Origin of the sequence: Synechococcus sp. MU1648, from assembly GCF_023630615.1 — a bacterium.
Classification (GTDB): domain Bacteria; phylum Cyanobacteriota; class Cyanobacteriia; order PCC-6307; family Cyanobiaceae; genus Parasynechococcus.
The window spans coordinates 1-108,835 of record NZ_JAKUHI010000002.1 but is presented as its reverse complement, the minus strand read 5'-3'; the positions used below and the strand labels follow the sequence as shown (position 1 = coordinate 108,835).

Annotated in this window: 118 protein-coding genes and 1 pseudogene (1 of these 119 cut by a window edge); 63 read left to right on the top strand and 56 right to left on the bottom strand. The window is 59.8% G+C overall.

What is annotated here, in order from left to right; translation table 11 throughout:
• The 3 genes from NCN06_RS04070 to NCN06_RS04060 all read right to left on the bottom strand — a co-directional run.
• On the bottom strand, window positions 1–773 hold the 5' portion of the coding sequence (locus NCN06_RS04070) for a CobW family GTP-binding protein (protein WP_226398267.1). It extends 346 nt beyond the left edge of the window; 773 of the gene's 1,119 nt are visible here — the first part of the coding sequence; its start codon is at window positions 771–773; its stop codon lies off the left edge, out of view.
• A gap of 19 nt (window positions 774–792) precedes the next feature.
• Window positions 793–1,083 (bottom strand): 4a-hydroxytetrahydrobiopterin dehydratase, encoded by a 291-nt coding sequence (locus NCN06_RS04065; protein ID WP_115023999.1) that lies wholly within the window; start codon window positions 1,081–1,083, stop codon window positions 793–795.
• A 264-nt stretch (window positions 1,084–1,347) separates the two neighbouring features.
• Window positions 1,348–1,965 carry a secondary thiamine-phosphate synthase enzyme YjbQ gene (locus tag NCN06_RS04060; RefSeq protein ID WP_226398266.1) on the bottom strand — a complete coding sequence of 206 codons (618 nt, stop codon included), beginning with the start codon at window positions 1,963–1,965 and terminating at the stop codon, window positions 1,348–1,350.
• 52 nt (window positions 1,966–2,017) lie between these two features.
• Here NCN06_RS04060 and NCN06_RS04055 point away from each other — a divergent pair, with 52 nt between their 5' ends.
• From NCN06_RS04055 to NCN06_RS04045, 3 genes are all read left to right on the top strand, one after another.
• Complete coding sequence (locus NCN06_RS04055) at window positions 2,018–2,425, top strand: thiol-disulfide oxidoreductase DCC family protein (RefSeq protein ID WP_226398265.1); 408 nt, start codon at window positions 2,018–2,020, stop codon at window positions 2,423–2,425.
• Window positions 2,426–2,621: 196 nt separating this feature from the next.
• Window positions 2,622–4,145: a carboxypeptidase M32 gene (locus NCN06_RS04050; protein ID WP_226398264.1), complete on the top strand. Its 1,524-nt coding sequence runs from the start codon at window positions 2,622–2,624 to the stop codon at window positions 4,143–4,145.
• Window positions 4,146–4,192: 47 nt separating this feature from the next.
• Window positions 4,193–4,780, top strand: coding sequence for an inorganic diphosphatase (locus tag NCN06_RS04045; RefSeq protein WP_226398263.1), 588 nt, complete (start codon window positions 4,193–4,195; stop codon window positions 4,778–4,780).
• Window positions 4,781–4,837: 57 nt separating this feature from the next.
• Here the strand turns inward: NCN06_RS04045 and NCN06_RS04040 are convergent, their stop codons facing one another.
• A complete protein-coding gene (locus NCN06_RS04040) occupies window positions 4,838–5,716 on the bottom strand; it encodes a phytanoyl-CoA dioxygenase family protein (RefSeq protein ID WP_226398262.1) in 879 nt (292 codons plus the stop codon).
• A 133-nt stretch (window positions 5,717–5,849) separates the two neighbouring features.
• Here NCN06_RS04040 and NCN06_RS04035 point away from each other — a divergent pair, with 133 nt between their 5' ends.
• Window positions 5,850–6,371 (top strand): L,D-transpeptidase, encoded by a 522-nt coding sequence (locus tag NCN06_RS04035; RefSeq protein ID WP_250398696.1) that lies wholly within the window; start codon window positions 5,850–5,852, stop codon window positions 6,369–6,371.
• Here the strand turns inward: NCN06_RS04035 and hemC are convergent, their stop codons facing one another.
• A complete protein-coding gene (gene hemC, locus NCN06_RS04030) occupies window positions 6,372–7,325 on the bottom strand; it encodes a hydroxymethylbilane synthase (RefSeq protein WP_115023987.1) in 954 nt (317 codons plus the stop codon).
• A 138-nt stretch (window positions 7,326–7,463) separates the two neighbouring features.
• Between hemC and NCN06_RS04025 the strand changes: the two genes are divergently transcribed.
• Window positions 7,464–7,931, top strand: a complete 468-nt coding sequence (locus NCN06_RS04025; RefSeq protein ID WP_115023986.1) for a hypothetical protein — start codon at window positions 7,464–7,466, stop codon at window positions 7,929–7,931.
• Window positions 7,932–8,129: 198 nt separating this feature from the next.
• On the opposite strand, the gene rpoD is transcribed toward NCN06_RS04025, so the two are convergent.
• Window positions 8,130–9,503 (bottom strand): RNA polymerase sigma factor RpoD, encoded by a 1,374-nt coding sequence (gene rpoD, locus NCN06_RS04020; protein WP_226398260.1) that lies wholly within the window; start codon window positions 9,501–9,503, stop codon window positions 8,130–8,132.
• A gap of 304 nt (window positions 9,504–9,807) precedes the next feature.
• Between rpoD and priA the strand changes: the two genes are divergently transcribed.
• The gene (gene priA / locus NCN06_RS04015) at window positions 9,808–12,054 is read left to right on the top strand and encodes a replication restart helicase PriA (RefSeq protein WP_226398259.1); all 2,247 of its coding nucleotides are present in this window, start codon (window positions 9,808–9,810) and stop codon (window positions 12,052–12,054) included.
• Here priA and NCN06_RS04010 read toward each other — a convergent pair whose 3' ends face one another.
• From NCN06_RS04010 to NCN06_RS04000, 3 genes are read right to left on the bottom strand one after another with little or no spacing between them, the layout of a single operon-like run.
• Window positions 12,055–13,113, bottom strand: a complete 1,059-nt coding sequence (locus NCN06_RS04010; RefSeq protein ID WP_226398258.1) for a DUF3153 domain-containing protein — start codon at window positions 13,111–13,113, stop codon at window positions 12,055–12,057.
• Between the two features lie 3 nt (window positions 13,114–13,116).
• Window positions 13,117–13,998 carry an acetylglutamate kinase gene (argB, locus tag NCN06_RS04005; protein ID WP_115023979.1) on the bottom strand — a complete coding sequence of 294 codons (882 nt, stop codon included), beginning with the start codon at window positions 13,996–13,998 and terminating at the stop codon, window positions 13,117–13,119.
• 3 nt (window positions 13,999–14,001) lie between these two features.
• A complete protein-coding gene (locus NCN06_RS04000) occupies window positions 14,002–14,544 on the bottom strand; it encodes a DUF2854 domain-containing protein (RefSeq protein ID WP_115023977.1) in 543 nt (180 codons plus the stop codon).
• 69 nt (window positions 14,545–14,613) lie between these two features.
• Between NCN06_RS04000 and NCN06_RS03995 the strand changes: the two genes are divergently transcribed.
• Window positions 14,614–14,802 (top strand): DUF8666 family protein, encoded by a 189-nt coding sequence (locus tag NCN06_RS03995; protein ID WP_115023976.1) that lies wholly within the window; start codon window positions 14,614–14,616, stop codon window positions 14,800–14,802.
• A gap of 29 nt (window positions 14,803–14,831) precedes the next feature.
• Here NCN06_RS03995 and NCN06_RS03990 read toward each other — a convergent pair whose 3' ends face one another.
• A complete protein-coding gene (locus tag NCN06_RS03990; protein ID WP_115023974.1) occupies window positions 14,832–15,290 on the bottom strand; it encodes a single-stranded DNA-binding protein in 459 nt (152 codons plus the stop codon).
• 29 nt (window positions 15,291–15,319) lie between these two features.
• On the opposite strand from NCN06_RS03990, the gene NCN06_RS03985 reads away from it, so the two are divergent.
• Window positions 15,320–16,111 carry a precorrin-6A/cobalt-precorrin-6A reductase gene (locus NCN06_RS03985; protein ID WP_226398829.1) on the top strand — a complete coding sequence of 264 codons (792 nt, stop codon included), beginning with the start codon at window positions 15,320–15,322 and terminating at the stop codon, window positions 16,109–16,111.
• Between the two features lie 10 nt (window positions 16,112–16,121).
• Window positions 16,122–16,448, top strand: a complete 327-nt coding sequence (gene cutA / locus NCN06_RS03980; protein ID WP_115023971.1) for a divalent-cation tolerance protein CutA — start codon at window positions 16,122–16,124, stop codon at window positions 16,446–16,448.
• On the opposite strand, the gene NCN06_RS03975 is transcribed toward cutA, so the two are convergent.
• The 4 genes from NCN06_RS03975 to NCN06_RS03960 all read right to left on the bottom strand — a co-directional run bounded on the left by NCN06_RS03975 (window position 16,417) and on the right by NCN06_RS03960 (window position 21,104).
• Window positions 16,417–17,430 (bottom strand): adenosine kinase, encoded by a 1,014-nt coding sequence (locus NCN06_RS03975; RefSeq protein WP_115023969.1) that lies wholly within the window; start codon window positions 17,428–17,430, stop codon window positions 16,417–16,419. The two genes, cutA and NCN06_RS03975, sit on opposite strands and share 32 nt — an antisense overlap.
• A 41-nt stretch (window positions 17,431–17,471) precedes the next feature.
• Window positions 17,472–18,791, bottom strand: coding sequence for an adenylosuccinate synthase (locus tag NCN06_RS03970; protein WP_170952146.1), 1,320 nt, complete (start codon window positions 18,789–18,791; stop codon window positions 17,472–17,474).
• A gap of 81 nt (window positions 18,792–18,872) precedes the next feature.
• Window positions 18,873–19,298 (bottom strand): photosystem II protein Psb27, encoded by a 426-nt coding sequence (gene psb27 / locus NCN06_RS03965; protein ID WP_115023968.1) that lies wholly within the window; start codon window positions 19,296–19,298, stop codon window positions 18,873–18,875.
• Window positions 19,299–19,322: 24 nt separating this feature from the next.
• Entirely contained in the window at window positions 19,323–21,104 is a 1,782-nt protein-coding gene (locus tag NCN06_RS03960) for a proline--tRNA ligase (RefSeq protein WP_226398786.1), read from the bottom strand.
• Window positions 21,105–21,311: 207 nt separating this feature from the next.
• Between NCN06_RS03960 and NCN06_RS03955 the strand changes: the two genes are divergently transcribed.
• The 4 genes from NCN06_RS03955 to NCN06_RS03940 all read left to right on the top strand — a co-directional run bounded on the left by NCN06_RS03955 (window position 21,312) and on the right by NCN06_RS03940 (window position 23,310).
• Window positions 21,312–21,716, top strand: coding sequence for a DUF8631 domain-containing protein (locus tag NCN06_RS03955; RefSeq protein WP_226398787.1), 405 nt, complete (start codon window positions 21,312–21,314; stop codon window positions 21,714–21,716).
• Between the two features lie 289 nt (window positions 21,717–22,005).
• On the top strand, window positions 22,006–22,515 hold the full coding sequence (locus NCN06_RS03950; RefSeq protein ID WP_250398695.1) for an inorganic diphosphatase: 510 nt from the start codon (window positions 22,006–22,008) through the stop codon (window positions 22,513–22,515).
• Window positions 22,516–22,584: 69 nt separating this feature from the next.
• Window positions 22,585–22,944: a 2Fe-2S iron-sulfur cluster-binding protein gene (locus NCN06_RS03945; RefSeq protein ID WP_115023962.1), complete on the top strand. Its 360-nt coding sequence runs from the start codon at window positions 22,585–22,587 to the stop codon at window positions 22,942–22,944.
• 3 nt (window positions 22,945–22,947) lie between these two features.
• Window positions 22,948–23,310 carry an arsenate reductase family protein gene (locus NCN06_RS03940; protein ID WP_115023960.1) on the top strand — a complete coding sequence of 121 codons (363 nt, stop codon included), beginning with the start codon at window positions 22,948–22,950 and terminating at the stop codon, window positions 23,308–23,310.
• On the opposite strand, the gene NCN06_RS03935 is transcribed toward NCN06_RS03940, so the two are convergent.
• Window positions 23,273–24,778: a hypothetical protein gene (locus tag NCN06_RS03935; RefSeq protein ID WP_226398789.1), complete on the bottom strand. Its 1,506-nt coding sequence runs from the start codon at window positions 24,776–24,778 to the stop codon at window positions 23,273–23,275. The genes NCN06_RS03940 and NCN06_RS03935 overlap by 38 nt on opposite strands.
• A gap of 78 nt (window positions 24,779–24,856) precedes the next feature.
• On the opposite strand from NCN06_RS03935, the gene lepB reads away from it, so the two are divergent.
• Window positions 24,857–25,522: a signal peptidase I gene (lepB, locus tag NCN06_RS03930; protein ID WP_115024334.1), complete on the top strand. Its 666-nt coding sequence runs from the start codon at window positions 24,857–24,859 to the stop codon at window positions 25,520–25,522.
• Here lepB and NCN06_RS03925 read toward each other — a convergent pair.
• Together NCN06_RS03925 and NCN06_RS03920 are read right to left on the bottom strand one after the other, a co-directional pair.
• Entirely contained in the window at window positions 25,512–26,777 is a 1,266-nt protein-coding gene (locus NCN06_RS03925; protein WP_250398694.1) for an amidohydrolase family protein, read from the bottom strand. The two genes, lepB and NCN06_RS03925, sit on opposite strands and share 11 nt — an antisense overlap.
• A gap of 4 nt (window positions 26,778–26,781) precedes the next feature.
• On the bottom strand, window positions 26,782–28,110 hold the full coding sequence (locus NCN06_RS03920) for a histidine phosphatase family protein (RefSeq protein ID WP_226398791.1): 1,329 nt from the start codon (window positions 28,108–28,110) through the stop codon (window positions 26,782–26,784).
• Window positions 28,111–28,191: 81 nt separating this feature from the next.
• Here NCN06_RS03920 and NCN06_RS03915 point away from each other — a divergent pair, with 81 nt between their 5' ends.
• From NCN06_RS03915 to NCN06_RS03885, 7 genes are all read left to right on the top strand, one after another.
• Window positions 28,192–29,454, top strand: coding sequence for a CPBP family intramembrane glutamic endopeptidase (locus tag NCN06_RS03915; protein ID WP_226398792.1), 1,263 nt, complete (start codon window positions 28,192–28,194; stop codon window positions 29,452–29,454).
• Between the two features lie 3 nt (window positions 29,455–29,457).
• A complete protein-coding gene (locus NCN06_RS03910; protein WP_255614171.1) occupies window positions 29,458–29,946 on the top strand; it encodes a hypothetical protein in 489 nt (162 codons plus the stop codon).
• Window positions 29,946–31,751 carry a peptidoglycan D,D-transpeptidase FtsI family protein gene (locus NCN06_RS03905; protein WP_226398793.1) on the top strand — a complete coding sequence of 602 codons (1,806 nt, stop codon included), beginning with the start codon at window positions 29,946–29,948 and terminating at the stop codon, window positions 31,749–31,751. The genes NCN06_RS03910 and NCN06_RS03905 overlap by 1 nt, the downstream gene beginning before the upstream one ends.
• Window positions 31,752–31,799: 48 nt before the next feature.
• Window positions 31,800–32,972: a transaldolase gene (locus NCN06_RS03900; protein ID WP_226398794.1), complete on the top strand. Its 1,173-nt coding sequence runs from the start codon at window positions 31,800–31,802 to the stop codon at window positions 32,970–32,972.
• 87 nt (window positions 32,973–33,059) lie between these two features.
• Window positions 33,060–33,443 (top strand): Crp/Fnr family transcriptional regulator, encoded by a 384-nt coding sequence (locus NCN06_RS03895; RefSeq protein WP_226398795.1) that lies wholly within the window; start codon window positions 33,060–33,062, stop codon window positions 33,441–33,443.
• A gap of 97 nt (window positions 33,444–33,540) precedes the next feature.
• Window positions 33,541–34,890, top strand: a complete 1,350-nt coding sequence (locus tag NCN06_RS03890) for an MFS transporter (RefSeq protein WP_250398693.1) — start codon at window positions 33,541–33,543, stop codon at window positions 34,888–34,890.
• Window positions 34,891–34,931: 41 nt separating this feature from the next.
• A complete protein-coding gene (locus tag NCN06_RS03885; RefSeq protein ID WP_226398797.1) occupies window positions 34,932–36,410 on the top strand; it encodes an FAD-binding domain-containing protein in 1,479 nt (492 codons plus the stop codon).
• Here NCN06_RS03885 and NCN06_RS03880 read toward each other — a convergent pair.
• The 3 genes from NCN06_RS03880 to pyrH are packed head-to-tail and all read right to left on the bottom strand — an operon-like array spanning window position 36,407 to window position 38,852.
• A complete protein-coding gene (locus NCN06_RS03880; RefSeq protein WP_250398692.1) occupies window positions 36,407–37,540 on the bottom strand; it encodes an NAD(P)/FAD-dependent oxidoreductase in 1,134 nt (377 codons plus the stop codon). The two genes, NCN06_RS03885 and NCN06_RS03880, sit on opposite strands and share 4 nt — an antisense overlap.
• Before the next feature lie 8 nt (window positions 37,541–37,548).
• A complete protein-coding gene (frr, locus tag NCN06_RS03875) occupies window positions 37,549–38,097 on the bottom strand; it encodes a ribosome recycling factor (protein ID WP_226398799.1) in 549 nt (182 codons plus the stop codon).
• Between the two features lie 41 nt (window positions 38,098–38,138).
• Window positions 38,139–38,852 (bottom strand): UMP kinase, encoded by a 714-nt coding sequence (pyrH, locus tag NCN06_RS03870; protein WP_115023942.1) that lies wholly within the window; start codon window positions 38,850–38,852, stop codon window positions 38,139–38,141.
• An 83-nt stretch (window positions 38,853–38,935) separates the two neighbouring features.
• Here pyrH and NCN06_RS03865 point away from each other — a divergent pair, with 83 nt between their 5' ends.
• Window positions 38,936–39,130: a hypothetical protein gene (locus NCN06_RS03865; protein ID WP_115023940.1), complete on the top strand. Its 195-nt coding sequence runs from the start codon at window positions 38,936–38,938 to the stop codon at window positions 39,128–39,130.
• An 18-nt stretch (window positions 39,131–39,148) separates the two neighbouring features.
• Here NCN06_RS03865 and cobO read toward each other — a convergent pair whose 3' ends face one another.
• The 3 genes from cobO to NCN06_RS03850 are packed head-to-tail and all read right to left on the bottom strand — an operon-like array spanning window position 39,149 to window position 41,645.
• A complete protein-coding gene (cobO, locus tag NCN06_RS03860) occupies window positions 39,149–39,814 on the bottom strand; it encodes a cob(I)yrinic acid a,c-diamide adenosyltransferase (protein WP_115023938.1) in 666 nt (221 codons plus the stop codon).
• A 21-nt stretch (window positions 39,815–39,835) separates the two neighbouring features.
• On the bottom strand, window positions 39,836–40,468 hold the full coding sequence (locus tag NCN06_RS03855; protein ID WP_226422965.1) for a class I SAM-dependent methyltransferase: 633 nt from the start codon (window positions 40,466–40,468) through the stop codon (window positions 39,836–39,838).
• A gap of 25 nt (window positions 40,469–40,493) precedes the next feature.
• Window positions 40,494–41,645, bottom strand: coding sequence for a site-specific integrase (locus tag NCN06_RS03850; protein WP_226423015.1), 1,152 nt, complete (start codon window positions 41,643–41,645; stop codon window positions 40,494–40,496).
• 72 nt (window positions 41,646–41,717) lie between these two features.
• On the opposite strand from NCN06_RS03850, the gene hemH reads away from it, so the two are divergent.
• Genes hemH through NCN06_RS03820 form a run of 6 tightly spaced genes read left to right on the top strand, consistent with a single transcriptional unit; the run spans window position 41,718 to window position 48,209 of the window.
• Entirely contained in the window at window positions 41,718–42,893 is a 1,176-nt protein-coding gene (gene hemH, locus NCN06_RS03845) for a ferrochelatase (RefSeq protein ID WP_226398801.1), read from the top strand.
• Window positions 42,894–42,949: 56 nt separating this feature from the next.
• Window positions 42,950–44,737: a biosynthetic-type acetolactate synthase large subunit gene (ilvB, locus tag NCN06_RS03840; protein WP_250398691.1), complete on the top strand. Its 1,788-nt coding sequence runs from the start codon at window positions 42,950–42,952 to the stop codon at window positions 44,735–44,737.
• Window positions 44,734–45,081, top strand: a complete 348-nt coding sequence (locus NCN06_RS03835) for a nuclease (protein WP_166016885.1) — start codon at window positions 44,734–44,736, stop codon at window positions 45,079–45,081. Before ilvB ends, NCN06_RS03835 begins: the two co-directional genes overlap by 4 nt.
• Entirely contained in the window at window positions 45,074–45,298 is a 225-nt protein-coding gene (locus tag NCN06_RS03830) for a GIVxVP protein (protein WP_115095142.1), read from the top strand. The genes NCN06_RS03835 and NCN06_RS03830 overlap by 8 nt, the downstream gene beginning before the upstream one ends.
• 33 nt (window positions 45,299–45,331) lie before the next feature.
• Window positions 45,332–46,519, top strand: coding sequence for an amino acid ABC transporter substrate-binding protein (locus tag NCN06_RS03825; protein WP_250398690.1), 1,188 nt, complete (start codon window positions 45,332–45,334; stop codon window positions 46,517–46,519).
• Between the two features lie 22 nt (window positions 46,520–46,541).
• Window positions 46,542–48,209, top strand: coding sequence for an NAD(P)/FAD-dependent oxidoreductase (locus NCN06_RS03820; RefSeq protein ID WP_226398804.1), 1,668 nt, complete (start codon window positions 46,542–46,544; stop codon window positions 48,207–48,209).
• 3 nt (window positions 48,210–48,212) lie between these two features.
• On the opposite strand, the gene NCN06_RS03815 is transcribed toward NCN06_RS03820, so the two are convergent.
• The 4 genes from NCN06_RS03815 to NCN06_RS03800 form a co-directional block, all read right to left on the bottom strand.
• A complete protein-coding gene (locus NCN06_RS03815) occupies window positions 48,213–48,677 on the bottom strand; it encodes a metal-independent carbonic anhydrase family protein (protein WP_502988825.1) in 465 nt (154 codons plus the stop codon).
• A 161-nt stretch (window positions 48,678–48,838) separates the two neighbouring features.
• Window positions 48,839–49,627 (bottom strand): peptidoglycan editing factor PgeF, encoded by a 789-nt coding sequence (gene pgeF / locus NCN06_RS03810; protein ID WP_226398806.1) that lies wholly within the window; start codon window positions 49,625–49,627, stop codon window positions 48,839–48,841.
• An 11-nt stretch (window positions 49,628–49,638) separates the two neighbouring features.
• Window positions 49,639–50,523, bottom strand: a complete 885-nt coding sequence (locus NCN06_RS03805) for a Tab2/Atab2 family RNA-binding protein (protein ID WP_226398807.1) — start codon at window positions 50,521–50,523, stop codon at window positions 49,639–49,641.
• Window positions 50,520–51,767: a S1 RNA-binding domain-containing protein gene (locus NCN06_RS03800; protein ID WP_226398808.1), complete on the bottom strand. Its 1,248-nt coding sequence runs from the start codon at window positions 51,765–51,767 to the stop codon at window positions 50,520–50,522. Before NCN06_RS03800 ends, NCN06_RS03805 begins: the two co-directional genes overlap by 4 nt.
• Window positions 51,768–51,841: 74 nt before the next feature.
• Between NCN06_RS03800 and NCN06_RS03795 the strand changes: the two genes are divergently transcribed.
• From NCN06_RS03795 to folE, 6 genes are all read left to right on the top strand, one after another.
• Window positions 51,842–52,684: a creatininase family protein gene (locus NCN06_RS03795; protein ID WP_226398809.1), complete on the top strand. Its 843-nt coding sequence runs from the start codon at window positions 51,842–51,844 to the stop codon at window positions 52,682–52,684.
• A gap of 75 nt (window positions 52,685–52,759) precedes the next feature.
• Entirely contained in the window at window positions 52,760–53,479 is a 720-nt protein-coding gene (locus NCN06_RS03790; protein ID WP_115023913.1) for an aldehyde oxygenase (deformylating), read from the top strand.
• Window positions 53,480–53,592: 113 nt separating this feature from the next.
• Entirely contained in the window at window positions 53,593–54,633 is a 1,041-nt protein-coding gene (locus NCN06_RS03785) for a long-chain acyl-[acyl-carrier-protein] reductase (protein WP_115023911.1), read from the top strand.
• 13 nt (window positions 54,634–54,646) lie between these two features.
• Window positions 54,647–55,636, top strand: coding sequence for an acetyl-CoA carboxylase carboxyltransferase subunit alpha (locus NCN06_RS03780; RefSeq protein WP_115023910.1), 990 nt, complete (start codon window positions 54,647–54,649; stop codon window positions 55,634–55,636).
• A gap of 24 nt (window positions 55,637–55,660) precedes the next feature.
• Window positions 55,661–56,368, top strand: coding sequence for an SDR family oxidoreductase (locus tag NCN06_RS03775; RefSeq protein ID WP_250398689.1), 708 nt, complete (start codon window positions 55,661–55,663; stop codon window positions 56,366–56,368).
• A gap of 9 nt (window positions 56,369–56,377) precedes the next feature.
• Complete coding sequence (folE, locus tag NCN06_RS03770; RefSeq protein WP_226398811.1) at window positions 56,378–57,133, top strand: GTP cyclohydrolase I; 756 nt, start codon at window positions 56,378–56,380, stop codon at window positions 57,131–57,133.
• 11 nt (window positions 57,134–57,144) lie between these two features.
• Here folE and NCN06_RS03765 read toward each other — a convergent pair whose 3' ends face one another.
• The gene (locus tag NCN06_RS03765; RefSeq protein WP_250398688.1) at window positions 57,145–57,816 is read right to left on the bottom strand and encodes a phosphoribosylanthranilate isomerase; all 672 of its coding nucleotides are present in this window, start codon (window positions 57,814–57,816) and stop codon (window positions 57,145–57,147) included.
• Window positions 57,817–57,878: 62 nt separating this feature from the next.
• Between NCN06_RS03765 and NCN06_RS03760 the strand changes: the two genes are divergently transcribed.
• Window positions 57,879–59,129: a site-2 protease family protein gene (locus tag NCN06_RS03760; RefSeq protein ID WP_226398833.1), complete on the top strand. Its 1,251-nt coding sequence runs from the start codon at window positions 57,879–57,881 to the stop codon at window positions 59,127–59,129.
• Here NCN06_RS03760 and NCN06_RS03755 read toward each other — a convergent pair.
• Window positions 59,087–59,818: a lipoate--protein ligase family protein gene (locus tag NCN06_RS03755; RefSeq protein ID WP_250398687.1), complete on the bottom strand. Its 732-nt coding sequence runs from the start codon at window positions 59,816–59,818 to the stop codon at window positions 59,087–59,089. The two genes, NCN06_RS03760 and NCN06_RS03755, sit on opposite strands and share 43 nt — an antisense overlap.
• A gap of 12 nt (window positions 59,819–59,830) precedes the next feature.
• On the opposite strand from NCN06_RS03755, the gene NCN06_RS03750 reads away from it, so the two are divergent.
• Window positions 59,831–60,598 (top strand): sulfite exporter TauE/SafE family protein, encoded by a 768-nt coding sequence (locus NCN06_RS03750; protein WP_226398814.1) that lies wholly within the window; start codon window positions 59,831–59,833, stop codon window positions 60,596–60,598.
• 60 nt (window positions 60,599–60,658) lie between these two features.
• On the opposite strand, the gene NCN06_RS03745 is transcribed toward NCN06_RS03750, so the two are convergent.
• Window positions 60,659–61,129 carry a CRR6 family NdhI maturation factor gene (locus NCN06_RS03745; RefSeq protein ID WP_250398686.1) on the bottom strand — a complete coding sequence of 157 codons (471 nt, stop codon included), beginning with the start codon at window positions 61,127–61,129 and terminating at the stop codon, window positions 60,659–60,661.
• Between the two features lie 83 nt (window positions 61,130–61,212).
• Between NCN06_RS03745 and psaM the strand changes: the two genes are divergently transcribed.
• The 3 genes from psaM to NCN06_RS03730 all read left to right on the top strand — a co-directional run bounded on the left by psaM (window position 61,213) and on the right by NCN06_RS03730 (window position 62,783).
• Window positions 61,213–61,317: a photosystem I reaction center subunit XII gene (gene psaM / locus NCN06_RS03740; protein ID WP_170951253.1), complete on the top strand. Its 105-nt coding sequence runs from the start codon at window positions 61,213–61,215 to the stop codon at window positions 61,315–61,317.
• 89 nt (window positions 61,318–61,406) lie between these two features.
• Window positions 61,407–61,760 (top strand): hypothetical protein, encoded by a 354-nt coding sequence (locus NCN06_RS03735; protein ID WP_226398815.1) that lies wholly within the window; start codon window positions 61,407–61,409, stop codon window positions 61,758–61,760.
• A 69-nt stretch (window positions 61,761–61,829) separates the two neighbouring features.
• Window positions 61,830–62,783: a protochlorophyllide reductase gene (locus NCN06_RS03730; protein ID WP_226398816.1), complete on the top strand. Its 954-nt coding sequence runs from the start codon at window positions 61,830–61,832 to the stop codon at window positions 62,781–62,783.
• A 218-nt stretch (window positions 62,784–63,001) separates the two neighbouring features.
• Here the strand turns inward: NCN06_RS03730 and bchL are convergent, their stop codons facing one another.
• The 4 genes from bchL to NCN06_RS03710 form a co-directional block, all read right to left on the bottom strand.
• Window positions 63,002–63,892, bottom strand: a complete 891-nt coding sequence (bchL, locus tag NCN06_RS03725; protein WP_115095155.1) for a ferredoxin:protochlorophyllide reductase (ATP-dependent) iron-sulfur ATP-binding protein — start codon at window positions 63,890–63,892, stop codon at window positions 63,002–63,004.
• A 150-nt stretch (window positions 63,893–64,042) separates the two neighbouring features.
• Window positions 64,043–65,617, bottom strand: coding sequence for a ferredoxin:protochlorophyllide reductase (ATP-dependent) subunit B (locus NCN06_RS03720; protein ID WP_226398817.1), 1,575 nt, complete (start codon window positions 65,615–65,617; stop codon window positions 64,043–64,045).
• A 4-nt stretch (window positions 65,618–65,621) separates the two neighbouring features.
• Window positions 65,622–66,899, bottom strand: coding sequence for a ferredoxin:protochlorophyllide reductase (ATP-dependent) subunit N (locus NCN06_RS03715; RefSeq protein WP_226398818.1), 1,278 nt, complete (start codon window positions 66,897–66,899; stop codon window positions 65,622–65,624).
• 111 nt (window positions 66,900–67,010) lie between these two features.
• A complete protein-coding gene (locus tag NCN06_RS03710; protein ID WP_115023893.1) occupies window positions 67,011–67,388 on the bottom strand; it encodes a DUF8679 domain-containing protein in 378 nt (125 codons plus the stop codon).
• 116 nt (window positions 67,389–67,504) lie between these two features.
• Between NCN06_RS03710 and NCN06_RS03705 the strand changes: the two genes are divergently transcribed.
• Window positions 67,505–68,290, top strand: coding sequence for a BMC domain-containing protein (locus NCN06_RS03705; RefSeq protein ID WP_115023891.1), 786 nt, complete (start codon window positions 67,505–67,507; stop codon window positions 68,288–68,290).
• Window positions 68,291–68,315: 25 nt separating this feature from the next.
• Here the strand turns inward: NCN06_RS03705 and NCN06_RS03700 are convergent, their stop codons facing one another.
• Complete coding sequence (locus tag NCN06_RS03700; protein ID WP_226398819.1) at window positions 68,316–68,897, bottom strand: non-canonical purine NTP pyrophosphatase; 582 nt, start codon at window positions 68,895–68,897, stop codon at window positions 68,316–68,318.
• Window positions 68,898–69,254: 357 nt separating this feature from the next.
• Here NCN06_RS03700 and csoS1 (NCN06_RS03695) point away from each other — a divergent pair, with 357 nt between their 5' ends.
• The 13 genes from csoS1 (NCN06_RS03695) to cbbX all read left to right on the top strand — a co-directional run bounded on the left by csoS1 (NCN06_RS03695) (window position 69,255) and on the right by cbbX (window position 82,605).
• Window positions 69,255–69,566, top strand: a complete 312-nt coding sequence (gene csoS1, locus NCN06_RS03695) for an alpha-carboxysome major shell protein CsoS1 (RefSeq protein ID WP_006169870.1) — start codon at window positions 69,255–69,257, stop codon at window positions 69,564–69,566.
• Window positions 69,567–69,637: 71 nt separating this feature from the next.
• On the top strand, window positions 69,638–71,053 hold the full coding sequence (locus NCN06_RS03690; protein WP_115023888.1) for a form I ribulose bisphosphate carboxylase large subunit: 1,416 nt from the start codon (window positions 69,638–69,640) through the stop codon (window positions 71,051–71,053).
• 59 nt (window positions 71,054–71,112) lie between these two features.
• Window positions 71,113–71,454 carry a ribulose bisphosphate carboxylase small subunit gene (locus tag NCN06_RS03685; RefSeq protein ID WP_115023886.1) on the top strand — a complete coding sequence of 114 codons (342 nt, stop codon included), beginning with the start codon at window positions 71,113–71,115 and terminating at the stop codon, window positions 71,452–71,454.
• Between the two features lie 101 nt (window positions 71,455–71,555).
• Window positions 71,556–73,925, top strand: coding sequence for an alpha-carboxysome scaffolding protein CsoS2 (gene csoS2, locus NCN06_RS03680; protein ID WP_250398685.1), 2,370 nt, complete (start codon window positions 71,556–71,558; stop codon window positions 73,923–73,925).
• Between the two features lie 7 nt (window positions 73,926–73,932).
• Window positions 73,933–75,678: a carboxysome shell carbonic anhydrase gene (locus NCN06_RS03675; RefSeq protein ID WP_226398821.1), complete on the top strand. Its 1,746-nt coding sequence runs from the start codon at window positions 73,933–73,935 to the stop codon at window positions 75,676–75,678.
• Window positions 75,679–75,680: 2 nt separating this feature from the next.
• Window positions 75,681–75,995, top strand: coding sequence for an alpha-carboxysome shell vertex protein CsoS4 (gene csoS4 / locus NCN06_RS03670; protein ID WP_115023881.1), 315 nt, complete (start codon window positions 75,681–75,683; stop codon window positions 75,993–75,995).
• Entirely contained in the window at window positions 75,995–76,246 is a 252-nt protein-coding gene (locus tag NCN06_RS03665) for a carboxysome peptide B (RefSeq protein WP_115095164.1), read from the top strand. Before csoS4 ends, NCN06_RS03665 begins: the two co-directional genes overlap by 1 nt.
• Before the next feature lie 53 nt (window positions 76,247–76,299).
• On the top strand, window positions 76,300–76,836 hold the full coding sequence (gene csoS1, locus NCN06_RS12770) for an alpha-carboxysome major shell protein CsoS1 (RefSeq protein WP_115023878.1): 537 nt from the start codon (window positions 76,300–76,302) through the stop codon (window positions 76,834–76,836).
• Between the two features lie 111 nt (window positions 76,837–76,947).
• Window positions 76,948–78,792, top strand: coding sequence for an NAD(P)H-quinone oxidoreductase subunit F (locus tag NCN06_RS03650; protein WP_115023876.1), 1,845 nt, complete (start codon window positions 76,948–76,950; stop codon window positions 78,790–78,792).
• 10 nt (window positions 78,793–78,802) lie between these two features.
• Complete coding sequence (locus NCN06_RS03645) at window positions 78,803–80,293, top strand: NADH-quinone oxidoreductase subunit M (protein ID WP_226398822.1); 1,491 nt, start codon at window positions 78,803–78,805, stop codon at window positions 80,291–80,293.
• Complete coding sequence (locus tag NCN06_RS03640; protein WP_115023873.1) at window positions 80,290–81,429, top strand: CO2 hydration protein; 1,140 nt, start codon at window positions 80,290–80,292, stop codon at window positions 81,427–81,429. The genes NCN06_RS03645 and NCN06_RS03640 overlap by 4 nt, the downstream gene beginning before the upstream one ends.
• 35 nt (window positions 81,430–81,464) lie before the next feature.
• Window positions 81,465–81,716, top strand: a complete 252-nt coding sequence (locus NCN06_RS03635) for a 4a-hydroxytetrahydrobiopterin dehydratase (protein WP_115023871.1) — start codon at window positions 81,465–81,467, stop codon at window positions 81,714–81,716.
• On the top strand, window positions 81,700–82,605 hold the full coding sequence (gene cbbX / locus NCN06_RS03630) for a CbbX protein (RefSeq protein ID WP_115023869.1): 906 nt from the start codon (window positions 81,700–81,702) through the stop codon (window positions 82,603–82,605). Before NCN06_RS03635 ends, cbbX begins: the two co-directional genes overlap by 17 nt.
• Here the strand turns inward: cbbX and NCN06_RS03625 are convergent.
• From NCN06_RS03625 to NCN06_RS03610, 4 genes are read right to left on the bottom strand one after another with little or no spacing between them, the layout of a single operon-like run.
• Window positions 82,559–83,782, bottom strand: a complete 1,224-nt coding sequence (locus tag NCN06_RS03625) for a chloride channel protein (protein WP_226398823.1) — start codon at window positions 83,780–83,782, stop codon at window positions 82,559–82,561. The two genes, cbbX and NCN06_RS03625, sit on opposite strands and share 47 nt — an antisense overlap.
• Entirely contained in the window at window positions 83,779–84,018 is a 240-nt protein-coding gene (locus NCN06_RS03620) for a 2Fe-2S iron-sulfur cluster binding domain-containing protein (RefSeq protein WP_115023866.1), read from the bottom strand. The genes NCN06_RS03625 and NCN06_RS03620 overlap by 4 nt, the downstream gene beginning before the upstream one ends.
• Window positions 84,015–85,508: a cobyric acid synthase gene (locus NCN06_RS03615; protein ID WP_250398684.1), complete on the bottom strand. Its 1,494-nt coding sequence runs from the start codon at window positions 85,506–85,508 to the stop codon at window positions 84,015–84,017. Before NCN06_RS03615 ends, NCN06_RS03620 begins: the two co-directional genes overlap by 4 nt.
• Window positions 85,508–85,831, bottom strand: a complete 324-nt coding sequence (locus NCN06_RS03610) for an Npun_F0494 family protein (RefSeq protein ID WP_226398824.1) — start codon at window positions 85,829–85,831, stop codon at window positions 85,508–85,510. The genes NCN06_RS03615 and NCN06_RS03610 overlap by 1 nt, the downstream gene beginning before the upstream one ends.
• A gap of 112 nt (window positions 85,832–85,943) precedes the next feature.
• On the opposite strand from NCN06_RS03610, the gene NCN06_RS03605 reads away from it, so the two are divergent.
• From NCN06_RS03605 to NCN06_RS03595, 3 genes are all read left to right on the top strand, one after another.
• Window positions 85,944–86,519 (top strand): nucleoside triphosphate pyrophosphatase, encoded by a 576-nt coding sequence (locus tag NCN06_RS03605; protein ID WP_226398825.1) that lies wholly within the window; start codon window positions 85,944–85,946, stop codon window positions 86,517–86,519.
• A gap of 33 nt (window positions 86,520–86,552) precedes the next feature.
• The gene (locus NCN06_RS03600) at window positions 86,553–88,304 is read left to right on the top strand and encodes a mechanosensitive ion channel family protein (protein ID WP_226398826.1); all 1,752 of its coding nucleotides are present in this window, start codon (window positions 86,553–86,555) and stop codon (window positions 88,302–88,304) included.
• 102 nt (window positions 88,305–88,406) lie between these two features.
• Entirely contained in the window at window positions 88,407–88,637 is a 231-nt protein-coding gene (locus NCN06_RS03595; protein ID WP_226398827.1) for a hypothetical protein, read from the top strand.
• A 269-nt stretch (window positions 88,638–88,906) separates the two neighbouring features.
• Here the strand turns inward: NCN06_RS03595 and NCN06_RS03590 are convergent, their stop codons facing one another.
• The 3 genes from NCN06_RS03590 to rpsD all read right to left on the bottom strand — a co-directional run bounded on the left by NCN06_RS03590 (window position 88,907) and on the right by rpsD (window position 90,664).
• Entirely contained in the window at window positions 88,907–89,041 is a 135-nt protein-coding gene (locus NCN06_RS03590; RefSeq protein WP_114987765.1) for a CAB/ELIP/HLIP family chlorophyll-binding protein, read from the bottom strand.
• Window positions 89,042–89,367: 326 nt separating this feature from the next.
• Window positions 89,368–89,994: a DUF4079 domain-containing protein gene (locus NCN06_RS03585; protein WP_226398828.1), complete on the bottom strand. Its 627-nt coding sequence runs from the start codon at window positions 89,992–89,994 to the stop codon at window positions 89,368–89,370.
• A gap of 61 nt (window positions 89,995–90,055) precedes the next feature.
• Window positions 90,056–90,664, bottom strand: a complete 609-nt coding sequence (rpsD, locus tag NCN06_RS03580; RefSeq protein ID WP_115023856.1) for a 30S ribosomal protein S4 — start codon at window positions 90,662–90,664, stop codon at window positions 90,056–90,058.
• A 76-nt stretch (window positions 90,665–90,740) separates the two neighbouring features.
• On the opposite strand from rpsD, the gene yidD reads away from it, so the two are divergent.
• Genes yidD through NCN06_RS03565 form a run of 3 tightly spaced genes read left to right on the top strand, consistent with a single transcriptional unit; the run spans window position 90,741 to window position 92,833 of the window.
• Window positions 90,741–91,019 carry a membrane protein insertion efficiency factor YidD gene (yidD, locus tag NCN06_RS03575; protein ID WP_226397913.1) on the top strand — a complete coding sequence of 93 codons (279 nt, stop codon included), beginning with the start codon at window positions 90,741–90,743 and terminating at the stop codon, window positions 91,017–91,019.
• Complete coding sequence (locus NCN06_RS03570; RefSeq protein ID WP_115023854.1) at window positions 91,019–91,291, top strand: glutaredoxin family protein; 273 nt, start codon at window positions 91,019–91,021, stop codon at window positions 91,289–91,291. Before yidD ends, NCN06_RS03570 begins: the two co-directional genes overlap by 1 nt.
• Window positions 91,292–91,327: 36 nt before the next feature.
• Window positions 91,328–92,833, top strand: coding sequence for a UDP-N-acetylmuramoyl-L-alanyl-D-glutamate--2,6-diaminopimelate ligase (locus NCN06_RS03565; protein ID WP_226397912.1), 1,506 nt, complete (start codon window positions 91,328–91,330; stop codon window positions 92,831–92,833).
• A 19-nt stretch (window positions 92,834–92,852) separates the two neighbouring features.
• Here the strand turns inward: NCN06_RS03565 and NCN06_RS03560 are convergent, their stop codons facing one another.
• The 4 genes from NCN06_RS03560 to NCN06_RS03545 all read right to left on the bottom strand — a co-directional run bounded on the left by NCN06_RS03560 (window position 92,853) and on the right by NCN06_RS03545 (window position 95,767).
• Complete coding sequence (locus NCN06_RS03560; RefSeq protein WP_226397911.1) at window positions 92,853–94,019, bottom strand: aminotransferase class V-fold PLP-dependent enzyme; 1,167 nt, start codon at window positions 94,017–94,019, stop codon at window positions 92,853–92,855.
• Window positions 94,020–94,432: 413 nt separating this feature from the next.
• A complete protein-coding gene (locus tag NCN06_RS03555) occupies window positions 94,433–94,666 on the bottom strand; it encodes a hypothetical protein (protein WP_250398683.1) in 234 nt (77 codons plus the stop codon).
• Between the two features lie 114 nt (window positions 94,667–94,780).
• Window positions 94,781–95,476: a GAF domain-containing protein gene (locus NCN06_RS03550; RefSeq protein WP_115095181.1), complete on the bottom strand. Its 696-nt coding sequence runs from the start codon at window positions 95,474–95,476 to the stop codon at window positions 94,781–94,783.
• A gap of 45 nt (window positions 95,477–95,521) precedes the next feature.
• Window positions 95,522–95,767 carry a hypothetical protein gene (locus NCN06_RS03545; RefSeq protein WP_226397927.1) on the bottom strand — a complete coding sequence of 82 codons (246 nt, stop codon included), beginning with the start codon at window positions 95,765–95,767 and terminating at the stop codon, window positions 95,522–95,524.
• Here NCN06_RS03545 and NCN06_RS03540 point away from each other — a divergent pair.
• Window positions 95,663–96,269, top strand: a pseudogene (locus tag NCN06_RS03540) (DUF4079 domain-containing protein). The gene NCN06_RS03545 and the pseudogene NCN06_RS03540 sit on opposite strands and share 105 nt — an antisense overlap.
• 59 nt (window positions 96,270–96,328) lie before the next feature.
• On the opposite strand, the gene NCN06_RS03535 reads toward NCN06_RS03540, so the two are convergent.
• Both NCN06_RS03535 and NCN06_RS03530 read right to left on the bottom strand, forming a co-directional pair.
• Window positions 96,329–97,183 (bottom strand): hypothetical protein, encoded by an 855-nt coding sequence (locus NCN06_RS03535; RefSeq protein ID WP_226397910.1) that lies wholly within the window; start codon window positions 97,181–97,183, stop codon window positions 96,329–96,331.
• Window positions 97,184–97,233: 50 nt separating this feature from the next.
• Entirely contained in the window at window positions 97,234–97,479 is a 246-nt protein-coding gene (locus NCN06_RS03530) for a NifU family protein (protein WP_011128549.1), read from the bottom strand.
• Between the two features lie 80 nt (window positions 97,480–97,559).
• On the opposite strand from NCN06_RS03530, the gene NCN06_RS03525 reads away from it, so the two are divergent.
• The gene (locus NCN06_RS03525) at window positions 97,560–99,068 is read left to right on the top strand and encodes a malate:quinone oxidoreductase (RefSeq protein WP_226397925.1); all 1,509 of its coding nucleotides are present in this window, start codon (window positions 97,560–97,562) and stop codon (window positions 99,066–99,068) included.
• 3 nt (window positions 99,069–99,071) lie between these two features.
• Here the strand turns inward: NCN06_RS03525 and NCN06_RS03520 are convergent, their stop codons facing one another.
• Entirely contained in the window at window positions 99,072–99,392 is a 321-nt protein-coding gene (locus NCN06_RS03520) for a DMT family transporter (protein WP_226397909.1), read from the bottom strand.
• A gap of 71 nt (window positions 99,393–99,463) precedes the next feature.
• Between NCN06_RS03520 and lepA the strand changes: the two genes are divergently transcribed.
• Window positions 99,464–101,272, top strand: a complete 1,809-nt coding sequence (gene lepA / locus NCN06_RS03515; protein WP_226397908.1) for a translation elongation factor 4 — start codon at window positions 99,464–99,466, stop codon at window positions 101,270–101,272.
• Window positions 101,273–101,308: 36 nt separating this feature from the next.
• Here lepA and NCN06_RS03510 read toward each other — a convergent pair whose 3' ends face one another.
• From NCN06_RS03510 to NCN06_RS03485, 6 genes are all read right to left on the bottom strand, one after another.
• Window positions 101,309–102,937 (bottom strand): VWA domain-containing protein, encoded by a 1,629-nt coding sequence (locus NCN06_RS03510; protein ID WP_250398682.1) that lies wholly within the window; start codon window positions 102,935–102,937, stop codon window positions 101,309–101,311.
• Between the two features lie 105 nt (window positions 102,938–103,042).
• Window positions 103,043–103,786 carry a pilus assembly FimT family protein gene (locus NCN06_RS03505; RefSeq protein ID WP_226397906.1) on the bottom strand — a complete coding sequence of 248 codons (744 nt, stop codon included), beginning with the start codon at window positions 103,784–103,786 and terminating at the stop codon, window positions 103,043–103,045.
• Window positions 103,719–104,225, bottom strand: a complete 507-nt coding sequence (locus NCN06_RS03500) for a hypothetical protein (RefSeq protein ID WP_226397905.1) — start codon at window positions 104,223–104,225, stop codon at window positions 103,719–103,721. Before NCN06_RS03500 ends, NCN06_RS03505 begins: the two co-directional genes overlap by 68 nt.
• A gap of 191 nt (window positions 104,226–104,416) precedes the next feature.
• Window positions 104,417–106,183 (bottom strand): hypothetical protein, encoded by a 1,767-nt coding sequence (locus NCN06_RS03495; protein ID WP_226397904.1) that lies wholly within the window; start codon window positions 106,181–106,183, stop codon window positions 104,417–104,419.
• 3 nt (window positions 106,184–106,186) lie between these two features.
• On the bottom strand, window positions 106,187–106,666 hold the full coding sequence (locus NCN06_RS03490; RefSeq protein ID WP_226397903.1) for a type IV pilin protein: 480 nt from the start codon (window positions 106,664–106,666) through the stop codon (window positions 106,187–106,189).
• Between the two features lie 89 nt (window positions 106,667–106,755).
• Complete coding sequence (locus tag NCN06_RS03485; protein WP_250398681.1) at window positions 106,756–107,310, bottom strand: type IV pilin protein; 555 nt, start codon at window positions 107,308–107,310, stop codon at window positions 106,756–106,758.
• 76 nt (window positions 107,311–107,386) lie between these two features.
• On the opposite strand from NCN06_RS03485, the gene NCN06_RS03480 reads away from it, so the two are divergent.
• On the top strand, window positions 107,387–108,676 hold the full coding sequence (locus NCN06_RS03480) for a sensor histidine kinase (RefSeq protein WP_250398680.1): 1,290 nt from the start codon (window positions 107,387–107,389) through the stop codon (window positions 108,674–108,676).
• On the opposite strand, the gene NCN06_RS03475 is transcribed toward NCN06_RS03480, so the two are convergent.
• The coding region (locus tag NCN06_RS03475) for a winged helix-turn-helix domain-containing protein (protein ID WP_250398679.1) at window positions 108,645–108,835 on the bottom strand (191 nt) is incomplete at its 5' end. The two genes, NCN06_RS03480 and NCN06_RS03475, sit on opposite strands and share 32 nt — an antisense overlap.

Sequence of the window (108,835 nt, the reverse complement as noted above, 5' to 3'; positions counted from 1 at the left end):
TGATGGCTGTGGTCGTGGTGATGATTGTGCCCGTGCCCATGGTCGTGCCCGTGTTCGTGACCGTGGTCGTGGTGATGGCTGTGGCCATGACCGTGCTCGTGGTCGTGGTCGCTGTGATTCAGGCTCGGATCCTCGGCGGGGGCACTCACCTTGTCGGATTCGAACAGGCCGACACTGAGCAGCAAGGCCAGGGGGACATCCCCTTTCACCGATCGCAGGATGCGGGCATCGTTCTTGACGTCTCTGAGTTTCTGCTCAACGGCCTCAAGCCGCTCTTCGGAGACGAGATCACACTTGTTCAGCAGCAGGATGTCGCCATAAATCACCTGGGCTCGACCAACTTCCGTCTCGAGCACGACTTCATCGAAGTTTTCTGCATCGATCAACGTGATGATCGAATCAAGGCGGGTCTGATCGCGCAGTTCACTGCCGAGAAAAGTCATCGCAACCGGCAGGGGATCGGCCAGACCAGTGGTTTCGACGACGATGTAGTCGAGAGGTTCAGGGCGTTCCATGACCCGTTCCACTGCCTCCATCAGTTCGTCGTTGATCGAGCAGCAGATGCAACCGTTGCTTAGCTCCACCATGTCTTCATCGGTGGTGACGATCAGATCGTTGTCGATTCCGATTTCGCCGAATTCGTTCACCAGCACCGCAGTCTTCACCCCCTGCTGATTGGTCAGGATGTGGTTCAGCAGCGTGGTCTTCCCTGCTCCGAGGAAGCCGCTGAGAATGGTGACGGGGACGTTGGAGGTGGCTGGTGCAGTGGTCATGCGCAAGGACCCTCAGCACTCATGCTGGCAACAGTCCGTCGATTGCGGTGGCCAGTTCCACATCGAGCCTGCTGAGCCCACCGAGATCATGGGTGGTTAGATCGATCGACACGCGGTTGTAGACATTGCTCCAGTTCGGATGGTGATTTTTGGATTCGGCCAGTAGGGCGACCTGTGCCATGAATCCAAACGCCTCCACGAAGCTCTTGAATTGCAGATCGCGGTGCAGCCGTTCGCCCTGCACTCTCCAGTTGGGTAGTTCTGTGGCGAGCGCCGACATCTGGGTGGCGTCGAGACGTTCCATCGGCATGCGATCTCTGATTCACCCTTCCATCGTGGCGGGATCGTGGCCCCTAAGGGAGCTCTCTGTCGTGCTGCCCCAGATCAATGCAATAAGCCCAAAATTTTCGGACCCAACGCGGCTTGGGATGGAGGTTGGCAACGCTCAGCACCGCCATAGAAATGATTCCGAGTACGACCGCAAACGCTGGATCGATCCAAAACCAGAACAGGACGATCAAAACGCTGATGACAACAATCCGACAAATCTGTCCGAATGTCATGGAGCTGATCCTCAATCACTTAAGTCATGCAATCGATCAATCATCAGATCGGTGTCTGTATCGATGCCGTTGTCTGTTTCCCAGGCATTGGGGTCATGTCGTACCTGAATGGCTTGATTGATTCTTTCCACATTGCGAAGACTCAACAGGGTTTGAGGCTTGGCTGAGGCGTTCTGCGTCGTGGAACGAGGTGCCGTGACGCTGGATGGTTCGCCGAAAAGGTGGCAGGCGATCGTTCTGTTGTGAGCAGCGCTGCGGTGCTCCCAGAGGTACACGGCTTGCCAGGTGCCCAGCAGCAGCTGTCCTCCACTGACGCTCAGGCTGAGGGTCTGGCTGGTGAGTGCTGTTCGGATATGGGCCGGCATGTCATCCGCTCCTTCGTCGTCATGGAGATACCGGCGGTGTTCTGGAACGGCATCCGCCATCCATGCATCAAGGTCTTGCAGAACCCGTGGATCAGCGTTCTCGTTGATCGTGAGGCTTGCGCTCGTGTGCAGGCACGTGAGGTGCAGTACGCCCTGGTCAAGGCCTGTGTTGCGGATCCAGGTGTTCAACCGACCGTCCAGACGGGTGAAGCCCTTCCCAGGGGTTTGGACTGAGATCTGATGCAGGATCTGCTGAACTCCCACCGCTCTCTAGCGTTCTCTTCTTACTTTGCGTGCTTCAGCTCCGTCTGACCCCATGGCCAGTCCCTCTGCCCCCGAACTGACGCTGCTTTTTGACGGGGGCTGTCCATTGTGCGTGCGTGAAGTTCGTTTTCTGCAGCGGCGTGACTCTCTGGGCCGGCTGGAATTTGTCGATATCGATGCTGCGGCTTACGACCCTGAGGCCCATGCCGGCATCAGCTACCGGGAGGCCATGGGCCGCATTCATGCCATTGCGGGCTCCGGTGAGGTGCTCCGGGATGTGGCCGTCTTCCGCGAGGCGTACCGCCTGATTGGTCTGGGGTGGCTGTATGCACCGACCCGCTGGCCGTTGATCGGCGGCGTGGTCAATTGGATCTATGGGATTTGGGCGTCCCGGCGGCTTCAGATCACGGGGCGAGCGGATTTGGAGACCCTGTGCCGAGGCCGATGTGAGTTGAACTGATCGGCTTACGGGATGGTCGATGGCTGTCGATAGATCAGTTTGAGCGGCCAAAGAGCCATGGGAAGGGCGAGCCCAAAGGCTGCGCGCAGCATCAGTCGGCGCATCGATGCAGGAAGACTGAACTGCTTCACCATGCCCTGCATCGCAGCTTCGATGCCACCCCCAAGGTCGTTAAATTGATTGAAAGGAGAGTGAGATGGCTTCTGCCGCAACGGCTTGGGGGCAGCTGGGAGCCCATTTGCGTGAAACACAGCTGCTGGGTTCGATTCAGAGCACCCTGTATTGGGACCAGAACACCCGCATGCCCTCTGGTGGTGCACCCTGGCGAGGTGAGCAGCTCACGCTTCTGGCGACCCAGCTTCATGCACGTCAGAGCTCCGCGGCCTATGCGGATCTGCTGGCCGTAGCTCGTGAGCATTGGAACTCCGGTGAACGATGCCCCGAACAGGGCCGCAATTTGGATTTGCTGGAGCAGGACCTGTGCAGGCAGCAGGCTCTCGATCCAGCCCTGGTCGCTGCATTGGCGACGGCCAAAGCCAAGGGGTACAACCTGTGGCAGCAGGCTCGAGCAGCGTCTGATTTCAGTCTTTTTGCACCGGCGCTTCAGACGTTGATTGACCTGCGCCAGGAGCAGGCCAACCAGCTGGACGAGCTTCGATCGTGCTGGGAAACCCTGGCTCAACCCTTCGAACCGGACCTTCGGCTTGAGCGTCTCGAGGCTCTGTTTGCTCCGTTAAGGCAACGGTTGCCGCAATTGGTCGCTCAGGCATCCACCCGCCCACGCCCACGATCAGCGGACTGGGATCTCGAGGAGTCGAGCCAGCAGCATCTCTGTGACGGGCTCCTGCAGGCCTGGGGCCGCAACTCCGCCATCACCTGTATGGCCCGCTCTCCCCACCCCTTCTCCATCACGTTGGGACCGGCGGATTACAGGATCACCACGCGTGTGGTGCCAGGTCAGCCGTTGTCGTGCTTCCTGGCCACCGCCCATGAATGGGGACACTCCCTCTATGAACAAGGGCTTCCGGACCAGAGCCATCAGTGGTTTGCCTGGCCGCTGGGTCAGGCCACCTCGATGGCCGTTCATGAAAGTCAGTCGTTGTTCTGGGAGAACCGCGTTGCCCGGAGTCGTCCGTTCGCGGAGCAGTGGTGGACCCGTTTTGCTCAGGCTGGAGCTCCCTTCACCTGTGCCCAGGACATGTGGCAGGCCATGAATCCCATCTCGCCCGGCTTGAACCGCGTTGAAGCTGATGAACTCAGCTACGGCTTACACATCCTGATCCGCACTGATCTCGAGATCGCATTGCTCGAGAAGGGCTTGGCTGTGAAGGATCTTCCCGGCGAGTGGAACACGCGTTATGGGGAGCTCTTGGGGGTTCGCCCCATGAATGATGCGGAGGGATGTCTTCAGGATGTGCATTGGAGCGAAGGCCTGTTTGGCTATTTCCCGTCGTACCTGTTGGGGCACCTGATTAGTGCGCAATTGAGTGAAGCGATGACGGAGGCCATCGGTGCTCCAGAAGACCATGTGCATCGCGGTGATGTCACGCCCCTACTGGATTGGCTCCGTGAGCACGTGCACCCGTTGGGACGCAGTGTGAATGCGGAGCAATTGGTTGAAAAAGTCAGCGGTCGCCCCTTGAGCACCGAAGCCTTCCTTGGCTATTTGGAGAGCAAACTTGATCGCTTGCACCAGGCGTCCCAGCCTCTACAGGTTTGATTGGCCGAGGCGGCCCGTAGGATGCGCCGCGCTGTCCATCGCCGTTTATGGCCAACCTCGATCAGGCACCCAGCCGCAGCATGCCCAACCTGCTGCACGTGCTGCCGGCCTTCGCTGATGAAGCCGAACTTCGTCTCAACACGATCGTGGAGCTCAACTCCAACACGATCAACAAGTACGAGCTGATCACTGAAACAGGCCATCTCAAGCTTGACCGCGTCGGTTACTCCTCTCTGTCTTACCCCTTCGCCTACGGATGCATTCCCCGCACCTGGGATGAAGACGGTGATCCTCTCGACATCGAGATTGTTGGTGTCACTGAGCCCTTGATTCCTGGTTCGATTGTGGAAGCCCGCATCATCGGGATCATGACTTTCGACGACGGTGGCGAAGTTGACGACAAGGTGATCGCTGTTCTTGCTGATGACAAGCGCATGGATCACATCAAGAGCTGGGAAGATCTCGGTGATCACTGGAAGAAAGAGACCACCTATTACTGGGAGCACTACAAGGATCTGAAGAAGCCTGGCACCTGCACTGTGAACGGTTTCTTTGGAACCGAAAAAGCCATTGAGATCATCAAGAGCTGTGAGGCCCGTTACATGGCTGAGATCGATCCCAAGCTGGTGGACTGAACAAGCCAGTTTTCGGCTGGTGATCGGGCGGGGGATTTCCCCGCCTTTTTTCATGTCTCAGCGCTGGAACATGTTCACCAGGACGGCACGGCGTGCCTGGGGGTGTTGCGGGTGACCGCAGTGGGCGCCGCGCTGCGATGAGAGCACCATGTCTCCCGCCTTGGCATACAAGGCGATGGCTTCAGTCCCTTGGAGCTGACTGAATTCAAATGGTCCCAGACCGTGGCGTTTGTTGTAGCTGGCATTGCGCCACCAGAGCCGTCGTCGGCGTTGGGACTTGGGCACAAAGCAATAGGGCCCATCGGCCAGCGATTGCACATCACTGAGGTAAACGAAGGATTTGAACTTCAGGGAGCGTCCATCGCAGTGGTAGCTGCGCGTGTCCTGAACACCCCTGTTGATGTAGAGATTGCGGCACTTCACCCGCAGACGATTGAAGCTGCTTGCCAGAAGCAACCTCTGAATCATGGATTCCTGAAGACACTCTCGGATGCTGGAGTTCAGGCTCTCTGAGAGGCGCTCGGGATGAAAGATGTCGATCATTCCCGCATCGCTGCCGCTGCGGCCATCGGGGCGTTTGACCCGGTAGTTGATGACGGCCCGATCCGCATCGCGGAACTGGTTGTAGCCCTTCAGCACACGGTGATCGGGAAGATTGAGATGGGCCAGGGAGGCGAGGCGACCGTGATTTCCTGATTCGATTTCTTCGAGCAGCTCGCCAACATCCCTGTTGATCGATGCGATCAGTTCAGGAGTTGCGGCTTCCCGTAGGCAAATGATCCCCCGTCGACGCAGCGTCCAGGCAGCGGCAAGGAAGGTTCTGCGGTTGCTGAGGAGGTCGGAGAAGCGAAAACTGATCGACTGGACCTCCTGGCTGAGGGCATTGCCTTCGAGAAGGGTTGGCCGTGCCGGTGCGATCGCCGTGGAGGTCAACACGCAGGAAAGAGGGTTGGAGAAGAGTACCGCTGGATCGCAGGTCTCACGCTTGAGACCGAAAAGAATCTGAAGAGATTGGCTTGGTCACTGGGCACTGCGGTTTTTTCGCGCAGCGATGAATACGTTGAGACCAATGGGTCTTGTGCGTCTCATGAAGTGGTCGTTGTTTCCAGTGCTCTTGGGCGGTGTGTTGGCTGGATCCCTGCTGCCGTCGCTTTCCGCTGACGCCGCTGAAGTGGCGTTGCAGCGTGTTCCGCGGGAGTCGCGCATCGTTCTCGACCTCAGCAAGCGACAGATCTCTCTTGTCCGGGGTGGCCAGCGGCTTGGATCGTGGCCGGTAGCGATCGGAGATACCAAGACGCCCACCCCCAAGGGGGAGTTCGCCATTCTCACCAAGAAAGTTGATCCCATCTATGTGACGAACAAGTCGGGCCAGCGGCGCGAGTTACGCGGACCCAGCAGCCCCATCGGCGATCGCTACATGGCTTTTCACCGCAATGGGCGCGGCGAATTTGGAATCCATGGAACGGCGTGGCCGCATTGGGTTCAGATCCGTGCTGCCGTGAGCCTTGGCTGCGTGCGCATGCTCAACAGCCACATCCGGCAGCTGTTTGAAGCCGTGGATGTGGGAACACGCCTTGAGATTCGCAGTTGATCAGGCTTCGGGGCGAACGGTGTCGAAGATCTCTTTAAGGATCTCTCCTGCGCCCTGATCTTTGAGGGTGTGGGCGAGGGAGAGGCCGATGGCCTCGGGGTCGCTGGCGGGGCCGCTGGCTTGGTCGCGGATCAAGCGTTTGCCGTCGAGGCTGGCCACCATGCCGATGAGGATCAGTTGATCGCCTTCGAAGCGGGTGTTCACGCCGATGGGAACCTGACAGCCGCCCTCCAGTTCCCGCAGAAAAGCGCGTTCGGCCAGGCAGCGCTGGGAGGTGGGCATGTGCTCCAGCACCTTGATTGCCTCCATAACTTCAGGCTTGCCCTCCACGCATTCAATGCCCAGTGCTCCCTGGCCAACGGCGTGCAGGGAGATGTCGCCGGGGATCAGTTGGTGGATCCGATCGGCAAAGCCCAGGCGGCCAAGACCTGCTGCAGCGAGGATTAGGCAGTCGTAATCGCCGCTGTCCAGCTTCTCCAGCCGGGTGATCACGTTCCCCCGCACGTCCTTGAAGATCAGGTGGGGGTAGTGGTGACGCAGCTGGGCCAGGCGCCGCAGGGAGCTGGTTCCCACCACAGATCCTTCAGGAAGCGTGTCGAGCTTGTAGGCCTGGTTTTTGGCATTCACGACAAGTGCGTCAGCCGGGTCTTCCCGCTCGGTGATGATGCCGAGCATCAGCCCCTCAGGAAGGTTGGTGGGAAGGTCTTTCAGGGAGTGGACGGCGATGTCCGCACGATCCACCAACATCTGGGCTTCCAGTTCTTTCGTGAACAGGCCTTTGTCGCCGATCTTGGCCAGGGCAACGTCCAGGATTTTGTCGCCCTGGGTCGCCATGGCTTCTACGGTGATTTTTAAGCCTGGATGCGCTTTTTCCAGTTCCGCTTTGACCCAATTGGTCTGCACCATGGCCAGCTGGCTGCGTCGTGAGGCGATGCGCAGTTCGGTGAGGGCCATGTACAAGGCGAATCAGCCGCCCAGCCTACGCTTTTGGGCAGGTCTCCATTGATTGGCAGCCTTGAGGTTGTGAAGCTTCGAAAGAGAAGGCCGCCTATGTGAAGAACACGTAACATTCGTGTGCCGCGTAGGACCCTCATGCCAGGCCCCGTTGTGAATGGCGTTCGTCAGGTGGGAGCGATCGGCTCGGTTGCCCCTGAACCCCAGGAGCAGGAGACCATGCTCCCCTTGGTGGCCGAGGGATGCATTCGTTTGATCCTGTTGTGCAGTGGTGACGTCTTGATGGCGCGGCTTCGGCACACCACCGATCGTGATGGTGATCACGCCTATCAGTTGCTCCGGCCGCGTCTGGTTCGCTCGGCTGTAAAACCCCCGGAGGATGGTCAGCTGAGCTGGGTGCTTCAGCCTTATCTGGCGGGGCTTACGTCCCAGCACAACCTTGTGCTGTTCAAGGCGGCAGTCGCCTCTGTGCTTGAGCCCGATCCACGTCTGCTTCAGGCCTATGCCTTGGAGACGCGTCAGGAATGTCCTCTTGAGGAGACACCGGTGGAGCGCTTGAAGCGTGCCTTTCAGGAATTTACGGAGACCTTCGAAAGCCCTTCGTAATCCACACTGATGCACCGAATTTTTATTTTCTCCCAAAGGAAAACCCCAGTCTCAGACTGAGGTTTGATCTCTTCCGTGTGAGGAGGGCGTCTCAATTCCCTCAAGATCGTTATAGGAGCCCATTGGGGCTTTGAGCTAGGGGTTATGTACTTATGTATTACTCCCAAGACTGTTCGATGACAGCCTCGGGTTCGTGACCTACTTGATGTATTCCTTGAGCACCCCATTGCGGTTGGGATGGCGCAGCTTGCGCAGGGCCTTGGCTTCGATCTGACGGATCCTTTCGCGGGTCACGTCGAAAATCTGGCCGATTTCCTCAAGGGTTTTCATGCGTCCGTCGTCCAATCCGTAGCGGAGTCGAAGCACATCGCGCTCGCGGGGGCTGAGGGTTGCCAAAACTCCCTCGAGGTCTTCACGTAGCAGGTTCTTGGCGACGTCTTGTTCGGGGTTCTCGATGTCTGCTTCGATGAAATCGCCCAGACGGGAATCCTCTTCTTTGCCGATGGGGGTCTCGAGCGAGATCGGCAGCTGGGCACTCTTGGCGATGAACCGCAGTTTCTCGATGGTCATTTCCATCGATTCAGCGATTTCCTCTTCCGTTGGCTTACGACCGAATTCCTGGGAGAGAACCTTGGTGGTTTTCTTGATCCTGGAGATCGTTTCGTAGAGGTGAACCGGTAGGCGAATGGTCCGGCTCTGGTCCGCGATCGCTCGCGTGATTGCCTGACGAATCCACCAGGTGGCGTAGGTGGAGAACTTGTAGCCCTTTTCGTGGTCGAACTTTTCAGCTGCTCGAATCAGGCCAAGGCTGCCCTCCTGAATCAGATCCTGAAAACTCAGGCCCCGATTCATGTACTTCTTGGCAATCGAGACAACGAGGCGCAAGTTGGATTGCACCATTTTTTCCTTGGCTCGTCGGCCCAGCATTAAGCGACGGCGGAAGCGGATGAGCGGCATCTCAACCAACGCGGCCCACTCTTTTTTGTCGGGTTCCCGGCCGTTGTCGCTTTCAAATTGAGACGCCAGCTCTTCGAGGTAGAGGAGATCCGCGATTTTGCGAGCGAGTTCGATCTCTTCGTCGGGACGCAGAAGGCGGATCCGTCCGATTTCCTGCAGATAGACCCGAATGGAGTCTTCGGTGTAAACGCCTTTGGGGCCGATTTTGATGCTCGCCAGGGCTTTGGCCTTGGCTTCCTTCTCGGCAGCGGCTGTTTTGGCCTTCTCTTCAGCTGTTGGTTGAGCTGTAGCTGCCTTGGCGGTCGATTTTTTAGCTGTTGATGCCTTGGTGGTGGTCTTCTTGGCGGTTGCTGCTTTCTTTGTGGTCTTTGTGGTGGTTTTTGCCTTGGCGGTTTTGGCTGCTGCTTTCTTCGTTGTTCCGGAAGACTTGGCCTGATCCGCTGCTGCGAGCAGTTCATCTGCCGCGGCGCTCAGGTCATTCGCGCTTGACTTGCTGGCTCGGCGGCGCGCGGGGGCTTTTTTGGATTCTTTGCTCGAGACTTCCTTCACTGTGCCGTCAGCATTGGCCAGAAGAACGATGTCCGGCTTGGCAGCTTTGGTGGCAGCTGGGGTCATGGTGAAAGTCGAAGTCGGATGAAGGGGGGACGCAAAAGCGGCAACAGCACACCAAGGGCTCAGGCCCAAAAAGCCTGATCTTCTGTCACAACGGAAGAGAACGACGCAGCTGACGCTGAGACGGAGATCATGGGCTGATGGTGGTGTCCGCGAGTCGACGAAACGCTTGGACTAATTGTCTGTGCTGCCCGGGGTGGTCTCAGACCGGTCAAAGTGGCAAGGACAAGACCTTGACTTCAGACTCTGTGTCTTCCCTCTGGATCGAGCGCAGGGTTGGCAGAAAACGACCAACCTCTTCACGTTAATGAAGTCTTCCGAAGTTTGCAAGGTCCTGTCGCATCCAAGGCGCTGCGTTGATGTCTGGCTTGAGGCCGGGCGGGAGGGGCGGTCCTTCACCTACTCCGCTGATCCGTCCATGGGATTGATGCCAGGAGACCTGGTGCGGGTGCGCCTGAGAGGTCGTGCCATGCATGGGTTGGTGGTCGCGCAGCGGGAGTGGGGAGCGGATGAACCCCCAGAACTGCAGCCGGTGGAAGCACTCCTACAGCGGGCTGCTGTTGACCCTGATTGGTACGGCTGGTTGGAGGGGGTGGCGGACCGCTGCCACCTGAGCGCCTTTCGCACGTTGAAGGCGGCTCTGCCGGCGGGATGGATTGGTCAGGCCGGTCAGCGCTCGCTGGCGGGAGGACGTCAGATGTGGTGGGTGCAGGGCTGTGATCCCTTCGATGACGCGGATCAACCCAGCCCCCGCCAGCGGGAACTTCTGGCTTGGTTGAAGGCCCAAGGCGGTGGCGTCTGGCAACGGGATCTTGTGGCTAGTGGATTTGGTGCTCATTTGCTGCCCCCCCTGGTTCAACAGGGTTACCTGGTGCGTGAGCGTCGGCTGGCGGAGGACAAGGTCGCTGGGGGTGCTGATCTCCGGGAGCATCCCCAGGCCTTGACCGCTGAGCAGCATGCCGTGGTCGATGCCTACCAACAGCTTTCTCCCGGGCGTGGGCTGTTGCTGTGGGGAATTACGGGTTCCGGCAAGACTGAGGTGTACCTCCAACTCGCTGCCCAAGAGCTGGAGCGGGGCCGCCATGTCTTGTTGCTGACCCCCGAGATCGGTTTGATTCCCCAACTCGTCGATCGCTGCCGTAAACGCTTCGGCTCGCGCGTCGTTGAATACCACAGCGGTTGTGGTGACGCTGAGCGGGTCCGGACCTGGCGCCGCTGTCTTTCCGCGGAACAGCCATTGGTGGTTGTTGGAACTCGCTCCGCCGTGTTTGTTCCTCTGAAGCCGCTTGGATTGATCGTTCTTGATGAGGAGCACGACAGCTCCTACAAGCAAGACGCTCCGATGCCCTGCTATCACGCCCGCGACTTGGCCTTGGATCGGGTTGTGATGCAAAAAGCACGGCTTGTGCTGGGCAGTGCCACACCGTCGCTTGAGAGTTGGGTTCAATCTGGCTCCGATGGTGCCTTGACCTTGGTGCGTTTGACCCAGCGCATTTCGCGGCAGGCCCTACCTCCCGTGCATGTGATTGACATGCGCCATGAGCTGGCTGAAGGGCACAAACGTCTGGTGAGTCGTGCCTTGATGGACCGTCTTGCGGCGCTGCCGGAGCAGGGCGAACAGGCGGTGGTTTTGGTGCCACGTCGGGGATACAGCCCTTTTTTGAGCTGCCGCAGTTGCGGCGAGGTGGTGATGTGCCCCCATTGCGATGTGGCTCTCACCGTCCACCGTGGACAAGGTGGACGCCAGTGGCTGCGATGCCATTGGTGTGACCATCGTGAGGAGCTGGAGAGCCGCTGCAGTCACTGTGGTTCCACGGCATTCAAGCCCTTTGGAGCGGGGACGCAGAAGGTCTTGGAACTCCTTTCCCAGGAACTTGAAGGCCTTCGCTTGCTCCGTTTCGATCGGGACTCCACCGGGGGGCGTGATGGTCATCGACGCCTGCTGGACCGCTTTGCCGCCGGGGAGGCGGATGTCTTGATCGGAACGCAGATGCTGGCCAAGGGTATGGATCTGCCGCGGGTCACCCTGGCGGCGGTGCTCGCAGCGGATGGGCTTCTGCATCGCCCCGACCTCCGCGCAGGTGAGCAGGCACTGCAGTTGTTGTTGCAGTTGGCGGGCCGAGCTGGCCGGGGCGAGCGACCGGGACAGGTGCTTGTCCAGACGTACACCCCGGAGCATCCGGTGATTCAACACCTGGTGGATGGTCGTTATGAGGCGTTCCTTGCTCAGGAAGTGGCTCTTCGGAAGGAGGCCGGCTTGGTGCCCTTCAGTCGCGCTTGTCTGTTGCGTCTGTCTGGAGATTCCCCCAGCAAAACAGCAACGGCGGCAGCGGTTCTTGCTGAGCGGATCCGGCCGATGTGTCAGAGCCAGAGTTGGTGGCTGCTGGGGCCTGCCCCTGCTCCGGTGGCCCGCGTGGCAGGACGGAGCCGATGGCAGCTGCTCTTGCATGGACCGTCGGGCTCCTCTCTTCCGTTGCCTCCTGGGCAGGACCTTTGGGAGGGCTTGCCCAGGGGTGTGGCGCTCACCGTGGATCCTGATCCGCAGCAGCTTTGATCAAGAGGGCAGTTCCGGGAAGCCAAAGCCCAACTTCCGCCGCACGACCTGCAGGAGCATGCTGCACGTCAGCAGCATCAGAATCACCAGCCCACCAAGGCCGAGAGGATTCCAGCGCCAGCCCCGCCAGTTGATCTCGGTGGTTGTTCCGGAATGCGCTGTGCTTTGAATCCGCCCATGGTTGAGGCTTAGATGCAGGTCCAGCCCAGGAATCTCGGGCAAATCGCTGAGGTCGACGATCAGTTGCAAGTGCTGCTGCACCCCCAGCAGCCAGTTGCGTTCCTCGAGCTTGAGCACCGGTGCAGGGAGAGAGAGTCCTGCCGCGCGGCCAGCTACCTCAACCACAGCGGCCATCTGTTGCGCCAGATCATGCGATGACGCAACGCCGCTACTGATGTGCTGTTGTCCAGGCCCCGACTGCTTGATCTTCAGCCCGGACACCTCCCGTTCCAAATCGCGTTCAAACTGGTCTTGCCAGGGCAGGGAGCGTTCCTGGGTGCTCTGCACGTCCCAGGTGAGGGCCAGTCGATCCGGACCGCGAAGCTCGAGATCGGCCTGGATCCTTACGCAGCCACTCAACAGCAGAGTGATCCCCAGCAGAACTGCCAGGACCAGCACGGCGAATCCGGCCGCCGGTGGTCGCGTCGGCCCCGTCGGTGGCGGAGGCGGTGGTTCGGGGCGCCGGGAGCGCCGCCGTCGCATGGTGCTCGGCTGCCCGCTGCCGGAGGCATTCATCTCCAGTTGCGGCATCGTCATCGACCAGCGTTCCGGACGATCCAGGCTGGGGGCCTCGAGAATCTCGAGTAGTTGTTGCGCTTGCTGGCGCAACTTGGGATCTCGGCAGCGACTGAGCAGACGACAGGTGGCGATGGCCTTGTCGTCCTGCCCCTGCCCCATCCAGGCGGTGATCATCAAGTAACGCAGCCGGGGCCCCTCGGGACTGTTGGGCGGGTGGGTTTCCGCTAGGGGGAGGAGCAGATCCAGGCACTGTCCATAGTCCCCGCGCTCGAGGGCTGCTTCCGCTTCGGAAAGGTCCAGTCCTGAGTCTTTTTCGCTCACCCTTCAGCCGCGTCCCACAACCATGGTGCCGATGCCAGCGTCCGTAAAGACTTCGAGCAACAGGGCGTGGGGAACCCTGCCGTCAATGATGTGGGCGGCTGCGACGCCTTGCGCCAAGGCGCGGATGCAGCATTCCGTTTTTGGGGTCATGCCTCCTGCGACGACGCCGTCTTCGATCAATTGTCTCGCCTCTGAGAGGCGCAGTTTGCGGATCAAGGAGTCAGCATCGTTTCGGTCCTTGAGGATGCCGGGGGTGTCGGTCAGCAGGATCAGTTTTTCGGCCTCCAGGGCCGCCGCCAGTTCTCCCGCCACTGTGTCGGCATTGATGTTGTGGGCGCGCCCGTCATCGGGGGTTGCGGCAACGCTGGAAATGACGGGCACGTAGCCCTTCTCCAGCAGCGGTTCCAGCACATCGGGATTGACGCGGGCAACGTCTCCCACCAGCCCATGGCTGCCATCCCCCCAGGGGCGAGCCTCGACCAGGCTTCCGTCACTTCCGCTCAAGCCAACGGCACGGGTGCCGAGCTGATTGAGCCCATTCACGATCTGTTTGTTGACGCGACCCACCAGCACCATCTCCACCACATCCATGGTGTCGGCGTCAGTGACGCGCAATCCGTCGCGGAATTCGGCTGGAATTTCCAGACGCTGCAGCCACTGGTTGATTTCCGGCCCGCCGCCATGAACCACGACGGGTTGGACCCCAACACAGGCAAGCAGAGCCAGATCGCGAAAGACGGCAGCACGCAGTTCGGAATGGGCCATGGCCGCTCCGCCGTACTTGATCACGATGCGCCGTCCGGCGAAACGCTGGATATAAGGAAGGGCTTCGCTGAGCACCGACACCCTGAGGGCGTCATCGTTGTTCTGGGTTGACTGGGCCATGGCTTATGCCTCACCCGCGGGAAGCAGAACAACATCCAACCGCTGCTCATCCAGTTCCTTGAGTTCCGCTCGCATTCCCTTGGCGAAGAAACGCCCGAGACGCTCCTGCCGCTCTTGCCAGCGTTCGAGGGGAACGGCTCCAAGCAGAAAACGCAGCCGAAGGCCATAGCCAGCGTCGGAATGCAGCTCTTCGATCTCCTCCAACTGCGGCGGGGTGTCCTCATCCCAGAGCTTGAGCGCTTCGAGTGACGACTCCAGATGGGCCTTCTGGCCGTAGCGCCAGCGCGTCACATCCCCGAGAAGCTTGCCCAGTTCAGGGGCTGCCGCTTCCCGTTCTTTTTGAAAGGTCTTGATGGGTGTCACCCGGATAGCGGGTGGCAGCTCCGAGGATTTCAGGGCCAGTCCCCCCAACAAGATGGGAATTCCATAGAAAATTGTGGGCAGGCTGAGGTTGGCGCTTCCCGTCGCGTAAGCGGTGGCACCGATCACTGTCAGCACGCCTCCGGCGATGGTGACGAGGCTGCCGGGGGAGAAGAAATCCTTCATGAAGGCCTTGGCTTGATCGTCATTTTGACCTCTAGGCCATCAGGATGGAGATCCACTGCCTCGAGCTAGATGCCTGATCCATCGTCGACCGGCATGGATGATCTGCTCCAGCAGCTCGATCGCGATCGCAGCTGGTTGTTGCAGCAGATTGATGGCGGTCGTTGGCCCGAGCTCCGGCTTGACCTGGCGGCCCTCGAGCGAGAGCTCGGGCAACTGATCACCCGAGCTTCAGAGCTGCAGGACGAAGCCGATCGTTGAACCGCTCCGAACCGAGAACATCCTCTGATTCAGAACGGAATGTCGTCGGTGTCGGGAACCAGGGGCGCAGCATTCCAGCTGGCTGGTTCTGGCTCTTTCGCCACTTTCGTCGCCGCAGCTGCGGGGGCCTGTCGGACTGGGGCCGGGGCTGAGGGGTTGCCGGCGGGGGGAGCACCCGTGGCTGAAGCGCCGATCGGATGGAGCCGAGCCAGGGTGAATTCAGCCCGTTTCTCCTTCATGCCATCGCCTCGGGGCATGGTGTTCATCCGCAGCCGGCCTTCAATCAGCAGCCGCTGCCCTGTCTGCACACGGTTCTGTAGCTCCTGGGCCAGGTTGCCCCAGCCAACCACCTTCAATTCGCCTGGCGGATCACCCTCCCGCAGGGGGTCAAAGCGCACGGCCATCTCCGCAATGGGAGTCTGGTTGTCTTGGGTGTATCGAACCGTCGGTGCGTCGATCACCTCCACTTCGAGCACGCAATGGTTCATGGCTTGAGCTGGTGTCGGCGCACATCCTGATGCAAGGGCCCGCGAATGACCAGCGTCGTGTCCTGTTGCTGGCTGGAACCGGTGAGGGGCCGCGCTTGGTGCAGGAGCTCTCTCGCTGCAATTGGCGTGTGAGCGTGAGCGTGGTGACCTCAAGTGCGGCGAAGGCTTACGCGGGACTGCCGCTGGAGCGGATCTCGATCGGTGCCCTGCAAGGTGTTGGCGGAATCATTGCCGCTCTGCACCAGGCCGGGCCTTTTCGTTGGGTGGTGGATGCCACGCATCCCTTTGCAGCTCAGATCAGCCATTCCCTGGTCACCGCCTGTGCTTCGGTGGACCAACCGCTGCTGCGTTATGAGCGTCGCCGCGAACCGCTTGGAGCTGCCTCCCTGGTGGCTGATGCCAAGGCATTGGCAGTGCAGCCGTTCCAGGGCCAGCACCTGCTGCTGGCTATTGGGGGTCGCCATCTTCCGGCGATGGCTGCTGCTGTACGCCGCGCTGGGGCCATCCCCTATGGCCGTGCACTTCCGTCCCCTGATGGATTGCGCGCAGCCCTGCGGGCGGGTTTGGATCCGGATCACCTCGCCGTGGTGCGTCCCCTGCAGGGGGAGGTGCCGGGGGCGATCGAGCGAGCCCTCTGCCAACGCTGGGGCATCAGCGTGGTGTTGTGCCGCCAGTCTGGTGGTGTGACGGAACAGCTCTGGCATCAACTCACAACAGAGCTGGGGCTGAACTTGGTGCTGTTGCGCCGTCCATCCCCCCCCGATGGCATGGCTTGTGTCGAGGATGTAAGCAGCCTTTTGGATCGGCTTGAGCGAGATTGAAGCGAGTGGGATGGTGCTTGCCCTCACCACGGAAGCGGACGCCGAGCGCGCCCAACAGCTGGCTGAGGTCTTGCTGGAGCGCCATCTTGTGGCGTGTGTCTCCATTCACCCCGTTCAGTCTTTCTACCGCTGGGAGGGCGCGCTGGAGCATTCCGATGAGGTCCAACTGCTGATGAAGACCTCCGCCCAGCATCTGGAGGCGGTTCGCTTGGCTGTGTCAGAACTGCACAGCTATGACACACCCGAGTGGTTGAGCTGGCCGGTGACGGCTTCACCGGCCTATGGGGCTTGGGCCCTGGCTGAGCTCAGTTCAGATGCGTCGCCGCCAGCTGCTTGAGGGAGACCTGGGAGCGTGCCCCCAGTTGCGTCACGATTTGACCAGCGCAGAGAGCACCGAGCTGACCACAGCGTTCGAGGGACTCGCCCTGGGTGAAGGCATGCAGGAATCCCCCGGCATAGAGGTCGCCTGCTCCTGTGGTGTCCACCAGGTCGCCCAGGCCGAAGATGCCGATATCCCAGCGTTCGTCTCCACTCAGCACGACGGATCCCTGGGCTCCACGGGTGATCGCGATCACCGAGCAGCAGCCGCGGACCCGGTCGAGGGCCTGATCGAAATCCTCGGTTTCGTAGAGCGACTGAATCTCGACATCATTGGCGAACAGCACATCCACATGGCCATTGACCAGCTCGAGGAAACTCTCCCTATGCCGATCCACGCAGAAGCCATCCGATAGGGAGAGGGCCACTTGTCCTCCTGATTCTCGGCAGGCTTCTGCGGCGGCGATGAAGGCTCGCTTGGCGGCTGGGCTGTCCCAGAGGTACCCCTCCAGATAGAGCACCTTGGCCTGCTTGACCATCGACAGATCGAGATCCTCCGGCTCCAGCTGGGTGGAGGCTCCCAGGAAGGTGCACATGGTCCGCTCCGCGTCGGGCGTGACGTAAATCAGGCAGCGCGCTGTTGTGGCTCCGCTGGTGGCGGCTGGGGTTTCAAAGCGTGCACCAACGGCTCGGATGTCGTGGCTGAAGATGGTGCCGAGCTGGTCGTCACGGACACGACCGATGAAACCAGCGCGACCGCCGAGCTGGGCGATCCCGACCATGGTGTTGGCGACAGATCCGCCGGAGGTCTCAAGGCCAGGACCGCTCGCCTTGTAGAGGGTCTCGGCCTGTTGTTCATCGATTAACGCCATGCCTCCTTTCTGGAGGCCGTTGTCAGAGATGAAGCTGTCGTCCGTCTGAACCAGAACGTCCACGATCGCGTTGCCGATGCCAACGACATCGAGATTGCAGGTGCTGGGGAAACGGGTCTCAGGCGACATCGGTGCTGTGAAGACAGCCCCGAAGTATGAACCTCAGAGGCTCAGGCGCTCAACAACGCGCGTTTCGGGCCATGGATCGGATCTTCCACAACGATGGTCTGATCACGGCTGGCACCAAGCGAGACGATGGCGATCGGCACTTCCATCAAATCCGCGAGGAAGCGCAGGTAATCCATGGCCGGTTTGGGGAGATCCTCAAGACTGCGGCATTCCTCGGTTGAGCATTGCCAGCCAGGCAGTGTTTTGAAGATGGGCTTGCACTGGGCGAAGTCCTCGGCACTGCTAGGGAAGTGCTCGATCCGCTCGCCGTTGAGCTCATAGGCCACGCAAACCTGGATCTCGTCGAGTTCATCCAGAACATCCAGCTTGGTCACGGCCAGACAGTCCAAGCCGTTCACCTGCACGGCATAGCGACCGATCACACCGTCAAACCAACCGCAGCGCCGCCGCCGGCCAGTGGTGGTTCCGAATTCCCCACCGCGTTCGGTGAGCTGATCATTCAGGCTCCCGCTCAGTTCCGTTGGGAAGGGGCCCTCACCCACACGGGTGGTGTAGGCCTTGGCGACGCCGATAACACGGTCAATCAGAGTCGGACCGACGCCCGCACCGATGCAGGCCCCTCCGGAGACGGGATTGGACGAGGTGACGTAGGGGTAGGTGCCATGGTCCAGGTCCAACAGCGTGCCCTGGGCTCCTTCGAACAGGATGTTTTTGCGATCCCTGGCAGCCTGGTGAATGGCCTGGGTGCACTCCACAACGTGGGGTGCGAGGCGCTTCCCGTATTCCAGATATTCCTTGATGACATCCTCGGCGTTCAGAGGAGCAACGCCGTAGATGGTTTCAAGAAGTTCGTTCTTTTCCTGCAGAGGCCCCTCAAGGCGTTCCCTCAGCCGTTGTTCGTCCAGCAGGTCGATCACGCGGATGCCGCTGCGTTGCGACTTGTCCGCATAGGTGGGGCCGATTCCGCGGCCAGTTGTTCCGATCCGACGCGCTCCGCGTTGCTTCTCCATGGCCTGATCGAGCAGGCGGTGGTACGGCATCGTCACGTGAGCCGTGGATGCCAAGCGCAGGCCCGAAATATCGATGTCATTGGCGATGAGCATGTCGAGCTCACCAAGCATCACCTTGGGATCCACGACCGTTCCTGACCCAATCAGGCAGATCGTGTCGGGATAGAGGATTCCAGAGGGAATGAGGTGCAATTTCAGGACACGTTCGTCAACGACGATCGTGTGGCCTGCATTCACACCACCCTGATAGCGCACCACCACATCGGCCGAGCGGCTGAGGAGATCGGTGATCTTTCCTTTTCCCTCGTCACCCCACTGCGCTCCGATGACGACAACGTTGGCCAAGAACACGGCGGCCCGAAGCCGCAGATCTGCACAATCCGCGAGTATCTCAGATCTCGGGTGGCCTCGTCAAAGCGTGTGTCCAGGGGCTCAGCTGCCCCGGACCACAGACTTCTCGGCTTTGCTTAATTCCTTGGCGATCCGGTCATGGAGTGCCTCAGGAAGGGGACGGTTGGCATAGGAGGTGTAGTGACCCGCCAGAGAGTTCAGTGCGGTCTGCATTGTTGTGAAGGAGCTGAGTCCGTTCACGCGCGGCTGAGGCCGGTAGCGGGACATGTAGTCGTTGATCAGTGACCGAGCGTCCGCTTCGGCTTCGGCGTGGGTTGGATCGTCCTGGGGCAGGTCGATCACCGTTCGCAACGTGCGGGAGACCGCCACGGTGTCTTCCACGTAATTGCCGCTCAAACGGGCTTCAGCATCACCACTGCAGGCGGTTAGAAAAAGGCATAAGCCCAGGCCGAGGGCTACAGCAGCCCGGCTCAAGGGGCGAAGCAGGCGTGTCAGTGCGGAGAGCATGAAACCCTTGAGAATCTGCTGACTTTAGGGGTGGAGTGCCTTGATCAGGCAAGACAAGGCCTCTGCGTGGTGAAGCTTCTGTACCTCTCGGTTGCTGCGCTGAACAAGCTCAACGACGCCATCGGTTGCGTCCCGTCCCACCACGATCCGCCAGGGAATACCGATCAAATCCGCGTCTTTGAATTTGACGCCCGCTCGTTCCTTTCGGTCGTCGATGAGCACGTCGACCCCTGCCTTCTGAAGTTGCTCATAGAGCGTTTCCCCCAGCTGGGCCTGGGTCTCGTCCTGGATGTTGGCGACGACCACAATCGCTTCGAATGGGGCGATTGTGGGTGGCCAGCAGATGCCACCGTCATCGTGATGCTGTTCGACGGCAGCCTGCGCCAGCCTGGAAACGCCGATCCCATAGCAACCCATCCAGAACGGTTCGGTCTTGCCGTTCTCGTTGGTGAAGCGACTATCCATGGCTTCGGAATATTTCCGGCCCAACTGAAAAATGTGGCCGACTTCGATGCCACGTTTTTCAGTCAGCCGTGATTCCGCGTTGTGTCGACAGGCGTCGCCCGCCCTTGCATTGCGCAGATCCAACCTTGTTGGCTGTTGCTTGAGGGCGGCCCAGCTGGTGTTGAAACGGTGCTGATCAGGCGTATTGGCACCACAGACAAAATGGCCCAACTCAAGGGCTGTTTCGTCTGCCAGACGCAGGAAGGTTGGCTCCCAGGTCTTCGCTCCCTGCAGGACGTCATCGGACAAGTCAGGCCCGATGGATCCGAAGGGGATTGGATCGATTTGTTGGCGGTTTTGGTCGTCTGGCGTGATCGAACGGCAATCGAGGACGCCCTTGCCCAGGATGCCGCTGACGGCGTTGACGACTTTGGTGGGGTTCAGGTCCTGGTCACCACGAAGGCTGATCAGCAGGGGTTGGAGCGTGTCGTCGTCCAAGGCCGCCACACAAAGCAGCACCTTCACCACTTGGCTTGGATCCCAGCCTTTGGCGTCGCAGAGGCTCTCGATGCTCCCCAAGCCAGGGGTCGGGATGCACTCCTCAGGGCCTTCGGGTAGGGGCGATGCCGCTGGGGCAATCGAAACAGCCTTCTCCTGATTGGCCGCGTATTGCCCGTCATCGCTGATCAGGATCAGGTCTTCCCCGGCATCCGCCGTCACCATGAACTCCTGGGAGGCAGCACCTCCGATCGCTCCGCTGTCGGCATCGACAGGGACGGCATCGAGTCCGCAACGTTCAAAAATGCGGCGATAGGCCTGATCCATCAACCCGTAGGTCTCGCGAAGGTCCGCTTCGCTGGCATGAAAGGAGTAGGCGTCTTTCATGATGAATTCTCGACCTCGCATCAGACCGAAGCGAGGACGGATCTCGTCTCGGAATTTGGTCTGGATTTGATAAAGGTTCACCGGAAGCTGCCGGTACGACCTCAACAGCTCACCTGCCAGGTTCGTGATGACTTCTTCGTGGGTTGGTCCAAGCCCCAGCTCTCTGCCTTGCCGGTCTTCGAGGTGAAACATGATTCCCTCGCCAGCTGTGTAGCCCTGCCAGCGACCGCTTTTCTGCCAGAGCTCTGCAGGGTGCAGCTGTGGAAGCAGGGTCTCCTGGGCGCCGGCGCGGTTCATCTCCTCACGCACCACGGCTGTGATTTTTTGAAGCACCCTCCACATCAGAGGTAGATAGGCGTAAATCCCTGATCCAATGCGACGGATGTACCCAGCACGCAGAAGCAACTGATGCGAGGTGATCTCCGCTTCGGCGGGAACATCCCGAAGCGTCACCAGCAGCAGGCGGGAGACGCGCATCGATCGCAAGAAAACGAGATTTGGAAGCTATCACCGCTCCGGAAGCATGCCGATCGCAGAAGTGTCCGTTTTGCTGGGATTCCACTGTGCGCCCTGAGTCTCGGCTGCTACCGTCCAGCTCATTCCAGCCTGTCCTAGGCCCGTCTCATGTTTCCTCGGTCCGTTGAATCTGTGGCGTCACACGTTCAACAACAGGCAGAACTTTCCATGGATTCAGCCCAAGCTTCCGCGCAACCTGAGGCCTTGGTGGGCATTGACGACGTTCAGAAATCTCTCAATCGTTCTCGCGCATCGGTCTATCGCTACACCAACACAGACCCTCGCAACCTCAATCCTCCCTTCAATCCCCGCAAGCTGAATCCGGAATACCGCAGCGATCAGAAAGATCCGCTGATGTTCCATCCCAACGAAGTTGCACGCTTCGCCAAGGACGTTCTGCGCATCAAGGAAGTCACTGTTGAGGTGTTGAATTCTCCGTCAACGGCGACGCAACAGATTCTGGGATCAATCCTTGAAGAGCTCCGTCTGATTCGCACCCATCTCGAAGGCAGCGTGCAGCCCCCTTCTGATCTAAGTGCACGTCTCGACCAGCAAGATCGTCCAGCTGCTTAATGATCCATGCATCTGTCTTTGGGCAGTGACAGAATGAATTGATCAACGTTGTGATGAGAAGAGGGAGCCCTTGTGACTCCTCGTTCTATGGCCTCAGATGCTTTCCTCCCGTCTGGCGATGACGCCATCGCGTCGTCTGAGACGGATGAGCCGTTTAGTCGTAGCGCCTCTTTGACGGCCTTAACTGGACTGCTGATTGCTGTTGTCAGCTTCAGTGCTCCTTTGGTGGCTGTGATCACGGATCGACCCTTCTCCTCTCCGCGACTGATCCCAACCGCCTCGCATCGGAATGGATCTCCATCAGCTCCCCCCGTCTCCTTCGCAAGGATTGGTGAATCTCATCGTGGAGATTCCGGCAGGAAGCAGAAATAAATACGAATATCTGGCTGAGGCTGGCGTCATGGTGCTGGACAGGGTGATGCACTCCTCGGTGCGTTACCCGTTCGATTACGGCTTCATTCCCAACACTCAGGCGGACGATGGATCTCCCCTTGATGCCATGGTCATCATGGCCGAGCCCACTTTTGCTGGCTGTCTGATCAAGGCCCGCCCTATCGGGGTTTTGGATCTGTATGACCTGGATGTCTACGACGGGAAGATCTTGTGTGTTCCCGATGCGGATCCCCGTCAAGACGAGATCCGTAGCATTCGCCAGATTGCGGCATCACAGCTTGAGGAGGTCGCTGAATTTTTCAGGACATACCGCACGCTGCAAGGCGGAGTTGTGTCGATTGATGGTTGGCGCGACATCGATGCGGTCCAGCCATTACTGGATTCCTGTATCAAAGCGGCCAACTGATCTCAGAAAAGGTCCGCTTGATTCGGCCAGTTGCTTGTAGGTTGGTGCGCATTGAGATTCGCCGAAACTGTGCCCACCATCCGATTCGAGCAGGAAGACCAGCAGGTTGGCTGCATCGAGGGCGCGAATCTGCGAAAAGCTGCACTTGATGCAGGGATCAACCCCTACAAGAGCCTCAACAACCTCAACAACTGCAGTGGCGTTGGTCAGTGCGGCACCTGTGTGATGGAGGTGGTTGAAGGTCAGGGCAACCTTTCACCCCGCAGCGACGTCGAAGAGGTGTACCTGGCTGACCGGCCTGCGAATTTCCGCTTGAGCTGCCGCACCACTGTGAACGGTGATGTGACGGTTCGCACCCGTCCGGCCGAAGGTGTTGGCCGCGGCTCCAACAGCCTGGTTGGTGCGATCAAATCCCTGTTTGGCCGCTGAGTCTTGGCGGGAATTCTCCAGGTCTACAGCTACAACCGCTGCAGCACCTGTCGGAAGGCGTTGGCATGGCTGTCTGAGCGAGGAATCGCCCACGACGTCCACGACATCACCCTGAACCCACCGTCTAGGGAGCTGCTGTCGGCGGCTTATCAATGTTTTGGTGAGCGGAAGCTGTTGTTCAACACCAGTGGCCAGAGCTATCGAGCCATGGGAGCTGCATCGGTGAAGGCCCTCACCGATGACGAGGCTCTTGATGCTCTGGCTGCCGACGGAAAACTGATCAAACGCCCTTTTGTGGTGGTGGATTCCTCCACGTTTCTGATCGGCTTTAAGCCTGATCTCTGGGAGTCGACGCTCCAGGGCTGAAATTCAATCCATCCAATTCGCTGATCAGAGCATCGACATCTCCTTGGTCACGGATTTGGCGGAAGCTCGATCGTTTGATGTCTTCCAGCAGGGCCACGAGCAAATCCTGACTTCGAGTCAATACAGGGCCTTGTTCCAGCATGTGTGCAAGTTCCTCCCACAGTCGATCGAGGGCCTCTGATCCCAGGGATTCGAGGACAGGGTCGCGCTGACCGATGCGGTTGCCGGCTCCCTTCGAGAGGTCGAGGACGGAGGTCACCATGCTTTCCGCCATCTGGCGGCTGAATTCCGATTCGGCGTTTTGCAGTCCGGGGAGCCGCCGTAAGGCGTCAGGCACCACGTTCCGGTCCAAACTCTGCTGCACCAGATGGCTGATCAAGGCTTGCAGTTGCGGGCGCATGGCTGGGCCAACACGGGTCAGCAGCAGTGGCACCCATAGCCGCAGCAGCTCGACCACCTCCCGCTCATCATTTAGATCACTGCTTTGGTAACTGCACAGTCCCCGCACCCTCTCTGGCAATTGCGGAGATCGGATCAATTGCTGGAGTGTGTCGACGAGTCGGATGGCGATGACCTCAAACAGTTCCACCGCCAACAGGGCCACCACGCCGCGGCTGATGACCGCACGAAGAGGTTCCAATTGCAGCAGCCCTGCTCCGCAAAGGCGTTCTGTGACAGGGATCACCCTGAGCCAGCGCGCAAATGGAAGCAGCAGTGGCAGGTCGATCCAGCGACGTAACAGGGCGTCGCGCCAGCGGATCGCGGGGTAGCGCTGTTTCAGGCGCAGGGTCCGCAGAAGGATGTCGAGCAGGAACAGGAGTTGAAACGGAGTGTCGATGCGCCAGCTCAGATCGCTGGGGCGTCCGTTTTCGTCGATGCTTCGCCAGTAATTGCTTTCCACCAGGGGCACGATCTGCTGGCTCCAGAACTGACGCTCCTGGCTCCAGGGGGATTTCTCGAGATGCTCGGGGCTCAGTAGAAGGTTGGCCGATGCGCGAGCTGATTCCAGGCCGGTACGAGCTCGGAGTCGGTTCTTGAATTTCTCAAGCGCACCGGCATTGCCTGAACTGATGAACGGGTTGCTGTCCATCAGCCCCGTGGTTAGAGCCGCCTGCTGCTTCAGCAGATCGCTGCTTTCAGGTGTACGCAAACCGCTTTTCAGGAGTGCTTGATCCAGGGCGCTGTAGGCCTTGAGATAAGCCTCTGTGTCGCGATGGGGTTCGATGCCCTTTAAGGGGTCCAGAAGTGGGGTGATGTCCGGCAGCCAGGGCAGAGGGACCACCAGGGGCAGCGATGGAACCGGATAAAGATTGCGTTGAAGCCAGAAAGTGCGCAGGGGGATGTAGGTGAGGTCAAGAGCGACCCAGCTGAGATTGATTGCGGCGATCACGGCAATGGCCTGGTCCCAGCGGCGCCAGCTGAGCAGGCCTCGATGGGGCTTAAGTGCTTGCCAGCGTGGACGGATCATGGGGCCTGCAGGCTCCCCCTATCGTGGTTCGAAAGATTGAGCCTGCCCACATTGAACGCGGAGAAAGGGCCTTCTGATGTGAAGGGCAGAGTGAGCGCGATTTGGGAGTTCTGGGCCCCGTTTCTGTTCACGGTCTCGCTGTATCTCTTGCTTCGGCAATTCGCCTTTGAAGCGCGTTACATCCCATCGGGATCGATGCTTCCTGGCCTGCAGGTTGGCGACAAGTTGATCGTTGAGAAACTTTCGTATCGGTCCCGCCCTCCCCAGCGTGGTGAGATCGTCGTGTTCAATTCCCCAAGTGCGTTTGATCCCGTCTGGAAATTGGAGTCGGGGCAACCGAATCCACTGAAGTGCGGCATCGTCACCTTCCCAGGCATCAGTTGGGTTGTCGATCGGGTTCTGGTGCAGCGCTATCCCGAATGTGAGGCCTGGATTAAACGGGTGGTCGGTGTGCCTGGCGATGTTGTTGAGGTCAACAGTCGCGGCGCTGTGAGCATCAACGGCACAGCCTTCAAAGAGCCTTACGTCACCAACTTCTGTTCGGATCGCGATGGAATGATCGGCTGCAAAGGTCTGTATGCCGTCGTCCCCGAAGGCAACGTTGTCGTTTTGGGTGACAACCGTCGCAACAGCCAGGATGCACGTCGTTGGCCCGGGGGGCCGTTCCTGCCCGACGATCAGATCATCGGGCGTGCTGTCTTCCGCTTCTGGCCGCCTGCGCGGATCGGTCCGCTCAGCAACTGAGTCCGCAGGCCACAACACTGCCCTGAAGTTCACGTCCCAGCCAGGGAATGTTGGCAGCGCGCGGAGCTCCAGGCGTGCTTCTCTCGACCGACCAGCGTTGCTCGGGATCGAACAGCAGCCAGCGCCGGCTGCCCTGCTCAAGCTGTTCAGGGGGCTGATCGATCAGGGCCGACGGCCCAAAGCTGAGGGCTTGCCAAAGATCTTCAACGGTCCAGCGGCCCGATTGCACCAGAGCATTCCAAAGCGCTGGCAGCACCAGATGGTGGCCGCTGAGGCCTGCCGGACGCTGGTCACCCGGCAACAGCATGTCCTCGGCATCCAGAGGCACAGCATGGACAGCCACGGCAGTAATGATTCGCTGTTGAACGGCCTGGATCAACTGGTCACGATCCTCCGGACCCCCGAGGGAGGGGCAGACGCGCCAGCCTGGATCGCTGCTGGCCAGCATGCTGCGGTCGGTCAGGAGATGCCACCAGCTCACGCTGCTCAGGGGAGGGAACTCGCAGCCTGAAAGCTGCTGCACCGCTGCTGCTGTGGAGAGGTTCATCAGCCGCAGCTGTTGTTCCGGATGGCGTTGATGCAGCAGCAGCAACTGGCTGAGCGGAACGGTCTCGCTGGTGATCGGATCCTCTGGCCACCCGGCCCGAAGCGTCTCCACTCCTTCCCGCACCAGCCCCTCCCCCTGCAGAGCGGGATCGCGGGGTGCCACAAGCACTGGGCATCCCCCCATCTCTCCGAGCAGCAGTCCCCGTTCCAGCAACGGGGTTGGAACCATGGCGTCATCATCCGCCAGTCCGATGGCACCGTGTTCGAGAAGATCGCCATGGGGGGCAAGTTCATCCGCCTTGCCGCCGCGGCTGAAGCCTCCCCAAAGGTGCAGGCGAACCGTTGCCGTCTGATCTTGATCGACGCTGAATCCCTGCAGCCGTTCCGGACGATCGCGCCAGGTGTTGCTGCGGGGGAGCAGGGCAATCTGGCCATAGCCCGCCGCTGCAGCGCAGTGACGCAGGCTCACGGCTGTTTCCTGATCCCCGCTGAAGGGGGTCTCAAGGATGGAATGGGGATCAACCAGGCAGGGGGCGACCAGTTGATCCGGTGCTGGGCTGGCCTTGATGCCCCGGCCAAGGGCTTGCTGCCGGGCCTCGTCGTCAAAGCCGACCAGCACCCCCTGATCGATCAGGACTGCACCGAGCATCACCGGTTGTCCGGGGCCACGCAGGACGCGCACCGGATCCAGAAGCAAGGTGTCGTTCATGACGTCAGAGAGCGCCTGCTGCCGTTCGGTCAATCACGCTTCCGAAATGGGAGGTGAGGTTCAGACAGGTCACCACTGCAGGCTGGCCTGGATCGGCGGCAATGTCGACCACCGTGACGCCACCGTTGCCCTGTTTGACGGCCCAGATGTCGGCCGGAGTTAGGCCAAGGAGGTCGCACAGAATCGTCTTGTTGACGGCGTCGTGGGCCACCACCAGCACCGTTTCCTCAGGCTTCAGCTCACCAGAGATCTCTCCCCAGCTCCGGACGGAACGGGCCCACACGTCCTGGATGGTCTCCCCTTCAGGCATCTGCACGGTTTCTGGAGCACGCTTCCAGGTGTCCAGCAGCTCCGACCAGCCGTCTCTGATCTCAGATTCGAGCTTGCCTTCCCACAGTCCGTGCCCGATCTCCACCAGTCCATTGATCTGGGTCAGGGGCACATCGGGATGCGCCTCGAGAATGATCTGTGCCGTTTCCGTTGGCCGCGACAGGGTGCTGCTCCAGGCCCGATCGATGGGGATGTCTTTGAGGAAATCGCGGGCGGCCGCGGCTTGACGGCGACCGTTGCTGTTAAGCGGAATATCGATTTGTCCCTGGAAGCGGCCTGCCTTGTTCCAGTCGGTCTCGCCGTGCCGCACCAGGATCAGCCTGGCGTTCTTGCCTTTCTCAGGCAGAGGTTGCAGGTGTGTGGTGCTGTTCAGGCATTCGATCTGCACCTGGGGGCGATCAACGCCGGGATGGAGGTTGAAGATCGAGAGGGAGGTGTTGTCGACGCGGAGCCGCCGGAACCCGTTGTCGGGCTCACCTAATAACACCAGCATCAGGCAGCGCAGGATGGCGTTGTGGGCCACCACCAGCACCGTGTCATTGCCATCGACGGGATGGCGCTGCAGCAGGTTGGTGATGAATCCACGCGCCTGCCCCATCAGCTCCGCCAGGGGCTTGTAAGACGAACCGTCCCGACGTTGAAGTTCCAACCTCATCGGTTGCTGTTTCCAGATGCTGTAAGCCTCTGGTGACCCTTCGATGAGCTCATCGATGGTTTGACCGGACCAGGGTTCCAGATCCACTTCAAGCAGGCCGTCATCGAGCACAACATCCGGTGCCTGACCGGCATGGGCCTCCAGCAGGCTTGCGGTTGTGGCGGCAGCCCGTTGCAACGGCGAGCTGTAGATGGCCTGGAAGCTCACCTCCTGCAGCGAGCGGCCCAGGGCCCTTGCCTGTTCATGACCCTCATCACTGAGGTTCGAAAGATCATCTCGACCCTGGATCCGCCGCTCCTTGTTGAAACTGCTGAGACCGTGGCGGACCAAAAGAAGACGAAGGGGCACGGTTCAGCTCAGCGTCAGGGCGCGGCCATCGTATGGAAGCGGCCTTTCGGGGGGACAATCGTGGGGAGTTGACGCCAGCTGGTGCCCAGTTCCCCACGACCGGTTTCCCCGCGCTGGAAGGGGCTTCTGGCGGCCCTATCCCTGGCCCTGGCCGGTTTTATCTGGCTGTCGGGCTTGGTTGACAGTTTGTCCAGACCATCGGTGGCTCCGGCCCTGAGCCTTCAGCAGCAGGAGCTGACTCTCCTGGCGGAGCCAGCGGTGCCGTCCTCGTTGAGAGAAGCCTTGCTGGGGGAGTCGCCGCGGGATGCGCTGATCAAAGCCCTGGAGGGGATCTCATCCGAGGATCGCAGTGAGCGGCAGCAACGGATGCTCCTGCTCTTGCAGGGCCAGACTCCTGCCTCTGCAGACCGTGAACGCGAACCCGAAGATCCCCTGCTCCAGCAGCTGCTGTGCGAAGTCAGCGCGTCTGATCCGGGGCTCTGCATTGATGGTGCAGCGGCGGGCCAAGCGGCGTTGCGTTTGGCGTTCAGCACGGTGCTGCCCCTGGTGACCGCCCTGCTCGGTGGTCTGCTGCTGATCGGTCAGGCCTGGCGGCTGGTGCGGGGGCGTCTGATGGCCTGGCCAGTGGTTCAGGGTCCGGACCTGACCTTGATTGATATGGCCTTGTTGGTGGCCGGTGGCTTCGTCGTCATCAGTGCCGTTGGCGTCCCATTGGTGGCGTTCCCCTTGGTCGGTGCCCTCACGGCTGGGCTTGCCAGTCCCCGCCGTGAAGCCGTGGGCGTGGTGATCAACTACGGCGTGATGGCCCTGCCAAGCCTGCTGATCCTCTGGCGGCAATTGCGGGCCCTGCCGAAGCAGAGTGCGCCACCATTGGGCTGGATGCAGTGGCGGCTGCGGCCTTTGATCTCCGCTCTGCTGGATGCAGTGGCGGGTTGGTTGATGGTGACCCCCCTGGTGATGCTCACGGGATGGTTGCTCGTGCGCTTGGTGGGGGATCCAGGGGGGAGCAATCCGCTGCTGGAGTTGGTGCTGGGCAGCCATGATCCGATCGCTCTCGGCTTGCTCGCTCTGACAGCGGTTGTGCTAGCTCCGCTCTTCGAAGAGACGATTTTTCGCGGCGCCCTGCTGCCAGTTCTGGCGGTCCGGTTTGGTCCCCTAGCGGGTGTCTTGCTCAGTGGCCTGTTGTTTGCCATGGCCCATATCAGTGTTGGAGAGCTGGCACCCCTCACCGTGCTCGGGGTTGGGCTGGGGTTGGTGCGGCTTCGCAGCGGACGGTTGTGGCCGTCAGTGCTGATGCATGGCCTTTGGAATGCAGTGACGTTCCTGAATCTGTTGCTGCTCTGAGCCTTGCCCCGCCTTTCCACAGGTGGTTCACTGGCCTATTCGCCTGTGATCCCGGTGGTTGCCGCTCCGGAACAGCGTGCATCGACCACAGCTTTTGAGCTGATCCAAGGTTCACTGTCCTCTGGACGGATTGCACGACGATCCCCTCTCCTTGGGGGACTCCATCGCTTGATGGACGGCACTCTGCTGGGCTTGATCGCGGCAGTTGCTGTTCTGGCGGGACTGACGTTGCACTGGCAGCATCGCTGGACCCTGGCTTACCGCCTTCTGGAGGCGACACACACCCAGGCGCATCGATTGACGGAATCAACTGCTGTCATGGAACAGCATCTGCTGCAACGTTCCCAACAACCGAACAGCCTTGTGCCCACCCAGGTGGCCAACTTGGTTCATCTCGATCGACCCGCTTCGCATTCGCTCCAGCCGACCACTCCCTCTCCGATGGTTTCGTTTCAGGAGCTGGGAGATCAGCCCATTAGGTCGGGGTACTGATGACGCGGTCGTCAGGGCGTCGACCTGTTCGTTCGCGACGTTCCCGCGCACGGGTCGTTCCTCTGACGCAGGTTCCGCCGAAGCGGTTGTTGATCATTTTCTGGATTTTGGCGGCAGGGCTGCTGGGCCTGATCGGTCGCATGGCATGGCTGCAGTTGGTGCAAGCTCCAGCCTTGGAGCAGCGTGCCCGTCAACTGCAGACGCAGCGCACCCAGCCTCTGGGGCAGCGGCGCCCGATCGTCGATCGCACCGGCCGCCTGGTCGCCATGGATGAAAAGCGATTTCGGCTTTGGGCCCATCCCCGTTACTTCAACATGCCTGGAGATGCCCCCAATGCTGTCCGCCCTGTTGAGGATGTTGCAGCGGTGTTGGCTGATCCGTTAGCCCGACCCGCGTCCGAGCTACTTGAAGCGATGGGAACTCAGGCGTCGGGGATCAAACTTGCCGAAGAGCTTGATCCTGAGACAGCTGATCGCATCGGTGCTCTCGGCATCAGTGGCCTGGATTTGGAGCCCTATCCCCAGCGGGTTTATCCCCAGGCATCGTTGTTCGCCAATGTGGTCGGTTTTCTCAATGCGGAGCGGCAACCTCAAGCAGGCCTTGAGCAGAGCCGTGATGGTGATCTTGCCCGCCATGAGCAGACCCGATATCTCCGTCGAGGAGCCGATGGCACCCCGTTGCCGGCCAATCTCGCCCCGGGTGCCTTTTACGGCGACGATTTGCGTTTGCAGTTGACGCTGGACTCCAGGCTCCAGCAGGTGGCTCTGACCGCCCTGGCTGAGCAGGTCGCTAAGTGGAAAGCGCAAAAGGGCGCCGCGATCGTGATGGATGCCACCAATGGTGAGCTGTTGGTGCTGGCATCGACACCCACGTATGACCCCAACCGGTACTGGGATTTCCCCACCGGGCGTTTTCGGGAATGGTCCGTTCAGGATCTCTATGAGCCGGGATCAACGTTCAAGCCGATCAATCTGGCTTTGGCGCTCCAGGACGGCGCCATCCAGCCGACGGATCGGGTGAATGACGTTGGCCAGCTCACCATTGGTGGTTGGCCGATTTTTAACCACGACAAGCGTGCCAATGGGCTCGTGGATTTCGCCACCGTGCTGCAGGTGTCGAGCAATGTCGGCATGGTCCAGGCCATGCGCCGTCTTAACGATGACGCCTACTGGAACTGGATGCAGCGTCTCGGCATCGATCAGCGTCCAGATACCGACCTCCCTGGTGCGGTGGCCGGCCAACTCAAGAGCAAAGAGCAGTTCACCAGTCAGCCGATTGAGCCGGCAACGACGGCATTTGGCCAGGGTTTTTCACTCACACCGCTCAAACTGGTGCAGCTCCACGCGATGCTGGCGAATGGCGGCAAGTTGATCAGCCCCCACATCACGCGTGGCTTCCGCTCGGGTGATGCTTTGGCTCCCGCGGCGGCACCCAGCGGTCAGCAGCTGCTGAAGCCAGAGGTCACCCGCACGGTGCTCCAGTGGATGGAATCTGTTGTGGAGCAGGGCAGCGGCAAGGGTGTGAAAACACCGGGATACCGGATCGGCGGCAAAACGGGAACGGCCCAAAAAGCCCTGAATGGGATTTACCTTCCCGGCGCGAAAATCTGCAGTTTCGTGGCGACCTTGCCGATTGAGGATCCCCGTTACGTGGTGTTTGTGGTGGTGGATGAGCCCCAAGGTGAAAATGCTTACGGATCCACCGTGGCCATTCCCGTCGCCAAACAAATCATTGAGGCCCTGCTGGTTGTGGAGCGCATTGCACCCTCAAAACCTGCTGAATTGAACAAGCTTTTGAACAGCTGACGCATCAAAAAGCGTCGCTACGTTACGGGTAAAGAGCCGTCGTACATCATGGCCAGCCTGCTCGATCAGCTTTCACAAATGACCGTGGTCGTTGCCGACACGGGTGATCTGGAGGCGATCCGTAAGTTCACCCCTCGGGATGCCACCACCAACCCGTCATTAATTCTTGCGGCCGCCCAGATTCCGGCCTATCAGAGCCTGATTGATGAGGCTCTGCGGTCATCGCGCAAGCTGATGGGCAGCGATGCACCGGTGGAAGACGTGGTGCGGGAAGCCCTGGACGAAATCAGTGTGATCTTCGGTAAGGAGATTCTCAAGATCGTTCCCCGTCGTGTGTCAACGGAGGTGGATGCTCGCTTGAGTTTCGATACCGACGCCACGATTGAAAAAGGGCGCAAGTTGATTCGTTTGTACAACGATGCCGGCATCAGCAACGATCGCGTTTTGATCAAAATCGCCTCCACATGGGAAGGCATCAAAGCTGCCGAGGTGCTCGAAAAAGAGGGGATTCACTGCAATCTCACCTTGCTGTTTGGCTTCGGTCAGGCGGTGGCCTGCGCTGAAGCTGGCGTCACCCTGATTTCCCCTTTCGTCGGGCGCATCCTGGATTGGTATAAGGCTGAAACCGGGCGCGATTCTTACCCCGGGCCGGAAGATCCCGGGGTGATTTCTGTGACTCGGATTTTTAACTACTACAAGACCCACGGCTACAGCACGGAGGTGATGGGGGCGAGCTTCCGCAACATCGATGAGATCACGGAGCTGGCCGGTTGTGATCTGCTCACGATTTCACCCAAGTTGCTGGATCAGCTCCGCGAAAGTGATGCAGCCCTAACCCAGAAGTTGGATGCGGCCCATTCCAGCGGGGGTGAGGACAAGATCCACGTTGATCGCGCCAAGTTCGATGCGTTGATGCATGACGACCGGATGGCCACCGACAAACTCACTGAGGGCATCAAAGGTTTCAGTAAGGCGATTGAAACCCTGGAGCATCAGCTGGCCCATCGTCTTGCGGAACTGGAGGGTGGCTCCGCCTTCCGCCACGCTGTCTCAGAGATCTTCATGCTTAACGACATGAACGGTGATGGGTCGATTACCCGCGATGAATGGCTTGGTAGTGATGCCATCTTCGATGCGCTGGATAAGGATCATGATGGTTTGATCTCCCAGGAAGACGTTCGCCAAGGCTTTGGCGCTGCTCTGGCACTGACCTCCGTCTGAGTCCGTCGTCTGATCTGTTGCTGAGGAGAAGCGAGCCTCGCTTCTCCTTTCATTCACGTTTGATTTTTCGGTCAACGATTCATTCCCATGCATGCGCTCGACACCATGCGCGCTTTGGCAAGCAAGGCCGAAGTGATCCATCTGAAGCAGGGGCAGATTCTGTTTCGCACGGGGGAAACCGGAACCTGCATGTATGGGTTACTGGAAGGATCCGTGCGTCTCACCTGGATCGATTCGACAGGCCATGAAGGGCATGAAGACATCCCTGTTGGCCATGTTTTTGGCGCAGGTGCCCTCGTGATGGAGGACCATGAGCGTCTGAGCACAGCCACGGCCACCAGTGATTGCCGGCTGATTGCCATGAATCGCGACAAGTTTCTGTTTGCGGTTCAGGAGACACCGATGTTTGCGGTGCAGCTTCTCGCGTCGATCGATGCCCGCTTGCGAGACATCAAGTTGGCCGAGGGATGAGCTCCGGGTCGCTTTTTATGCGAAAAGGGCATAATCCTGCAAGTTTTTGTATGGCTCGTTGTAAAGCCATCCCCTGCGTCTGGCTCTGCAACTGGGCTTGTTCCAGCTCAGTCTTGGGATTCTTGGTGTCCTGATCCTTGGCCTGCTGAACCGTCTCCTGATTCAAGACATCCAGTTGCCGGCGGTGCTGGCGGCCTTGGCTGTCGGGGGGCAGCAGTTGATGGGGTTCACCCGCGCCTGGTTCGGCCATCGCTCTGATCGGATCCCCCCCAGCCGGCTGCGGCGTACGCCTTTCATCGTCATCAGCTCGTTGGCGATTGCCCTGTTGTTCGGTGTGGCCTGCCAGCTGGTGCTGCGGTTGGCTACCAGCATGGATGCTTCTGGCGGTGAGCTCAATGGGCTGCTGATTGGCCTGTTGATCCTCGTGTTTGTGGCGATTGGCACGGCCATTGCCGCTGGTGGAACAGCGTTTTCGGCCTTGATCGCTGATCGCACCACGGAAGCCGAGCGGCCGCGGGTGCTGTCGGTGGTGTGGGGGATGCGCCTTCTGGGGGTGTTGCTGGGCAGTGTTCTGGTGAATCAGGTGTTCGGCAATGCCTGTGCGGCCGATGCCAGCCGCACTGCTGTTCTGGCCGGACTTCAGCGTTTGTCGTTGGTGACGCCGTTGGTGCTGCTGGGGCTGGGGGTGGCGTCGGTGTTCGGCGTGGAACGCCGCACCACAGGCTTGATGGCGCCTGTGGGGGCGGCCCCCCCCGATGTTCCCCAGCGGTTGGCCTTGCCCCAATTGCTCTTGAAACTGCGGTCCATCCCCCAGGCCGGTCGTTTCCTTGGGGTGCTGTGCCTGTTCACCTTCAGCATGTTCCTCAACGATGCGGTGCTGGAGCCCTACGGCGCCGCCGTCTTTGGCATGAGTGTCTGCGCCACCACATCGCTGAATGTGTTGATCGCCCTGGGCTTCTTCGGTGGCTTGGGGCTCAGTGGGTTCTGGTTGATTGAGCGCGTCGGCAACATCAGCACCGCCCGGGTGGGTGCGGTGCTGGCTGCACTGGCTTTGATGCTGATGTTGTGGGCCGGGGCTGAGCAGTCGATCCCCCTGTTGCGCGTAGGGGTTGCCCTGTTTGGTCTATCGCTGGGGGTGTGCATGAATGCCTGCCTCACCCTGATGTTCAGTTTTGTGCAGCCAGGCCGCACGGGCTTGCTCCTCGGAATCTGGGGTGCGGGCTATGCCTATTCCTGCGGCCTCGCCATCATTAGTGGAGGCGGTCTGCTCAGCTTGTTCCAAGCCTGGAGCGATGGTGATTTGTTCGCTGCCTATGGCGGGGTGTTTGCCCTCCAGATGGTTTGTTTCCTTTGCGCTGCATTGCTGACGCGCCGCCTGGATGTGGTCGGTTTCCGCAACACGGTGAAAACCCGCTTCGGGGAGGTCATGGAATTGGCGCTGGATTGAACGCCGGATCCACTAGAACCTGAGCTCTTGTCGGGCTGTGAATGGCAGCGCTGCAGATCGTTTGGTTCAAGCGTGATCTGCGCACGCTTGATCACCGGCCCTTGCGGGCTGCCGCTGAACGCGGGTCGGTGCTGCCGCTGTATGTATTTGAGCCGGAGTTGTGGCGGCAGCCCGATGCCTCCGAGCGGCAATGGTTGTTTTGCCGGGAGGCTTTGCTGGAGTTGCGCCAGGCTCTGGCTGATCTGGGGCAGCCATTGGTGGTGCGGGCAGGCGATGTGGTGCAGGTGCTGGAGCGGGCCCGGCGCCAGTTCGGCATCGATGGGCTGTGGAGCCATGAGGAAACCGGTAACGGCTGGACCTTTCAGCGCGACAAACGTGTGGGGGCCTGGGCCCGTCAGCACGGCATCGCCTGGACGGAAATCCCGCAGTTTGGGGTGACGCGCCGGATGCGCAGCCGCAACGGCTGGGCCAAGCGCTGGGAGGCCCAAATGGCGGATCCCATCACGCCAGCGCCAGCTGCATTGCAAGTGCTGGAGGGTATTGATCCCGGCGTGATCCCAAAGCGCCCCTGCTCAGCCCTGCCGTCGGATCGGTGTCCGCATCGGCAGACCGGCGGTCGGTCGGTCGGCCTGGGGGAGATGAGTGATTTTCTGCAGCACCGTGCCCCGCGTTATCAACGGGAGATGTCGAGCCCCAACACCGCCTTCACCGGTTGTTCGCGTCTGTCGGCTTACCTCACCTGGGGTTGCCTCTCGATGAGGGAGGTGCTGCAGACCAGTCGCCACCAAAGCGGCCGGGGCGTCAGCAGTTTTGAATCACGTCTGCATTGGCACTGCCACTTCATCCAGAAGCTGGAGGATCAGCCGGCGATTGAATTCAGCGACTTCCATCCGTTCATGCGGGGCATTCGCGAGTCGGATGCCGAGCGCTTGTCGGCCTGGAGTGAAGGCCGCACCGGCGTCCCCTTTGTGGATGCCTGCATGCGCGCCTTGCGGGCCCATGGCTGGATCAACTTCCGTATGCGGGCGATGTTGATGTCATTCGCGAGCTACAACCTCTGGCTGCCCTGGCGGGATAGTGGCCTGCACCTTGCCCGCCAGTTTGTTGATTACGAACCGGGAATCCATTGGAGCCAGTGCCAGATGCAGTCGGGCAGCACTTCAATCAACACGATTCGGATCTACAACCCGATCAAGCAGGGCATGGACCACGATCCCCAGGGGGTGTTCATCCGTCAGTGGTGTCCTGAACTCAAGGATGTGCCCGCGATTCATATCCATGAGCCGTGGATGCTCGGCGGCGGTATGCCCGCACCGATCGTTGACGTGACCTCATCAATGCAGGACGCCAAAGATCGCATCTGGGAGATTCGTCGATCGGCCGGTTTCGATCGGCATGCCGATGCGATTCAGCGCAAGCATGGCTCGCGTAAGGCTGGCTTAAAGCCAACAACGGCTCGCCGCAGGCGCCAACGACAGCAGCCAGACAACGACAGCCAGCAGCTCAGCCTCGGTCTTTAATTGCGCTGCAGCAGCAGCCGCTTGATCACCCGTTGGGCGATGTCGCCATAGCCCATCTCCCCGGAGAGAATTTGTGCAATCCGTTGGGGTGCGGTGGGCCGTTTGATCCCCAGCTGATATCCCACACCAGGAAAGCGATAAAACACCTGAGCAATACGCCGACCCCAGGCCATCGATTCCCCCCAGCGTTCTCGCATGGCGCGGCTGTAGCTCCGCAGATCCTGACTCTCGTCTTTGAGCCATCGGTTGAGATGTCGAGCCGCCTCGCAGCCACTCATCAGGGCAGGCCGTAACCCCTCGGCCAGAAAGGGATCGCAAAGGGATGCCGCATCGCCCACCACAACAATGCCGTTGCCGTCCAGACGGTGATGGCCGTTCCACACCCGCAGTTGGCCGCGATGACGAATGCCAGCATCGGCAGCGAAGCCCAGATCCGGCAGCAACTGAGCCAGCACCTGCTCTGGGTCAGCGTCCTGCCTGCCGATGAAGCTGCCCACGCCAATGTTCACGCCACCGGCAATTGGGAATGCCCAGGCAAAGCCCTGCTTCACCAGGCCGAATTCAAAGCGGGTGGTGCCATCGGCCAGGTTGCCTTGCCCTTCCAACCGCACCGACATGGTGGTGGCCATCTGGGGCTGTTTTGCGCCAAGACCAAGCCGTTGCGGCCAGGGTGATCCCGAACCATCGGCGATCACCACGGCCCGAGCGTTCCAACGGCGACCATTGGTTGCCGTTATGTGCCAGACGTCTCCATGACGACGGATGTCATTGACCTCAACGCCTGTAAGGCGTTCAGCCCCAGCCTGAATGGCCTGATCCGCGAGTAGTTGATCCAGCCTTTCGCGGCGCACGATCCAGAACGGCGCATCCCCCGGCAACTCGGCCACCACCGGATCTTTCAGACACCAACTGAAGTCAACGCGGCGGATCACCTGCTCCACCGCCGGCTCCAGGGAAAACGGGAACCACTGCTGCACCGAAGCGGCCATGCCTCCGCCGCAGGGCTTGATCCGAGGCTCAGCATCGCGTTCCAGCACGAGTACGTCGTGACCGGCTGCCGCTAGATGGGCCGCTGCGGCACCACCGGCTGCACCGGACCCGATGATCAGAACATCGCGGGTCCGATCCACTCCGTTGCTCACACCTTGAGGATGTCGGCTTCCTTGGTGGCCAGGTGCTTCTCAAGTTCGCTGATGAACTTGTCGAGCGTTTTCTGAACGCTGTCTTGCTCATCGCGGCTCTGGTCTTCCGAGAAATCACCCTCCTTTTCCTGCTTCTTGATCTTGTCGATCGCGTCGCGGCGCAGATTGCGCAGGGCAACCTTGCCTTCCTCGGCGTACTTGGACGCCAGCTTGCAGAACTCCTTGCGGCGCTCCTCGGTGAGGGGCGGCACGTTGATGCGGATGATTTTGCCGTCGTTGTTGGGAGTGAAGCCAAGTTCACTCATGGCGATCGCTTTCTCGATCGAGGCGAGGGCGCTGATGTCGAACGGTTGTATCTGGATCGTCTGTGAATCCGGTGTCGATAGGGTGGCTAGCGATTTCAGCGGTGTTTCGGCGCCGTAATACTCCACGCTGATTCGATCCAGAAGCGAGGAATTGGCCCGGCCGGTGCGGATGGTGTTGAAGTTGCGCTGGGTGGCCTCCAACGACTTGCGCATGCTGGCTTCGAGGTCCTGGGTCGACATGGTTGCTGGGGGTGGAGGCGTGCGTGCTGGGGGGTGCGTTGTTAGGCGGGAGCGCCGATGCGGGACCCGATCGGTTCCCCGGCCACGGCTCTGCCGATGTTGCCAGGTTCGAACAGGTTGAAAACAACAATCGGGATGTTGTTGTCTTTGCAGAGGGCGATGGCTGTGCTGTCCATGACGCCCAGTTCACCGCTAAGCACATCCTGATAGTTGAGGTGCTCGTGTTTAACGGCATCGGCATGTTTGGCAGGGTCTTTGTCGTAGACCCCATCCACTTTGGTGGCTTTGAACACCACATCGGCGTTGATCTCAGCAGCCCTGAGGGCGGCGGTGGTGTCGGTGGTGAAGAAAGGATTGCCGCAACCCGCGCCGAACACCACCACCCGGTTTTTTTCCAGGTGCCGGATGGCTTTACGGCGGATGTAGGGCTCCGCCACTTCCTGCATGGCGATGGCGGTCTGCACCCTGGTGGGCACGCCGGCTCTCTCCAGGCCGTCTTGGAGGGTGATGGCATTCATCACCGTGGCCAACATGCCGACATAGTCGGCTGTGGCCCGTTCCATGCCTGCTGCAGAACCCTTGAGCCCGCGGAAAATATTGCCACCGCCCACGACAATGGCCAACTGAGTGCCATTGGCAACCACCTTGGCAACGTCGGAAGCGATGGACTGAACAATGGCGGGGTCAATTCCGTAGCCCTGAGATCCCATCAGAGCTTCGCCGCTGAGTTTCAGCAGGACGCGTGTGTAGGTCATCAACGGTCCAGATCCTTCTGACAGTAGCAAGCACTGGCACATGCCTCAGATCGCCGCTTGGATGGGTGAACCGCGGCCGCTTGATGCCAGAGACCGATGCCACCCAGAGCGGTGTGATGGCCCGTCTCACCCTCTCGGCTCTGGAACGAGCCAGTCATGATCCCGACTGCTGGCGGGAACCTGTTGTGCATCGCGCCCTGTTGGTGAGTGGACTCTCCGTGCTCATCGCGGCCACCCGTTGTCTGCAGGACGATCTCGAGGCTGCTGAAGCGGCCTGAGGCGAGCTGATCAACCCTTCAAAACTCGATGCCCGCCTGGGCCTTCACCCCCTGCTCGCGGAAGGGGTGGTGCACCAGGGTCATCTCGGTCACTAGATCGGCTCGCTCCACCAGTGCTGCCGGTGCTCCACGGCCGGTCACCGCCACGTGGGTGAGCTCCGGTCGTTCGTTCAATCCTGCAATCACTGAGTCGGCCTCGATGTAGCCGAGCTTCAGGGCCACATTCAGCTCATCAAGCAGCACCAGTTTCACGCTGGCATCGCGGAGATAGCCGAGGGCTGTCTGCCAAGCCGCCTCCACCAACTGTTGGTCCCGCTCCCGGTCCTGGGTCTCCCAGGTGAAGCCCTCCCCGAGGGCATGCCAGCTCACCTGTTCTCCGAAGCTTTTCAGCGCCCGCGCCTCGCCGGGCTCCCAGCCCCCCTTGATGAACTGAACAATTGCCACCCGTTCCCCATGGCCCAAGGTGCGCAGCACCAGCCCCAGGCCCGCGGTGGTTTTGCCCTTGCCCTGGCCGGTGAACACCAGCACCAAGCCTTTTTCCTTGTTGCGTTCCTCCACCCGTTGCTTCTGCACCTGCTGGCGCCGTTCCATCCGTTTGCGATAGCCGGCGTCATCCGCTTCGGGGGCGAGTTTGCCCCCCATGCCCAGTTCCGCGGCGGATTGGTCGAGGTCGTGATTGCTCATGGAAGGAGGGTTGTGTTGGGGTTATCGAGGGCGAGTGGCGGTGATGCGCTGCAGGGCCCGTCCCGCCAGCAGCTCCTGGGTCACTCCGCTGAACCCGAGTTGCTCCAGTTGAGCGGGGAGGTCGTCTTCCAGCATGGCGGTAGCGGTGTCGGTTTCAAACAGGGCGCAAAACAGTTGTTGGGGGAGCTTCAGCCAGGGCCCAGCCGGGTGCAGATCCACCACCACCAACCAGCCGCCGGGTTTCAGCAGCCGCAGGGCACTGCGCAGCACCTGCTCCCGATCGCTGCGGGGAAATTCGTGCAGGGCCACGCTCATCTGGATCGCGTTGAAGCTGCCATCGGCCAGCGGCGGATCTTCGGCCAGCCCCTCCACTCTCCGTAGGCCTGGGTGCCGTTGGGCAGCGAGATCCAGGGCGCGAGGAGAGATATCCAGGCCGGTCACCGCATAGCCTGCCGCCAGCCAAGGGGCTGCTGCTTCGCCGCTGCCGCAGCAGAGATCAAGCACTGCGGCTCCTGGCTTGAGCTGGGCTTGCAAGGCATCAAGCCCTAGAGCCCGCAGGCGGTCCACCCCTCCCACACTCAGGGATGACACCGCCGTTACCGCGTCGTAGATCCAGCGGTAGCGGTAGGCCAGTGGCCTTAGAAACGACGTCATCGTCTTAATTCAGTCAGGTGTGTGGTCAGGCCGGTTGACGGGCCAGGGCTGCATCCACCGCCTGCTGCTGGTCACGCCGGGTGATCCAGTGGTGATAGGTGCGGGTGTGGATCGCCACCGAGTGGCCCATCATCCTGGCGGCGACGGTGTCCGGTAGGCCGACATGGATGGTGCGCACGGCCCAGGCATGGCGCAGGTCGTAGGGCGTAATCGGCAGGTCATAGCGGCGGAACTGTTCACTCACCCGCCGTCCCACCTGCTGCAGGGTGGTGCGACGAAGATCGGTCTGGATCGCCGGCAGGGCGGCCGGGTTCTCCGCTAGCTCCCCTAGGCCGAAGCGTTCGACCCAGTCGGGGTGGAATGGCCAACTCTGGTGTTCACCGGTTTTGGTGGTCGGCAGCACCCGCAACACTTGATCGCCACCCGGTGCCAGGGAGGAGTAATCGCAGAAGAACACCTCGTGGTTGCGCAGGCCGTAGGTGGCCATCAAGGCATAGGCCAGGCGCCACTGGGGATTGGGAATGCGGCCTGCGGCCTCCAGGATCTGTGGGTCGGTGGGCAGTTGGCGGAAGCGGGCCCGGTGCAGGCCATAGCCGCCGGCCTCCTGGCGCCAGTCCTCCGGTAAGGGCAGCTCCAGATGCCGGGCAAGGGCCGCCAGGGCCGTGGCGCACTGCTGGCGGCTGCGGCTGCCGTCGTCGTAGCTGGTCAACGTCTGCATCAGTAGCGCTGGCTCCAGCTGCTGATTACCGCTCTGATGGGCCAGGCGCCGCAGGTAGGGCAGATAGGCGCTTGTCCAGGTGGTGCGGCTGCTCGCTGGGGAGCGACGTCGACGCGGGTCGGTAAAAAATGCTGTTTCGAAGCTCTTGAGTGCGGCCTGAATTCCAATGGATTGGCTCTTGGCTTTGCTTGACGTTGGGGCCGACCAGAGCGTCCAATCAAAACTGCGCTGCTCCAATTGCAGTTGCACTAGGGCTGCGGTGCTGAGGGCTTGATTCAGCCCGGCTGGATCTGCCGTCAGCCCCAGACTGATCCGTTGCAAGCTGCTGCGGTTCGGATCCCCGCGTAGAGGCAGAGCCCCGCGCAGGTTCAGCCGTCGACCCCGCTGTTCGATGCGCAGTCGTGACCCCCGTTCCGCCAGCTGCGCATTGGCGGTCTCCAGCGCACTTTTGAGCTCCATAAATGTGTCGTCGACGTCAAGGATCGCGTCGATGGCCGCTACGCTCAACCCCCTAAAACCGTTCTGCTCGGTATGTCTCGCGTCGGTGTCGTCCTGTTGAACTTGGGTGGCCCGGAGCGTATCCAGGATGTTGGGCCTTTCCTCTACAACCTGTTCGCCGATCCGGAGATCATTCGGCTGCCTAGCCCGGCGCTGCAGAAGCCACTGGCCTGGTTGATCAGCACCCTGCGCAGTGGCAAGTCGCAGGAGGCCTATCGCTCCATCGGTGGCGGATCACCGCTGCGCCGGATCACAGAGCAGCAGGCCCGAGAGCTTCAGAGCATGTTGCGGCAGCGCGGTATCGATGCCACCAGCTATGTGGCCATGCGCTACTGGCACCCGTTCACGGAATCCGCTGTAGCGGACATCAAGGCAGACGGCATGGATGAGGTGGTGGTGCTCCCCCTCTATCCCCACTTCTCGATCAGCACGAGTGGCTCCAGTTTCCGTGAGCTGCAGCGGCTGCGTCAGGCAGATCCCTCCTTTGAGAAGCTGCCGATTCGCTGCATCCGCAGTTGGTTCGATCACCCGGGCTATGTGAAAGCCATGGCCGAGCTGATCGCTGAAGAAGTCCGCAATAGCGATGATCCCAGCAAAGCCCATGTGTTCTTCAGTGCTCACGGTGTGCCGAAGAGCTACGTCGAAGAGGCTGGCGACCCCTACCAAAAAGAGATCGAAGCCTGCACGGGTTTGATCATGAAGGAACTGTCCGTTCAGATGGGCCACGACAACCCCTTCACCCTGGCCTATCAAAGCCGTGTGGGCCCGGTGGAATGGCTGAAGCCCTACACGGAAGAGGCGCTTGAAGAATTAGGCGAAGCCAAGACCAATGATCTCGTGGTGGTGCCGATCAGCTTCGTTAGCGAGCACATCGAGACGCTCGAGGAAATCGATATCGAATACCGGGAGTTGGCCACTGAAGCTGGTGTGGTGAATTTCCGCCGCGTGCGGGCTCTCGATACCTATACCCCCTTCATTGAAGGTCTTGCTGATTTGGTGAGCAGCAGCCTGCAGGGTCCTGAAGTGAGTCTGGATGCGGCGGCGGAACTGCCCACCAAGGTGAAGCTGTATCCCCAGGAGAAGTGGGAATGGGGTTGGAACAACAGTTCGGAAGTCTGGAACGGCCGTCTGGCCATGGTTGGTTTTTCGGCTTTTCTGCTCGAGTTGATCAGTGGTCAAGGGCCGCTTCATGCCCTCGGATTGCTCTGATTGAGCCAGGGGCGCTTCCGGCCCTTAATCTTGAGGGTCATTGACCTGTCGCCCCTGTGACTCTCACCTCCGCGTCCTCGGCCGTCACTGGGCAGCAGGCAGGTAACGGTGGGCAGAGAATGTCCGGGGCCACAGCCCTTATGGATGCACTGCGACGTCACGGCGTCGACACGATCTTCGGCTACCCCGGCGGGGCGATTCTTCCCATTTACGACGCTCTCCATATCGCCGAGAGCGAGGGGTGGGTCAAGCACATCCTGGTGCGACATGAGCAGGCTGGAACCCATGCTGCCGATGCCTATGCCCGCGCCACCGGCAAGGTGGGCGTTTGCTTTGGCACATCCGGTCCCGGTGCCACCAACTTGGTGACTGGCATCGCCACCGCCCAGATGGACTCGGTGCCCATGGTGGTGATCACCGGTCAGGTGCCCCGTCCGGCGATCGGCACCGATGCCTTCCAGGAGACCGACATCTTTGGCATCACCCTGCCGATCGTGAAGCATTCCTGGGTGGTGCGGGATCCAGCCGATCTTGCGTCCATCGTTGCCCAGGCCTTTCTGATCGCAGCGAGTGGTCGTCCGGGTCCGGTCCTGATCGACGTCCCGAAGGATGTCGGTCAGGAGATGTTCGACTATGTGCCCGTTGAGCCTGGGTCGATTGTTCCCCAGGGCTTTCGCAAGCCGCAGCCACCGCGGGATGAGCCGATCCTGTCAGCTCTTGAGCTGATCACGGAGGCTGAGCGCCCCCTGCTGTACGTGGGGGGTGGTGCAATCTCTGCTGGTGCTCACGACAGCCTTCGCGTCATCGCAGAGCGCTTCCAGATCCCCGTAACCAGCACCTTGATGGGCAAGGGTGTCTTCGATGAGAACGACCCCTTATCCGTAGGGATGCTCGGAATGCACGGTACGGCCTACGCCAACTTCGCCGTCACCGAATGCGATCTACTGATTGCCGTCGGCGCCCGCTTTGATGATCGGGTCACCGGCAAGCTCGATACCTTTGCCCCTCGGGCCCGGGTGATCCACTTTGAGATTGATCCGGCTGAGATCGGCAAGACCCGTCGTCCTGAGGTTGCGGTGCTGGGTGATCTGGGCCTGAGCGTGGCGCGGTTGGTGGAGCTGAGCCTGCAACAGCAGGTGCAACCACGCACCGCTCCTTGGCTTGCGCGCATTGCCGAGTGGAAACAGACCTATCCCCTCACCGTTCCTCCCGCTGAGGGAGCCCTGTTCCCCCAGGAGGTTCTGCTTGCCGTTCGGGACCTTGCGCCGAATGCCATCGTTACGACCGATGTGGGGCAGCACCAGATGTGGGCCGCCCAGTACCTACGCAATGGTCCCCGCGGCTGGATCAGCAGTGCCGGTCTTGGCACCATGGGTTTCGGCATGCCGGCCGCAATGGGCGCCCAGGTGGCTTGCCCCGATCGTCAAGTGGTGTGCATTGCCGGTGACGCCAGCATCCTGATGAACATTCAGGAGCTGGGAACACTGGCGGCCTACAGCCTCCCGGTGAAGGTGGTGATCGTCAACAACCATTGGCAGGGCATGGTGCGCCAATGGCAGGAGAGTTTTTACGACGAGCGCTATTCAGCTTCCGACATGCTCAATGGCATGCCGGACTTCGTTGCCCTCGCCCGCTCCTTCGGTGTGGACGGCGTGCACATCCGCGAGCGGGAGACCTTGCGCGTTGACCTGGAGGCCGCTTTGAAGGCCCCCGGCCCGATGCTGATTGATATCCACGTGCGCCGCGGTGAGAACTGTTATCCGATGGTCCCCCCCGGCAAAAGCAATGCTGAAATGGTGGGCCTCCCGGCCCCTATGCCGGTTCTCAATGCCACGACCCCTTGATTCGACTTGTCTTAACCGGATTGCTGCTGCTGCTTTGGGCAGTTCCGGTTCAGGCCGCTGAGGTGCTTCAGGTGCGCAGCAGCTCCCTGCTTCAGGTCGGCGATCACAACCGCACCTACACCGTTTCCCTGGCCTGCACATCCGTTGATGTGAGCCACGAAGCCGAAGCGACCGCCTGGTTGCGTAAAGAACTGCCGCGCCGGCGCAGGGTCAATCTCCGACCGGTCGGTTCCAGTGAGGGTCAGCTCATGGCTCGGGTGACGCCAATTGGTGCTGAGCGTGACCTCAGCAGTGGCTTGATTGCCGCCGGTTTGGCTGTCAACAGCTGTGGTGTCGATGGCTGATAACAGAGTCGCCCGAGGCATTGTGCTGGTGCCTTGCCTTCTGTTGGGCGGTGCTTTTCTGGCAACGGCCGTGTGGGGTCAGGGAGCCGCCGCCGAAAATCGCCCCCTGGCCATCGGACTCGGCGTTGGCTTGCTCTTGGCCGGTTGGTTGTCCCAGTTGGGAGGCGGGTCTGAGACCTCTGTGACAAAACCAGACGAGTCCGATCCCTCTCCCTAACTTGCGGGAATCGGGTTGCTTCCCTCCGATTCCATGTCGAAGCCTGAGTGGCGATGCTGGCCTTGGCTGTCGTGGTCTGTTGTTGCGGCGACGCTGATCGGATGCCAATCCATGGTCGCCAGTGGCCTCAATCGCCCACTGCTGGCGGTGCTGCTTCCGATGGGCCATCGCGATGCTGCATTGCGGCAGGATTTCTTGCAGGGCTTTCGTCTCGGCCAGTCTTCGGTGGAGGCCTGTGGTGAGTCTTTCCCCCCGGTGGCCTGGCATGGGTTGAACTCCAGCGAGGCGCCTGAGGCGCAGTTGATGCCTTCCAGCGAACTCAAGCTGCTGGTGGCACCCCCGTCTGCGGATTTGCGGACCTTTGCTGCTTTGGCGGTTGAGCGGGATCTCACCGTGCTGTTGCCCTTTCAGCGGGGGCAGTCTCTGGACACCTTGCGTGGCCTCGAAGGCCGTGAACGGCTCTGGCCGCTGGTTCCCTCCCAACAGGAGGATCTGAAAGCGATGGTGGCGGCGGCGATGGAGGCCGGTTGGGGACGGGCCATGGTGGTGGAGGCCCCGTCAGCCCTGGAGTCCACAAGCTCCAAGGGTTTTGTCGAACTGTTCCAGGCCGCTGGCGGCATTGTTGAGAGCTACGAAGCCGAGCCGGTTCAGCGGGTGGATCCCAGCAACGACCGGCGTCTGCAACGGTTCAAGGACGACATGGCCTGGTCGTGGGTGCCCACTGTTGTTGTTGCTGATGCCCCCGATGGTCCTCTCTCGCAACAGCTGCGGGCTGAGCAGCAGCAGGGCCGCTTCGGCGGTGGGGCACCGCGAACTCCGAACTGGATTTGGCTCACTGAGGCTGAAGGCCTGCAGGATGCTCCCGAGGTTCCTTGGCAACAGCTTGGCCTGCGGCACCCAGCTCGTGGGGACGCCTGGTCTGACTTCCAAGAGAACTTCCAGCAGCACACTGGCGCAGCTCCTTCGCTGCTCGCCGGTGCCGGCTTCGATACGGCGAGGCTGTTGGCTTTAGCGGATGCAGCACCGCTGCAGCTGTCCGATGATGGAACCAACGATGCCATGGGTTGGCTCGATCCCGATCAGGAGGCAGTCCCGATTTGCGAGGCCTTCGATCAGCGTCGCCGCGGTGAGCGCCTGCGTCTTCAGGCGGTTGCCAGTGATTCCCGCTTTCGTGCCGGCCAGGCACCGTCAGGTCAGGCCATTGCCGGTCTGATCGAATGAGGTCTGGGGATACGAGCTCGAGATGCTGCGACTGAGTGAGTTGAAGCTGCCCCTGGATCACGGGGAGGAGGCCCTGAGGGAGGCGGTGCTTAAGCGCCTGCGGATTCCGCCGGATCAACTCCTAGGCCAGACCCTGGTGAAGCGCAGTGTCGATGCGCGTCGCCGCGATCGGATTCAGTTGATCTACAGCGTGGATGTGCAGGTGAGGGGTGAAGCTGCCTTGTTGCGGCGCATCGGCAACAAAGGACGGGTTCGTCTTGCGCCGGATACCCGCTATCGGTCTGTCGGCAATGCCCCTGATGGCTTCCCGTTGGATCCGGTCGATCGGCCGGTGGTGGTGGGAGCAGGCCCCTGCGGCTATTTCGCTGCCCTGCTCTTGGCGCAGATGGGTTTCCGGCCGCTGTTGCTGGAACGGGGGCAGTCGGTGAAGCAGCGCACCCTGCAGACCTTCGGCTTCTGGCGGGGAACCAGCACCTTCAACCCGGAATCCAACGCCCAATTCGGTGAGGGAGGCGCTGGCACCTTCTCGGACGGCAAGCTCTACAGCCAGGTGAGTGATCCTGAGCACTACGGCCGCAAGGTGCTGGAGGAACTGGTGGCCTGTGGTGCCAGCGAGGAGATCTTGACGCTGCATCGGCCCCATATCGGCACCTTCAAGCTCGCCACCGTGGTGCGCGGTCTACGGGCTCGCATTGAAGCCCTGGGAGGCGAGGTGCGGTTCGACAGTCGCGTGACACGTCTCCAGCTCAGTGCCAGCGTCGCTGACAAGCCGCATCAACTTGAGGGATTGGTGCTGGCGGATGGCACGGAGATCCCGTGCCGCTATCTGGTGCTGGCTCCCGGTCATTCGGCGCGGGACTGCTTCGAAATGCTGGAAGAGATCGGCGTGCAACTGCAGCGCAAACCGTTTTCGGTGGGTGTGCGGATTGAGCATCCGCAGCACCTGATCGATGCAGCCCGATGGGGGGAGGCGGCGGGCCATCCTCGCCTCGGGGCCGCCGAGTACAAGTTGGTGCACCATGCCGAGAACGGACGCTGCGTTTACAGCTTCTGCATGTGTCCCGGTGGATTTGTCGTGGGTGCGACCTCGGAAGAGGGCAGGGTCGTGACCAACGGCATGAGCCAGCATTCCCGCAATGAACGAAACGCCAACAGTGGTTTGGTCGTGGCCTTGGAGGCAGACGACCTTGCCCCGTTTGAACGTTTCCCCGGGGACCCGTTGGCGGGGATTGCCCTTCAACGTGAGCTCGAAGAGCGTGCCTTTCGACTGGGGGGCAGAAGCTATGCCGCGCCGGCGCAGCGGCTGGAGGATTTCCTCGCTGAGCGTCCGTCAACCCGTCTTGGCGCCATCCCAGCGTCCTATCAACCGGGTGTGCACCCGGCCGACCTCACCGATCTGCTGCCGGTTTCCATCGTTGAGGCCTTGCGGGAAGCGTTGCCTGCCTTTGCTCGCAAGCTGAAGGGATACGACCACCCCGATGCGGTACTGACGGGCGTCGAAACCCGCACGTCATCGCCCGTTCGCATACCCAGGGATGACGCGCTGGAATCGCTCAATGTGAGGGGGCTCGTGCCGGCGGGTGAAGGGGCGGGGTACGCCGGCGGCATCCTTTCCGCAGGAATCGATGGCATTCGGGCCGCTGAGGCCCTAGCCATCGAAATCCTGGGGACCGGCCGCCAGTCCTGTTGACCCTCACCCGACTCGGCGATCAATACCCTGCAAAGGGTGTGGAGGAGTGATGCACCACGATGCGTAGAGCTCCCTCGTCATCTCGCACGTAGCCGAAGGTTTTTCGACCTTGCTGGTGGTGCCATCGGCCGCTTCCAGATGAACCCAGCCCATGGCATTGGCGGTGGTTCCAAAGCTCTGAATCACGAAAATTTCAGGCTCACATTTCACCCAGGGACTCCGCATGGCCCCGGGGGTACCAATGGCAAAGCCGGAGTCGCCAAAGGCGGGATCGTCCCCGACGAAATACGACACAGCACCACTGCGGGTGTCGCGGAAGGTGACGTCACCCTTGGCCCAGGTCGGCTTGAAGGCCACGGGGCCGAACTGGTAGCCGTAGGCCGCATCGATGATCTCTCCGGCCAGGGGTTTGGATTTGGCCAGACCTCGCTCACCATGATGGTTTCCGACATCACCGACGGCTTGCATCAGCGGCACCGGCACATGCGATCAGGGGGGCTAGGGAGACTGCACTCGCCAAAACGAGGCGAAGGATCGATTGGAACATCTTGAAAGCTGAAATGCTTCCTTCAAAGGGCTTTTGGTTGGAAATTCGTCAGCCTTAGCCCTTGATCCGTGATTGGCGTGGCTCAGGTTGGGGCTTGCGCCACGATTCCGCTCCATTGCACGGCTTTCACCTGATCCCGTCGCCAGGAATGGAACAGCTCGGGTTCACTGACGGTGCAGAGCGGGCAGTGGGCGATCCGTTCGCCGACGATTCCTGCGCTCTGAAGTTGCACCCTGGCAGCGGCGCGGATGTCCAGGCGATGCCTTCCAGGCTGCTCATCCGGCAGGAGGGCTTCGCTCTCATGGAGATCAGCATCCCCTGGGATCGCGGCAGTGATGGCCTCCACCACGTCTTGTCCCACCTGATAGCGCTTGCCGCTGACGGCAGGGCCCAGGGCAATGACCAGATCCTCTCGACGGGCTCCCAGCTCCAAAAGCTGATCGAGGGCCGTCATCAGGATTCCAGCGGCCACCCCACGCCAGCCGGCATGACAGGCAGCGGCATGCCCGGTGCCGGGATCGGCGATCAGCACCGGCGTGCAGTCCGCACCGCACACCCAGAGGCTCTGGCCTCCGCGATCACTCACTAGGCCGTCGGCCTCGGGCCAGGGATCCTGACGAGCTTCGCTGGCCTTCAGAACGATTCCGCTATGCACCTGCTGGGGACGATGGACGCTGATGCCCGCGCTGATGTAGCCCGCCAGTTGGTCGGGCCCGCGGCCCTGCCAGAGCCGGGTGAAGAAGCCGTGTTCAAAGCCGTGCTCATGCAGCAGATCGCTTTGGAGGTAGTAGCCCCCGTAACAACCGATCCAGGTCCAGTTCTTCAACGTGTTGAAGCTGCTGTCTGGTCGATCAAAAGGCCTGTCGTCCATCAGCCTTGCGATCAGGCCATCGGGATGTCCCGCAGCATCCAGAAGCCCCCAAAGGTCTGCTCCTCGGGGCTGGCCTGGATCGCGATGAATTGCAGGCCGCGCACTTGCTGTTGTGAGGTCATGAGTGCTTCGGCGATTTCAGTGGCAACACCCGATTCGAGGTCACTCACAAGCCAGCGGTCGTCCTGACCGGCTTCCAGCACCAGCTGCCGGTCTTCAACGACCATGCGCACCGGTTCAAGACCCCCCAACCAGCCCGCCATGGCGAGGGAGCGGCTCTGGCTGAACAGGCGTAAACCCGGCACGGAAGCATCGGGATCGATGCCATCGGGCACCGGCAGAAGCCCGTTGAAACTCATCGGCCATTCCGATGCCTCTAGCAGCAGGCTTGCCGGCAAGGCTGCCCAGCTCCAGGCATCCCCTTGAACTTCTTCCGGCAGGGGCACCGGTGGTGTCGTAACAGGGGCCGGTGGGGGTGCGAGTGGTCCTGCCATGAACCCCTCATCCTGTGGGTACACCTCCCTTTCACGCTGCTGGAGCCAATCGAGCAGAGCGAAGGTGCGACGACTTGGAATCACTTCCAGATCTTGTTCGGTGGCGGCCCGTTGCACCATCGTTCGCATCGAACTGCGCCAGCAACGCAGGCGCACGGGGGATCCCCAGCCCCCACTGGCGGACGCCTCCTTGGCTTCCGCGAGGGCTTGGCTTAACCACAGTGAATTCACCTCACCGGAGGGACAAACCTTGGCGAAGCGAAACGGTGGTGTGTCGCCGCTCACCGCAGGGGTGGAGGTGATCAGAAGTTCCCAGCGCTTTCGGCCATCGGCCTCCAGGATCGGTCGGGAATAGAAGTCAAGTTCCCAGTCCTCAGCGGCTGTCAGGGCAGCAGTGCTCATCCGGCGGATTGCTCCTGCTGCTTCAAAACGCTTTGTGCCCGGCTGGCGCGATCTGCTGCTTCAGCCATCACTTTGTCTTTTTCGATGAGTAGCTCTCCGGGGGGGCCTTCCAGCAGTGCTGTGTTGAGGCCGATGCGTCCCCGTCCCGGGTCCAGTTCTGTGATCAGGGCCGACACCCGATCACCCTGATCGAAGACCTCACGGATCGACCGCAGGCTGCCATTGGTGATCGCCGATTGATGCAACAGACCGCTGATGCCTCCGAGATCAATGAACAGGCCATAGGGCTTGACCGCTGCAACCTGCCCTTCCACCAATTGCCCCACTTCCAAATCCTGGAACCGTTCAGCAACGGCAGCACGTTTCTCGGATAGCACCAGCTTGCGTGTCTCGGAATTGACCTCGATGAAGGCCACTCCCATGGTCTTGCCCACCAGCTCTTGATGGTTTTCACCGTCCTGGAGTTGTGAGCGGGGGATAAAGCCGCGCAGTCCTTCGAGATCGCAGGTGACACCGCCGCGGTTGAAGCCATTCACAATGACCTGAACGACTTTTCCCTGCTTCTCCATCTCCTTCACCCGGTCCCAGCTCTTGCGCAGCTCCAGGGCGCGGCAGCTGATCGTGACCATCCCATCAGCGTTCTGCTCACGGGTCACCAGAACCTCGACTTCCAGGCCTTTCGGGAAGCGTTCCCGGAAGTTGGTCACAACGCCAAGGCCTGCCTCGCTCTTGGGCATGTAGCCAGGAGCTTTACCGCCGATATCGACATACACACCATCGTTTTCGATACCGATCACCGTGCCCTTGATCACCTCCCCTGTCGTGCCCACAGGAGCGTTCTCGTCCAGAGCGGCGAGGAAGGCTTCTTCATCGAAATCGAAATCATCGACGCTGCGCGGTTGATTTCGCTGCTCCTTCTTGGGTTTCTGATCAGGCGCACCCATCAAGTCGGCCATGGTCATGCCTTCCATGGCACCCATGTCGAACCGGGCGTCATCGTCCGTGCTGGGAGATGTTCTTCCGTCTTGTTGGGCCGGCTTTGGCGGCATGGCCAGACCAGCCCGCTCCTCCAGGATTCTTGCTTTTTCAGCCGCTGCCTCGGCTGCCGCTCGCGCTTCTGTTGCCTCCCGTGCGAGCTGCTCCTGCTCTTCACGGCGATTAATCTGCATCACCTGCAGCGGTTTGGTCGCTGCCGGCTTTGGTGCCTTGGGGCGGTTGGGCTGCGGACTGCCGGCTGCGGGCATGGACCATCGGGGTCATCGATCGACCATTTTGACAGGCTGGGCTGGGATCAGCACCCTCCTGCCTGTGTAACTCCATGGACCAGCTCCGAAAGCGATTTGATCAGCTGACATGGCCCGAGGCCAGAAATGCTGCCAGCCGGCCTGGTGCCACGGTGATCTGGCCATTCGGAGCCTGTGAGCAACACGGACCTCATCTGCCGCTGTCGACGGATGCCGTATTCGCTGAAAGCATCCTTGATTCGGTTCTGCTCGGGCTTGATCCAGCTCTGCCGCTATGGCGGCTGCCATGTCAGGCCCTTGGTTTTTCGCCCGAGCACAAGAATTTCTCTGGCACTCTCAGCCTTTCGGCTCCTCTCATTCTGGAATTGGTTGACCAGGTGGGCATGCAATTGGCGGCGATGGGGATGCAACGCCTCGTTCTGTTCAATGCCCACGGCGGCCAAATCGGTTTGTTGCAGGTGGCGGCCCGCCAGCTGCGGGCCCGCAGCCCGTCGCTGGCTGTTCTTCCCTGTTTTCTTTGGAGTGGTGTGGAAGGGTTGGCTGATCTGTTGCCAGAAGAGGAGTTGCTCCATGGTTTGCATGCTGGGCAAGCCGAAACCAGCTTGATGTTGCAGCTCGAGCCAGACCTGGTCGGTTCAGCCCGCCCTGTTGATGGACTTGTATCGTCTGGCTCCTCTCAGGAACCGCCGGAGGGTTGGAGTCTCGAAGGAGCGGCACCCTGCGCTTGGCTCACCGACGATCTCAGCGTGACGGGAGTGATCGGGGATGCGCGTCCGGCATCGACAGACCTGGGCCGCCGCTTGGAGGAACGTCTTATTCGCCATTGGCAGGTGCGTTTTCAGACCCTTATGGCGAGTGACTGGCCCCCCTCCCAAAGCCTGCTCACCAACCCGTCCAACGGCGCGCCCAAGTCCTGAACTTTGGACGCATGTGTCCCCAACTCTGGGGGCACTGGTTATTGTCGGTCCCACTGAAGTGGTAGCAAGCGTCCTATGACGACCCTCAACGCACCTGAAGCACCTGTGCTGGAGGGCCAAGACGCACTGCCCGATTTCACAACCGCTGCGTACAAGGACGCCTACAGCCGGATTAACGCCATCGTGATCGAGGGCGAGCAGGAAGCCCATGACAACTACATTTCTCTCGGGACGCTGATCCCTGACCAGGCTGAGGAGCTCAAGCGCCTGGCACGGATGGAAATGAAGCACATGAAGGGCTTCACCTCCTGCGGCCGGAACCTGGGCGTTGAAGCTGACCTTCCTTTTGCCAAGAAGTTCTTCGAACCGCTTCACGGCAACTTCCAAGCTGCGCTCAAGGAAGGCAAGGTTGTTACTTGCCTGTTGATCCAGGCTCTGTTGATCGAAGCGTTCGCCATTTCGGCTTATCACATCTATATCCCCGTTGCTGATCCCTTCGCTCGCAAGATCACTGAGGGTGTTGTCAAAGATGAGTACACCCATCTGAACTATGGCCAGGAATGGCTGAAGGCCAACTTCGAAACCAGCAAGGATGAGCTGTTCGAAGCAAACAAGGCCAATCTTCCCCTGATCCGCTCGATGCTGGAAGACGTGGCTGCTGACGCTGCCGTCCTCCATATGGAAAAGGAAGACCTGATCGAAGATTTCCTGATCGCCTACCAGGAAGCGTTGGGTGAAATCGGCTTCACGTCCCGTGACATCGCCCGGATGGCGGCGGCAGCTCTGGCCGTTTAGGCCAGTTCAGGACCCAATTAACGCCGGTTTTTCGACAGGCACGTTGCCGTCGATACCGGTTGGCGTGGGAGCATGGTTCCTTGAGATGTTCTTTGAGACGTCAGCGGTAGTACATGTTTGGTCTGATCGGACATTCAACGAGTTTTGAGGCCGCTCGCCGCAAGGCAATGGAACTCGGGTTCGATCACATTTCGGACGGAGATCTCGATGTGTGGTGCAGCGCACCTCCGCAGCTTGTTGAGCACGTCGAAGTCACCAGTCCAACGGGCACGACCATTGAGGGTGCCTACATCGACTCTTGCTTCGTGCCCGAGATGCTGAGCCGTTTCAAGACGGCTCGGCGCAAGGTGCTCAACGCGATGGAACTTGCCCAGAAGAAGGGCATCAACATCACCGCCCTGGGCGGTTTTACCTCGATCATTTTCGAGAATTTCAATCTGCTGCAGCACCAGACGGTGCGCAGCACCACCCTGGATTGGCAGCGGTTCACCACAGGGAACACTCACACGGCCTGGGTGATCTGCCGCCAGGTGGAGAACAACGCGCCAACTCTCGGTATCGACCTAAGTAAGGCCAAGGTCGCCGTTGTTGGAGCGACCGGTGACATCGGTTCCGCCGTCTGCCGTTGGCTGCAGGCGCGGACCGGCGTCGAAGAACTGTTACTAGTGGCGCGACAGCAGCAACCGTTGCTGGACCTGCAACAGGAGCTCGGCGGTGGAAGGATCCTGACGCTCGATGAGGCTCTGCCGGAGGCGGATGTGGTCGTCTGGGTGGCAAGCATGCCCAAGACGCTTGAGATCGACCACAACAGCCTGAAGAAGCCTTGTTTGATGATTGATGGGGGCTACCCCAAGAATCTGGATACCAAGGTCGCTGGTGGCGGGATTCACGTCTTGAAGGGTGGAATCGTTGAGTTCTGCCGCGACATCGGTTGGTCGATGATGGCCATCGCCGAGATGGAGAAACCTCAGCGCCAGATGTTTGCTTGTTTCGCAGAGGCCATGCTGCTCGAGTTCGAGCGCTGTCACACCAACTTCAGCTGGGGGCGCAACAACATCACCCTCGAGAAGATGGATTTCATTGGTGCGGCATCGGTCCGCCATGGGTTCAGCACTCTGAACCTCCATCCCAACCTGCAGGCCACTGCCGCCTGATCCCCGGAGAGCCATGCCCCGTCGCCCCCTGCTTGAGTTCGAAAAACCGCTTGTTGAGCTGGAGCAGCAGATTGAGCAAATCCGCCAGTTGGCCAGGGATTCGGAAGTTGACGTGTCGCAGCAGCTGCAGCAGCTGGAGACCCTCGCAGCCCGTCGGCGTCAGGAGATCTTTCAGGGTCTGACTCCCGCCCAGAAGATTCAGGTCGCCCGCCACCCGCATCGTCCGAGCACGCTGGATTTCATTCAGATGTTCTGTGACGACTGGGTCGAACTGCATGGAGACCGTCGTGGCAATGACGATCAGGCGTTGATTGGCGGCGTCGGAAGGGTTGGTGATCGACCGATCATGTTGATCGGCCATCAGAAAGGACGCGACACCAAGGAAAACGTCGCACGCAATTTCGGGATGGCCGCTCCGGGTGGCTACCGCAAAGCGATGCGGTTGATGGACCACGCCGATCGCTTTCGCTTGCCGATCCTCACTTTTATCGATACTCCTGGCGCCTATGCCGGACTCGAAGCGGAGGAGCAGGGCCAGGGTGAAGCAATCGCAGTCAACCTGCGTGAAATGTTCCGCTTACGCGTTCCGGTGATCGCCACTGTGATCGGCGAAGGCGGTTCCGGGGGTGCGTTGGGGATCGGTGTGGCGGACCGATTGCTGATGTTCGAGCACAGCGTTTACACCGTTGCCAGCCCTGAAGCCTGCGCCTCCATTCTCTGGCGTGATGCAGCGAAGGCGCCTGATGCAGCGGCGGCTTTGCGAATCACCGGCCGCGATTTATTGGAGCTGGGGGTGGTGGATGAGGTGCTCGAGGAGCCATCCGGTGGCAACAACTGGGCACCGTTGGAGGCCGGCGCAATTCTGCGGGCGGCGATTGACCGGCATCTCGATGAATTGTTGAGCCTGTCGGAACAGGAGCTCCGCGATGCCCGCTACTCCAAATTCAGGGCGATGGGGCGCTTTCTCGAAAAAACTTCACAGGATGTCGAGAAAGCGGCTTAAAATATCGCGGTTTGCTAACGGTTTTTGCCAACGGCTCTAATCACGGGTGCGAGTCGAGGCATTGGTCGCCGCACAGCTGAGCTTCTGGCTCAACAAGGCTGGGACCTGCTTTTGACGGCCCGCAGTGCCGATCAACTTGATCAGCTCGGTGCACAGCTCAGGGATCAAGGCGTCTCCGTGGCGTCTGCTGCCATTGATCTGACCCAAGCTGATGCGATCGGTTCAGCGATGGCTGACCTGCTGCAGCAGGGGGCTACACCTGCGGTGTTGATCAACAACGCCGGTGCCGCTTACACCGGCGACCTTATGGCCATGCCGCTGGAGCGTTGGCAATGGCTGTTACAGCTGAATGTCACCAGCGTGATGCAAGTTTGTTCAGCAGTTGTTCCCTCCATGCGAAAGCACGGCGGACTGGTGATCAACATCAGCAGTCATGCCGCCCGCAATGCCTTCCCCCAATGGGGCGCGTATTGCGTGACCAAGGCTGCTTTGGCCAGCTTCACCCGCTGTCTGGCTGAAGAGGAGCGAGGCCATGGCATTCGTGCCTGCACCCTCACTCTCGGAGCCGTCAACACTCCGCTGTGGGACGCGGAAACCGTACAAAGCGATTTCGATCGTCGTGCCATGCTCTCTGTCGATCAGGCAGCAGAAACACTGGCGAATCTGGTGATGCAACCCAGCAACCAGTTGATCGAAGACCTCACCCTTATGCCGGCCGCCGGCGCCTTCTGAGCGAACACCATGACCTCCACAGTCCCTTTCGTTTCCAACGGCGTCGCCAACGGCAACGGCAATGGCCGCAGCAGCTTGAGTCCAAAGATTTCAGCGCGGATTCGTGAACGCCTGAGAGAAGCAGGTGCGTCTTTCCTGGCCAATGACAACATTGCCGATCACCTCCTGCCTGGTGAATTGGATCAATTGCAGGTTGAAGTCGCTGACAAGGTTCGCGACCTGCTGCGCAGCCTCGTGATCGATATCGATAACGACCACAACACTCACGAGACGGCCGAGCGGGTCGCCAAGATGTACCTGCAGGAAGTGTTCAAAGGGCGCTACCACCAGCAACCCAAGGTGGCCAGCTTCCCGAATGTGAAGCAGCTGGATGAGATCTACACCGTTGGACCGATTACGGTGCGTTCCGCCTGTTCCCACCACCTGGTGCCGATCATGGGCAACTGCTGGATCGGAATCAAGCCTGGCTCCCGCGTGATCGGCCTTTCCAAGTTCACCCGCGTGGCTGATTGGGTGTTCTCCCGCCCCCACATTCAGGAGGAAGCGGTGATGATCCTTGCCGATGAAATTGAGAAGCTCTGCGAGCCTCAGGGCCTCGGAATCATCATTAAGGCGCAGCACTACTGCATGAAGTGGCGTGGTGTGAAGGAGCCCCAAACCAGCATGGTGAACTCGGTGGTGCGCGGCGATTTCCGCCACGATCCAAGCCTCAAGCAGGAGTTCTTTGAGCTGGTGCGTCAGCAGCAAGCGCTGCTCAGCACCTGATCAGCTCTGAATCAATTCTTCTGCACTGCCTCGACAAGGGCTTGAACCTTGTCGAGGTTTTTCCATCCAGGTCGTTCTTCGAGTCGGCTGGAGGCGTCCAGGCCTTTGGGGCTGACACGGCTGAGGAGTTCAGGAACCCACTCCGCACTCACCCCCCCCGCAAGCCACCACGGCACCGAGAGCTCGGTCTGACTGAGCCAATCGAGGGGCAACCGGTGGCCGGTGCCGCCGAGTTGATCGGCGCTCCAGGCATCGAGGAGCAGCGCGTTCACGTGCGGGGCGTAGTGCTCCAGTTGCAGGAGATCCTCGGGTTCGCGCACCCGCAACGCTTTCCACCACAGGTGACGCGGATAGCGCTGTTTCAAGGTCTGGCAGCGCTCGCTGGATTCGCTGCCGTGCAGTTGCACCACGGAGGGCTGGCCTGCACCGCTCAGCGCTTCCTCAAGAGCCGCATCGTCGGGATCTGCGACAACCCAAACCCGATGCAGTGGCGGATGCTGCTCCTCGAGCACACTGAACAAGGCCCTGCGTTGGGATGGTTCGACGTAGCGCGGGGTGTCTTCAACGCCGATCACGCCAATCGCCTGTACGTCCATGCGCGCAATGGCGAGTGCTTGCTCAAGGTCGGTGATCCCACAGATCTTGAGGTCTGGAGTGGGGCGGGGATCACGCAAGGGCTGCATCGATTGCTCTCCCTAGGATCGTGGATGACAGCCCGCGACAGCGGCACACGACGGAATTGGCGGTGGGAGAGGGCTGGCAGTTGCTCAAAATCGGCGGAATTCCATTGCGGCTCCAGCCCAGCTGGTTGTTTGCCGTAGCGATTTTCACCACGTTGTTCCAATCCCGTTATGCCGCCACGGCCTCGGGAACAGCCAGCTGGGGTTTGGCTTTTCTAACAACCTTGCTGCTGTTTAGCTCCGTGCTGCTGCATGAGCTGGGTCATGCCCTGATGGCCCTGCGGGAAGGGGTGAAGGTCTTGAGCATCACCCTGTTTCATCTGGGCGGTATTGCCCGGGTTGAAAAGGAATGCCCCACCGCCATGGGCAATCTGCGCATCGCGGCGGCTGGTCCGATCGTCAGTTTGTTGCTGGCCCTCGGGATGCTGCTGGGTGCTGCAGCTCTCTCCGACACCCAGCCCTTGGCCACGCAACTGTTGAGCCAGGTGGGGTTGCTCAACCTGATGCTGGGACTGTTCAACCTTTTGCCGGGGCTGCCCCTGGATGGTGGGTTGATCCTCAAGGCCTTGGTCTGGCAGGTCAGCGGCAGTCAGCAGAAAGGCGTTCAGGTGGCTTCGGCGTCCGGGCGGGCCTTGTCGATTCTGATGATCCTGATGGGCGGGGTCCTGCTCTGGCAGGGCTGGGGGATCAACGGAATCCTGTTGATGTTGATCGGCTGGTTCGGGCTGGGTGCCAACCGCAGCCAAACCCAGATGCTGCAATTGCAGAACGTGCTGCGCGAATTGAAGGTGGAGGCTTCGGCGGGCCGACGCTTTCGCGTGTTGGAGGCTGATCAGACCTTGCGGCGCCTCAGCCAGCTGCGGCTGACCGCCAGCGAGGAGGAGGGTCCGGCTGATTGGGTGCTCGTCTGCAAGAGCGGTCGATGGGTGGGCTGGATTGATGATCAGCCCTTGAAGCTCTTGCCTGTGCAGCAATGGGACCAGCAGCGACTCGAGGATCATCTACGCCCCCTCTCTGAACTGCCCTCAATCGTGTGTTCCTCCTCTCTGGTGGAAGCGGTGCCTGCCGTTGAGAAGGCATCCCAGGGACGCCTTCTGGTGATGAGTGCTGCGGGGCTTCCCTCCGGCACTCTCGATCGTATGGATGTGGGGGATGCGGTGCTGAAGCGTCTGGGGGTGAGCCTCCCCTCCGCGATCCTTGAGGAGGCGCGCAAGCGCAATGGCTATCCCCTGGGGCTGGCGATGCTCCCTCAAATGGTCCAGACGATGCAGGCTCAGAGCTCCGACCAGGACGCCAGCTCGTCGTCCAACTCCTGAACTTCTTTGGTGTTCAGGGGCTGCATGTGCCAACAGAAGTCAGGCCACGACTGAATCATGCTCTGGCGCAGCTGCTGATCCAGATCCAGTCGGCTGATCTGCGTCGGGGCTACTGCCGGTGCCGCTTCCCCAAACACCTCGGACCAAAGGTCGGCGGGCGGATCCAGCAGGATTTCGCCGTGTTGAAGCAGACGACCGTTCTGCCAGAGCTGGGCGCTGCCGACCCGTTTGACTCCGGATCCATCCACCAGGTCGGCCACCGTTGCACTGGCAAAACAGTTGCTGGCTTCGGCTCCAGCCGGGTCGGATCCGAAGTGCAGCGGTAGACCGAGTCCCTTGAAGCCATCAACCAACCACTGACAGGCCTGGCGGTAGGCCTCCTGGCGACGTCGTGGTGCATCAGGCCAGATCAAGGCGTAGGTGAGACCGCCGGCATGCAGCACCGCTCGGCCGCCGCTGGGGCGGCGCACCAGGCTGAGGCGGCCGCGGCGGGCCAGTTCATTCCAGTGCTCAGGCCACTGGCGTTGATGGCGTCCCAGCGAGAGCCAGGGTCCATCCCAGCGGTAAAAGCGCAATGCCGGGCCGTTGCATCGCTTTAGAAGCCAGGCATCCAAGGCCATCTGGGTGTGTCCATCCGCTTGCTGGGTGGGAAGCAGACGCCCGGTTGCGGGCATGCTGGAGGAAAGCATCGATCGCACGCCATGGTGCCCTGGTGGGATGTGCCGATCCTGATTGCCCTTGGGCTTCTGGCGGGCGGCTTGGCCGGGCTGTTGGGGATTGGCGGCGGCTTGATCTTTGCGCCGCTCCTGCTCTGGCTCGATCTTCCGCCCCATCAGGCTCTGGCCACGAGCAGTTTCGCCATTGTGCCCACGGCGCTGGCGGGCACCATCACTCACCTGCGCCAAGGGCGGGTACCGACACGGCCCGGGCTCGCCATCGGCTTGGCGGCCTTTGGCTCGGCCCTGTTGTTCGGTGGCCTGGCTGGCTTTGCGGCGGGATGGATGCTGTTGGCGATGCAGACCTTGATGTACATCGTGCTGGCGTTCTGCGTTCGGGAACGGGCCGAGGAAGACGCAAGCGAGGACGTTGATGACAGCAGAGCACCGCAGTTGGCTGGTGTGGGTTGCATCGCCGGCTGGACCGCCGGGATGTTGGGCCTAGGCGGGGGGCTGGTGATGGTGCCGCTGATGAGCGGTCCGTTATCCGTGCCGATTCATCAGGCCGTGCGGCTCAGCACGGTAGCGGTGCTCTGTTCAGCCAGCGCAGCGTCTCTGCAGTTCCTGCATGAGGGCCGCGGGGTTCCTCTGATGGGGTTGCTGCTGGGTGGGGTGGCGGCCATTGCCGCCCAGTGGGCAGCCAGCCGTCTCGATCAATTTGACGCAGCTCTTCTGGTGCGCTGCCTGAAGGGTCTCGCCATCATCTTGGCGATCGACAGCTCAAGGCGGGCCCTGCAGCTCTTGCTGAGCTGAATGGCCAACTGTTCAACAGTTCAGTTCAGTTCAGTTCAGTTCAAGTCAATTCAGTTCAGTTCAGTTCAGTAATGACCAGAACCCTGCATCGAGCTCATAACCCAGGGCTGCGGCCATCTGGGAGAGGTTGCCTCGCATCGGCCGTCCCAGCTGCTGTTGGCAGAGGTCGTCCAGCCGCATCAAGCGATGCGTCACCCAGAGCTCCAAGGCCTCAGGGTCAAAACGCAGGCCTTCGCTGCGGCTGAAACTGTGAGGCACTACCAGGGCAACATGGCGGATCAGGCTGCCCTGGTCGCGTTCAAGCAACAGTGGCAGCCAAGGGAAGCGTGCATCCGCCCGCAGGGCCCAGAGGCGAGGTTCCGGACATTCCGGTAGTTCGCGCGGGTCATCCTGGGCTCGGGGCCAGTCGAAACGGAGCTCGAGCACTGGCCCTTGGCCGAGCAGTGTGTTCAGCGGCTGATCGCTCCAGATCTCCAGCGGCCGCAGATCCAACGACCGGATTGCAGGGGCATCGATCAGAACCGAATCCATGGGCTGGTGTGACAGGCCTTTGCGAATGATGGCCTGCAGCCCCTCCCTCGGAGAAGAATGGGAGCGTTTGATGCATGGTTCCCATGGAAACCCTTCTCTCTGCACCTGAGGTGTTCATTGCCCTCGTGGTGGCTGCCCATGCCGCTGTTCTGGCCCTGCGTCTCTCCATCAGCCTCTACGAAGCCTGATTTCAATCGGCTCGTGATATCAACGGGCGTGGAGCTGGTCTTGGCACCGTCAACGGATTGCGTTAAAAGCGGATGTTCGTGCTGATGCGGTGACCGCCAGTCAGGCTCAAAGTTCAGCTCCCCGCACGGATGCAGCCACCATGGCTGCAGCAATTCAGCGACAGACCGACCAACAAGAACTGCAGTGCAGCCTTCTCGCCTTGGCTGCCAAGGCAGGTCTTGTTTTGTTGGGCTGTGTGAGCTTGATCCGCTTGTCGGTGGCTTATCAGGAACGGATGGACCGTCACAGTGAAATCTCGGCGGTGGTGTCCATCGAGACGGCCAAATTGGACACGCTGCAGCAGCGGTTCGATCGTCTGTTCAGTATTGGAGGAGAGAAGCGCCTGATCAGCGAGCAGGATCAGTGGATCGGACCCAATCGCTTACGTGTGATCTGGCGCTGAGATTCGTGACCAGCGGTGTTGGGATTGAGTGCTGCCCGGCAGACTGGCAGCCTTCCTGGCCCTGTCTTGATGTCCACGCCCGGCACCGTTTTGATCACCGGCACCACTTCCGGTGTGGGCCTGAATGCCACCTGCGCCCTGGTGAAGCGGGGCTGGACGGTGATTACCGCCAATCGCAGTCCGCAGCGGGCCGCTGCTGCTGCCGACGAGCTCGACCTCCCCAAGGAGCGGCTTCAGCACGTGTTGATGGATCTGGGTGATCTCGACAGTGTGCGCCGGGCGGTGGAGGCCTTGCCTCAGCGATTGGATGCCGTGGTCTGTAATGCAGCCGTTTACAAGCCAAAGCTGAAGCAGCCGGAGCGCTCACCCCAGGGTTACGAGATCTCGATGGCCACCAACCACTTCGGCCACTTCCTGCTGGTGCAGCTGCTGTTGGATCGACTCCAGGCCTCCAGCCACCCCTCCAGGCGGGTGGTGATCTTGGGCACGGTGACGGCCAACTCCAAGGAACTGGGCGGCAAGATTCCGATTCCGGCACCAGCGGACCTGGGGGACCTGTCCGGCTTTGAAGCCGGCTTTAAGGAGCCCATCGCCATGGCCAGCGGCAAGGCGTTCAAGCCCGGTAAGGCTTACAAGGACAGCAAGCTCTGCAACATGATCACCACCCAGGAGCTGCACCGCCGGCTGCATGGGGAGACGGGCATCACCTTCACCTCGCTCTACCCCGGCTGTGTGGCCGACACCCCGTTGTTCCGTAACACCCCCAAGGCGTTCCAGACGATCTTTCCCTGGTTCCAGAAGAACATCACTGGCGGCTACGTCTCCCAGGCCTTGGCCGGAGAACGGGTGGCCGATGTGGTGGCCAATCCCGACTTCGCCGAATCCGGCGTGCACTGGAGCTGGGGCAACCGCCAGAAGAAGGACGGCGAGCAGTTCAGCCAGGAGCTATCCGACAAGGCCACCGATCCGGAGACGGCCCGGCGCGTGTGGGAGTTGTCCATGGCCTTGGTGGGTTTGGCCTGAGCCTGATCAGCAGGGGGCAAAAAACATGCTTGCTCGTATCGGCTCTCTATCCAGGCGATGAGCCTTGGAGAGGTGGTTTGATTGAGGTGGTCGTTGCCTAGACATCCGATTTATTTCTCTGGAGTGCAATCACATTCAGGATCACACTCCAGGAAGGGCTGAAGTTATAGGGCCAAGTTGGGCTGGTTTTATTGCTCCAGTACGCAGAAATAATCTCTTCAGTCGAAGCCCAGCAGGTCGAAGATTTCGCGGTCTTTGAGGGATACGGCCTCCAGGGGCTCCACCTTGTCGAGCATGTTCTGGGCTAACCGCAGGTATTCATTGCGTACAGCTTCCACTGCCTCATCGTCATCATCCATTTCAAAGATGGTGCATTTCTTCAGCCTCGACCGTCGAATGGCATCCACATCCCTGAAATGGGCCATGGTGCGCAGACCGGTGCGTTCGTTGAACTTGTCGATCTGATCAGTGTCAGCAGAGCGGTTCGCAACGACGCCGCCCAGCCTCACCTTGTAGTTCTTGGCTTTGGCCTGAATCGCCTGAACGATGCGATTCATCGCGAAGATCGAATCGAAATCGTTGGCCGTCACAATCAGGCAGTAGTTGGCGTGTTGCAGCGGGGCGGCAAAGCCACCACACACCACATCGCCGAGTACATCGAAGATCACCACATCGGTGTCTTCCAGAAGGTGATGCTCCTTGAGCAGCTTCACGGTCTGTCCGGTCACGTAACCACCGCAGCCAGTTCCTGCTGGCGGGCCACCACTCTCAACGCACTGCACACCATTGAAGCCAGTGAAGACGAAATCCTCCGGTCGCAGCTCTTCGCTGTGGAAGTCCACCTCCTCGAGGATGTCGATCACCGTCGGCACCATCTTGTGGGTGAGGGTGAAGGTGCTGTCGTGCTTAGGGTCGCAGCCGATCTGAAGTACGCGCTTGCCCAGTTTTGAGAAGGCGGCTGACAGGTTCGATGAGGTGGTGGATTTGCCGATTCCACCTTTGCCGTAGACGGCAATCACCAGGGTCTCCTCCTGGATGTTCATTTCCGGGTCCTGGTGGACCTGAACACTGCCTTCGCCGTCCGCCGGTCGCGTCAGAGTCGTGGTCATTCAGCGACCTGTGCAAGAGAAGTCATTTTCATTCAACAGCAGCAGATGTGCAGTGGTTGGATTTCACTAAGAAATGAAAGATCTGGCCCTTGGCTAGGTGGCAAGAGCAGAATTTCTTTCAATTAAATAAAAAGAAATGAGTGCAATTGCTCATGCCTTGAAGTGGGCTTTGGCGTCATAGAGCGTTTCGCTGCTGATCTCCCGGCAGCCCACATCGCGGGCGTAAGCCTCGGTGTTGCGACGCACCTTGCCCCGTACGAAGAAGGGGATCTTCTTCAGTTCGGCTTCCCCATCGGCTGTCCATTGCAGACAATCTTGGCCGTCTTCCGGGACGTCGCTCAATGCGGAGATGTCGGCTGCTCCGGCACCACCGGCATGGCCTAAATGGCTCTGGTGGCCATCCACGAATTCGAAGTCGTGGCGGAACATTCCGATCAGGTGTTCCTCTAGTCCCATCATCAGCGGATGCACCCAGTCGTCGAAGATCACGTTTGCCCCTTCCCAGCCCATTTGGGGGCTCATCCGGGCCGGCACGTCTTGAACATGCATCGGCGTGCTGATCACGGAGCAGGGAATCCCCAGCCGCTTGGCGCTGTGTCGTTCCATTTGTGTTCCGAGCACCAGTTCTGGCGCTGCCTCGGCCATGGCGGCTTCCACTTCTAGGTAGTCGTCACAGATCAAGGCCTCCAGACCCAGGGCCTTGGCGGCTGCCCGGACGGGCCTGGCCATCTCCCGGCTATAGGTTCCCAGCCCCACGACGCTGAAGCCCAGTTCTTGGCTGCAGATCCGTGCTGCTGCAATGGCATGGCTGCCGTCGCCGAAAATGAACACCCGCTTGCCGGTGAGGTAAGTGGAGTCCACAGACTCCGAATACCAAGGCAAGCGTGAGCGTTTGTAGCCCTCGTCAGCAGCGGGTGCCTCGAGCCCCAGCAGGGTGTGCACTTCGACGAGGAAATCGTGGGTGGCGCCGACACCGATCGGTACCGTTCGACTGAAGGGCATGCCGAAGTTGCGCTCCAGCCAGCTGCAGGTGGATTCGGCCACCTCCGGATAGAGGCAAACGTTCAGATCGGCATCGGGGATGCGCTTCAGATCGTCCACCCCTGCACCGAGTGGTGCCACCACGCCGACATCGATGCCGTGCAAGGTGAGCAGCTTCTGCACCTCCAGTACGTCGTCGCGGCAGCGGAAACCGAGCAGAGACGGCCCCAGCAGGTTCACCCGGGGTCGACGGCCCTCCTGTTTCCATGCCTGGGGGTCATGGTTGATGTCTGTGGGGGCCTGCGCCTTGAGCAGGTTGCGGATTAATTGATAGAAGGTCTCCGCAGCTCCCCAGTTCTCCTTCTTGCTGTAAGCCGGCAGCTCAAGATTCACGACCGGCATGGTCAGATCCATGCCCTGGGCCAGGGCGCCCGGTTGATCCTGAATCAACTCCGCGGTGCAACTCTCACCCACCAGCAGGGCATCGGGTTGGAAGCGGTCCACGGCTTCGCGCACATGCCGTTTCACCAGTTCTGCGGTGTCACCCCCGAGATCCCGGGCCTGGAAGGTGGTGTAGGTGACCGGCGGACGTTGCCCGCGCCGCTCAATCATCGTGAACAGCAGGTCGGCGTAGGTGTCCCCCTGGGGGGCATGGAGCACGTAGTGCACGCCGTGCATCGAGGCGGCGATGCGCATGGCCCCCACATGGGGTGGCCCTTCATAGGTCCAGAGCGTTAGTTGCATGGGATCAGGCGTGCACGGTTTGGTCGGGGTTGCTCGGATGTAGACCGGGTCGAATCATTTGCCGGCGACGCAACGGTCTGGAAAACAGTTCCGCCAGGTCTCCGGCTTGGTCGATGCCGTGAATCGGGCTGAACACCAATTCGATCGACCATTTGGTGGCGATGCCTTCGGCCTCGAGCGGATTGGCGAGGCCCATGCCACAGACAACAAGGTCCGGTTGGCTGGCGCGCACCCGGTCCAGCTGTTGCTCCACGTGCTGCCCCTCCATCACCGGTGTGTCGTCGGGGAGCAAGGCCAGCTCAGCGGCCATCTGTTCACGGTTCAGATAAGGCGTTCCCACCTCCACCAACTCCATGCCGCATTCGCGTTGCAGGAACCGGGCCAGGGGCAGTTCGAGTTGGGATTCGGGGAGAAGAAAGATCCGCTTGCCCTCCAGCACGGCGCGGTGGCGGGCCAGGGCGCATTGGGCCCGTTCCATCAAAGGATCGAGCACTGCGGCGATCCGCTCGTCCGGGAGATGGAAGGCATTGGCAGCAGCCTCCATCCAACGGCGACTGCCTTCGGCTCCCAGGGGAAATGGGGCCGTGAGCACCGTGGCGCCGCGATCGCTCAGCAAGCGGGCGGTTTCGGTGAGAAAGGGTTGGGTGAGTAGCACCGTGGTTCCCGCTCCCACCCCAGGCAGGTCAGTCGATTGCCGCGGAGGCAGGCTGTGAATTGTCTCGATGCCCATCCGCTGGAACAGGTGAATCAGCCTGTCTTCCACGGCATCGGCGAGGGTGCCCACCAGTAGCAACTGCCGCTCGTCGCTAGCGGGGAGCAGTGGAATCAGCGCCGCCAGCGCCCCGTCTTCTCCCTGGGTAAAGGTGGTTTCAATGCCGCTCCCGGAGTAATTCACCACCCTCACTCGGCCGGAGAGCTCGTCGTTCAGCCGTTCGGCGGCCCGGGCTAGATCCAGCTTGATCACTTCGCTGGGGCAAGAACCCACCAGAAACAGCGTGCGGATCTCGGGACGGCGTTGCAGCAGTTCCTTGCAGACGCGATCAAGCTCGTCGTGGGCATCGGCGAGGCCGGCCAGGTCCCGTTCGTTGAGAATCGCGGTGCCGAAACGGGGTTCGGCAAAAATCATCACGCCAGCGGCGCTCTGGATCAGATGGGCGCAGGTGCGGGATCCCACCACTAGAAAGAAGGCATCGGGCATGCGCCGATGTAGCCAGACGATCGAGGTGAGACCACAGAACACCTCCCGTGGTCCTGATTCCTTTAACAGGGTGGGCCCGGCCATGGCCGCTCCATGCGACGTTCACCCCTCAAGCTGCAAAAGATTGGGGCTTGGATGTCAAACCCAGCGCAAACTCTTCGGGATCAGGCCTGGCCGACAGAGCTTGCTTTGCGATCAAAGGCGGCGGCGGAATCCGTCGTAACGCTCTGAACGGTCACTCTCCTCTGTTTTGCTCAAACGCCAAACGTTGCGGCTGACCCGACGGGCAACGAGGCCGCCGCGTTCCGCCCGCTCCGTTCCCGGTCGGGCTCCGAGAAGCATGCTCACTTCCGCCGTGGTCAGGGGGGCACCTGTTTCGATGGCTAATGCAGTCAGCTCTAGGCGTTGACGCAGCTGACGCAGACGATCTCTGTCTTGATTGCCTGATGCCTCCAGCCAGGGCAGATCCACCTGTCCATCCTGCGCGAGGCGTTGCATCAGGCCGAAGCTGACCATCCCAAGGGCCTGATCAGCGTTGAGATCAACTGGTTTTAAAGAAGACTGCTCAGTCATTGCAGGATCTCGAGAGGTTTTCTGGACGGTATCGGCTGTCTTTCAAGGTGCAAGACCGCTGGCTTTAACTCTTTGATGGCCCGTTTGCCCAGGATTCGTCCGGTACACTCCCCGCCATGACCCGTTTTGCCAGCTTCGATGCTCGGGAGCGGCGACGCGGCGGTAGTGCTCTCGTCACCGGGACTGAGGTGACCTCCCAGCAGGGAGGGGCAAGTTGTGTTGTCACGACGGATTCTGAGTCTCCCCGGCTGCTTCGCCAAAACAGCCAAGTGCAGTCGATCGAACTGCGCACCCACGTCTTCATCGACTCGCTGCAACCTCAACTTGCGGCCTACATGGGGTCGGTGAGTCAAGGATTCCTGCCCATTCCTGGAGACGCCTGCCTCTGGATGGAGGTTTCTCCGGGCATGGCAGTTCACCGCGTCACCGACATTGCTCTGAAAGCCAGCAATGTTCGCCTCGGCCAGATGGTGGTGGAGCGGGCTTTTGGTTCGATGGCCCTCTATCACCGCGACCAGAGCACTGTTCTCCATTCCGGAGATGTGGTGCTGGAAGCGATTGGCAGCACGATTGAGCAGCGTTCTCCAGCAGAGGTGAGCTGGACCGAAGTCATTCGAGCAATCACGCCGGACCACGCCGTGTTGATCAACCGCCTCAACCGACGCGGTTCCATGATTGAGGCCGGGATGAGCATGTTCATCCTGGAGACCGAGCCGGCGGGGTATGTGCTGATTGCTGCCAATGAGGCTGAAAAATCCTCGAATATCACTTTGGTGGACGTGAAAGCTGTGGGTGCCTTTGGACGCCTCACCCTGGCGGGGCGTGAAGGTGATGTTGAGGAAGCGGCGGCAGCAGCGATGCGCGCCATCGACCATGTCAACCGAAACGCACGATTGCGCTGATCGCTCTGCTCGCTGATCGTTGAACTCAGTTCAGGCCAAGAAGTTGGCGTAATTGAGGTGCCAGAGCTCGTGCTGCTTTGCCACGACTGCCCAGTCGGCTGAGTTGTGCCGGGTTCAGTTCGCCATAGGTGCAACGGGCTTCACGCACCCAGAGCAAGGATTCAAAGCCGCCACCTGGGTAGGCCGGTGCGCTGAGGAGCTCACCCCAGCAAATGCCCTCTGCCGCCGCTCGGCACGTCCCTGTGGGGTCGCTCAGCACCATCGTGCTGCGGAAGCAGGCGCTGCGGTAAAGGGAGGGGCCAAGCTCCGCAAGGATTCTCTGCACTTTGGCGTCGTTGCCTTCGGCATATCGGGCGGAGAACAGGCCAGGAGCGCACTGGAGTGCATCAACTTCAAGCCCGGAATCGTCTGCAAGCGCCCAACCCTGAGTTCGCAGTGCTGCTGCGGTGGCCTTCAGCTCGGCGTTTTCCCGGTAGGTGCTTCCTGTTTCCTCAACATCCAGATCATCGGGTTGACGCTGAACGTGGATGGGAAGGGGACCCAGCATGGCCTCAATTTCAGCAACCTTGGTGGGGTTACCCGTGGCAATGGTGAGCTGAAGCGACAAGGGGCCCGACGAATGAGGGCCTCCATTGTGCGGGCTGATTGGGGGGGTAGGACTTAAAAATCTCTGGATTCGACCGAGCAACACGCATTTGGGTTGAACATTCCACCCCTCAGCAAGGCTTCGGGAGCGTGTTGCAGCGTGAAGATATGGAGTTTCACCACGCTCGACAACGACTTGTGCGGATGTGACCACAGGAACCACCACAGCAGACCGGAACAGTGAGGCACTGCGTGATAAGCCCAGCTTATTTAGTTCACTATGGACAGTGATCAAGAAAGTCTTCCAAATCGCTTGACGGGAAGGGTTCTGGCGGAGCAATGTCCCCAGCGAACATTCCACCTCTTTTCCCGGTAGGCAATGGCTAACGAAACCATGGGCATCGCCCTCGGCATGATCGAGACCCGCGGTCTGGTCCCCGCCATCGAGGCAGCTGATGCCATGACCAAGGCTGCCGAAGTGCGCCTGATTGGTCGCGAATTTGTCGGTGGCGGTTACGTCACCGTTCTGGTGCGCGGCGAAACCGGTGCTGTGAACGCTGCAGTGCGTGCTGGCGCTGATGCTTGCGAGCGCGTCGGTGACGGCCTGGTTGCTGCACACATCATTGCCCGCCCCCACCGCGAAGTGGAGCCTGCACTGGGCAACGGCAACTTCCTTGGTCAGAAGGACTGAGATCTTCCGCTGAGCCTCTGACGAGGCACGCGAACGTCTCACCCTCTTCACCGACCTAACGGAGTTTTCCCATGAGCAAGAAGTACGACGCTGGGGTCAAGGAGTACAGGGATACCTACTGGACTCCTGATTACGTCCCCCTCGACACCGACCTGCTGGCCTGCTTCAAGTGCACCGGCCAAGAAGGTGTGCCCAAGGAAGAAGTTGCCGCAGCTGTGGCCGCTGAATCCTCCACCGGCACCTGGTCCACTGTGTGGTCCGAGCTCCTTACCGATCTCGACTTCTACAAGGGCCGTTGCTACCGCATCGAAGACGTTCCTGGTGACAAGGAGTCTTTCTATGCCTTCATCGCTTACCCCCTCGACCTGTTCGAAGAGGGTTCCATCACCAACGTTCTGACCTCCCTGGTCGGCAACGTCTTCGGTTTCAAGGCTCTCCGCCACCTCCGTCTGGAAGACATCCGCTTCCCGATGGCGTTCATCAAGAGCTGCTACGGCCCGCCGAACGGCATCCAGGTCGAGCGCGACCGGATGAACAAGTACGGCCGTCCCCTGCTGGGTTGCACCATCAAGCCGAAGCTCGGCCTGAGCGGTAAGAACTACGGCCGTGTTGTCTATGAGTGCCTGCGCGGCGGTCTGGACTTCACAAAGGACGACGAGAACATCAACTCCCAGCCCTTCCAGCGTTGGCAGAACCGCTTCGAATTCGTTGCGGAAGCCATCAAGCTGTCCGAGCAGGAGACCGGTGAGCGCAAAGGTCACTACCTCAACGTGACTGCCAACACTCCCGAAGAGATGTATGAGCGCGCTGAGTTCGCCAAAGAACTCGGTATGCCGATCGTCATGCACGACTTCATCACCGGTGGCTTCACAGCCAACACCGGTCTGTCGAAGTGGTGCCGCAAGAACGGCATGCTCTTGCACATCCACCGCGCCATGCACGCGGTGATCGACCGTCATCCCAAGCACGGCATTCACTTCCGCGTTCTCGCCAAGTGTCTGCGTCTGTCTGGTGGTGACCAGCTCCACACCGGCACCGTGGTCGGCAAGCTGGAAGGTGATCGTCAGACCACCCTCGGCTACATCGACCAGCTGCGCGAATCCTTCGTGCCCGAAGACCGCAGCCGCGGCAACTTCTTCGATCAGGACTGGGGTTCCATGCCTGGTGTGTTCGCCGTTGCTTCCGGCGGTATCCACGTCTGGCACATGCCCGCACTGGTCGCCATTTTCGGTGACGACTCCGTGCTGCAGTTCGGTGGTGGTACCCACGGTCACCCCTGGGGCTCCGCTGCTGGTGCTGCTGCCAACCGTGTGGCCCTCGAGGCCTGCGTCAAGGCACGCAATGCCGGTCGCGAGATCGAGAAGGAAAGCCGGGACATCCTCATGGAAGCCGGTAAGCACAGCCCTGAGCTGGCCATCGCTCTCGAGACCTGGAAGGAGATCAAGTTCGAGTTCGACACCGTCGACAAGCTCGACGTTCAGAACTGATCGTTTCTTCGGCCGGTTGATGCAACCGGCCACCCTTTTTTCTTAAACCCAGGATCCCCATGCCTTTCCAGAGCACCGTGGGTGACTATCAAACAGTCGCCACCCTGGAGACCTTCGGCTTCCTCCCGCCGATGACCCAGGACGAGATCTACGACCAGATCGCGTACATCATTGCCCAGGGTTGGAGCCCGCTCGTTGAGCACGTCCATCCCAGCAACTCCATGGCCATCTATTGGTCGTATTGGAAGCTCCCCTTCTTCGGTGAGAAGGATCTGAACGTTGTCGTCAGTGAGCTCGAGGCTTGCCACCGCGCATACCCCGATCACCACGTGCGCATCGTCGGTTACGACGCCTACACCCAGAGCCAGGGTGCCTGCTTCGTGGTCTTCGAAGGACGCTGATCCTTCGGACCCATGGTTCTGAGCCCTGACCTGATCAGGGCTCCAGCTTTTTTCGGAGGGGCAAGTGCCCTTCCACCTCACGACGACTCCCTCGGGCGGACATGGCAAGACTCTCCAGTCGCGAACTCGCATTAGAACGCCGTAAGGCGCTGACCACTTCCGGTAAGAAGTCCTCAGCTGCAGCTGGTACTGGCGCCAACCGTGTTCGCACCGTTGATGACGCCCGTCCCACCCGCACGAACGTGGCTGCAGTTGCTGAACCTGCTTCTGCACCTGTTGTTCCCGCTGCTGTAGCTCCGCAGCGAACAACTTCGTTCACAGCTGCTCCTTCCAGGCGCACTTCACCGGTCAAGCCCCATCGCGATGCCAGTCGTGATCTGGTGCTTGCACGCCGTGAGGCCCTGTCCCGTCGCGGCAAAACCGCAGACACCAGCCGCGATCGCAACCGCGCTGATTTGGCCCGTCAAACCAAAGCTGCTCCAGCTCCTGCAGCCGCTGAAACCACCAAGAGCTGTGGCTGCGGAGGCAAGCGTGCTGCCGAAAAGACTGCACTGACCTCATTGAGTGCATCAGCCCCCAATCTTTCCGTGCGGTCGGAACGTCGTGCATCGGCCCCCAAGCGTCGTGCGATCGAGAATCCCAGTCGCGCCCTCGTTTTGGCCCGCCGCGACGCCATGGCCAAGCACGGCAAAACCGCCGGTAAGCAGTCCACCAGTGCCGCTGCTGTTGCCCGTCAGGCCAACCCTGATCTCACCAGCCGTGAGCTAGCCCAGCAGGTGCGCGAGTTGCGCACCAAGGCCGGTGCACGCAACAAGCAGAGTGCCGGTGTTACTCGCCCCACCGGTCCCAACCGCCATGGCGCCAAGCAGGCTGCTGCCGCTGATGCCCATTGGAAAGTTGGTGAAAGCACCACCACTGCTGGTCAAACAGTGACCGGCACCCAGGCCAACCGCTCGGTCAAAACCACCGGTAACGAAGCCAGCACCTGCCGATCGATCACAGGTACGGAGTATCTGGGGGCTGAAGTCTTCCAGACCTTCTGTCAGACCGCTCCGGCTGCCACGACGCCAGCCAAAGTGCGTGTGACGGCCACCAGCCACGGCAACCGTGTCACCGGCAATGAAGTGGGCCGCTCTGAGAAGGTCACCGGTGATGAGCCTGGCACCTGCAAGAGCGTGACCGGCACCGAGTACATCTCTGCCAACCAGTCTGCTGCCTACTGCGGTGGAGGTGTTAGTTCCCCCCGCAAGGTGGGTCACAGCCTCACGGAACAAGGTCGTCCCGTCAGTGGCGTGATGGTGGGTCGTTCCGCCAGTGTCACCGGCGACGAAGCCGGTGCAAGTCGCAGCCTCACGGGCGATCAGTACCTCGGTTCTGATCCCCTCCCCGAAGGCCGTCCGGCCGCCAAAGTCGGTTTGTCCGGCACCCTGTCGGGTACTGGAGTGACTGGAACTTTGGTGGGTCGCTCCTCCCAGGTCACCGGTAATGAATTCGGCTCCTGCCACCGTGTGACAGGTGATCAATACATCAGTGCTGAGCAGGTCAATTCCTTTTGCGGCGGCAAGCCTGAGCCTGAAGCTGCCAAAGTTGGTTTCAGCGTCACCAACCGCAACCAGGTGGTGAGCGGAACCCGCACCGGCCGTTCGGAGCACGTCACAGGTGACGAGCCCGGTAGCTGCCAGGCCGTAACGGGAACTCCTTATGCAGGCCTCGAGCAGGCCGGCCAAAACTGCGGCACTCCCGCAGTCCAAGCCATTCGTGAACGCACCCCTGTGCGTCCCGGAACCCCTTCCGCTGCGATGACTGGGATTCAACCCGGAGTCGGCGGTGTCATGACTGGGGATAAACGCGGCGCTTGTGAAGCGGTGACCGGCACTCCTTATGTCGGCGCTGATCAGTTGGCCGCTGCCTGTGGCGCTGATGCCCCTGCCGGCACCGACACCCACGGTCAATCCCCTGAGGGTGCTGCCTGGACCCGTTTCAGTGTTGTTTCTCCCGCCCGCGCTGCTCAGCAGCAGCGTGATGCACGCTCCGGTGTAACCGGCACGTCTTACGAGGAGGGGAATCGCATCACCGGCCCTTTTGACATGGCTGGCGGCAAGGTGACCGGTACCGAGCAATTTCGCTTCGATAACCGCGAGTTCCAAAACCGCCAGCAACAACGTCAGTTCCAGCCCACCGTTGCTGTCGTCAGTGAGCCCACTGACAAGCCCGCATCGCGGGTCACCGGTGAAGGCTCTTCCACCAAGATCACAGGCGATGACTGGGATCGTGGGGAGCATGTGACCGGTACAGAGGGTGCATCGGCGCGCCGTCGCAATCCCAGCCGACCTGGTCCGATGAGTGCCATGTCCTCTTTTGAGCGCAAGCGCAATGAAGAGACCGAATGGCCTGTTAGTCGGGTCACTGGTTCCAGCGGTAACACCGAGAAGGGGTCCCTGATCACCGTCTCCGGCGGCGCACGGGGCTGATTCATTGATGGTTCGCTCCAAGCCTTTCCGTGGCGGGCGACCTCAGGCCCCCTCGGCTCCAACCCGTCTCCAGCTTCAGCAGCTGGCCAACATCACTGATCCTGCAGAGATGGCTCCGGATATGGAGTCGTCGACCCGCCAGGCTGCTTTGCAAAGGCGTCGTGCCTTAACAACCTCTGGCAAAGCAGCGCAATTGGATCGTGGTTCGGTCGCTGCAGGCCGGATTCGCTCCAGCAACGACGCTCAGCGTCCTGCTCCCTCCCAGCCCGGTTGGGTGCGGCGCGAGAAAGCAGCCACCCGGGCTGTTCCTTTCAATCTGAGTCGTAGCTCACTGCCGATCACCCATCGGCGTCATCCGCTCACGGATGCAGCGGCCAATGACCGTCTGCAGGCCTATGAGGAAGAGATCAAGGGACGTTTCGATCGGATCGTTCCCCTGCTTCAGCAGGTTTCAGCGTTGCAGCATGAAACCGATTTCATTCCCCAGGCCCAACGGCTTTGCAGGTCAGAACTCGGTTTCGACTTGCCGGATCACATCCTTCAGAGGGCTTGGGTGCGTCCTCTCGACATGCGCGCCCTGTTCGCGTGGTGTGTTTTTGAAAGCCATCGCTTGTTCAGCGACCGCTTTTTCCAGGACGACCCCCTGAGTGGAGCCACTGGCAGTGATGCCTCCAGAGAGTTTGAACAGTTCCTGCTCGACTGCGGCATTCATCTTCTTGATCTGACCCCCTGTGCTGACGGGCGCCTTGCGCACACCGTGGCCTACGCCCTGCGCATTCCCTTCAGCGCTGTGCGTCGACGCTCCCATGCCGGCGCCATGTTTGATGTGGAAAACACGGTGAATCGTTGGGTCAAAACAGAGCATCGCCGTTATCGCGAAGGCGCTCCGAATCCCTCCACTGAACCAACCCGCTATCTGAAGGTGGTGACTTACCACTTCAGTTCCCTCGACCCCTCCCACCAGGGCTGCGCTGCCCATGGCAGCAACGATGAATTGGCGGCTTCGGCTGGTCATCAGCGACTGCTGGATTTCCGTGAGTCGGTGGAAAACAGCTTCTGCTGCGGTGCTTCCGTTGATCTTCTTTTGATCGGCCTCGACACCGATACCGATGCGATCCGTGTTCATCCCCCGAGCCGTGACAGCGAAATGGTGCTCGACCGTTGGCTTTGCGCCAGGGAACTGCATGCAGCCACGGCATCCATGACTGCCGATCAGGCCATGGCTCAAATTGCTGAAGCCGTCGAAAGCTCCGCACCTGCCCCCATGGATGCGGGGATGGTGGCCTTCCTGACCCGATTGATCGCCAACAACATCTCCCAGATCGATTACGTGCAGGATCTGCACGGTGGTCCCTATCCGGATGCTGGCCACGCGGAGCGTTTCATCGGCGTTGGTATCGGTTTCAAGGAGGTGCATCTGCGCAACCTCACCTACTTCGCCCACCTCGACACGGTTGAGGAGGGAGCTCCTGATCTCGATGTGGGGGTCAAAATTTTCAAGGGCCTGAATGTGGCGCGTGATCTTCCGATTCCGATCGTGGTGCGTTTCGACTACTCAGGCCGTGTCCCAGGAGCCCGAGAACGGGCCATCGCTGATTGCCAACGGGTGAATCAGGCCATCGCCGATCGCTATGCAGCTCTCGTTAACGAGGGTTTGCTCCACACTTGTCTCACCATTCGCGACCGTAACCAGACGGCTCCGGCCGAGGTCGTCGGTTCCACGCTCGACCCGCAACTTCCGGAGGCTCACTGATCATGCTCATCGTCAAGGTCATCAAGCCGCTCGTCTCCACCAACCGGATCCCCGATTTCGAGCACAAACATCTCCAAGTGGTTCTCGATGGCAGCACCAAGAAGGTGGCCGTCGACGCTGTCGGTGCGAAACCTGGCGACTGGGTGATCTGCGTCAGTAGCTCAGCGGCCCGTGAAGCTGCTGGAAGCAAGTCGTACCCAAGTGACCTCACCATTGTGGGGATCATTGATCACTGGGAGCCCGATCCGCCGAAGACTGCGGCGCCCTCTCCTTCGCCCAGCCCTAGCAGCAAGCCTGCAGGAGGCAAAGCCAGCTGATGGAAATCATGCAGGTGATGGGCACGTTGATCTGCTCCTACAGGGTTGCAGGGCTTGATCACATGCATCTGCGCATTCTGCGCAACAACAAGGGCAAGAAGCTGGTGGCCGTCGATCCCGTTGGTGCCCGTGAGGGCAACTGGGTGTTCACCGCCAGCGGTTCGGCGGCACGGCATGCCTGCCCTGACAACACCGTCCTCACCGATCTGACCATCGGTGGAATTATCGATTTCTGGAATCCGGACGGATAGGGACCACCCATCTCCCTCCGCCGTTTCCGTTCCGTTTCCACACCTTCACAGCCATGGCTACTCCTTCCCCCACTCCCCGTCGTCGCACCACCCGCACCTCTGCTGCGGCGAACAAGACCGTGGATGTGAAGCCAGTGGCCAGCACTTCTGCAGCAGCATCCACCCCCGCCAAAGCTGCTCCTGCAACAACAACTTCTCGCGCGACCACGACGACGCGCCGCAGCAGTGGATCCAGCACGGGTTCAGGTGGCAGATCGGCGGTGGCTAAACCCGCTGCGACGCCTTCCCCCAAAGTCCCCGGTGTGGCCTTGGGCTTGATCGAAACCCGCGGGATGGTTCCTGCCATTGAGGCAGCCGATGCGATGACCAAGGCTGCGGAAGTCACCCTGATCTGCCGTGAATATGTGGGTGGTGGTTACGTCACGGTGATGGTGCGCGGTGAAACCGGTGCCGTGAATGCCGCTGTGCGTGCCGGTGCTGATGCATGCGAGCGGGTCGGTGACGGCCTCGTTGCTGCTCACATCATTGCCCGCCCCCACAACGAAGTGGAACCGGTGTTGGCCGGTAGTGGTGCAGCTCGCCGTAGCTGAGGGACAAAAAGCCACCTCATTGCCGTTCACAAAGAGCTCTTTTGCTGATGACCGGCTCTTAGATTCGCCGGCCATCTAGCGACCAGCTCGATCATCTTCCCGCTCGCTGTTTTGACTCCGGAGCTTTCGCTACCTCAGCAGACCGCCTGGTTGATCCCGCTCTACGGGTTCATCGGGATGTTGGTCTCTTTGCCGTGGGCTTGTGGCTGGTTCCGGCGTGATGCGCATCGACCGGCGGCGTATCTGAATATTTTCCTGACCCTGGTGGCCTTCGTTCACGGAAGCCTGATCCTGCAGGAGGTGTACCAATCAGGGCCAGTGGATTTGGCCTTTCCCTGGCTCACTGTGGCCGACCTGGAGCTGGATATCAGCTTCAGCCTTTCGCTCACCAATCTGGTGGCCCTCGAGTTGATTACGGGCCTCAGCCTGCTGTCTCAGGTGTATTCCCTGGGATACATGGATAAGGAATGGGCGTTGGCCCGTTTCTTTGCGCTGCTCGGGTTCTTTGAGGGGGCGATGAGCGGCGTTGTGCTCAGCGACTCCCTGTTCCAAAGCTATTTCCTGCTGGAGATGCTGACGCTCTCCACCTATCTGTTGGTGGGCTTCTGGTATGCCCAACCCCTTGTGGTGACCGCCGCACGGGATGCCTTCCTCACCAAGCGCGTTGGAGATGTGCTGCTGCTGATGGGTGTGGTGGCGCTCTGCAGCTACTCCGGCGTGATGGGGTTCAACGATCTCTATGCCTGGGCCGCCCAGGACACCCTCTCCCCGCTGGCGGCGACGTTGTTAGGCCTGGGTCTGGTCGCAGGCCCCACGGGCAAATGTGCCCAGTTCCCCATGCACCTCTGGCTGGACGAAGCCATGGAGGGCCCGAATCCCGCCTCGATTCTCCGCAATTCGGTTGTGGTGACCTGCGGCGCGATTGTGCTGTTGAAGGTGATGCCGATCCTGCAGCTCTCTCCCATCGCTATCGGCGTGATGCTCGTGATCGGCAGCATTAGTGCGATCGGTGGCTCCCTGGTGGCCCTGGCCCAGGTCGACATCAAACGAACGCTGTCGTACTCCACCACTGCTCATATGGGTCTGGTCTTCATCGCCATTGCGCTGCAGATCCCGGTGCTGGCCCTGTTGCTCCTGTTCACCCATGCCGTCTCCAAAGCTCTGCTGTCGATGAGCATTGGTGGGGTGATTGCTTCCACCAACTGCCAGGACATCACGGAGCTGGGTGGTCTGGGCAGCCGGATGCCTGCCACCACCACAGCCTTCCTGGTGGGGGGTGCCGGCCTGGTCGGGTTCCTGCCTCTGGGTGGTTTCCTGGCGCTTGCTCAGTCGATCGAGTTGCTGAGCGTGCGCTCCGTGCCGTTCATGGCTGTGTTCTTGCTCACCAATGCCCTCACTGCCGTTGGGCTGGTGCGGCTGTTCCGCCATGTGTTCATGGGTAATGCATTGATCAAGTCCCGCCGGGCTGCTGAGGTCAACTGGCAGATGGCCCTGCCGATGGTGGCGCTCACCGTGATTGTGCTGATCACGCCGCTGCTGCTGGTGCGGCTTGAGTCTCTCGATGGTTTGCTGGCCTTCCCCCTCTGGGCAGCAGCGCTTGTGGTGGGAAGCGGCCTGCTGGGACTGCTGGCCGGCGCGGTGCTCCCCTTGAGCAAGGCCTGGTCCCGTTCGCTCAATCCTCTGCTGCGCTGGTGGCAAGACCTCTTGGCCTACGACTTTTATACAGAGCGCTTCTATCGCCTCACCATCGTCAATGTGGTGGCTGGCTTCTCCCGGCTCGCCTCCTGGTTCGACCGAAATGTTGTAGATGGGCTGCTCAATGGGGTGGCTCGTTTCTCCATGGCCAGCGCCGACAGCCTCAAGCTCAGCGTCAGCGGCCAGAGCCAGTCCTATGTGCTCACGGTGCTTCTGGCCATCGTTCTCTTCCTCACCGCGGTGAGCTGGTTCCTCACCTGATCGCCTCGAGATGCTGCTTTCCCTTCTCCTCCTGATCCCCTTCCTAGGGGCCCTCGTGTTGATCCTTTGGCCAGGATCGCCATCGAGCGCACGCTTGCGTGATGTCTCCATCGTTGTGCTGGTGGTTCAGTGCCTGGTGAGCTTTGCGCTGCTGTTGCCCTTTGACGCAGCCGATGCCGGCCTGCAGCTGGTGGAACAAGCCCGCTGGGTGCATGCCATTGGCCTGGATTACGCCCTGGCGCTGGATGGCCTGTCACTGCCTCTGGTTCTGATGAATGGGGTGCTTTGCCTGGTGGCCGCCATCGCGTCTCGCACGATCGAGAACCGCCCCCGTGTGTATTTCGCCCTGTTGTTGGTGATCTCCGGCGCCGTCAATGGAGCCTTCCTGGCCCAGAACCTGCTGCTCTTCTTCCTGTTCTACGAATTGGAACTCATCCCGCTGTGGATGCTGATCGCGGTTTGGGGCGGTGCCAATCGTGCCTATGCCGCCACCAAGTTTTTGATCGTGACGGCGGTCTCAGGGGTTCTGATCTTGGGGGCTTTCCTCGGCATCGCCCTGGTCACCGGGACCATGGACTTCAGCCTTCGCCCCATCCTGGCTGGTGAATTGGGCATGACGGCCCAGCTGATTCTCATGGGGGCTCTGCTGATCGGCTTTGGCATCAAAATTCCCCTCTTCCCTTTCCACACATGGCTTCCGGATGCCCACACCGAGGCGTCAACGCCGGTGTCGGTTCTCCTGGCTGGCGTTCTCCTGAAGCTTGGAACTTACGGTCTGCTCCGCTTCTGCCTCGGCTTGTTCCCGGAAGCCTGGCAGGTGGCTGCTCCATGGTTAGCGGGATGGGCTGCAATTTCCGTGCTTTACGGATCCCTGGCGGCGATCGCCCAGACCGACATGAAGCGAATGGTGGCTTACAGCTCCGTGGGCCACATGGGATATGTGCTGCTTGCCGCCGCCGCAGCCACACCGCTTGGCCTGATGGGTGCTCTCTTCCAGATGGTCAGCCATGGGCTGATCTCTGGGGTGCTGTTCCTCGTGGTGGGTGTCGTCTACGCCCAAACCGGGACCCGCGACCTCAATGTTCTCCGTGGCCTGTTGAATCCCCAGCGCGGCCTGCCCCTTACCGGATCACTGATGATCATTGGCGTTATGGCGAGCGCCGGAATTCCGGGGATGGCGGGCTTCATCTCCGAATTCCTGATTTTCCGCGGCAGTCTCCAACCTTTCCCCCTGGCCACGTTGCTGTCGATGGTGGGATCAGGCCTAACGGCTGTGTATTTCCTGTTGCTGGTCAACCGTGCCTTCTTCGGTCGCCTAGCGATTGCCCCCGGCGAGGTCGTGAATCCCCGTATCCTCAACCCCGTGGCGTTGCGGGAGCAGTTTCCGGCCATCGCCCTGAGCCTTGGTGTGCTGGTGCTTGGCCTTGCTCCTGAGCTGCTTTCGAACCTCAGTGAAGCGGCGACAACGGGCCTCAGCCTGATCACCGGAGATCTGTCATGACCCCGACATCCGTGTCCCCCGTTCAGCCCCCGGTTTTACCGGCTCAGGAGGAGCTGATCCGCCGGCTGCTCAGCGATACGCCTCTGCTCAAAGACACCCCCGATCATCTGCTTCAGGTGGTCAATGTCTTGGAGAGCTACGGCCTGGTTCTCGATGCTTACAGCAAGAACTTGGTGGACCAGGGCGAGAAGCAGATGCTCAACCCCTTCCCGGTGTTCCGCTTTTTCCATGAGGGGTTCAGCGTCAAGCGCCTCTGGAAGCACCTGTTGGGTGACCGGATCAATTTTGAGTACGCCGAGTACTGCCAGAAGGCGATGTTCTGGCACGGCACCGGAGGGCTTGATGCCTACCTGGACACGCCCGAATTTGCAGAGGCCTGCCAGCGGGTGATCAAGCGCAAGTCGGCTCGAGATCCGCTACTTGCTCTGAACAACCGCCTCTATCCCGACTTCGCGCCTGAGGCCATTCGCTCGCTCACCACGATCTACTGCCTCGGCTTGTTTTGGCGGGTGATGAGTGACATCTTCATCGACCTGGCGCGCCGTTATGCGATTAAGGAAGTCACCTGCGTCAACGATGTGGTGCATCACATCCGTGACGGTTTGGTGGCGGCTGCGGGAAGCCCGATTGAATACAAGGTGTCGATCGGCGGTGAAGAGATCTGGGTGTTGCCGCCCGAAGCCGGCCTCACCTTCCTGATGGATGTGGCGGTGCCCTACGTGGAGGCTGTCTTCTTCCGAGGCATGCCCTTCTTGGGAACGGTGTCGTACAACGCCCAGGCACGTCAGATCTCACCAGACATCAGTGATTTCAAGTACGGCGCCCTTTACGCCGATCCGATTCCGAGCATGGGTGCGGGGATTCCCCCCAGCCTCTGCATGCAGGACATGTACCGCCATCTGCCTGAGGAACTAAGCCTCTGGTACGACGACCACGGTCGGGGGCAGACCGATGTGCATGTGCAAATCTGCGTCAGCTTCCAGAAGTCGATGTTCTGCGTCACCAATGCCGCCATCGCTGGAACGATGCCCCATCCGCTCGACAGCGATGATCCCGAGCAGCAGGCGGCCAATCGGGCCTATGCGGAGTCCTGGGCCGGGCGCTTGATGGGCTGCCAGCGGGTGGCGCTCCTCTAGGTTTTCAACAGGTTTAGGTTGATCGGGGGGCTCTGATGAATCAGTGGCAGGAGCGGAAACGACCCGTGTGCCTCGAATGTCGCTTTGAGTTCGACAGCTACGACGCCACCCGTGATTTCCTTGACAAGCTTGGCGAGCACAGCGAGGCAACCCAACGCTTCCCCGACATCAGCTTCGGGCGCACCTACGTGAACATCACCCTTCGTCCTGAAGAAGACAGCCCCGATGCACAGCTGAGCGAGGCCGATCGCGCCTTTGCCGCTGAGATCGATGCCCTCCTCCGTTGATCTGGCATCGGCCTATGCCGATTCCGGGGTGGCTGAGGTGTTGGACCAACTCGATCAAGAGCTGATCGGACTAGCCCCTGTTAAGACGCGGATCCGTGAGATCGCTGCCCTGCTCCTGGTGGATCAGGCTCGACAGCAATTGGATCTGCCCAGCACCGCGCCGAGTTTGCACATGTCGTTCACCGGGCACCCCGGCACCGGCAAGACCACTGTGGCGCAGCGGATGTCGCAAATCCTGCACCGCCTGGGCTACCTGCGCAAAGGCCATGTGGTCACGGCCAGCCGTGACGATCTGGTGGGTCAGTACGTGGGCCATACCGCCCCTAAAACCAAAGAGATGCTCAAGCGGGCCCAGGGCGGTGTGCTGTTTATCGATGAGGCCTACTACCTCTACAAACCGGATAACGAACGCGACTACGGCGCCGAGGCGATTGAAATTCTGCTGCAGGAGATGGAGAGCCGGCGCAGCGACGTGGTGGTGATCTTTGCGGGTTACAAAGATCGGATGGAGACGTTCTATAGCTCCAATCCCGGACTGTCCTCACGGGTGGCCCATCATCTGGATTTTCCGGATTACAGCGACGACGAGCTGATGGCGATCGCAGGCTTGCTTCTGGATGAACAGCATTACCAATTCAGCGCTGAGGCCGAAACAGCTTTCTGGGACTACGTGTCGCGCCGGCGTCAACTGCCCTTTTTTGCCAATGCGCGCTCGATACGCAATGCCTTGGATCGGGCCCGTCTTCGTCAGGCCAACCGTTTGTTTTCGCGGATGGGGGAGTCCCTGACCAGGCTGGATCTCACCACGATTGAGGCGGCAGATATCCGGGCCAGTCGTGTGTTCAATGGCGAGGTGGAGGGCCACCATCCGGGGAAACATGAAGCCTGATCAATTGAGCCATGCAGAGGCCAATGAGCAGGCCTGCCGCGCCGTGCCCCTGCAGTAGGGCGAGCCCCAGCACCAGAACAGCCAACGGCGCAGGAAGCACGTAGCGGTACAAGGCACCGGTGAGTGCTCCGCACCAGCTGCCAAGACTTCCCAGATCCGGGAGGAGCAGATGCAGCCCCATCCCGATCGCGCAGGCGACCAGGAACAGGGGAAAAAACACCCCCCCGCGCCAACCGGTTTCCAGACACAGGCCCAGCATCAGCAGTTTCACCATCGCGGAGAGCAGTAGGAGCCAGGCCTCATTCGAGTTCTGGCCTTCCAGCAGGGGCCGCATCTGGTCTTCTCCTGCGAAGGGAACCAATGGCAGCCAATGCATGCAGGCCCCCAGCAGTAAACCGGTCAGCAGCGGCCACCAAGGACAGTGGGCCATGAGTTGGCGACGCTTGAGCCAGCCTTGCCAGCGCAGCAGCAGCCAACCCAGCCCGCAGCCGATTACTCCACCCAGTGCGCCTGCGCTCAGGGTGCCGAGGTCTTCCCCCAGAGTGCTGGGCCAGATGTAGGGGAGCCGTTGGAGCGATCCGCCGCTGGCGGCACCGATGCCATGAAATGCAGCAAAACCAGCCAGGCCGCCGAGGCTTCCAGGCAGCCAGCGGTCGAGGTAAGTCTGTTTTCTGTTCGGTTGGGGGGCTTCGCCAACAACAGCACCCCCCAGCAGTGGCGCCCCGAACATCCCGAGGCTTCCCGCCACCGTTGCAGCCTGGAGTTTCTGGTCTCGCCCGCGCCAAATCCTTTGGCTGATCAGTGCGGCCATGCGGCTCATTAGGGCCTCCGGCCCGACGGCACCTCCACCGATCTGGGCCAAGGTCGCTCCAAGAAGACCACGGCCTTCATCGCGCTTCGGAGCCTGGTCCGGATGATTCAGATCGTTCAGGGTCTCCCTGAGCTCAGGCAGCAATGTGGTGGGGCCTGGTCGATGCAGCAGCGACAAGATCAAGCCGCAGCCGCCGCAGATGAGCAGCGACCAGCCCAGGGGCAGGCCGCGGTCCAACCCTTCCAGGATTGGGTCTCCCCAGAGCATCCGGCTCAAGCTGTCGATCCAGCCCATACCAAGAGCGACACCGGCGCCGCTCAAGGCTCCGGTGAGCAGAGCCATCAGGCTGAGTCGAAAGGGAGTCACCAGTGCGGGTCGGTGGCGAAGTCAACGGAGAGTTTCGCTGATTTCGAAGCGGGCACGGTGCTGATGCAGGCGCGCACCACCTTTCCATTCACCTCGATTTCGCAAGCCCCACAGCTGCCCCCTAGGCAGCCGGTGGGAATGTTGATGCCTGCTCCATTGGCGGCCACCAACCAGTCGTCACCGATGCGTTCCTGAGTTGTGCGGCCATCGGGCCAGCGCACGGGGATCGAGGTCATGGCTGGAGCAATGGTGCAAGGTTCACATGCTGCTCGAAGGCGTCGGCCAATCGATCCAGCAAAAGGTCACGGTGCACGCTGTGGTTTTTGGGCTCGTTGGGCAACGGCTGGAGACCACGCTGCCGGCGAAGGCTGTTGAGCCAGGCTCGTCTCCAAGGGCCATTGTCGAGAAGACCGTGTAGGTAGGTGCCCACCACGCTCGATTCCTTCGGGCCGGGAGTCCACCAACCCAAGCCAGGGTCGCTGCTCAGCGGCTGAAGACCGGGGTCTGGGATGGTGGTTCCGTAATGCAGTTCAAATCCCGTCAGCTGCGTGTCCATGGGCCAAAGGCTTTGGATGCTGCGCTGGCGCAGGCTTTTCGTGCCGGTGAACGTGGTCGCCAAGGGCAGGAGTCCCAATCCGCTCTGTAGCCCCATCTGATCCATGCCCTCGAGCCCCTCAGGATCGTTCAATGTTTGGCCCAGCATCTGCATTCCGCCGCAGATGCCCAGGACGGAGCCACCAGCGCGGGCGTAAGTCTTGAGTTGGTCGCCGAGTCCGCTGTTGGTCAACGCCTCCAGATCGCGCAGCGTCTGTTTGCTTCCCGGAAGAATCACCGCATTGGGCTCTCCCAGGGGTTCACCGGGCTGAATCCAGCGCAGCCTCACGCTGGGTTCGGCCTCCAGAGGATCGAGGTCGGAGAAATTGCTGATGGAGGGCAGCCGCAGCACAGCGATCTCCAGATCGGTGGTCCCGCGGGTGGGTTTGCGTTCCAGCAGATCGAGGGAGTCTTCTGGCGGGAACAGATCGTTGAGCCAGGGCATCACCCCCAGCACTGGAACCCCTGTGTTGGCCTCCATCCAGCTTCGACCCTCATCAAAAAGCTCTCGACGGCCGCGGAAGCGGTTGATCAGGATGCCCTTGATCAGGGGGCGCTCCACCGGTCGCAGTAGGGCGAGCGTGCCGACGACCTGGGCAAAAACTCCGCCGCGCTCAATGTCGGCCACCAGCAGGCAGTTGGCCCTTAGGTACTGGGCCAGGCGCAGGTTGGTGAGGTCGCGGCGCTGCAGATTGACCTCCACAGGGCTTCCCGCCCCCTCCAGCACCAGCCGACCCTGGGGCCATTGCTGCTGGAGCTGCATCAGCCCGGTCCGGATGGCCTGCCAACCCGGTCGGAACCAGTCGCGGTAGTAGTGCTCTGCGCGGGCTGTCCCCACGCTCCGGCCCCCATGGATCACCTCACTGGTGCTGTCTCCCCGGGGTTTGAGCAGCACTGGATTCATGGCGCAGCAGGGCTCAAGACCGGCCGCCCAGGCCTGCATGGCCTGGGAGTAGGCCATCTCCCCGCCATCGGCATCCACCCAGGCGTTGTTGCTCATGTTTTGCCCCTTGAAGGGCAGCGCCTGCTCTCCCCGTCGTTGGAGCACCCGGCATAACGCCGCCGTCATCAGTGATTTGCCAGCCCCGCTTGAGGTGCCAAGCACCATGAGAGGGCGAGGAGTGGTTTGCATTACAACGGCCAGTGCCGACGCAGGCTGTGACGCAGTCGATCCAGCACTGGGATCTGACGCTGCAGGATTGCAGGATCTTCATCCAGAAGCTGGCGACCCAGGGGGGTGAGCCTGAAGCGGCTGGTCAGCCCCTGCCCATCCACTTCCCGGCGCAGCACGCCCACACTGATCAGCCAACGGAGATCGTCTTCGAGGGCCTCGCTGTTGCGGAACCAGCGCTCCTTGCGGCTGTAGCGTCCCGGCTCGCTCCAGAGGTCGCCAGCATCCAAGCCTTGCTGCTGAAGATCTCGGTAGAGGGCCTCCGAGAAGGGCAGACATCCCATCGCCCTGCAGGCCCGGTCGCGGCTGCGTTGATCCAGCAGGTCTGTGGGGTGAGCGATGGCGAAGCCTCCCGTCCCTGGCAGCCTAAGGAGCGTTGTTCTGTGGTGTGTTTCCGTGCTCTTGCTTGCTTCCGCCTCGCCGGCGCGTCGCCGCTTGCTGGAGCAGGCGGGAGTTCCGCATCGGGTGCGCGTCAGCGGTGTGGATGAGGCGCAGATCCACCATTCAGATCCAGCAGAGCTGGTGAAATTGCTGGCTCAGGCCAAGGCTGAGGCGGTGGCTCAGGCGCTTGATCCTGTTGGCGATGCCGAGATCACAGCGGTGCTGGGATGCGACTCCGTGCTCAGTTTTGGGGGACAGGTGTTCGGTAAACCCACGGGGCGAGGCGAAGCGATCGAGCGTTGGCAGCGGATGGCTGGTGGTTGTGGATCCCTGCTGACGGGCCATTGCCTGATGCGTCGTGGTCAGGCTGACGTGCTGGCGTGTGTGGAGACAATTGTGCGGTTTTCGCCGCTGAATCAGGCCGAGATCGAGGCTTATGTGGCCAGTGGAGAACCTCTGCAATGTGCCGGTGGTTTTGCCCTCGAGGGCCGCGGCGGACTGTGTATTGATGGCTTGGAGGGTTGTTATTCGAACGTGATCGGCCTCAGCCTTCCTTGGCTCCGAACAGTCTTGGGACAACAGCTGGCGTAGTGCGCATCATGGGGTTTCACTGAGTTGTTGCCCGTGGTGCGTTGGTTCCGGCGGCTGATCACTGTCGGATTGGCTTTGGTGCTGGCACTGCTGATCGGCCCTGTGGCCAGTCGAGCCTCCTTGATGGATTTGATGCCGCAGCTGGAAGGCCAGGGTTCGGTCGAGGAGCAGCTCAACCAAACCTTGGAAGGCAAGTTTGAGCTCGCCAAAGTTCGCATTCTTGGAGTGCCGGCGATCAGTGTCGCCAGCCCGGTTCCTCTCGGTGATCGCACCACCATCGCGGCATCCACACGAGCTCGGGTGATTCAAGGCAACCTTCGGGCCCTGTATGACCCCAATCAGCTGTGCAGTTTCAGTGAGCGCGTCAGCGAATGGATGCTGGATTCTCTCCTTCAGGTTGAAGATCAGATCTGCAGTGCCGGTCAGCGTTATGGCTTGGTCCGCTCGGGTGATCCTCTGAAGCTGGTGGTGCTGCGCGAAGGTCGAGGACCCTATGAACTGGCTGCGCTGCTGCCAGGTCGGGATCAGCCGTTCCCGTTGCTGACGGTCACCACCGCTGATGCCGAGATCAATGGTGCCAAGGAGCTGGCACTGGCTCAGGCCTGGCGCGCGCGTTTGGAGCAACGGTTGAACCATGCCCGAAGGGTGTATGCGCCGGCTCAGTTGATCCGACGCTTCCGCATGGCATTGGTGCTGGAGCTGCTGTTGGGACTGCTGGTGGTGGCCACCACAATCCTTTGGAACCGGATGCGGCAAAGGATTACGCGCCTGCAGCGGGAACTCTTGGAGAAGCGGCAGCGGTTAAAGCGGGTGGAGATTCGCCTGCATGCCGAGCAGGCGCTCACAATCGCTTTGCTGATGCTGATCATCACCGAATTGGTGTTGATGCTGGCGTTGGGCGTCAGTGCGATCCCCGGTCAGGTTCCTTTGGGGATTGATTTGATGCTTCAGCCCTCCTTGGCGGTCGCCAAGCTCCTGGTCCTCACCTTGGCCACATTCCTGCTGCGCAGCCTCAGCATGTTTCTGCTGCGGCAGTGGATGGCCGATGTGGATGTGCCGCCGCAGGAGCAGGCCCGCCGTCAGCAGCGCTATCGGAGTTTGGTGCGGGTCATCCATCGCCTGATTGATGTGATGGGGGTGTTGTTGGTGAGCCTTTGGATCGTGCTGGATATTCCCGGTGTTCGCTCCACGTCGGCATCGCTGTTACTCGCTGGAGGTGCACTGCTGGGTGCACTGGCGTTCGTGTTTCAGGGCGTTTTGCGTGATTTTTCGGCTGGCCTATTGATGCTGCTGGAGGACCGCTGTGCCATCGGCGATTGGGTGGAGGTGGATGGCATCGATGGGGAAGTGATCGATGTTGGCCTGTTTGGCACCCAGATCCGCTGCCTGGATCAGCGGGTCAACATCCTCAACAACGCATCCATCCTGCAGATGCGCAATCACACCAAGCTGCGATCCGGCAGCTTGGTGACGTTGTTGATTTCACATCGACAGCCTGATCTGGAAGTGGTGTACCGCGTTCTCGACGCTGAGATTGACGCCTTCCGTCACGACCCAGTCTGGGGCAGTCGGTTGATCAGTGAGCCGGTGCTGCGGGGGGTGAAGCGCACCTCTGCCCTCGGCGTGCACATGCAGGTGTTGTTGATCACCAAAGCAGGAGAGCAGTGGACCACTGAGCGTGAATTCCAACGCCGTGCCCTCCGGTCCTTGCATCGCCGTGGGGTCCTCTTAGCGGACGGTTTGGACCTTGCCGCTTCAAGAGTTGTTGATCCCGGTACGCGTTAGTCCCATGCTTCAGCTGGCTTGGGTCGGTGACCAGAGCTTGCACCGCTTCTCTAGGTCTCACCTTGCTGTCGCTGCATCCTGCTTTATTGATGCCCTAAGAGCGTGGACTGGGCGCTCAGCATTGGATTGCTATCACATGAATATCTCTGCATTATTGCGATGAAGATTTCCTGGATTGTCCTATTGCTTGCTTCGCTGATGGCTGCTTGCAGTGGCGAAGGTCTGTCTCCCGAGCGCAAAGCTTGTTTGGAGAATGCCAAAACAGAGGCAGAGCGGATTGCATGCAACAACGCTGAAGCGATTAGGTCGGACCGCGAGGCTCAATCCGAGTGATTGATCCGCTCCCCCACCTGGGTAGTACTCAACATCCTTGCCATTGCTGACGGGATGTTGAGTACTGGTCTGGTCAGCCACTGCCCCTCGTTGGAGTGCTGAGGTTGAGCCCTAAAAAGCCACAGAAGACTGGGCTACGGCTGACAATAGGGAGCTGATTGCAGTGTTGCCTCCAACGCAAATCGCTCCCATGAGCATCCCGAAGTAAAAGAGCTTGACGTACCCGAGACGTGTCTCGGGCACCCAAACATCGCTTTCCTCTCTGGGCATTAGCCCATTCCGATCTGAGAAAGGATTCCTTGACCAGTGAGCAGCTCAGTCCCTAAGCCAATGATGAATCCCATCATTGCGAGGCGACCGTTCCAGGTTTCAGCGAAAGAAGAGAAGCCGAACTTGCTGTCCATGGTGTTATTAAAAAACATAACAAACATACAAGTGATCTAGGACTTCTGGTGTACCAAATGCTGCAATCAGGCTACCAATCTCCACCCCTGCGTTGTTTTGAGCTGTCGGAGCAATGAGGCTCCGATCTCCGCTTGGGGCGTTGAGGTTGCAGTCCACCACGCCTCCATGTCCTTGCCGTGAAGTGCTGCGGTACTCATTGCGGGTCGGTGGTTCTGGTAACGGGTTGGCTAGCGCTAGATGCGGGCAAGGCGGGCGTAGCGCTGCATGTTTTCCAAGCAGTCCTTTCTTTCCGCCCCTCTTGCTACTCGCCCAAATAATGCAAGCGTCAGAACCCGCTCAGCAGAAGGTTCCTTGTGCCTGAGATCGCTTGCATGGCCAGCAGCAAGGCCACCAGCAGATTGCTGCTGATGTGAAGGCGTCGCGCAGTCACGGAATGACCAATTAAGGGCTGCAGCGCTGTAGAGCTCAGCAATAGGCCAGTGAGCAACAGGCCCATCCAGAAATGGGACTGCCAAAACAAGGGGCTCCAGGGAACATCGCTGAACCGTTCCACGGCAGGTTGTAGTCCCAGCAGAAGCAGGCCGCCCCCACTAGCGGCAGCCCACAGCAGGCGCTGCCAGACGATTCGGCTCGAGAGCAGGCGCCCAAAGCAGAACAGCACAGCGCTTCCAGTGAGCAGCAGACCTAGGGGATGGGTGGCCCAAAGGCTGTGGCTGAGGCCGATCAGCACCGCCATCAGCACTCCGCCGGTCACCCAGGCCCCATGCTGCGCATGCTCAACCGGCACGGTGTCGGCGATCGGGTTGATCTTCAATCGCTTTTCCCGCACCAGGATCCCCAGTCGGATCGTGGCCCCCACCACTGGGTAGACAAACAGGATCATCAGCACAGGATGGATCAGTCCCAGCCAGTCGTGGCTGGTGAGCGCTTGCAGTGCTAGGGGATCAGCCAAAAAAAAACGCAACCCTGAACCCAGGGTTGCGCATCGTGGGCCTGTGAACTGAGGATCTGGATCAGACCTTTCTGGAGTAGTACTCCACCACCAGCAGTTCGTTGATTTCCAGGGCAACCCACTCGCGTTCGCAGCGGGCGGTGACCTTGGCACTCAGCTTGGCTTTGTCGAGCTCCAGGTGCGTTGGCACGTTGGCAAGGCCGGGGAACTCGAGGTTGGCTTCAGCCAGCTTCTTGCTGCACTTGCGCTCGCGGATGGCGATCACGTCGCCAGGCTTGCACTGGTAGCTGGCGATGTCGGTCACACGACCGTTCACGGTGACGTGACCGTGGTTCACCAGCTGACGGGCGCCAGGCACGGTGGGACCAAAGCCGAGGCGGAAACAAACATTGTCGAGACGGTTCTCGAGCAGCTTGAGCAGGTTGGTTCCGGTGGAACCCTCCTGGGCGCGCGCTTTCTTCACGTAGCGCACGAGCTGACGCTCGGAGACGCCGTAGTTGAAGCGAAGCTTCTGCTTCTCTTCGAGACGGATCGCGTATTCAGAGCGCTTGCGACGGGCTTGGCCGTGCTGACCGGGGGGATAGGACCGTTTTGCGGCCTTCCGGGTGAGACCGGGGAGGTCTCCCAAGCGCCGCGTGATCCTCAGACGAGGGCCGCGGTAACGAGACATAAGTGGGAAGGTGTTTGTTGAGATCGTGCAGTTGTTGGGCATGCTGGAACCGAAACAGTCCCAGGCATCTCCCGCGATGCACGAATCGAGCACTCTATCTGGCGGACTCGCCGACCACCTGCGACGGGCGATCAATCAGGCTCTCGCTGCTGTTCTCCTGGCTGGCATCGCCTTCTATCGGCGCTTCATCTCCCCGATGATCGGGCCCCGTTGCCGCTTCACGCCCACCTGCAGTGCCTATGGCCTGGAGGCCATCCAGAAGCATGGTCCTTGGAAGGGAGGCTGGCTGACCGTGAAACGGCTGCTGCGGTGCCATCCCTTCACTCCCTGTGGATGTGATCCGGTGCCCGATTGATGCATGAGCTCACGCTGTTCAGCCGCACAGGATGCTGTCTGTGTGAAGGCCTGGAATCCCGCTTGCGCGCCCTCGATCTTGTGGGGATATCGATCACGTTGAAGGTGATTGATATCGATGCGCCAGAAACTCCCCAGGAACAAAGGGCGCGTTACGACCTCGAAGTGCCTGTGCTCGCGCTCGATGGTTGTGAGCTGCCCCGGGTTTCCCCGCGTCTTACTGGTGAGGGACTGTTGAATTGGTTGCAACGCTGCCTGTCCACGGCGCTCTGAACGGCTTAAAACTCCCTCAAGAACCGGGGAGAGGGGATGACTCAGGCGTTGCATGCCCTGTTGAGTGATGCAGGGATTGCGGTGCCGCAAGGCCTGGCCAATCCCACACTGGAAGCGATCACGACTGATTCACGCCGGGTTGGGCCGGGGAGTCTGTTTCTTGGGCTTCCAGGGGAGCAAGTCGATGGGGGGACGTTCTGGGCCCAAGCACTCGAGGCAGGTGCTGCCGCCGCGGTCATCGGACCTGGGGCTGCTGCAGCGCACCCTCCTGGAGCTGATGACCCTGTGGTGGTGATTGAAGAGCCGGTGGCGCGCCGGATCGGTGAGATTGCCGCTGCGTACTGGGATAACCCTTGCCGCCGGATGACCTTGATTGGTGTGACGGGCACCAATGGCAAAACGACCACGACCCATTTGATTGAGCATCTGGCCGCCTCGGCGGGCCAGCCCGTGGGCTTGTTCGGCACCTTGGTCAACCGCTGGCCCGGTCACAGCATCACGGCCACCCACACCACGGCATTTGCCGACCGTCTGCAGGGGCAACTCGCGGAGGCCGCATCTGCCGGCTGCGGCCTGGCCGCGATGGAAGTGAGTTCCCATGCCCTGGCGCAGCAGCGGGTGGCGGGCTGCCGCTTTGGCGGTGCCGTGTTCACCAACCTCACGCAGGACCACCTCGACTATCACGCCTCGATGGAGGACTACTTCGAGGCCAAGGCAACGCTTTTTGCCGATCCTTTGTTGCTCGATGGTGGGGGGCGCGCTGTCGTTAATAGCGATGATCCCTGGGGTGCGCGCTTGGCCGAACGCCTGGGCTCCGCTTGTTGGCGCAGCTCGCTGGAGGATCCATCGGCTGAACTGCACATGACCGACCTGCAGATGACGGGGGCTGGCGTGGAGGGACGCTTGATCAGCCCTGTGGGAGAGGGACGCTTCCGCTCGCCCCTGCTGGGACGCTTCAACCTGATGAACCTGCTTCAGGCGGTTGGGGTGCTGCTTCAGCAGCGGTTGCCCTTGCCGGTGTTGCTGGAGGCCATCGGCCGTTTCGGCGGTGTGCCTGGACGGATGGAGCGGGTGATCGTGGACGGGGTGAACGATGAAGTGCTGCCGCCGGTGTTGGTGGATTACGCCCATACCCCGGATGGCTTGGACAACGCTCTTTCAGCAGCACGTCCCTTCTGCACCGGCCGGCTGATCTGTGTGTTCGGTTGTGGTGGTGACCGGGATCGGGGCAAGCGTCCCCAAATGGCCGCGATTGCAGCCCGCCTGGCTGACCGCGTGGTGGTCACCTCCGACAACCCGCGAACGGAGGATCCTCAGCAGATCCTCGATGACGTGGTGGCGGGGATTCCGGACGGAATCGATCTCCTTGTGGAGGGCGATCGGGCCAGTGCGATCGCCTCAGCCATTGCAGAGGCTGAGGCCGATGATCTGGTGCTGGTGGCCGGCAAGGGGCACGAGGACTACCAGATTCTCGGCACCGAGAAGGTGCACTTTGACGACCGCGAGGAAGCGGAACAAGCCCTGCGCCAGAAGTTGCTCTGAAGCGGTTGCTGTGAAGCGATCAAAGGGCGCTGATCGCTGCCACCAGGGTGTTGATGTCGTCTGTTGTTGTACTGATGTGGGTGCAGGCGCGTAGGCAACTGGGGTCGGCTAAATCGCGAATCCAAAGCCCTTGGCCCCCCAACTGCTTCACATGCTCAGCGGGGGATACGTCGCCGTTGATCTGGAAGCTCACCAGTCCGCTGGCGGGCGCCGTTTCCAGCAGGGGTGTGACGTGGTTTAGCCCTTGGAGTGCCTGCCAGAGGTTTCCGCTGAGTTTTCGAATGCTGTCCCAGCGTTGGTCGGCTGACCCCTGTCGTTCCAGCAGTTCAAGGGAGCAGCGCAGGCCAGCCATCAGGGGCACGCAGCTGGTGGCCACTTCAAAGCGGCGGCTGTCGTGGTGAAACAGATCGCTGCCGTTCAGATCAGCCTTGCTTTCATCGCGCAGGCTGCGCCAGCCGATCACGGTCGGAGCGGCCTCGGCTACCACACGTTCTGAAAGTGCCACGCCTCCCAGGCCTTCGGGCCCGCAGGCCCACTTGTGCCCGGTGAAGGCATAGATATCGGCTGCGGCAGCAGCTTCTTCGACGGGAATCTGCCCGAAGCTTTGGGCGGCATCCACCAACAGAAAGGGTTGTTGTGGGTGTTGGTTGAGCTGTTCGGCGACGGCGGCAATCGGCATCACCTGTCCCGTGTTCCAGAGCAAATGGCTCAGCACCACCAGCCGGGTGCGAGGGGTGAGGGCGTGTGCAATCGCCTCAATCACGGCTGCATCGCAGTGGGCCTGATCACCACGCAGATGCTTCACCTTCAGCAGGTCAATGGCGAGGTTCTGGCGCCTGGCCAACTCAACGCAGGCGCTGACCACACCTGGGTGTTCGCAGTCGCTGATCAGCAGTCGGTCGTCTTCAGCGAAGGGCAGACCCCACAGCGGCAGCACGCAGCCGCTGGTGACGTTCTCGGTGAGGGCCAACCGATGGGCAGGGACGCCGCAGCACTGGGCCAGAAGGCGTCGGGTGCTGTTGACCTCCGAGGCGATGAAGGGCCAAACATCCGCTGTGAATGGCCCCAACTCCTGAATGCGTAACCAGCTCGCCGTGATGGCTTCCAGAGATGGGCTGGGCAACGGCCCCTGGCCGCCGTAGTTGAAGTACGTCTTGTTCTGCAGGGCAGGGCAGAGGTCGCGCATGGTTACGGCACTGACGAGAGCCGAAGGATGGGTGCCACCACGTTGGCAAGACCATCGGGTCGTAGCCAGGCGATAGACGCTGAGCCTGCTGCGTGATCGTGTCAGGGCTGGGTCAATGAATTCAGCACCACTTTTTTCGGAATTTTTTTTCCGCTGTTCGTTCCATCTGCCATCCAGACCAGCGTCGCCATTCGATCTCAGCTGCCGTCAGGCATTGATCGGCGAGCGATTCTTTTTGGTTCTTGGGTATGGCAAATCGGATGGGGCAAGCAGGACCAGCGTTCAACTCAATCTCCCGACATGAACCAACCCTGTCTTGCAGGTTGGTTACGTGATGGTTCTGTTTGATACCGAACGCAATCGATCAGTATTTCAACTCAGTTTGCATCGCAATCTTGTGGGCCTGGAAAGCTTCAGCTGGCCTTGAGGTACACCTTGCGACCTTTGGCGTCCACTTTGTATCGACCACCCCGAGGGCCGATGTGAATCACATCTTTTAGCAATGTGTTGATTGGGGTCGGTGGTTCCAAGCGTTCTGCTTCGACCACTGGAGATGCGGAAATATCTGAGGTCTGCGTTTGCAGGTGTGGCGCAGCTTTGAAAATATTGAGCCCGAGCTTGCGATACAGAAAATCTGCAATTCGCATAACGCATCACCAGAACTTCAAGTTTATTTTCCGGTGATGTCAAGTGTTCGTGGTGTTGCTTCTCTCAATCACACATCTTCAATGGGTTCAACCGTGCCTGTTCAAGGAATCGAGTCAGCTCGTTGGGACGTCTGGGAAGTGCTCGTTCATGCACTCGGGGCAGATGCCATGGCTGAAATTCAGTGTGCTGTGCTGCATCAGGAACCGTTCGATCGGTTGCCAGAATCCTTCGCTGTCGCGGATGGATTTGCAGTAGCTGCAGGTGGTGATCAAGCCCTGATGGTGATGCATCTGGCAGAACTCATCCATCAGGGCCAGTGAGCGGCGCCTGAGTTCCAAAAGAGTGGTGGCCTGATCAGCCAGGCCTTCCATCACCTTGTATTGCGAATTGGTGAGTGATTTGGGAATGCGATCAATCACGCAAAGCGTTCCGATGCGGTGATTGATATCGGTTTTGAGGGGGAATCCTGCGTAGAGGCGGATGTGGGGTTCTTCCTGAACGAGGGGGTTGTCGCGGAATTTCTCGTGAAACAGTGCGTCCTCAACAACTAGCGGTTTGGAATCGAGAATCGTATGGGCGCAAAAGGAGATGTCCCGGTCTGTTTCACTGGCTTCAAGTCCCACCTTTGATTTGAACCACTGACGTTTTTCGTCCACCAGAGAGATCAGGGCAATCGGCGACTGGCAAATCTCTGAGGCCATTCTGGTGATGTTGTCAAACGCCTTTTCAGGCTTTGTTCCCAGAATTCGATATTCACTGAGTGATCTCAGCCTGGCTGCTTCGTTGATCGGCTTGGGTGCTGTCCGCATTGGTTCAGCTCGCTAGGCATGCCTGTGGTCTAAGGCATTCATTTTTTATTTTCTGTAAATATGCAGTGCGATACTTTGCGCTTTGTTGATTTTAATTTGATCGATTAATTTAATTCGCAGGGCGGCCACTTGAGGCATCAAGGCTGCTGGCCATGCTTGACCGTTGAAGGGCATGGACTCCGACATATGACGACAACCGATTGGCTCTGGATTCTCCATCCCGCCTTGGCGGTTGTTCTGATGTAGCCCTTGATTGGAATGGTGGTGCGTCTGGCTTGGCAGACGCGTCAACGTCGTGTCGCACAGGTGAAGCACCCACCCTCGTGGGACGCAATCACAGTGATCTGGGCCGTTGGCCGGCGGTGCTGGTCGAGCCTCCCAGCTGCTTATCGTGCTTCTGGGGATGGGGGCGAGCCTCGTTGCCCTTTGGCGAAGTAAGGCGGCCGCTCTACGCCTCAGTTTCAATCTGATCTCCTGGATCGGTGTTTTGACCCTCGGAGCGCAGCCTGAGGTTTGGTGTCTGTCGGACGACCCCCTGTCGCCGGCGTTCTGGCAGTCCCATGACTGGGCTGGTGTTGCGGTTAGAGGACTGATGCTGTTCTCCTTAGCGGCTCGGCCTGAGATCCTGCGAGACCTCCGCCTCCGCCGTTTGCATGTCATGGCGTCAGTGCTGGGGGCCGTGTTGTTTTTCATGCAGGGTGTGACTGGCACGCGGGATCTGCTGGAGATTCCGCTGAGCTGGCAAAAAACAGCGTTGTACGGGTGCGATTTCGTTCTACGGAGCTGTCCGTAGAGCGTGATGAACGTCCAGCAACAAGACAGAAGCCTTGCTTGGAACTGGAACTCCAATGTTTATTGGCCGATTTGCTGCTGAAGGCTCTCAATCAAGGCCAGCATGGCCGGTTCATTGGCATGTTGCGCCAACACCACCAGGTGTTCGGTGTAGATGTACGGCTCGAAGTTTTGATCCACTAGCCAGGGCAGTGGTTGAGCTACTCGCATCTCTGGGGTGAGATAAGCCATCTGGAAGCTTTGTCCCGAATGCCTTGACGGCCGCAGGGCCATGGTTTTGTGCCGCTCTGGCTGGTTGATCGTGAGCAACTCTTCAAACCACTCTTGGGAGCGCTCGCGACAACTGGCGGGGAGGAAGGGCATCAGCTTCAGCTGAAGATTGCCCCTTTCCAGGCTCCATTGGAAAAGATCCGCGAGGTCGCCTTCGCTCTGATTGTTCTGGTTCAGAAGGGTTAGCTCGATCGGGCGGTTGTGCAGCTTGAGGATGAAGAGATCGTCGCGATCGTCGGGAATCTGCGTCGGCGTGGCCAGACAGGCGTCCAGGACGTGTTCTCTCAACAGCGTCACGGGATCTGTGCAGTTAAGGTCCACTCGCTGCGGGTTCATTGTCCAGCCCTCGGGTGGAACAACGCCGGGACTGTTCTGAAGCCAGAAGGGAGCCTGGAGGCGAAGACCTAGCCGGCGTTTGAGGCGAGCCATCTGGTGCACCTGGCGTTCCAGATCCAGAAGCTGAAGGTCGCCTGACACCTCCAACTCACGCTTGGTGCGTTTCAGCTCGATTCCGAATTGACGCAGAACCTTGTGGTGGCGCCGAGAAATCGTGCTCTGGTTCGAGAACTCAACTTCCGCTGCTCGCTCTGTTGAGCCCAGCCATAGGGTCAAATCGAGTGCTGCGAGTTGTTCCTCGGTGACCATTCAGCCGACTTGACCTCTTCAAATTTATTCGGCTTTCACCGAAATGCTTCTCAGAGCACTTGCACCACTTCGCTCACTTCAGGAATCGATTCGCGCATCTTGCGTTCAATGCCCATCTTCAGGGTCATCGTGCTGCTGGGGCAGCTGCCGCAGGCTCCCTGCAGACGCACCTTCACGATCGGGCCATCCAGTTCCACCACTTCAACGTTGCCGCCGTCGGCCATCAGGAAAGGGCGCAGTTCATCCAGCACCTTCTCCACGTTCTCCAGCGTGAGGGCCATGGTTTCAGTGCTCATTGGGATGAACCAGACATCAGGGTCCCAAGGTTACGGAGTGGCCCCATAGGGTGACGAGAGCGGTTAACCCTCCAGCTCCGGTGCAGCACGACGGTTCGTTCAACCCAGAGGCTCGTTACGACGCCGTGCTGGTGGGTGCCGGAATCATGAGCGCCACGCTGGCGGCCTTGCTGCACGAACTGGATCCGCAGCTGCAGATTCTTCTTGTCGAGCGGCTCGAAGCCCCTGCATTGGAAAGCAGCGCAGCGGTGAACAACGCTGGCACCGGCCATGCCGCCAACTGCGAACTCAATTACACCCCTCTCCAGGCGGATGGCAGCGTCGCCACCGCTAAAGCGGTGGCCATCAATGCGTCGTTTGAACGAAGCCTGGAGTTCTGGGGGTCGCTGCGGGAGCGGGGCGAGCTCGACACCGGCAGCTTTCTGCAGCAAGCAGCTCACATCAGCGCGGTGTGGACGCCAGAAAACATCGCTTTTCTGCGTCAGCGTTTCAGCCAATTGAAGGAGCTGCCGGCCTTTTCGCGGATGCGCTGGAGCGAGGAGCAAAGCGAGCTCACCGAATGGATGCCCCTGGTGATGGCGGGGCGTGATCTCAAGCAGCCGGTGGCGGCGACGCGGATTGATCGGGGTACCGACGTTGATTTCGGCACCCTCACCCGGGCCTATCTGATGCCGCTTCAGCAGAGCGGAGCACTCACTGTTGTGTACGGCACCCAGGTGCAAGACCTCAAGCGCTTGCGCCGCAGCGACATGACCGAAGCCGACTGGCGCGTGGTGCTGAAGGGGCCCTCCGGCAAGAAGGAGGTGCGGGCTCCCTTTGTCTTCCTCGGTGCCGGTGGTGGAGCCCTGCCGCTGCTGCAACGTTCTGGGATTCCGGAGGCGGCCGATTTTGCTGGCTTCCCGGTGAGTGGCCTCTGGTTGGTCTGCGGCGATGCGCAGCTGGCCGACCGGCAACGCGCCAAGGTGTACGGCAAGGCAGCGGTGGGTGCCCCGCCGATGTCGGTGCCCCACCTCGACACCCGCTGGATCGATGGCAAGCGGTCGCTGTTGTTTGGCCCCTTTGCCGGTTTCAGCAGCAAGTTCCTCAAGCAGGGTTCCTTGCTGGATCTGCCCGCCTCCGTTCGCGCCACCAATCTGGTGCCGATGCTGCAAGTGGGCGCCACCAATTTCGAACTGGTGCAATACCTGATCAATCAGCTGCGCCAGAGTCCTGCCGAGCGGCATGAGGCCCTGCAGCAGTTCATGCCCACCGCCCGCGCTGAAGATTGGACCCTTTCGGTGGCCGGTCAGCGGGTGCAGATCATCAAACGCAGCAAGCAGGGCGGTCGGCTGCAGCTGGGGACGGAGGTGGTCGCCTCCGGTGATGGCTCCCTGGCGGCGTTGTTGGGGGCCTCCCCGGGAGCGAGCACGGCGGTGACGATCATGTTGGAGGTGCTGAAGCGCTGCTTCAAGCAACGCCTCGACAGCGACGCCTGGCAGCAGCGGCTGCAAGCACTGTTGCCCAGCATCAATGAAGACCCTCAGCAGGATCCGCAGGTGCTGCAGCGGATGCGGGAGCGCAGCGATAACTTGCTGGGACTCACCCCATGAAGCTCATTTCGACAGATTCACCAAGACCACCCCGGCGGTGATCAGGCCGATGCCGATCAACTGGGTGGGCTGCAGCATCTGGCTGTAGGCGAAGCGCCCCACCAGCACGATCACCACGGTGCCGATGCCGCTCCAGAGGGCATAGGTGATGCCCAAGGGAATGCTCAGCACCACCTTGGAGAGCAGGGCCATGGCGATGGCATAGGCGCTGAACACCAGCAGGGTGGGCAGCGGTCGAGTCATGCCTTCCGACAACCGCAGGCAGGAGGTGCCAATCACCTCAGCGCTGATCGCCAGCAGCAGCAGGGTCCAGGGATTGCTCATGACCACTGGTGCGGCTCCTTAGGATTGTGACAACGACGATCACTGGACCCGAGACGGGATTCCGCCGCTGCATGACCGACGCCCCCGTCTCACGGATCCGCAACTTCTGCATCATTGCCCACATCGACCACGGCAAGTCGACCCTGGCCGACCGGTTGCTGCAAGACACGGGCACCGTGGCCAACAGGGATATGCAGGAGCAGTTCCTGGACAACATGGATCTGGAACGGGAGCGGGGCATCACGATCAAGCTCCAGGCCGCCCGGATGAATTACACCGCGGCTGATGGCGAGGAGTACGTCCTCAACTTGATCGACACCCCGGGTCACGTCGACTTCTCCTATGAGGTGAGCCGCAGCCTGCAGGCCTGTGAAGGCGCGTTGTTGGTGGTGGACGCCAGCCAGGGTGTGGAGGCCCAGACCCTGGCCAACGTGTATCTGGCGCTGGACAACGATCTCGAGATCATCCCGGTGCTCAACAAGATCGATCTGCCCGGGGCCGATCCCGATCGGATCAAGGAAGAGGTCGAGGCGATCATCGGACTCGATTGCAGCAACGCCATTTCCTGCTCGGCCAAGACCGGTTTGGGTGTGCCCGAGATCCTGCAGGCCGTGGTCGACCGGGTGCCCCCGCCGAAGGATGCGGTGGAGGAACCCACCAAGGCACTGATCTTCGACTCGTATTACGACCCTTACCGGGGCGTGATCGTTTATTTCCGGGTGATGAGCGGCCGGATCAACTGCAAAGACAGAGTGCTGTTGATGGCCAGCAAGAAGACCTATGAGCTCGATGAGATCGGGATCATGGCGCCTGATCAGAAGAAGGTGGATGAGCTCCACGCCGGTGAGGTGGGTTATCTGGCGGCCTCGATCAAGGCCGTGGCCGATGCGAGGGTCGGCGACACGATCACCCTGGTGAATGCGCCGGCGGATGAGGCTTTACCCGGATACACCGAGGCCAAGCCAATGGTGTTTTGCGGCCTGTTCCCCACGGAGGCTGATCAGTACCCAGACCTGCGTGATGCTCTCGACAAGCTGCAGCTGTCTGATGCGGCGCTGAAGTACGAGCCGGAAACCAGCAGTGCAATGGGCTTCGGTTTTCGCTGCGGCTTCCTTGGCCTGCTGCACATGGAGATCGTGCAGGAGCGGCTGGAGCGCGAATACGACCTCGATCTGATCGTCACCGCGCCATCGGTGATCTACAAGGTGAACATGATCGATGGCTCAGAGGTGATGGTGGACAACCCCGCCACACTTCCCGATCCGCAAAAGCGTGAGTCGATCGAAGAGCCCTACGTGAAGATGGAGATCTATGCACCGAATGAATACAACGGTGCCTTGATGGGCCTCTGCCAGGAACGGCGCGGTGAGTACATCGATATGAAATACATCACCACCGATCGGGTGACATTGATCTACGAGTTACCGCTGGCGGAAGTGGTGACCGACTTCTTCGATCAGATGAAGACGCGCACCCAGGGCTATGCCTCGATGGAATACAGCCTGATCGGGTACCGCAAGAACCAGTTAGTGCGCCTGGATGTGTTGATCAATGGCGAGCGGGCCGATGCTCTCACCACGATCGTCCATCAAGACAAGGCCTACAACGTGGGCAAGGCCTTGGTGGAGAAACTCAAGGAACTGATTCCTCGCCAGCAGTTCAAGATCCCCATTCAGGCGTCCATTGGCAGCAGGATCATTGCCTCCACCAGCATCAGCGCCATCCGCAAAGATGTGTTGGCCAAGTGTTATGGCGGTGACATCTCCAGGAAGAAGAAACTGTTGAAGAAACAAGCCAAAGGCAAGAAGCGGATGAAGGCCATGGGCAAGGTGGATGTGCCGCAGGAGGCCTTCATGGCGGTGCTGAAGCTGAACGATTGAGGAGGGAACTAAGCCCTCCCTCCATGTGATAAAGGGTCAAAGGTCTTCGACCTTGATGTATGAACCAGAAGTTTTACTCGAGAGGAGTTGCATCCATGTGGAATCAAGTCCCACACTTGTGGAATTGATTTTGATGGATCGATTCCCATTGGTCACCCGGGTGGCATTCAATCCGGCGTAGTAATCAGCAACCGTCTCGTAATCGTCGCTTCTCCAGGAACCAGAGTTTTGGTCGTAGTTGGGTTTTCCGTCAGAGAGGAAGTACACAGTATCGGTGATTCCGTCTCCAAAGGCTTCATCCAGGGTGTCCCATGGCATGGTGCCGCCCCAATAGCGCGGGTCACCGCTGCTCAAGCTGAGAACAAAATCAATTGCAGATTGCCGCGTGTCTGAATTTTCAGGACCAAGTTCTACCAAGTTGCTTTTACTAAGAGTCCATGTTTTGTTGTTGCGTCGGCCATCCGTGCTGAAGGCAGCAAGACCCATTTTTGTGGCATCCGGCAGGTTTTGAATGATGTCAATCATTTCGTGCTGCAGGGCTTCCATCCGGGTGAAGCTGCACACGCGCGAGGTTCTGATGTAGCCCCGCTCTGGGTCATAGAAGCGACGTCGCGTGTTTCCGTATTCACCACTCCAGGCCACGCAAGCACTCATGGAGCCTGACCCGTCAAGGATAAAGCGGACATTGCGACTGGTGATGTTCTGGAAGAATGCTCCTCCGCTATAGCCCTCCCCTTGGTTCCCATTGGTGTCGTTAAACCCATAACGCACCCGCTTATCGGCGCGTGCAAAAGCGGCAAAGTGAAGATCTTGTTTGGTTTGTGACTTAACCTCAGATGTTCTTTCGAGATAGCTGGCGCTTATTTGGTATGGGTCGTCATTTTTGGTGTCATCAAGGATGTATGGATCAATAAATTTAACCAGCTTGGTGTTGATATCGGTCTGCACCCGAATAGCCGGTTGTTGGAAGGTGCGTGCTGGTGTTTTGCCTTGTGTGAAGGAAAAATCGGATTGTTGAAGAACATCCGCGAGTGGTTGTCCCGTTGGACAACCTTCATACTCCGCTAGATCATTCACCTTGCAGGGGATTGTCCCAATATCATCAAGAACGCGACTCACGAACATTTTTGATTGATAGTTTTCGTTTCCATCGGAGCCGGTCGTATCGCTGGATGCTGACTTGCTCCCGAGGTAGCTTCCATCCATATTGAGCGGCGCACCGCACCTCATTAACGAATAGCCATGTTTGTTGCTACTTAGACTGACGCCATAGATCACAGGGTCATCGAGTTCAACCATATTGATCCCAAAAATCGGTTTAAATCCCTGGCTACCGGCTTTTGTTTGGCAGAGGCTGACCACTTCGCTGTGGTTGCTGATCAAATCTGTTTCAGGGTCATCCTGTTCGGATGGATTTGTACGTGTCACCAAGAGATTCATGCTGCGCTCCACCTCAGAACGCATCAGGCGGAGGCCGTTGGTGGTGTTTTGCCGCAATGTTGCTTTGCCTTGGCTTTCTGAAATCAATGTCTGGGTTGTTCGCAGTGCTACCGACGATGCACCCATGATCATGGTTCCAGCGACGACACCCACCATCAATTCAGGAAGTGTGAATCCGTCGAATTTGACTCGGCAAGGTTTTGCTTGAAGCGGGAAGTAACGCATCGTGCTGCCCCACAAGATGGATCTTTCATTTCAATGTTGCATGTATCGATGCTTTATTGATGGATAACTGCTGAAGGTGTTCTGAGAAAATGATGATGATTGCTATCACGTCGCTTGGCAGCGGCCATTGCTAATTTCCGAAGCTCCTGCTTGCTTGACCCAGCGCCCTTGTTCAATTGCACCGGTCCCATCAATCTGGACGCAGCGGATGCTTAATCTGTTTTGGCCCGTAATGCAATTTGTTGAGTTAGTTGCTGATATGGCTCGCTCATGGCAGACGAGAAACGTCAGCGTGCCAGCCTCAGCTGTGGTGCCTGGTGGTGTGAAGCCAAAGTCTTGTGTGCTTACGGCGATGCGCACATTGTCAGATTCAGGCGTTGATTCTTTTGGCACTAACCGTAAATTATCGAGTTGTCGTCCTGTGATATCACTCAGTTGGTAGCCAGGATGCCCCGATTCACAGTCTGGGTCATTCGTTAGAGCACTGATTTCTGAATCGCAGCAACTAAAGCTAGTTGTGCTCACACCTTGGCTGAATTCTGTGATTTTCTTTGGCTCTAGAAACTTATATTTTTCTGGAAAGGTTATTGAGCAACTTGTTTTTCTGGACCCCAGCTTCGCACGCAAGCTGTAGAGTCCTGTCTCCAGTTGTGTGGCATAGCGATCTACATCTACTTTCCAACGGTTTCGTGTGATTACTGGGACAGTAACAGCCATAGATATGGTGAGGATGGCAAAAGCGACGATAATTTCAACGATGCTGAAGCCTTTTTGACTGTGCTTATTGCAAGTCATAGCATTGAGATGAGAAATTGGGATTAAGTTCTGTAATGCGTTGTTCTTCTCCAATTGATGCCTCTGGTGCTTCAAAGCTGTACGTTATGGTGAGTAAGTATGGATTGCTATCGTTCCAGTCCATGTTTACTTTTGGGTGCTCAATGATTCCAGCGACGTTATCTTTTTTAAGATGATTTTTTAAAAATGTGCTCGGTGAAATGCATGCTGTATCGAGGGCAGTGTTGAGGCCTGATTCGCTTGTGATCGCCTCTTTGGTTAGATAGGAATCCTGCATTTGTAGGAGCTGAATGTGGTCATTGATGGATGCTTCGATTTCACTTCTTGAGGATTGATTGCGGCCTGTTGCCATTGCAGAAACTCCCAAGCGGCCCACTGCAGTCATCACTGCAGCCACAACCACGCCGGCGATGAATGTTTCAACCAATGTAAATCCAGCTGATTGGGATCGTTGAGAGCCCTTGTTATGCAGTTGTAGATGGCGATGCTTCATGGTGGCTATGTGAGCCGCTTGCGCATCAGTAGATGTGTGGATCGCTTGAATGCAAGTTTTGGCTTGTTTTCTGTGTTCCTTTATTCTCTATTTTTTTCTTGCTCTTTAGATGTCAGAATGGCTAATTCAAGATGTGAATTGGGCTTGCTTTGACTGAGTTATCGCTGAGAAGATAATCGCAGCATCCAGCTTTACCAGCGCTCAAAGATGTCGAGGCTGGTCCCGCGGATGGCTCGAGTCACCATGCGCCCATAGCCAGGGTAGTTAAATCGCTCGCTCCACCCCCAGAGATCATTGGCTTTCTGAACAACGGAAATACCGTTCTGCTCTGTGGTGAGTGTGAAGCTTGATGCGGAATCATTCTCATCCAAAACGCAGATGCTGCTGGCCCATACCAAACCTGTCATTTCTGCGTTGCTTGGGCGCACGATCCCTGTTGGTAGATAAAGCAATGCATCGGGAAGTGTTGAACCCGAAAACACCACTGATTGTTCTGTTTGTGCGCATGCATTTGTGCTTGGTGCCGACCCAGCACTCGCAGTGATGATCAGTTGCTCAGGCTTTCCGTTGCAGCTGCTGCTGCCATTATTCACACCGCACAATTCAGCTGATCCACTCAGTGTGATCGCCTGGTTTAGGTAAAGATCAGTGGGGTAGCTCGCGGGTTGATCCAGGTGCAGAACGATGGCGCGTGTGTCTGATGTCTCAAAGTGCAATTCAGTTTTGTTTAGATTGACGTGATCGAGGTAAACATGACAATCAAACTGATTGCTGCTGTTGCAGAGAATGTTTTGGCTGAGTGTGATTGAGTTTGGATCGTTGCCTAGGTCGATCCCTTCTTCAGCCAAGGTGCGATAGTCATCTGCGCCCGTTTCGTCGGCATCCCTAACGCAGATGGGTTCTGCGCAAGGTAGTGGTGGATAGAGGATTGGGATGTCATTCTCATCGAGATCAAGCGCTCCATCTCCATCTCGGTCAGCAGGTGCGGGTTCGCTGTCGTCAAAACTCCAGATTCGGATTGTTTCTCCATCCGAATTTGATGTGGTGTCATTGACGCGATCAATTTCAAAAAGATTTGTTGGAGGTAATCCACCAACACCACGTTTTGTTTCATCAATATTGATGGGCCATATCCGGTTTTTGTTGTTTGGATTGGCTAAGGCTTGATTGGTCGTGCTTACATCATCAAGGAGGCTGTCAAAGCAGCCCGATGAATACTGGTTTGCCGAGTAATTGTCGGGTGATTTTGTTAGATAAAAAATATATCCAGGCCCATTGATCGAAGTGTCATTGAGACGTAGGTTGTGGCCGCTCATGACAGCCCAATCATCTGCTCCCGCGACGCGTGAGCTAATGAACAGTGCTCGTTTGAGGAGAGCTCTTGCGAGCAGCGTTTCCCCACGTTGAACAATCCCCTCCACATAAAAGCTACCTTCTCCGTTGCCTCCTGTTGCTGTGGTGTTGTAACTCCGCAACCGATAGCCAACTTGTATTGGTTCTGTGATTCCATCAGCTCTGATGTTTTCGGTATTGATCGGTACTATGTCTGCTTCGCCCTCAGTGCCTTGGGGATACGCGCCGATGAACCGTTCAACGGGTGTGCAAAGTTCCACCAATTGAGTGCCTGAAGAAGTTGCAGTTGCTGGCATATTGGGTGCACTCCAGCCCCATTGCTCTGAATCGTTGCGTAGCGTGAGTAGGAATCCTGTGTAATTTTCTCGCTCATCTTTGTTCAGATCACTGATGATGCGATTCAGGCCATTTAGAGCAGCTGATTCGGCTAGTTGGTTGTAACTTTCAGCCGCACCCAGTTTTCTGGCCATCATCTGCCGAATCATTAGGCCTGTAGCACCTGCGAGAAGAACGATGCCCATCAGCATGGCCATTACCATGGCCATGCCTTTTTCTGGTTCAGGAGGCCATTGTGATTTTTGGAGATTGATTGCTCTGTTTTTCATGCCTCAGGTGCAAACTACATTTTCTGCATTTGTTGCTCCATCCCCTTTATTCAGCTTGCTTGCGCCTGTGCTTGAGTTCAAGCAGGCTTTGATTGATCTGTTTTGGCAGCCGCTTAATGGTTCTGCTGTGATGCTGTAGGCCGCATCTATGGGCCCTGAAACCATGATCTCATGATATTTACTTGGTAGTACCCATTTTTTGGTGAATTCACCTGTCATTTCTCCTTCCTGTCCCATGATGGCGCTGATGCTGTTGAGGTCGTCCCAGTTGGATGGAAAAACCCCAGTTTCATCGATGTAGGCCGAAATGATGGCTTGCAGTGAACCAATGCTTGCTATTGCTTCTGATGATTTTGATCTACATGCTTGATTCAAGTAGCTAGGTATTGCAATTCCGCTCAGCATTCCAATGATGCTGACAGCAATCAATATTTCAGTGAGTGTAAAACCTGATGATGGTTGTTTTTTGAACATGCTTGTCATGGCTTGCTTCCAATAGTTGTTCTTCGGCTACATAGATACAAGCCCGATTTTTCGGGCTTGTATGCCTTTTGGTTTGTTTTCAGATCTTTTTAGACAGTTCCAGTTCCAGTTCCATTGCCTGAGCTAGATGTGCAGTCGGATGATGCAGCTGATCCGTCTGTTGTAGTTCCAATATCACGGACTCCTGTTTCATAGGCAACGCAGCCACTGGCTGCGTACTTTCCGTCTATCTCGCCTGCTCCTTCGACGGTTCCCGTATAAATCTTGTTGGCAAGTGTTAGATCAGCAAAATTGCAGTTCTCGGTGCCTGAGTTTGCTACCAATTGCTCTGCAAGTGTTGTTGCATCGGACTCTGAAAGCAAGGCTTCAGCTCCTACCTGAGATAAGATTGCGCCTAGCCTTGATGTGCATTCTGTAGCCTTGGCTTTTGAGGTTTGAGCCAAAAAGTTAGGCAGAGCGACCGATGATAGAACTCCAACAATCACAACCACGATCATCAGCTCCACGAGGGTGAAGCCCTTTTCGAGCAGATTGCGAGCTTTCTTGCGGTTGAGCAGGGTTAGCTGAAGCTTGGATTTGAGGGAAGACATTTTTAAAGGTTGTTGATTGTTGATGTGCACCTGTGGTGCCGACAACACAACCATGACTCGAACGGTTGGCTGGCAAAGAAGTCCTGGCTAAAGCTTCCCTAAGAACGCTCTTAGTTTTTCTCTCAGATTCGTGGCCCTGCGCTCTTTACCGTCTCTGCGGATCTGGTTGCAATCGACCTCGTTGCTTGCGGTGGTGGCGGGTTATTCCGCATTGCTTGCCTTTGGTTCTTCCTTGGCGGGGGCGGAGCGGTTGGAGCGCCATCAACGACTGGTGGAGCAGATCCGCAGTGGTCTGAGCACTGGAGCAATTTCGCTGCCTCTGCCCCAGGCCTTAGGGGTCCAAGCGGCCCTGGTGCCGGGTGAATCACGCAATGCATCACCAACTTTGAGTCTCATCGACGGGTCCTATTGGCTGACCAGCCGTAGCGCCTTGCCTTCCCTTGTTGCCAGCAGTGTGCTGTTGGAGGTGCGGCAGAACATCACCTCCTCAATTCAGAGCGAACGCCGGGATCAGCTGCTGTTGATTGCAGTGGCAGGGATGTCCCTTCTGCTGGTCTCGTTGTTGTTTCGCGTGGTTCTCTGGCGTGGCCTGATGAAACCACTTCAATCCCTGAGTGATGAACTTTCACGTCTCACTGCCGACTCCCTGGGGCAACAAAGCCTTGATCCGGTAGGGCAGTCGCGCGAGCTACAGCCCATCGTCGAGGCTTTTAATCAACTTCAATCTCGACTGGCTGAGGCATGGCAGCGGGAACGTCGCTTTGTCGATGGTGTTGCCCATGAATTGCGGACGCCGATCACCGTCATCTCCGGCCATGCCCAGAGCCTTCAAGTCGAGCTGCACGAGGCGAGCCAAGCCAAGCTCGCCCTGATTGGGGCTGAAGCAGAGCGCCTGGGGGAGCTGGTCACCGTGATGCTCGATCTAGCTCGTAGTGATGCTGGTCGACTCACACTTGAGCTGGAAAGTCTGGATCCCGAGCTCGTGTTGCTGGATGCCTACGAGCGGTTGCAAGCTTTGGCGCCGGATCGGCTGCGTTTGGCACCGCCGTTTGAAGCTGAGATGCCGAGGATTACGGCCGATGCTGAACGGCTGCAGCAGTGTCTCGCGGCTCTTGTCGACAATGCCTTGGCGTACTCCGCAGGCAAGGTGCAGCTTGCTGTGTCGGCCTCATCTGACGTTGTGACTCTGCATGTGCGCGATCAAGGCCCTGGCATCCCCGAGGGGGAAAGAGCTCAAGTTCTTGAGCGGTTTGTGCGCGGTAGCACCTCGATCGGCACCCGCGGTAGCGGCATCGGTCTGGCCACCGGCAAGCTGCTGATGGAAGCGATGCAAGGCGAGCTGCGGATCGGTGATGTCCCGGAGGGTGGGGCCGACCTGCAATTGCGCTTCAAGATTTTGGCTCCCCCACCCGCGCAATGAAGCCCACACCCCGCACGGTGTGCAGCAGTTGCGACTCCCCTTTGCCTTCTACTTTCTTGCGCAGGTACCCCATGTAGACGTCGAGGGTGTTGGGGTCGCCAACAAAGGGTGACCCCCACACGGCATCCAAAATCGTCTGGCGCGATTGCACCTCATCCG

Excerpts from the sequence above, each read along its gene's own strand:
- NCN06_RS04065 (WP_115023999.1), bottom strand. The coding sequence starts at position 1,083 with ATGCCGATGGAACGTCTCGACGCCACCCAGATGTCGGCGCTCGCCACA.
- NCN06_RS04055 (WP_226398265.1), top strand. The coding sequence starts at position 2,018 with ATGGCCAGTCCCTCTGCCCCCGAACTGACGCTGCTTTTTGACGGGGGC.
- NCN06_RS04050 (WP_226398264.1), top strand. The coding sequence starts at position 2,622 with ATGGCTTCTGCCGCAACGGCTTGGGGGCAGCTGGGAGCCCATTTGCGT.
- NCN06_RS04045 (WP_226398263.1), top strand. The coding sequence starts at position 4,193 with ATGGCCAACCTCGATCAGGCACCCAGCCGCAGCATGCCCAACCTGCTG.
- NCN06_RS04035 (WP_250398696.1), top strand. The coding sequence starts at position 5,850 with ATGGGTCTTGTGCGTCTCATGAAGTGGTCGTTGTTTCCAGTGCTCTTG.
- hemC (WP_115023987.1), bottom strand. The coding sequence starts at position 7,325 with ATGGCCCTCACCGAACTGCGCATCGCCTCACGACGCAGCCAGCTGGCC.
- NCN06_RS04025 (WP_115023986.1), top strand. The coding sequence starts at position 7,464 with ATGCCAGGCCCCGTTGTGAATGGCGTTCGTCAGGTGGGAGCGATCGGC.
- rpoD (WP_226398260.1), bottom strand. The coding sequence starts at position 9,503 with ATGACCCCAGCTGCCACCAAAGCTGCCAAGCCGGACATCGTTCTTCTG.
- priA (WP_226398259.1), top strand. The coding sequence starts at position 9,808 with ATGAAGTCTTCCGAAGTTTGCAAGGTCCTGTCGCATCCAAGGCGCTGC.
- argB (WP_115023979.1), bottom strand. The coding sequence starts at position 13,998 with ATGGCCCAGTCAACCCAGAACAACGATGACGCCCTCAGGGTGTCGGTG.
- NCN06_RS04000 (WP_115023977.1), bottom strand. The coding sequence starts at position 14,544 with ATGAAGGATTTCTTCTCCCCCGGCAGCCTCGTCACCATCGCCGGAGGC.
- NCN06_RS03995 (WP_115023976.1), top strand. The coding sequence starts at position 14,614 with ATGCCTGATCCATCGTCGACCGGCATGGATGATCTGCTCCAGCAGCTC.
- NCN06_RS03990 (WP_115023974.1), bottom strand. The coding sequence starts at position 15,290 with ATGAACCATTGCGTGCTCGAAGTGGAGGTGATCGACGCACCGACGGTT.
- NCN06_RS03985 (WP_226398829.1), top strand. The coding sequence starts at position 15,320 with ATGCAAGGGCCCGCGAATGACCAGCGTCGTGTCCTGTTGCTGGCTGGA.
- cutA (WP_115023971.1), top strand. The coding sequence starts at position 16,122 with ATGGTGCTTGCCCTCACCACGGAAGCGGACGCCGAGCGCGCCCAACAG.
- NCN06_RS03975 (WP_115023969.1), bottom strand. The coding sequence starts at position 17,430 with ATGTCGCCTGAGACCCGTTTCCCCAGCACCTGCAATCTCGATGTCGTT.
- psb27 (WP_115023968.1), bottom strand. The coding sequence starts at position 19,298 with ATGCTCTCCGCACTGACACGCCTGCTTCGCCCCTTGAGCCGGGCTGCT.
- NCN06_RS03960 (WP_226398786.1), bottom strand. The coding sequence starts at position 21,104 with ATGCGCGTCTCCCGCCTGCTGCTGGTGACGCTTCGGGATGTTCCCGCC.
- NCN06_RS03955 (WP_226398787.1), top strand. The coding sequence starts at position 21,312 with ATGGATTCAGCCCAAGCTTCCGCGCAACCTGAGGCCTTGGTGGGCATT.
- NCN06_RS03950 (WP_250398695.1), top strand. The coding sequence starts at position 22,006 with ATGGATCTCCATCAGCTCCCCCCGTCTCCTTCGCAAGGATTGGTGAAT.
- NCN06_RS03935 (WP_226398789.1), bottom strand. The coding sequence starts at position 24,778 with ATGATCCGTCCACGCTGGCAAGCACTTAAGCCCCATCGAGGCCTGCTC.
- NCN06_RS03925 (WP_250398694.1), bottom strand. The coding sequence starts at position 26,777 with ATGAACGACACCTTGCTTCTGGATCCGGTGCGCGTCCTGCGTGGCCCC.
- NCN06_RS03905 (WP_226398793.1), top strand. The coding sequence starts at position 29,946 with ATGACGCGGTCGTCAGGGCGTCGACCTGTTCGTTCGCGACGTTCCCGC.
- NCN06_RS03900 (WP_226398794.1), top strand. The coding sequence starts at position 31,800 with ATGGCCAGCCTGCTCGATCAGCTTTCACAAATGACCGTGGTCGTTGCC.
- NCN06_RS03895 (WP_226398795.1), top strand. The coding sequence starts at position 33,060 with ATGCATGCGCTCGACACCATGCGCGCTTTGGCAAGCAAGGCCGAAGTG.
- NCN06_RS03885 (WP_226398797.1), top strand. The coding sequence starts at position 34,932 with ATGGCAGCGCTGCAGATCGTTTGGTTCAAGCGTGATCTGCGCACGCTT.
- frr (WP_226398799.1), bottom strand. The coding sequence starts at position 38,097 with ATGTCGACCCAGGACCTCGAAGCCAGCATGCGCAAGTCGTTGGAGGCC.
- pyrH (WP_115023942.1), bottom strand. The coding sequence starts at position 38,852 with ATGACCTACACACGCGTCCTGCTGAAACTCAGCGGCGAAGCTCTGATG.
- NCN06_RS03865 (WP_115023940.1), top strand. The coding sequence starts at position 38,936 with ATGCCAGAGACCGATGCCACCCAGAGCGGTGTGATGGCCCGTCTCACC.
- cobO (WP_115023938.1), bottom strand. The coding sequence starts at position 39,814 with ATGAGCAATCACGACCTCGACCAATCCGCCGCGGAACTGGGCATGGGG.
- NCN06_RS03855 (WP_226422965.1), bottom strand. The coding sequence starts at position 40,468 with ATGACGTCGTTTCTAAGGCCACTGGCCTACCGCTACCGCTGGATCTAC.
- NCN06_RS03850 (WP_226423015.1), bottom strand. The coding sequence starts at position 41,645 with ATGGAGCTCAAAAGTGCGCTGGAGACCGCCAATGCGCAGCTGGCGGAA.
- hemH (WP_226398801.1), top strand. The coding sequence starts at position 41,718 with ATGTCTCGCGTCGGTGTCGTCCTGTTGAACTTGGGTGGCCCGGAGCGT.
- NCN06_RS03830 (WP_115095142.1), top strand. The coding sequence starts at position 45,074 with ATGGCTGATAACAGAGTCGCCCGAGGCATTGTGCTGGTGCCTTGCCTT.
- NCN06_RS03825 (WP_250398690.1), top strand. The coding sequence starts at position 45,332 with ATGTCGAAGCCTGAGTGGCGATGCTGGCCTTGGCTGTCGTGGTCTGTT.
- NCN06_RS03820 (WP_226398804.1), top strand. The coding sequence starts at position 46,542 with ATGCTGCGACTGAGTGAGTTGAAGCTGCCCCTGGATCACGGGGAGGAG.
- NCN06_RS03815 (WP_502988825.1), bottom strand. The coding sequence starts at position 48,677 with ATGCAAGCCGTCGGTGATGTCGGAAACCATCATGGTGAGCGAGGTCTG.
- pgeF (WP_226398806.1), bottom strand. The coding sequence starts at position 49,627 with ATGGACGACAGGCCTTTTGATCGACCAGACAGCAGCTTCAACACGTTG.
- NCN06_RS03805 (WP_226398807.1), bottom strand. The coding sequence starts at position 50,523 with ATGAGCACTGCTGCCCTGACAGCCGCTGAGGACTGGGAACTTGACTTC.
- NCN06_RS03800 (WP_226398808.1), bottom strand. The coding sequence starts at position 51,767 with ATGCCCGCAGCCGGCAGTCCGCAGCCCAACCGCCCCAAGGCACCAAAG.
- NCN06_RS03795 (WP_226398809.1), top strand. The coding sequence starts at position 51,842 with ATGGACCAGCTCCGAAAGCGATTTGATCAGCTGACATGGCCCGAGGCC.
- NCN06_RS03790 (WP_115023913.1), top strand. The coding sequence starts at position 52,760 with ATGACGACCCTCAACGCACCTGAAGCACCTGTGCTGGAGGGCCAAGAC.
- NCN06_RS03785 (WP_115023911.1), top strand. The coding sequence starts at position 53,593 with ATGTTTGGTCTGATCGGACATTCAACGAGTTTTGAGGCCGCTCGCCGC.
- NCN06_RS03780 (WP_115023910.1), top strand. The coding sequence starts at position 54,647 with ATGCCCCGTCGCCCCCTGCTTGAGTTCGAAAAACCGCTTGTTGAGCTG.
- folE (WP_226398811.1), top strand. The coding sequence starts at position 56,378 with ATGACCTCCACAGTCCCTTTCGTTTCCAACGGCGTCGCCAACGGCAAC.
- NCN06_RS03765 (WP_250398688.1), bottom strand. The coding sequence starts at position 57,816 with ATGCAGCCCTTGCGTGATCCCCGCCCCACTCCAGACCTCAAGATCTGT.
- NCN06_RS03755 (WP_250398687.1), bottom strand. The coding sequence starts at position 59,818 with ATGCTTTCCTCCAGCATGCCCGCAACCGGGCGTCTGCTTCCCACCCAG.
- NCN06_RS03750 (WP_226398814.1), top strand. The coding sequence starts at position 59,831 with ATGGTGCCCTGGTGGGATGTGCCGATCCTGATTGCCCTTGGGCTTCTG.
- NCN06_RS03745 (WP_250398686.1), bottom strand. The coding sequence starts at position 61,129 with ATGGATTCGGTTCTGATCGATGCCCCTGCAATCCGGTCGTTGGATCTG.
- psaM (WP_170951253.1), top strand. The coding sequence starts at position 61,213 with ATGGAAACCCTTCTCTCTGCACCTGAGGTGTTCATTGCCCTCGTGGTG.
- NCN06_RS03730 (WP_226398816.1), top strand. The coding sequence starts at position 61,830 with ATGTCCACGCCCGGCACCGTTTTGATCACCGGCACCACTTCCGGTGTG.
- bchL (WP_115095155.1), bottom strand. The coding sequence starts at position 63,892 with ATGACCACGACTCTGACGCGACCGGCGGACGGCGAAGGCAGTGTTCAG.
- NCN06_RS03720 (WP_226398817.1), bottom strand. The coding sequence starts at position 65,617 with ATGCAACTAACGCTCTGGACCTATGAAGGGCCACCCCATGTGGGGGCC.
- NCN06_RS03715 (WP_226398818.1), bottom strand. The coding sequence starts at position 66,899 with ATGGCCGGGCCCACCCTGTTAAAGGAATCAGGACCACGGGAGGTGTTC.
- NCN06_RS03710 (WP_115023893.1), bottom strand. The coding sequence starts at position 67,388 with ATGACTGAGCAGTCTTCTTTAAAACCAGTTGATCTCAACGCTGATCAG.
- NCN06_RS03705 (WP_115023891.1), top strand. The coding sequence starts at position 67,505 with ATGACCCGTTTTGCCAGCTTCGATGCTCGGGAGCGGCGACGCGGCGGT.
- csoS1 (WP_006169870.1), top strand. The coding sequence starts at position 69,255 with ATGGCTAACGAAACCATGGGCATCGCCCTCGGCATGATCGAGACCCGC.
- NCN06_RS03690 (WP_115023888.1), top strand. The coding sequence starts at position 69,638 with ATGAGCAAGAAGTACGACGCTGGGGTCAAGGAGTACAGGGATACCTAC.
- NCN06_RS03685 (WP_115023886.1), top strand. The coding sequence starts at position 71,113 with ATGCCTTTCCAGAGCACCGTGGGTGACTATCAAACAGTCGCCACCCTG.
- csoS2 (WP_250398685.1), top strand. The coding sequence starts at position 71,556 with ATGGCAAGACTCTCCAGTCGCGAACTCGCATTAGAACGCCGTAAGGCG.
- NCN06_RS03675 (WP_226398821.1), top strand. The coding sequence starts at position 73,933 with ATGGTTCGCTCCAAGCCTTTCCGTGGCGGGCGACCTCAGGCCCCCTCG.
- csoS4 (WP_115023881.1), top strand. The coding sequence starts at position 75,681 with ATGCTCATCGTCAAGGTCATCAAGCCGCTCGTCTCCACCAACCGGATC.
- NCN06_RS03665 (WP_115095164.1), top strand. The coding sequence starts at position 75,995 with ATGGAAATCATGCAGGTGATGGGCACGTTGATCTGCTCCTACAGGGTT.
- csoS1 (WP_115023878.1), top strand. The coding sequence starts at position 76,300 with ATGGCTACTCCTTCCCCCACTCCCCGTCGTCGCACCACCCGCACCTCT.
- NCN06_RS03645 (WP_226398822.1), top strand. The coding sequence starts at position 78,803 with ATGCTGCTTTCCCTTCTCCTCCTGATCCCCTTCCTAGGGGCCCTCGTG.
- NCN06_RS03640 (WP_115023873.1), top strand. The coding sequence starts at position 80,290 with ATGACCCCGACATCCGTGTCCCCCGTTCAGCCCCCGGTTTTACCGGCT.
- NCN06_RS03635 (WP_115023871.1), top strand. The coding sequence starts at position 81,465 with ATGAATCAGTGGCAGGAGCGGAAACGACCCGTGTGCCTCGAATGTCGC.
- cbbX (WP_115023869.1), top strand. The coding sequence starts at position 81,700 with ATGCCCTCCTCCGTTGATCTGGCATCGGCCTATGCCGATTCCGGGGTG.
- NCN06_RS03620 (WP_115023866.1), bottom strand. The coding sequence starts at position 84,018 with ATGACCTCGATCCCCGTGCGCTGGCCCGATGGCCGCACAACTCAGGAA.
- NCN06_RS03615 (WP_250398684.1), bottom strand. The coding sequence starts at position 85,508 with ATGCAAACCACTCCTCGCCCTCTCATGGTGCTTGGCACCTCAAGCGGG.
- NCN06_RS03610 (WP_226398824.1), bottom strand. The coding sequence starts at position 85,831 with ATGGGATGTCTGCCCTTCTCGGAGGCCCTCTACCGAGATCTTCAGCAG.
- NCN06_RS03590 (WP_114987765.1), bottom strand. The coding sequence starts at position 89,041 with ATGGACAGCAAGTTCGGCTTCTCTTCTTTCGCTGAAACCTGGAACGGT.
- rpsD (WP_115023856.1), bottom strand. The coding sequence starts at position 90,664 with ATGTCTCGTTACCGCGGCCCTCGTCTGAGGATCACGCGGCGCTTGGGA.
- yidD (WP_226397913.1), top strand. The coding sequence starts at position 90,741 with ATGCACGAATCGAGCACTCTATCTGGCGGACTCGCCGACCACCTGCGA.
- NCN06_RS03570 (WP_115023854.1), top strand. The coding sequence starts at position 91,019 with ATGCATGAGCTCACGCTGTTCAGCCGCACAGGATGCTGTCTGTGTGAA.
- NCN06_RS03565 (WP_226397912.1), top strand. The coding sequence starts at position 91,328 with ATGACTCAGGCGTTGCATGCCCTGTTGAGTGATGCAGGGATTGCGGTG.
- NCN06_RS03560 (WP_226397911.1), bottom strand. The coding sequence starts at position 94,019 with ATGCGCGACCTCTGCCCTGCCCTGCAGAACAAGACGTACTTCAACTAC.
- NCN06_RS03555 (WP_250398683.1), bottom strand. The coding sequence starts at position 94,666 with ATGCGAATTGCAGATTTTCTGTATCGCAAGCTCGGGCTCAATATTTTC.
- NCN06_RS03550 (WP_115095181.1), bottom strand. The coding sequence starts at position 95,476 with ATGCGGACAGCACCCAAGCCGATCAACGAAGCAGCCAGGCTGAGATCA.
- NCN06_RS03535 (WP_226397910.1), bottom strand. The coding sequence starts at position 97,183 with ATGGTCACCGAGGAACAACTCGCAGCACTCGATTTGACCCTATGGCTG.
- NCN06_RS03530 (WP_011128549.1), bottom strand. The coding sequence starts at position 97,479 with ATGAGCACTGAAACCATGGCCCTCACGCTGGAGAACGTGGAGAAGGTG.
- NCN06_RS03520 (WP_226397909.1), bottom strand. The coding sequence starts at position 99,392 with ATGAGCAATCCCTGGACCCTGCTGCTGCTGGCGATCAGCGCTGAGGTG.
- lepA (WP_226397908.1), top strand. The coding sequence starts at position 99,464 with ATGACCGACGCCCCCGTCTCACGGATCCGCAACTTCTGCATCATTGCC.
- NCN06_RS03510 (WP_250398682.1), bottom strand. The coding sequence starts at position 102,937 with ATGCGTTACTTCCCGCTTCAAGCAAAACCTTGCCGAGTCAAATTCGAC.
- NCN06_RS03500 (WP_226397905.1), bottom strand. The coding sequence starts at position 104,225 with ATGAAGCATCGCCATCTACAACTGCATAACAAGGGCTCTCAACGATCC.
- NCN06_RS03495 (WP_226397904.1), bottom strand. The coding sequence starts at position 106,183 with ATGAAAAACAGAGCAATCAATCTCCAAAAATCACAATGGCCTCCTGAA.
- NCN06_RS03490 (WP_226397903.1), bottom strand. The coding sequence starts at position 106,666 with ATGACAAGCATGTTCAAAAAACAACCATCATCAGGTTTTACACTCACT.
- NCN06_RS03485 (WP_250398681.1), bottom strand. The coding sequence starts at position 107,310 with ATGGTTGTGTTGTCGGCACCACAGGTGCACATCAACAATCAACAACCT.